The sequence below is a fragment of the Pseudomonas onubensis genome (assembly GCF_965653655.1).
In the GTDB taxonomy this organism is placed as follows: domain Bacteria; phylum Pseudomonadota; class Gammaproteobacteria; order Pseudomonadales; family Pseudomonadaceae; genus Aquipseudomonas.
This window is the reverse complement of record NZ_CBFHAZ010000015.1, coordinates 1-80,873: the sequence shown is the minus strand read 5'-3', so window position 1 is coordinate 80,873 and position 80,873 is coordinate 1. Positions and strand designations below refer to the sequence as shown.

At 60.3% G+C, this 80,873-nt stretch carries 65 protein-coding genes; 27 read left to right on the top strand and 38 right to left on the bottom strand.

The annotated features are described in order from the left end of the window. Nucleotides 1-431 precede the first annotated feature (431 nt). Entirely contained in the window at nucleotides 432-1,193 is a 762-nt protein-coding gene (map, locus tag ACTD9P_RS08105) for a type I methionyl aminopeptidase (RefSeq protein WP_438867296.1), read from the bottom strand. Continuing rightward, on the bottom strand, nucleotides 1,193-1,393 hold the full coding sequence (locus ACTD9P_RS08100; RefSeq protein WP_017135045.1) for a ParD-like family protein: 201 nt from the start codon (nucleotides 1,391-1,393) through the stop codon (nucleotides 1,193-1,195). The genes map and ACTD9P_RS08100 overlap by 1 nt, the downstream gene beginning before the upstream one ends. Nucleotides 1,394-1,669: 276 nt before the next feature. Here ACTD9P_RS08100 and ilvA point away from each other — a divergent pair, with 276 nt between their 5' ends. Together ilvA and ACTD9P_RS08090 are read left to right on the top strand one after the other, a co-directional pair. Then, on the top strand, nucleotides 1,670-2,692 hold the full coding sequence (ilvA, locus tag ACTD9P_RS08095) for a threonine ammonia-lyase, biosynthetic (protein ID WP_438867295.1): 1,023 nt from the start codon (nucleotides 1,670-1,672) through the stop codon (nucleotides 2,690-2,692). Nucleotides 2,693-2,917: 225 nt separating this feature from the next. After that, nucleotides 2,918-3,184: a DUF1652 domain-containing protein gene (locus ACTD9P_RS08090; RefSeq protein ID WP_438867294.1), complete on the top strand. Its 267-nt coding sequence runs from the start codon at nucleotides 2,918-2,920 to the stop codon at nucleotides 3,182-3,184. A gap of 91 nt (nucleotides 3,185-3,275) precedes the next feature. Here ACTD9P_RS08090 and ACTD9P_RS08085 read toward each other — a convergent pair whose 3' ends face one another. The 12 genes from ACTD9P_RS08085 to ACTD9P_RS08030 all read right to left on the bottom strand — a co-directional run bounded on the left by ACTD9P_RS08085 (nucleotide 3,276) and on the right by ACTD9P_RS08030 (nucleotide 21,919). Continuing rightward, a complete protein-coding gene (locus tag ACTD9P_RS08085) occupies nucleotides 3,276-3,533 on the bottom strand; it encodes a DUF2790 domain-containing protein (RefSeq protein ID WP_438867293.1) in 258 nt (85 codons plus the stop codon). Nucleotides 3,534-3,824: 291 nt separating this feature from the next. Next, a complete protein-coding gene (locus ACTD9P_RS08080; RefSeq protein WP_099548257.1) occupies nucleotides 3,825-4,085 on the bottom strand; it encodes a DUF2790 domain-containing protein in 261 nt (86 codons plus the stop codon). 100 nt (nucleotides 4,086-4,185) lie between these two features. After that, complete coding sequence (locus ACTD9P_RS08075; RefSeq protein ID WP_438867292.1) at nucleotides 4,186-5,124, bottom strand: carbohydrate kinase family protein; 939 nt, start codon at nucleotides 5,122-5,124, stop codon at nucleotides 4,186-4,188. A 12-nt stretch (nucleotides 5,125-5,136) separates the two neighbouring features. Beyond that, on the bottom strand, nucleotides 5,137-6,618 hold the full coding sequence (xylB, locus tag ACTD9P_RS08070; RefSeq protein ID WP_438867291.1) for a xylulokinase: 1,482 nt from the start codon (nucleotides 6,616-6,618) through the stop codon (nucleotides 5,137-5,139). 161 nt (nucleotides 6,619-6,779) lie between these two features. Continuing rightward, nucleotides 6,780-8,261, bottom strand: a complete 1,482-nt coding sequence (locus ACTD9P_RS08065; RefSeq protein ID WP_438867290.1) for a mannitol dehydrogenase family protein — start codon at nucleotides 8,259-8,261, stop codon at nucleotides 6,780-6,782. A gap of 16 nt (nucleotides 8,262-8,277) precedes the next feature. Beyond that, nucleotides 8,278-9,381: an ABC transporter ATP-binding protein gene (locus tag ACTD9P_RS08060; protein ID WP_438867289.1), complete on the bottom strand. Its 1,104-nt coding sequence runs from the start codon at nucleotides 9,379-9,381 to the stop codon at nucleotides 8,278-8,280. A gap of 22 nt (nucleotides 9,382-9,403) precedes the next feature. Beyond that, complete coding sequence (locus ACTD9P_RS08055) at nucleotides 9,404-10,234, bottom strand: carbohydrate ABC transporter permease (protein WP_078742104.1); 831 nt, start codon at nucleotides 10,232-10,234, stop codon at nucleotides 9,404-9,406. Between the two features lie 10 nt (nucleotides 10,235-10,244). Next, nucleotides 10,245-11,135 (bottom strand): carbohydrate ABC transporter permease, encoded by an 891-nt coding sequence (locus tag ACTD9P_RS08050; protein WP_056859283.1) that lies wholly within the window; start codon nucleotides 11,133-11,135, stop codon nucleotides 10,245-10,247. Nucleotides 11,136-11,298: 163 nt separating this feature from the next. After that, nucleotides 11,299-12,609 carry an ABC transporter substrate-binding protein gene (locus tag ACTD9P_RS08045; RefSeq protein WP_438867288.1) on the bottom strand — a complete coding sequence of 437 codons (1,311 nt, stop codon included), beginning with the start codon at nucleotides 12,607-12,609 and terminating at the stop codon, nucleotides 11,299-11,301. A gap of 210 nt (nucleotides 12,610-12,819) precedes the next feature. Further along, nucleotides 12,820-19,335, bottom strand: coding sequence for a hypothetical protein (locus ACTD9P_RS08040; RefSeq protein ID WP_438867287.1), 6,516 nt, complete (start codon nucleotides 19,333-19,335; stop codon nucleotides 12,820-12,822). Nucleotides 19,336-19,651: 316 nt separating this feature from the next. Continuing rightward, complete coding sequence (locus tag ACTD9P_RS08035) at nucleotides 19,652-20,557, bottom strand: helix-turn-helix domain-containing protein (protein WP_438867286.1); 906 nt, start codon at nucleotides 20,555-20,557, stop codon at nucleotides 19,652-19,654. Between the two features lie 72 nt (nucleotides 20,558-20,629). Then, a complete protein-coding gene (locus ACTD9P_RS08030; protein WP_438867285.1) occupies nucleotides 20,630-21,919 on the bottom strand; it encodes a glycosyltransferase in 1,290 nt (429 codons plus the stop codon). Between the two features lie 157 nt (nucleotides 21,920-22,076). Here ACTD9P_RS08030 and tpx point away from each other — a divergent pair, with 157 nt between their 5' ends. The 7 genes from tpx to ACTD9P_RS07995 all read left to right on the top strand — a co-directional run bounded on the left by tpx (nucleotide 22,077) and on the right by ACTD9P_RS07995 (nucleotide 35,162). After that, entirely contained in the window at nucleotides 22,077-22,577 is a 501-nt protein-coding gene (gene tpx / locus ACTD9P_RS08025) for a thiol peroxidase (RefSeq protein ID WP_438867284.1), read from the top strand. A 230-nt stretch (nucleotides 22,578-22,807) separates the two neighbouring features. After that, nucleotides 22,808-24,112, top strand: a complete 1,305-nt coding sequence (locus tag ACTD9P_RS08020; protein ID WP_438867283.1) for an MdtA/MuxA family multidrug efflux RND transporter periplasmic adaptor subunit — start codon at nucleotides 22,808-22,810, stop codon at nucleotides 24,110-24,112. After that, complete coding sequence (locus tag ACTD9P_RS08015) at nucleotides 24,109-27,210, top strand: MdtB/MuxB family multidrug efflux RND transporter permease subunit (protein WP_438867282.1); 3,102 nt, start codon at nucleotides 24,109-24,111, stop codon at nucleotides 27,208-27,210. The genes ACTD9P_RS08020 and ACTD9P_RS08015 overlap by 4 nt, the downstream gene beginning before the upstream one ends. Continuing rightward, nucleotides 27,207-30,314 carry an efflux RND transporter permease subunit gene (locus ACTD9P_RS08010; RefSeq protein ID WP_438867281.1) on the top strand — a complete coding sequence of 1,036 codons (3,108 nt, stop codon included), beginning with the start codon at nucleotides 27,207-27,209 and terminating at the stop codon, nucleotides 30,312-30,314. Before ACTD9P_RS08015 ends, ACTD9P_RS08010 begins: the two co-directional genes overlap by 4 nt. A 122-nt stretch (nucleotides 30,315-30,436) precedes the next feature. Beyond that, entirely contained in the window at nucleotides 30,437-31,849 is a 1,413-nt protein-coding gene (locus ACTD9P_RS08005) for an efflux transporter outer membrane subunit (protein WP_438867280.1), read from the top strand. A gap of 415 nt (nucleotides 31,850-32,264) precedes the next feature. Continuing rightward, nucleotides 32,265-34,361 carry a putative bifunctional diguanylate cyclase/phosphodiesterase gene (locus tag ACTD9P_RS08000; protein ID WP_438867279.1) on the top strand — a complete coding sequence of 699 codons (2,097 nt, stop codon included), beginning with the start codon at nucleotides 32,265-32,267 and terminating at the stop codon, nucleotides 34,359-34,361. 54 nt (nucleotides 34,362-34,415) lie between these two features. Next, nucleotides 34,416-35,162 carry an SDR family oxidoreductase gene (locus tag ACTD9P_RS07995; protein ID WP_438867278.1) on the top strand — a complete coding sequence of 249 codons (747 nt, stop codon included), beginning with the start codon at nucleotides 34,416-34,418 and terminating at the stop codon, nucleotides 35,160-35,162. Nucleotides 35,163-35,174: 12 nt separating this feature from the next. Here the strand turns inward: ACTD9P_RS07995 and ACTD9P_RS07990 are convergent, their stop codons facing one another. The 4 genes from ACTD9P_RS07990 to ACTD9P_RS07975 all read right to left on the bottom strand — a co-directional run bounded on the left by ACTD9P_RS07990 (nucleotide 35,175) and on the right by ACTD9P_RS07975 (nucleotide 39,132). Continuing rightward, nucleotides 35,175-35,639, bottom strand: coding sequence for a hypothetical protein (locus ACTD9P_RS07990; protein WP_438867277.1), 465 nt, complete (start codon nucleotides 35,637-35,639; stop codon nucleotides 35,175-35,177). Between the two features lie 92 nt (nucleotides 35,640-35,731). Continuing rightward, nucleotides 35,732-37,141, bottom strand: a complete 1,410-nt coding sequence (mapR, locus tag ACTD9P_RS07985; RefSeq protein ID WP_065906638.1) for a GntR family transcriptional regulator MpaR — start codon at nucleotides 37,139-37,141, stop codon at nucleotides 35,732-35,734. 157 nt (nucleotides 37,142-37,298) lie between these two features. Further along, the gene (gene ccoG, locus ACTD9P_RS07980; protein WP_438867276.1) at nucleotides 37,299-38,708 is read right to left on the bottom strand and encodes a cytochrome c oxidase accessory protein CcoG; all 1,410 of its coding nucleotides are present in this window, start codon (nucleotides 38,706-38,708) and stop codon (nucleotides 37,299-37,301) included. Nucleotides 38,709-38,892: 184 nt separating this feature from the next. After that, nucleotides 38,893-39,132: a DUF3203 family protein gene (locus ACTD9P_RS07975; protein WP_438867275.1), complete on the bottom strand. Its 240-nt coding sequence runs from the start codon at nucleotides 39,130-39,132 to the stop codon at nucleotides 38,893-38,895. 119 nt (nucleotides 39,133-39,251) lie between these two features. Between ACTD9P_RS07975 and ACTD9P_RS07970 the strand changes: the two genes are divergently transcribed. Further along, the gene (locus ACTD9P_RS07970; RefSeq protein WP_138817491.1) at nucleotides 39,252-39,749 is read left to right on the top strand and encodes an MgtC/SapB family protein; all 498 of its coding nucleotides are present in this window, start codon (nucleotides 39,252-39,254) and stop codon (nucleotides 39,747-39,749) included. An 8-nt stretch (nucleotides 39,750-39,757) separates the two neighbouring features. Here ACTD9P_RS07970 and ACTD9P_RS07965 read toward each other — a convergent pair whose 3' ends face one another. Beyond that, the gene (locus ACTD9P_RS07965) at nucleotides 39,758-40,306 is read right to left on the bottom strand and encodes a hypothetical protein (protein WP_438867274.1); all 549 of its coding nucleotides are present in this window, start codon (nucleotides 40,304-40,306) and stop codon (nucleotides 39,758-39,760) included. 177 nt (nucleotides 40,307-40,483) lie between these two features. Further along, nucleotides 40,484-40,651: a hypothetical protein gene (locus ACTD9P_RS07960; protein WP_438867273.1), complete on the bottom strand. Its 168-nt coding sequence runs from the start codon at nucleotides 40,649-40,651 to the stop codon at nucleotides 40,484-40,486. Nucleotides 40,652-40,854: 203 nt separating this feature from the next. Here ACTD9P_RS07960 and ACTD9P_RS07955 point away from each other — a divergent pair, with 203 nt between their 5' ends. The 4 genes from ACTD9P_RS07955 (at nucleotide 40,855) to ACTD9P_RS07940 (ending at nucleotide 49,835) form a co-directional block, all read left to right on the top strand. Further along, nucleotides 40,855-42,843 carry an alpha-1,4-glucan--maltose-1-phosphate maltosyltransferase gene (locus ACTD9P_RS07955; RefSeq protein ID WP_438867272.1) on the top strand — a complete coding sequence of 663 codons (1,989 nt, stop codon included), beginning with the start codon at nucleotides 40,855-40,857 and terminating at the stop codon, nucleotides 42,841-42,843. A 192-nt stretch (nucleotides 42,844-43,035) separates the two neighbouring features. Next, the gene (gene treS, locus ACTD9P_RS07950; RefSeq protein ID WP_438867271.1) at nucleotides 43,036-46,383 is read left to right on the top strand and encodes a maltose alpha-D-glucosyltransferase; all 3,348 of its coding nucleotides are present in this window, start codon (nucleotides 43,036-43,038) and stop codon (nucleotides 46,381-46,383) included. Next, nucleotides 46,380-48,617: a 1,4-alpha-glucan branching protein GlgB gene (gene glgB / locus ACTD9P_RS07945; protein ID WP_438867270.1), complete on the top strand. Its 2,238-nt coding sequence runs from the start codon at nucleotides 46,380-46,382 to the stop codon at nucleotides 48,615-48,617. The genes treS and glgB overlap by 4 nt, the downstream gene beginning before the upstream one ends. A gap of 51 nt (nucleotides 48,618-48,668) precedes the next feature. Beyond that, nucleotides 48,669-49,835 carry a GGDEF domain-containing protein gene (locus tag ACTD9P_RS07940; RefSeq protein WP_438867269.1) on the top strand — a complete coding sequence of 389 codons (1,167 nt, stop codon included), beginning with the start codon at nucleotides 48,669-48,671 and terminating at the stop codon, nucleotides 49,833-49,835. 4 nt (nucleotides 49,836-49,839) lie between these two features. Here ACTD9P_RS07940 and ACTD9P_RS07935 read toward each other — a convergent pair whose 3' ends face one another. The 3 genes from ACTD9P_RS07935 to ACTD9P_RS07925 form a co-directional block, all read right to left on the bottom strand. Continuing rightward, on the bottom strand, nucleotides 49,840-52,026 hold the full coding sequence (locus ACTD9P_RS07935) for a GAF domain-containing hybrid sensor histidine kinase/response regulator (protein ID WP_438867268.1): 2,187 nt from the start codon (nucleotides 52,024-52,026) through the stop codon (nucleotides 49,840-49,842). Between the two features lie 161 nt (nucleotides 52,027-52,187). Further along, a complete protein-coding gene (locus tag ACTD9P_RS07930) occupies nucleotides 52,188-53,039 on the bottom strand; it encodes a CAP domain-containing protein (protein ID WP_438867267.1) in 852 nt (283 codons plus the stop codon). A gap of 81 nt (nucleotides 53,040-53,120) precedes the next feature. After that, a complete protein-coding gene (locus tag ACTD9P_RS07925; RefSeq protein WP_438867266.1) occupies nucleotides 53,121-54,335 on the bottom strand; it encodes an MFS transporter in 1,215 nt (404 codons plus the stop codon). Between the two features lie 113 nt (nucleotides 54,336-54,448). Between ACTD9P_RS07925 and ACTD9P_RS07920 the strand changes: the two genes are divergently transcribed. Further along, nucleotides 54,449-55,354, top strand: a complete 906-nt coding sequence (locus tag ACTD9P_RS07920; RefSeq protein ID WP_438867265.1) for a LysR family transcriptional regulator — start codon at nucleotides 54,449-54,451, stop codon at nucleotides 55,352-55,354. 20 nt (nucleotides 55,355-55,374) lie between these two features. Then, a complete protein-coding gene (locus ACTD9P_RS07915) occupies nucleotides 55,375-56,046 on the top strand; it encodes a GNAT family N-acetyltransferase (protein ID WP_438867264.1) in 672 nt (223 codons plus the stop codon). Nucleotides 56,047-56,177: 131 nt separating this feature from the next. Here the strand turns inward: ACTD9P_RS07915 and ACTD9P_RS07910 are convergent, their stop codons facing one another. The 3 genes from ACTD9P_RS07910 to ACTD9P_RS07900 all read right to left on the bottom strand — a co-directional run bounded on the left by ACTD9P_RS07910 (nucleotide 56,178) and on the right by ACTD9P_RS07900 (nucleotide 59,477). Continuing rightward, on the bottom strand, nucleotides 56,178-57,485 hold the full coding sequence (locus ACTD9P_RS07910; protein ID WP_438867298.1) for an IS4 family transposase: 1,308 nt from the start codon (nucleotides 57,483-57,485) through the stop codon (nucleotides 56,178-56,180). A 922-nt stretch (nucleotides 57,486-58,407) separates the two neighbouring features. Continuing rightward, nucleotides 58,408-58,785, bottom strand: a complete 378-nt coding sequence (locus ACTD9P_RS07905) for a COG4315 family predicted lipoprotein (protein WP_438867263.1) — start codon at nucleotides 58,783-58,785, stop codon at nucleotides 58,408-58,410. A gap of 89 nt (nucleotides 58,786-58,874) precedes the next feature. Next, entirely contained in the window at nucleotides 58,875-59,477 is a 603-nt protein-coding gene (locus tag ACTD9P_RS07900) for a TetR/AcrR family transcriptional regulator (protein WP_438867262.1), read from the bottom strand. A gap of 83 nt (nucleotides 59,478-59,560) precedes the next feature. Here ACTD9P_RS07900 and ACTD9P_RS07895 point away from each other — a divergent pair, with 83 nt between their 5' ends. Beyond that, entirely contained in the window at nucleotides 59,561-60,160 is a 600-nt protein-coding gene (locus ACTD9P_RS07895) for an NAD(P)H-dependent oxidoreductase (protein WP_438867261.1), read from the top strand. 1 nt (nucleotide 60,161) lies between these two features. Here the strand turns inward: ACTD9P_RS07895 and ACTD9P_RS07890 are convergent, their stop codons facing one another. Further along, nucleotides 60,162-60,551, bottom strand: coding sequence for a hypothetical protein (locus ACTD9P_RS07890; protein WP_056860400.1), 390 nt, complete (start codon nucleotides 60,549-60,551; stop codon nucleotides 60,162-60,164). A gap of 31 nt (nucleotides 60,552-60,582) precedes the next feature. Next, the gene (gene aroA / locus ACTD9P_RS07885) at nucleotides 60,583-61,839 is read right to left on the bottom strand and encodes a 3-phosphoshikimate 1-carboxyvinyltransferase (protein WP_438867260.1); all 1,257 of its coding nucleotides are present in this window, start codon (nucleotides 61,837-61,839) and stop codon (nucleotides 60,583-60,585) included. Between the two features lie 341 nt (nucleotides 61,840-62,180). Here aroA and ACTD9P_RS07880 point away from each other — a divergent pair, with 341 nt between their 5' ends. Then, nucleotides 62,181-62,810, top strand: coding sequence for a lytic polysaccharide monooxygenase auxiliary activity family 9 protein (locus tag ACTD9P_RS07880; RefSeq protein ID WP_438867259.1), 630 nt, complete (start codon nucleotides 62,181-62,183; stop codon nucleotides 62,808-62,810). Between the two features lie 6 nt (nucleotides 62,811-62,816). On the opposite strand, the gene ACTD9P_RS07875 is transcribed toward ACTD9P_RS07880, so the two are convergent. Both ACTD9P_RS07875 and ACTD9P_RS07870 read right to left on the bottom strand, forming a co-directional pair. Continuing rightward, complete coding sequence (locus tag ACTD9P_RS07875) at nucleotides 62,817-63,371, bottom strand: UPF0149 family protein (RefSeq protein ID WP_438867258.1); 555 nt, start codon at nucleotides 63,369-63,371, stop codon at nucleotides 62,817-62,819. 41 nt (nucleotides 63,372-63,412) lie between these two features. Next, entirely contained in the window at nucleotides 63,413-64,702 is a 1,290-nt protein-coding gene (locus ACTD9P_RS07870; protein WP_438867257.1) for a chloride channel protein, read from the bottom strand. Between the two features lie 192 nt (nucleotides 64,703-64,894). On the opposite strand from ACTD9P_RS07870, the gene ACTD9P_RS07865 reads away from it, so the two are divergent. Continuing rightward, a complete protein-coding gene (locus ACTD9P_RS07865; RefSeq protein WP_438867256.1) occupies nucleotides 64,895-65,707 on the top strand; it encodes a crotonase/enoyl-CoA hydratase family protein in 813 nt (270 codons plus the stop codon). A gap of 5 nt (nucleotides 65,708-65,712) precedes the next feature. After that, entirely contained in the window at nucleotides 65,713-66,546 is an 834-nt protein-coding gene (nudC, locus tag ACTD9P_RS07860) for an NAD(+) diphosphatase (RefSeq protein WP_138817512.1), read from the top strand. Here nudC and ACTD9P_RS07855 read toward each other — a convergent pair. From ACTD9P_RS07855 to ACTD9P_RS07845, 3 genes are all read right to left on the bottom strand, one after another. Beyond that, on the bottom strand, nucleotides 66,514-67,293 hold the full coding sequence (locus ACTD9P_RS07855; protein WP_438867255.1) for a TSUP family transporter: 780 nt from the start codon (nucleotides 67,291-67,293) through the stop codon (nucleotides 66,514-66,516). The two genes, nudC and ACTD9P_RS07855, sit on opposite strands and share 33 nt — an antisense overlap. A 191-nt stretch (nucleotides 67,294-67,484) precedes the next feature. Beyond that, a complete protein-coding gene (gene pcsA / locus ACTD9P_RS07850) occupies nucleotides 67,485-68,204 on the bottom strand; it encodes a phosphatidylcholine synthase (protein WP_438867254.1) in 720 nt (239 codons plus the stop codon). 148 nt (nucleotides 68,205-68,352) lie between these two features. After that, the gene (locus ACTD9P_RS07845; protein WP_438867253.1) at nucleotides 68,353-69,267 is read right to left on the bottom strand and encodes a class I SAM-dependent methyltransferase; all 915 of its coding nucleotides are present in this window, start codon (nucleotides 69,265-69,267) and stop codon (nucleotides 68,353-68,355) included. 191 nt (nucleotides 69,268-69,458) lie between these two features. On the opposite strand from ACTD9P_RS07845, the gene mdeB reads away from it, so the two are divergent. Then, the gene (gene mdeB, locus ACTD9P_RS07840) at nucleotides 69,459-72,137 is read left to right on the top strand and encodes an alpha-ketoglutarate dehydrogenase (RefSeq protein ID WP_438867252.1); all 2,679 of its coding nucleotides are present in this window, start codon (nucleotides 69,459-69,461) and stop codon (nucleotides 72,135-72,137) included. Nucleotides 72,138-72,171: 34 nt separating this feature from the next. Here the strand turns inward: mdeB and ACTD9P_RS07835 are convergent, their stop codons facing one another. Both ACTD9P_RS07835 and ACTD9P_RS07830 read right to left on the bottom strand, forming a co-directional pair. Next, nucleotides 72,172-72,660, bottom strand: a complete 489-nt coding sequence (locus ACTD9P_RS07835; RefSeq protein WP_305459669.1) for a DUF1289 domain-containing protein — start codon at nucleotides 72,658-72,660, stop codon at nucleotides 72,172-72,174. 185 nt (nucleotides 72,661-72,845) lie between these two features. Beyond that, entirely contained in the window at nucleotides 72,846-74,096 is a 1,251-nt protein-coding gene (locus ACTD9P_RS07830; protein WP_169988491.1) for a ribonucleotide-diphosphate reductase subunit beta, read from the bottom strand. A 248-nt stretch (nucleotides 74,097-74,344) separates the two neighbouring features. On the opposite strand from ACTD9P_RS07830, the gene ACTD9P_RS07825 reads away from it, so the two are divergent. Then, the gene (locus tag ACTD9P_RS07825; protein ID WP_438867251.1) at nucleotides 74,345-74,812 is read left to right on the top strand and encodes a GNAT family N-acetyltransferase; all 468 of its coding nucleotides are present in this window, start codon (nucleotides 74,345-74,347) and stop codon (nucleotides 74,810-74,812) included. An 8-nt stretch (nucleotides 74,813-74,820) separates the two neighbouring features. Here ACTD9P_RS07825 and ACTD9P_RS07820 read toward each other — a convergent pair whose 3' ends face one another. Then, entirely contained in the window at nucleotides 74,821-75,924 is a 1,104-nt protein-coding gene (locus tag ACTD9P_RS07820) for a DSD1 family PLP-dependent enzyme (RefSeq protein WP_438867250.1), read from the bottom strand. A 70-nt stretch (nucleotides 75,925-75,994) separates the two neighbouring features. On the opposite strand from ACTD9P_RS07820, the gene ACTD9P_RS07815 reads away from it, so the two are divergent. After that, nucleotides 75,995-76,621 carry a helix-turn-helix transcriptional regulator gene (locus ACTD9P_RS07815; RefSeq protein WP_438867249.1) on the top strand — a complete coding sequence of 209 codons (627 nt, stop codon included), beginning with the start codon at nucleotides 75,995-75,997 and terminating at the stop codon, nucleotides 76,619-76,621. Here ACTD9P_RS07815 and ACTD9P_RS07810 read toward each other — a convergent pair. Then, the gene (locus ACTD9P_RS07810) at nucleotides 76,609-76,989 is read right to left on the bottom strand and encodes a RidA family protein (protein WP_438867248.1); all 381 of its coding nucleotides are present in this window, start codon (nucleotides 76,987-76,989) and stop codon (nucleotides 76,609-76,611) included. The two genes, ACTD9P_RS07815 and ACTD9P_RS07810, sit on opposite strands and share 13 nt — an antisense overlap. Further along, nucleotides 76,986-77,951: a threo-3-hydroxy-L-aspartate ammonia-lyase gene (locus ACTD9P_RS07805; protein WP_438867247.1), complete on the bottom strand. Its 966-nt coding sequence runs from the start codon at nucleotides 77,949-77,951 to the stop codon at nucleotides 76,986-76,988. Before ACTD9P_RS07805 ends, ACTD9P_RS07810 begins: the two co-directional genes overlap by 4 nt. A gap of 120 nt (nucleotides 77,952-78,071) precedes the next feature. On the opposite strand from ACTD9P_RS07805, the gene ACTD9P_RS07800 reads away from it, so the two are divergent. The 4 genes from ACTD9P_RS07800 (at nucleotide 78,072) to ACTD9P_RS07785 (ending at nucleotide 80,583) form a co-directional block, all read left to right on the top strand. Next, on the top strand, nucleotides 78,072-78,689 hold the full coding sequence (locus ACTD9P_RS07800; protein ID WP_438867297.1) for an LbetaH domain-containing protein: 618 nt from the start codon (nucleotides 78,072-78,074) through the stop codon (nucleotides 78,687-78,689). A gap of 92 nt (nucleotides 78,690-78,781) precedes the next feature. Beyond that, on the top strand, nucleotides 78,782-79,300 hold the full coding sequence (locus ACTD9P_RS07795; RefSeq protein WP_438867246.1) for a sigma-70 family RNA polymerase sigma factor: 519 nt from the start codon (nucleotides 78,782-78,784) through the stop codon (nucleotides 79,298-79,300). Further along, on the top strand, nucleotides 79,297-80,217 hold the full coding sequence (locus tag ACTD9P_RS07790; RefSeq protein ID WP_438867245.1) for a FecR domain-containing protein: 921 nt from the start codon (nucleotides 79,297-79,299) through the stop codon (nucleotides 80,215-80,217). Before ACTD9P_RS07795 ends, ACTD9P_RS07790 begins: the two co-directional genes overlap by 4 nt. Nucleotides 80,218-80,367: 150 nt before the next feature. Beyond that, nucleotides 80,368-80,583 carry a TOBE domain-containing protein gene (locus tag ACTD9P_RS07785; protein WP_003173733.1) on the top strand — a complete coding sequence of 72 codons (216 nt, stop codon included), beginning with the start codon at nucleotides 80,368-80,370 and terminating at the stop codon, nucleotides 80,581-80,583. The last annotated feature ends 290 nt before the right edge of the window (nucleotides 80,584-80,873 follow it).

Genomic DNA, 80,873 nt, shown 5'->3' with positions numbered 1-80,873 from the left:
CGAAAGCGGTGGGTCAGCCAATTTATCTGTCACTGACCCACCGCTTTCGCGAGCAAGCCCGCTCCCACATTTAGACCCAGTTGCATCAGGTAGAGAGGCTTTTGCTTCGCACTTGATCTGGCTTTTGATTCAACCACTCAGGTCGGCTTTCAGGCCGCCGTGCTGTAGATCTTGATCTTGATCTGAGACGCCCCGTTAACCACGATGGCCCATCGCGGCGGCCCACGGATTCAAGCCTTCATTCTGGCACACCGAGCCCAAGCGAGGTGCCGAGTGGTGGGGCGAGGACCTTTTGGTTACTTTTGACTGGGCCGGCATTCCGGTCCTTGCAAAAGTGACCCGCTGTAAGAGCGGAACCAATAGAAACCGTTACCGCAGCAACGGATATACACACCGACAAACCGCCACAGCAGGCAAGCCAGCCCCCCAGGTTATGCGTCAGTTGGCGGTTGCAGCGTCAGCACCTCAAAGCCATCCGCCGTCACCGCCACGGTATGTTCCCACTGCGCCGACAGGCTGTTGTCCTTGGTCACCACCGTCCAGCCATCCTTGAGGTCGCGCACCTTGGCGCTGCCCTGGTTGAGCATCGGCTCAATGGTAAACACCATGCCTTCGCGCAGTTCCAGCCCGGTGCCGGGGCGGCCGAAGTGCAGCACTTGCGGTTCCTCGTGCATCTGCCGACCGATGCCGTGGCCGCAATACTCGCGCACTACGCTGTAGCCGTTGGCCTGCGCATGGCTCTGGATCGCATGGCCGATATCGCCCAGACGGGCGCCGGGGCGAACCTGGCGAATGCCGGCCCACATGGCTTCGAAGGTCTGTTCCACCAGGCGCCGGGCCTTGGGCGCCACGTTGCCGATCATGTACATCTTGCTGGAGTCAGCGATAAAACCGCCTTTCTCCAGAGTGATGTCGATGTTGATGATGTCGCCGTCTTTCAACACCGCTTTGGCGCTGGGCATGCCATGGCACACCACTTCGTTGATCGAGGTGTTGATACAAAAGGGGTAGTCGTACTGCCCAAGGCTCGCCGGGCGGGCCTTGAGGTCGTTGCGGATGAAAGCCTCGACGGCGCTGTCCAGTTCCAGGGTCGAGCGCCCGGCGGCGACAAAACCGTCGAGCATGCTGAATACCTGGGCCAGCAGGCGCCCGGATTCGCGCATCACCGCCAGTTGTGCAGGTGTCTTGATCATCAGCCGCGCCCTCGAATCAGGTCAGGCTTGTCCAGCAACAGCTTGTTGATCAGCTCGTTGTAGGGCAGGTGCGGGTTGAGTTCGGCCAGCAGGCCGATCTTGATCCAGAACTCGGCCTGGGCGTTGATGGAGCGGTCCATGGCGGCGCTGGCCAGGCGAAGCTGTTCGTGCAGTTGGTCGGTGATCTTGACGATGCCCATGGGGTTCACTGTGTTAAATGGATATACAAAGCGTATACGTTTCGTATATCGATCGTAAACCCCAATCGGCTAAATGGCGACAGGCCATTGACTTGTCCAGCAACCGCCGGTTAATTTTCGCTGCATGACCTTTCCAGCCTTCTGCAGCCAGCCGAGCATTATTATTACCGCCATTCCTCATTCGGCGGGATAGCACACGGCTGCACCCAAACCCGCCCTGGAGGCGGGTTTTGTTTTTCCGACTCCTGGGCAGCACATAAACACCAGGAGATGCCCATGAGTACCCACAGCGCCGCGCAAACTGCCAATACCGGGCTGCTTGAGCATTACGTGAAAAAGATCCTCGCTGCCCCGGTTTACGACGTGGCGGTGCGCACGCCCTTGCAGCCGGCGCCTGCGTTATCGGCGTTACTGGGCAACCAGGTGCTGCTCAAGCGGGAAGATTTACAGCCGACGTTTTCCTTCAAGATCCGTGGCGCCTATAACAAGCTGGTGCAACTGACGCCTGAACAAAAAGCTCGAGGCGTGGTGACGGCATCGGCCGGTAATCATGCGCAGGGCGTGGCGTTGGCAGCGCGGGAACTGGGCATCAAGGCCCGTATCGTCATGCCGTGCAGCACGCCTGAACTGAAGGTATTGGGTGTGCGTTCCCGGGGGGCCGAGGCGGTGTTGCAGGGCGAAAGCTTTCCGTTTGCCCTGGCCCATGCGCTGCAATTGGCCGAGGCGTCGGGTTGCACCTTTGTGTCGCCGTTCGATGACCCCGATGTGATCGCAGGCCAAGGCACAGTGGCCATGGAAATACTGCGCCAGCAACAGGGCCCGCTCGATGCCATCTTCGTGCCGGTGGGCGGCGGCGGCTTGATCGCCGGGATCGCAGCCTACGTCAAATACCTGCGGCCCGAGGTGCGCATCGTCGGGGTTGAGCCTGAAGGTTCCAGTTGCCTGCTGGCCGCCTTGCGCGCCGGTGAGCGGGTGGTGCTGCCCAGTGTCGACGGGTTTGCCGATGGCACCGCGGTGGCGCAGATCGGTGCCTATGGCTTTGAGATCTGCCGCGATTGGGTCGATGAAGTGATCACCGTCAGCAATGACCAACTGTGCAGCGCCATCAAGCTGATCTACGACGATACGCGTTCCATCACCGAGCCTTCCGGCGCACTGGCGGTGGCGGGCATTCGCATATACGTCAACCAAAACGGCGTGCGCGGGCAGACCTTGGTGGCGGTGAATTCCGGGGCCAATATCAACTTTGATAGTTTGCGACATGTTGCTGAAAGGGTTGCGGCGCAGAGTACAATTTAGTGCATAAACGTTTAATCGGCGTGGTTTCGACGATGATGCTGGCAATGCAAACCCGCTTATATAACGGCTCATCGTGCTTATGAGGAAAAGTTACAACAGGAACGGATTTTGCCGAGTAGGCTTATTGACTGTAAGCGTCTGCCAAGGTCGGTAAGACGTGGCGGGCCTGCGCCTGCCGAGCACACAAAAATCTGTTGGCAGTCTCAAAAAAAGGAGAGGTTAGCCATGCTTTCGGAACTGGAACTACGCAGCATTATTGAAGGAAGTTTCCTGCCCAAGCGGTGCGAATGCACCAAAGCCGAAGACGCCTCATTGACGATCAAGGTCTATGACGACCGCGACCGTGACCGGGTGGATTTGGAAGTCAAAGGTATCAACGCGGAAAAACTCGACAGCAGTCGAGCCATTTGCAACCTGATCAGCGGGTTGCGCGAAGACCTCAAGCACAGCCAAGCGCCCGCTCAGCAAAGAATGGCGGCGCGCAGCTACTAGGCAGCCAAGTGGTAGCAAGTGGTTGAGGGTATGTCACCGATGACCTGTGGGCCTGGTAACCGCCAGGCCCAATACGGTTTTTTTGCTGTATTCAGTTCTGAAACAAGCACACTTCGGACATCTTCGGATAACTCACGTTCTGCACGTCGCCCGCCCTGTCCACGAATTTGATAGTTGCCGTTATGACTTGGCATTCGTTGGTCTGCGGTTCTTTCATCGCAAGCACTTTTTGGATATCCATGGGCATACCATACTCATAGGGTACGGCGCTGGACTCGGCCTGAACCATTCCCGCAACGGTGGTCAGCGCCAGGGCGCTGCTCAGTAAGAACAAGGTTTGCAGTTTCATTGTGTGTCTCTGTCAGTGATTCGGTGCATCGAGGTGATGAACCGGCGGCCAGCCTGTTGGGGCGAGCGAGCGCACTGTCTTCTGCGGGTATTAACGATGGATTAATTGCGCGATTCGCAGATAAAACCTACAGGATTTTGGGTTTTACCTTGCGAGGTGATAGAAGTTGCCCACACGTTTGTAGGAGTTTGCGAGGGTTTTTGCTGAAGTCGCACGGCTGGCCCGGCCTTGTTACAGGACCGGGCGGCGGCGCAGAGGGTGAAACGGCAGATCACTGGATCCATTCACGCCTCAATTTTGAAAATCACAGGCTTCGGACATTTTCCGATAACCCACGTCTTCGATTTTCCCGGCTTTATCGACGAACTTGATATCGGCGTTGATCACCTTGCACACGTCGGTGTCTTCCTCGTGCATGGCGATCACTTTGTCGACGTTCAAGGGCATGCCGTATTGATACTGCACAGGCTTGGCGGCGGTGTCGGCCTGGGCCATCCCCGACACCGCGGCAAGGGCCAGGGTGGCGGTGAATAACAAAGTACGCAGTTTCATGGTGGTGCTCCGCAAGTGAGTTCAATTTCACTCTCGGCTTGCGGGATTAACCATCGATTAATTTTGCCTTGGCTGACAAAACCTTCATGAAACCCAGGCTTCAGCCCAATTGCTGGCGATACGGCAGATCCGGCCCGGTCTTGCTGCAGGTCAGCGCGGCGGCGCGGATGGCGAAGCCAAGCATGCTGTCGATCTGCGCGCGTGTCAGCTGTTGCAGGCCGTCTACCGAATCCAGCTGCTGCTCGGTCAGCCAGGCAATCAAGGCGGCCTGGAAGGTATCGCCGGCGCCCACCGTATCGGCCATCACCACCTTGACCGCAGGTTGCGACCAACTGCCGTGCTGGCGGCTGAATACGGTTGCACCATCGCCGCCACGGGTGAGGAACACCAATTGGCAACGGTGCTGCAACCAGCCTTGCAACACGCTCTCGGGCGACTGGTCGGGGTAGAGCAGGTGCAAGTCTTCATCGCTGACTTTGATCAAGTCCGCATGCGTGACCAACTCAGCCACGCGCTCACGCCACAGCTGGATATCCGGCTGCGGGTTGAGCCGCACATTGGGGTCCAGGCTGATCAGGCGTTTGCCGCTTTCGCGCTTGACCAGGCTCAGCAGGGTGTCGCCGATCGGCTGCACCACCAGCGAAAACGAGCCGATATGCACGCCACGAACCTCATCGCCCAAGGTCGGCAGATGCTCAAGCGTCAATTGCCGATCGGCGCAGCCTTCGCCGCGAAAGCTGTATTGCGGTGAGCCGTTGGCGCCCACGGCAACCATCGCCAGGGTGGTTGGCGCGGCAAACTCAAGCAGAAACTGCTGGCTGACGCCTTCGTCCTCGAGCACTTGCAGCAAGCGCTGACCAAGGAAGTCGTTGGACACGCCACCCAACAGCGCGGACTCAATGCCCAGGCGGCGCAAACCCACGGCCACGTTGAACGGCGAACCACCGGCAATGGCCTTGTAATTGACCCTGGAAGCCTGCCCGCTGGCATCTTCCTCGCTGAAAAAATCGAACAGCGCTTCGCCACACACCAGATACATAGTCGTTCGCTCTTAAAGGGTTGCCACGAGCTGCTGGTAGCGCTCGTAAGCCTGTTGATAGGCACTGACACTAGCCGCCACCGGCAGCGTGCGGCTGCTTGGGTCGACACTCACACATTTGTCGCACAGGCTGACCAGGGTGTCGCCGGACTGGCTCCACGCCGCCTGGATCGCCGCGCCCAGGGCAGCGGCTTCGCTTTGTTCGGTACACACCACTTCAGTGTTCATGATATCGGCGACCATCTGCCGCCACACCGGGCTTTTCGAGCCGCCGCCGATCAGGCGGATGCTGTGGCTCTGCAGGCCGGTCTGGCGCAGCAGGTCGAGGCCGTAGCGCAGGCCGAAGGTGGTGCCCTCGACCACGGCGCGGCACAGGTTGGCGCGGGTCAGGTTGGTCATGGTCAGCCCGTGCAGGCTGCCGGTGGCGTGGGGCAGGGCGGGCACGCGTTCGCCGTTGAGGAACGGCAGCATGCTCACGCCGTCGGCGCCAATCGGCGCTTGCTCAACCAGGCTGTTGAAGCTCGCAAGGTCAAGCTCGAACAGCTCGCGAATCACCCCGGTGGCGTTGGTCAGGTTCATGGTGCAGATCAATGGCAACCAACCGCCGCTGGATGAACAGAAGGTCGCGACCGACGCTTGCGGGCTGACATTCGGCTGCTCGGCGAAGGCGTATACGGTGCCGGACGAACCCAGGCTCATGGTGATCACGCCGGGGGCGATATTGCCGGTGCCGATGGCGCCCATCATGTTGTCGCCGCCGCCACTGGACACCTTGGCATTCGGGTTGATGCCTAAGCGTTCGGCGATGGCCGGCAGGATGGTGCCGACCGTTTGATCGGCCGCAATCAACGCGGGCAGGGCTTTTTCCAGGCGCCCGCTCGGGTCGATGTGTTTCAGTAGTTCTACGTCCCACTCGCGGCTGCGCACGTTGAAGTAACCGGTGCCCGACGCATCGCCGTATTCCGCCACGGCGCGGCCGGTGAGCCAGTAGTTGAGGTAGTCGTGGGGCAGCAGGATATGCGCAATGCGCGCGAACACGTCCGGGTGTTGTTCACGGGTCCACAGCAGTTTGGAGACGGTATAGCCCGGCGCAATCGCCACGCCGAGGCGTTCCAGCGAGCCGCTTTCGCCGCCCAGATAGGCCAGCAGGCGCTCGTTCTCCGGCGCGGTTTCGGTGTCGCACCAGAGTTTGGCCGGGCGCAGCACCTCACCGTGCTCGTCCAGCAGCACCAGCCCGTGCTGCTGGCCGGAGACGCCGATGCCGAGAATGTCCTGGCCGTCCACGCCGGCCTGTTGCAGGGCGCGGTGAGTGGCTTCGGTAAAGGCGTCCAGCCACTCCTGGGTGTGCTGTTCGCGGCGGCCATTGGCGCCGCTGATCAACGTATGCGCGGCGGCGCCCAGGCCCAGGACCTTGCCGCTGGAAGCGTCGAGGACGATGGCTTTGGTGCCTTGTGTGCCGCAATCGATGCCGAGGTACAGGTTTTGCTGGGTCATGGTTATTGCTCAGCAGAATGTGAGTGTGGAACTCGGTCAAATGTGGGAGCGGCGGTGCGACGATTCGACTTGCTCGCGAATGCGGTGGGTCAGTGAAGAATACATTGACTGAAACACCGCATTCGCGAGCAAGCCCGCTCCCACAGGTTGATTCGGTTTCGTCAGTTGATCTTGGCGAGCAGGCCTTCCAGAGTCTTTGTTACGCCATTATCTCGAAGGCTTTGATAGCACCGCTCAAACGCTGCCACAAACTCAGGCGAGTTGGGAATAGCCTTGCCAAATATCTCTTCCACACCCAACAGGCGCTGGCTGATCAGCGCATCATCACTCACCAGCCCCTGGCAGAACTCGGCGCGCGGATCCGGGATCTTGTAGGTCACGCCGTTTTCATCAACGCCCTTGAGGTACAACGCCCAGGCTGCGACAACCAACGCTGCGCGCTCAGTTTCACGCCCATCGGCAATCAAGCGATTGATGGTCGGTACGGTGAACTTGGGAAACTTCGACGAGCCATCGGAGCACACACGCTCCAACTGGTCGGCAATCGCCTGGTTGTAAAATCGGTCGACCAGCGTCTGCTTGTACTGGGTCAAATCAATGCCCGGCACCGGCGCCAGGTTCGGCGTCACATCCAGGTCCATGTAAGCGCGCATGTAGGCCACAAACACCGGGTCATTCATGGTGTCGTGCACAAACCGGTAACCCTTGAGAAACCCGAGGTAGGTCAGGGCCAGGTGGCTGCCATTGAGCAGGCCGATCTTCATCTCTTCATAAGGCGTGACGTCATCGGTGAACTGCACACCGACGGTTTCCCACGCCGGGCGGCCGTTAACGAATTTGTCTTCCAGCACCCACTGTACAAACGGCTCGCACACCACCGGCCAGGCATCGTCGATGCCGTGTTCGTCGTGCAGTTGCAGGCGGTGGGCGGTGCTGGTCATCGGTGTGATGCGGTCGACCATGGCATTCGGAAAACTTACGTTGGCCTTGATCCAGTCATGCAACTCGGCGTTGTGCAGGGCGGCAAACGCCAGCAGTGCCTTGCGCGTGACGGCGCCGTTGTGCGGCAGGTTATCGCAGGACATCACGGTAAACGCCGGGGTGCCGGCGGCGCGGCGTTGGGTCAGTGCGGCGCAGATAAACCCGAACACGGTTTTCGGTGCATTGGGATGCGCCAGGTCGTGCTGGATCTGTGGCAGGTGCGCCATGAACTCGCCGTTACTGTCATCGATGCAGTAGCCGCCTTCGGTGATAGTCAGCGAAACGATGCGAATCTGCGGGCTGGCCAGCTTGTCGATCAGCGCCTGGGCGCCGTCTTCGGCCAGCAGCATGTCGCTGATGGCGCCGATCACGCGCACTTCGGTGTCGTCGGTGTCGCCCAGTTCATACAGGGTGAACAGGTAATCCTGGCCGGCCAGGTCGTCGCGGGCCTTACGGTCTTCGCTGCGCAGGCCGACGCCGCAGATGCTCCAGTCCAGGCCAACGCCGGTATTCATCAGCGCATCGGTGTAATACGCCTGGTGCGCGCGGTGGAAACCGCCGACGCCGATATGCGCGATGCCTTGGGAGGTGCTGGCAATGGCGTAGGCGGGGATTTTCACTTGCGGCGCCAACTGGGTGAGGTTCTGTTTATTCAGTTTCATCACAACTCTCGCAAAATCAGGCGGCAGCGCGCAGTGGACGAGCCACGGCCACGCCATCGGTGTCGAACAGATGGCAGTGCGCCGGGTCCAGGTGCAGCTGCAGGGTTTCGCCGTATTGGCTGGCCATGTCGCCACGAATCCGCAGGGTCAACGGCTCGCCGCTGGCGGTGATGACGTGGCAGAAGGTGTCGCTGCCCAAGCGCTCGCCGACATCGGCGGTGACGGTCAGGGTGGTTTGCCCAGGCGAGGCAATTTCCAGGTGTTCCGGGCGAATGCCCAAGGTTACCGCGCTGCCCACGCTCAAGCTGGCGCCGCTCATTGGCAGGCTGATCAGCATGCCGGCGTCCAGTTGCACGTCGCAGCTTTGACTCTCCACACGGGTCACTTTGCCCTTGAGGAAGCCCATTTTTGGCGTACCGAGAAAACCCGCCACAAACAGGTTGGCCGGCTGGTGGTACAACTCCAGCGGCGAGCCGACCTGCTCAACGCGGCCACTGTTGAGGACCACCACCTTGTCGGCCAGGGTCATGGCCTCGACCTGGTCGTGGGTCACGTAGATCATGGTGGCTTGCAGTTCTTTATGCAGGCGCGACAGTTCCAGGCGCATCTGCACACGCAGGGCGGCGTCGAGGTTGGACAGCGGTTCGTCGAACAGGAAAATCTTCGGGTTGCGCACGATTGCACGGCCGATCGCCACGCGCTGACGCTGGCCACCGGACAGTTGCTTGGGCTTGCGCTCCAGCAACGGGCCGAGTTCGAGAATGCGCGCCGCTTCGCTGACTTTGCTTTCCACCAACTTCTTGTCGACGCCGGCCAGGTCGAGGGCAAACGACATGTTTTTGCGCACGCTCATGTGCGGGTACAGCGCGTAAGTCTGGAACACCATGGCCAAATCGCGCTTGGCCGGGGTGACTTCGGTGATATCGCGGCCATCCAGCTCGATGGTGCCTTCGGTGACTTCCTCAAGGCCTGCGATCAAACGCAGCAGGGTGGATTTACCGCAGCCCGACGGGCCGACGAACACCACGAACTCCTTGTCGTTCACTTCCAGGTCAATGCCCTTGATGATCGAGAAACCTTCGAAGCCTTTTTGCAAATTCTTGATTTTCAGGTTGGCCATGATGGGCCTCCGCTTGGAATTATTATTTAACTGCGCCGAAGGACAGGCCGCGCACCAGCTGTTTCTGGCTGATCCAGCCAAAGATCAGGATCGGCGCACAGGCGAGGGTCGAAACGGCGGACAATTTGGCCCAGAACAAGCCTTCGGGGCTGGAGTAAGAGGCGATCAGCGCGGTCAGCGGCGCGGCATTCGAGGAGGTCAGGTTCAGCGACCAGAATGCCTCGTTCCAGCACAGGATCAGCGACAGCAGCACAGTGGAAGCCAGGCCGCCCTTGGCGATGGGCAGCAGCACGCGGACCATTTCCTGCCACAGGGTGGCGCCGTCCAGGCGTGCGGCTTCGAGGATGTCCTTGGGGATGTCCTTGAAGTAGGTGTACACCATCCACACCACAATCGGCAGGTTGATCAGGGTGTAGATGATGATCAGCGCAATGCGCGTATCCAGCAGGCCCATGCTCTTGGCCAGCAGGTAGATCGGCATCAGCACACCCACCGGCGGTAGCATCTTGGTGGACAGCATCCACAGCAAAGTGCCCTTGGTGCGCTTGGTTTCGTAGAACGCCATGGAATAGGCGGCCGGCACCGAGATCAGCAGGCACAGCGCAGTGGCGCTGAACGAAATCACCACCGAGTTCCAGGCGTAGGCGAAGTAGTTGCTGCGCTCGTTGATGTGCAGGTAGTTCTCCAGCGTCGGCGTGAAGATGAACTGCGGCGGTGTGGCGAACGCGTCGATTTCGGTCTTGAAGCTGGTCAGCACCATCCAGAAGATCGGGAAGAAAATCAGGATCGCGATGGCCCAGGCCAACGTGCCGAGCAGCAGGCTTTGCAGGCGGCGGGATTGTTGAAGCGTCATGGCGCGGCCCTCAAGGCTTGTCAGTCAGGTTTTTGCCGATCATCCGCACCAGGATGATCGCCGCGATATTGGCGATGACCACGGCAATCAAGCCGCCGGCCGAGGCCATGCCCACGTCGAACTGCACCAGCGCCTGGTTGTAGATCAGGTAGGCGAGGTTGGTCGAGGCGTAGCCGGGGCCACCGTTGGTGGTGGTAAAGATTTCGGCAAACACCGAGAGCAAAAAGATCGTTTCGATCATCACCACCACGGCAATCGGGCGCGCCAGGTGCGGCAGGGTCAGGTGCCAGAAGATCGCGATGGCGCCGGCACCGTCCAGGCGTGCGGCTTCTTTTTGTTCCTGGTCGAGGGACTGCATGGCGGTCATCAGCAGCAGGATGGCGAAGGGCAGCCACTGCCACGACACAATGATGATGATCGACAGCAACGGGTAGTGCGCCAGCCAGTCCACGGGCTCGGCGCCGAACAGCTTCCAAACGGCGGCGAGAATCCCCGATACCGGGTGGAAAATCAGGTTCTTCCAGATCAGCGCACCGACGGTGGGCATGATGAAGAACGGCGAAATCAGCATCACCCGCACGATGCCACGGCCAAAGAATTCACTGGCTTCCAGCAAAGCGCTGATCAACACGCCGAACACCACGCTGATCAGCAGCACGCTGCCCACCAGTAACAGGGTATTGGTGGCGCCGGGCAGGAAGCCCGAGTCAGTGATGAAGTAGGTGAAGTTCTCCAACCCCACGAATTGGTTTTCGCCAGGGTAGAGCAGGTTGTAGCGGATCAGCGAAAAGTACAGGGTCATGCCCAGCGGCACGATCATCCACAGCAGCAGCATGGCCACCGAGGGGCTGACGAGGAACCAGCCGGGGTTGGCCAGGCGGTTTTTGGGTGTTGTATTCATGGTGATCAAGACCAGTCAGGTACATGCAGAGCGAGAGTCGGGCGCGGTCAATAATGTGGGAGCGGGCTTGCTCGCGAATGCAGTCTTCCAGTTGATGCATTCGTGGCTGACACACCGCCTTCGCGAGCAAGCCCGCTGCCACATTTACAGAGGTGAGTCAGGGCTATTTGGGATAACCCGCCCGCTTCATCTCACGCTCGGTGGTGGTCTGCGCGGCGGTCAAGGCTTGGTCCACCGTCTGCTGACCGGTCAGCGCACCCGAGAAGAACTTGCCGACCTGGGTACCAATCGCCTGGAACTCAGGAATGGTCACCAACTGGATACCGATATACGGCACCGGCTTGAGCGTCGGTTTGGTCGGGTCTGCGACTTTCAGCGATTCGAGGGTCACCTTGGCGAACGGCGCGGCCTTGAGGTATTCGTCGCTGTAGGTCGATTTGCGCGTGCCAGGCGGCACATTGGCAATGCCATCGGTCTTGGCAACCAGCTCGCCGTATTCCTTGGACGTTGCCCAGGTGGTGAATACCTTGGCGGCGTCCTTGGCTTTGGAACTGGTCGGGATCGCCAGGCTCCAGGAGTACAGCCACGAGGTGCCCTTGTCGGTCTTCTCGTGCGGGGCGAAGGTGAAGCCGACGCTGTCAGCGACCTTGCTCTGCGACTTATCGGTGACGAACGAGCCGGCCACACTGGCATCGACCCAGATCGCGCATTTGCCGCTGTTGAACAACGCCAGGTTTTCGTTGAAACCGTTGCTGGAAGCACCCGGCGGGCCGGATTTCTTCATGTTGTCGACGTAGAAGTTCAACGCCTCCTTCCACTCCGGGCCGTTGAATTCCGGCTGCCACTTTTCATCGAACCAGCGCGCCCCGTAGCCGTTGGCCAGGGTGGTGATCAACGCCATGTTCTCACCCCAACCGGCTTTGCCACGCAGGCACAGGCCGTATTGCTCTTTGCTCTTGTCGGTGAGTTTGGCCGCGTATTCGCCGATCTGGCTCCAGGTCGGGTGCTCGGGCATGGTCAGCCCGGCGTTCTTGAACAGGTCGGTACGGTAGTAGGTAATCGAGCTTTCGGCATAGAACGGCAGGGCATACAGCGAGCCTTTGACAGATAGACCGTCACGCACCGAAGGGAACACGTCGTCAAGGTCGTAGGACGCCGGCAGGTCTTTCATTGGCTCCAACCAACCTTTGGCGCCCCACAGTGCAGCTTCGTACATGCCGATGGTCAACACGTCGAACTGGCCGCCCTGGGTGGCGATGTCGGTGGTCAGGCGCTGGCGCAGCACGTTTTCTTCGAGCACCACCCAATTCAGCTTGATCTCCGGATGCTCGGTCTCGAAGGTTTTCGAGAGCTTTTGCATGCGGATCATGTCGCTGTTGTTGACGGTGGCAATGGTCAGGGTTTGCGCGCCAAGGCTAACGGCGCTGAGGGTCATGCAGGTGCAAGCAAGCAGAGCTTTTGCTGTGAACTTCATCGCGCACTCCATTTCCGCGCCCAGAGGCTACGGAAGGACAGTTATTGTTGTTGTGTCTTCCTACAAGAAGTCAGGAAGAGTGTGCGGTGATTACAGCCTTCAATTGAGGTTATGACAAATCCTTGGGCGCACTGGGACTGATACTTTTTTGCACTGTAAAAAACCGCAGTAGCCGAACCAGCGGCTACTGCGGGTATTGGCGTTGCCGGATCAAGCGGCGAAGTCGAACACGTCTTTGATCATGCCCTGGTTGAACACCCCTTTGCCCGTACCCTCGATCAGCTTGAATGTGCCATCTGGGTTTACCTCAACACCCAGGGAGCTGGCGATCACGGTATTGACGCCAGGCTTTCGCAGAATATCCAACAACGGTTTTTTCCCTCGATACTGTTGCTCCAACACAGTTCCCATCCCTGCCGTAGAGTGTGATTCGATACCGCCTACGAATATCACCTTCCCGCCATTAGCCAATGACTTATTCAATTGCTCCAGCACCTGATAACTGTTTTTATCGAATAAACCGAATTCCAGATTGCTGCCGGTCAGGTGCATCAGTGTGCGCTTGTGGTAAACGCCGTCTCGGAAATCGCTCAACACGGCCAGTGCGGAGCAGTCTGTCAAACTGCGTGTCGACAGCACTGAGTTGGCATCTTCGACGCTGTGGGAATATCCCATGTCTACATTGACCTTGGGCGCGACAGGCGGGCGGGAGGTCTCCGGCACTGAAGGTCTGAGGGCCGGTTTGGGTCGAGGTTTGGTACTTGTTTGGCCTTCTATTGCAAGGGTGTTACTGGCCCCACCGCGGTTATACCCGTGAGAGAAGGGAGTCTTGGGTTTTGAGACGAGCGCGTCCAGCCAGTTGTTGTCGCGTGGGCTTATAAACTGGTTTTGGCCGGTTCTGATCCTGACTTTGTCACGTGCCCACTGGGTCATCACCTCATCGATCCTGCGTGTGTATTCGCGCGCAGGGCAGGCAATATCGGCCCACGGATCAACGATCCACGCATCCTTCCAGGCCTCGCCTGCGAAGTCGACGGTGCCGGGAGGCAGTTCAGAGGGCCCCCCAACTACCGTGAAGATGTGATCGTCAGATGCTTGCCACTCGTAAGCACGGCCACCGCTTTGGGTGATGATGTCTTTGGACACCAATGCCATTTCTCCACAGTTGCCGACGCCCGCCTTCAAAATCAGGTTCGAACGATTCTGTGCGTAGCTCGGTGCGGTTTTGCGCAACCAGGCGAGTGTCATGTGCGCTGCTTGCGCACGCTTGAGGTCCGCCTTGGACAACACTTTATTGTCGGGTCCCAGGCCTGTGGCTTTCATGCTGCGGTTTACGCTGCTTTTGGCCTGCTCTGCATAAAACTGGTTTTGCTTGTCGGCCGGCCATATGGCGAAATCGGCAGGTTTGGTCAACGCGGTCACCTGCGTCGGCCTCAGCGCGATGTTCGCCTTGCCGATGGCTTCGCTGCGCTGCAGTTGGTACAGCACTTCGCGCTGCTGTTCCGGGGTCAGGTCTTTGCACCATTCCTTTAATTCATCCACCTGTTCTTTTGAGTAGTTCGCTCGCTCCAGCTGCGCAAAGGCGTCGTCCAGTGCCGGCAGGGCGATGAAGTTGGCGTCAAACGATGCGTTGGATGGGCCTTTAAGGGCGCTGAATTTATTCCGATAGCTTTGCACTAACGGTAGCTCGTTGGGCGAGCATTTTGTGAAGGTCAGCTTGCCGCCCGGCTCATTGTTCAGTTTCGCGTAGTAAAACTCGGCCGTATCCGCCTCGATCACCAGATATTTATCGGCGCTTCCAGCAACCGGGCTGTTAACAATGACGCCGCGTACTTCACGTTTGTCGTCGCACTCAGTGCTGATACTTTTGAGTTCGACCACGCGGGTATCCTGTGCCAATGCATTATTGGCTTGCGCGCCGTAAAAACCGAACTGGGGGTCATGTTTGAGACTGCCACTGATCTGCGTGTTGTAGGTGATGGGCTTGTTATCAAGTGTGGGCACCAGCCTGGGGCCCATTTCGCTATCCACGACTTTGAGACGACGTCTTTCGAAGATAACGAATTGGTCTTTCTTGAACAATTTCGGCGGCGAAGGAAACAGGCGAACGTGTTCAAGTGCTTGCAGGTCCTGCCTCAATGGGTCGGTCACATTTGCGATGACCTTGGAAAAACAGGTGTCATTAGCCTCGCGTTTAACCCTGCCGCTGCCGATTGAAGGGGCTGGACAGAGTGCTTCAAACCCCTCCAGCGGTTTGAAGTGATCGGCTGACTGCAGGTCCGTCAGTTGGCCGGGCTTGCGGGCGTCGTAACGGTAAACCTTGCCTTCATTGACCAAATCGAAGCCGTTGGTGCGCGGGATCGTATAGGCGTCGGCGGCCAGATGCTTGTCCGCCACCAGGGCTTGAGTGCCGTCTGAAAAGGTCTCCTGGCGCAGGGGCGACGATGTGTCCGAAACGAAACCTTGCAGGGGAGGGCCATAGGCTGCTTCGGTCTTGGCGTCGTAGGCATACCATTCACCGTCCTGCTGTACGGCGGTGATCCTGGTCTGTTCCTGCGTGCCGGAACGCGTCAGCCTGCCATCGGCCATGTCAGCCGTTTGCTCAACAATTTGATTGCTCTGCATTCGACTCAACGCGTTTTGCGATTGCCGGGTGGTGGTCGCGGTCAGGTCCTTGACTGCGATGTGTTCGGCCGCTTGGGTGCCGAAGGTCTCGATGAACCTGGTAGAGACCTTGGCCGCCGCCCAGGCCGCGCCGGTTTTCGCCAAACGCCACAACTTGCCCGCACCTTCGGTGGCCACATAGATGATGATATCCACGGCCAGATCACCCACGGCCTTTACATATTCACCGTGGTAGATATCTTCAAGGCTGGAACCGCCCGGCAGAGCGCGTAGCAGGCCTTTGAAGAAATCGCTGGGCTCCACGCCATTTTCAACGGCGTTATGCAACCCACGCTGGGTGGCAACGAACGTACTTTTGCGCAGGTAGGCCGTGTCTACCAGCACTTTGGCCAGGTTGTCGGTTCTTTCGTGGACGAAGGTGGAGGGCACGTCTTTCTGGTTATGCTCACCGAACTGCTGTTCACGCAGAAACGGCCGCTTGTCGCCGTCGTCAGTCTCGACAAGTATGAATTGTTCATTTGTCCTTAATACGACCTCGGACATGACGCCCTTTCTCGGTTCGGTACCGTTTTTGAAGGCTTGCGTGTCGATCGCAAGCCTGACTTTTTGGCCCAGGGGTGTAGAGGGGGCAATATCGGGGATTCTGACGATTTGCCCGACTGCCGGGTAAACCGCAAAGTCCCTTCTTACGCCGTTGTGGACGGACGTCATGATGATGCCACTGCCGGCGCTTTCCACTTGCAGGAACTCCATCGCGCCAAAACTGAGGCTATTGCGCTCCTCCAGCGGCAACTTGCTGAGCATGTCCTTGAACAACGTAATCGTATGGGCCCTGCGCAGGGTGAAGTCTTGTTCGATGGCTGCGTCGAATGCCTTGTTGATGTCTGGCAATTGGTCGGCATGCGCACGCAGGTCTTCGAAGTTCAGTCCGGGTAATTCCGAGCTCCAGCTTTCACCCAGTCGGCCGGCCTCGTACACCTCACAGATGCTCGCTTTGATACCGGAAAAGAGCCCGCCCGCGACCTTTTCCCATAAGTGCCGGCCTTCGTAGTCAATGTCGGTGCCAAACTGTTCGCGTAAGGCTTGAAGGGCCATTTCTCTTCTGCTGGGGGCCTTGGTATTGCGCAGAAAGTTTTTGGCGTCGGCTGTTTCCTTGATGTGCTTGTTGAGGATTTCCTGGCAGCTTGTCAGCTGTTCCAGGGTGTACTCATCGTTTTCATTCCTGGGCAGGTGCTTGTTGACGATGGCCCAATCAATCACCGGGTTCATCTGGGCAATGGCTTGCAAACGGGTTTGCGCCGAAGAAATCGGAGTGATCCTGTGTAGTGCCATGACCTGCTCAAAGGTCATGCCTGCGCTGGCACCGGCGGCCGTCAGCTCAAGTCGGTTTACGGCGGTGACAAAACTGACCCACTCTGGAGTGCCAAGGCAGACGGTGCTCGGTACATCCTTAACCAGCAAGTACGGCGCTGAACCGGCCATTAATAACTGCGCAACGGCCGGCGCGAGGTGCACCGAAATTTGCTGTTTGTCGATCAAATGTTGGGTGAAACGCTCACGAAGCGCTCTGGAGTCCAGCCCCTGGTGAGTCGGGTCCATGAAGTCAAACCCCGCAACGGTATTGCGCCGCGTCCCTGCCGCTGGATCAAGCTCGAGCACCAACGCGGTCAACAACCATTGCTCAAGGCTGGTGGTGGTGGGCGCGCCCTTCATTTGAGCTTGCAGGCGGGTCGCGAACTCATGCGCCGTATCGGTAGCGAGCAGTTGCTCCAGTGCTTGCGCCGGGTCTTCGCTGAGCTGGGTAATGTCAGCACCCAGGTAGGCAAGAAGGCTGTTCTGAGGGGCAATGGATTTTTTTACATGCCCCATCGCTGTGCTGCGCTGCTCGGTGCTCAGCGGTAAGTCCGATGACAGGAAACCCCAGTGATTGCCAAGCGGCGGTGAGTTGGGGACTGGCGTGCGCAAGGCTTTGATGAGGTTGTCGGATTCTGCCTTCGACTTGGGTATGTAGCCGTCATTTTCGGCGAGAAACCCCCTGGCTTTTTTGACGCCCTTGGGATGATGCGAGGAGTCTGGGTCCACTACAAAACGCATGGAATCGGCCTGGGTGTCATCGCTTATATCGCCGCTTTCCAACTGCTTGATTAACGCGTACCGATCATTGCTGTCGCCCACTGCAGTTATTTTGCGCTTCAACTCATTGGCGATGTGTTGTGAGTTTTCAGGGGCGTTCGGGAGTTGTTGAGTACGGCCGAGCAACTCCATCTGCCGCGTGAACTCCGGGCTGTTCGGGTCGGTACTGATGCCATAAAAATTGAACACCCATTTGAACGGTACGCTGCTGCCATTGGCGTCATCGACCGAGACCGATTCTCCATGGGCAGAGAAGGGCGTTGCGGCAGCATCCTGATGCATGAGCAGGTCGGCATACTCAGGGTATTTTCCTGCAATATAGCTGGCTCTGGAACGCCGATCAGCGTCATTGCTCGGGGGAATCCAGACTGCGCTGCGCGCGCTGAAATTTTCTTTGCGGTAAAAATCGCGCATGCCGAGGCTGTTCGAAGCTTTTTCAAGGTAAGTCTTCTGAAGGTCGAACAAACTGGACGGGATGGATTCCATCTTCTTCGATGACGACTGATCCGGCTCGGCTTTCAGCTTGAGCATCATTTGATAGACCGCGCTCGCCATCTCTGTTTCAGCGCTTGCCAGGGTGTCGACAGGCTCGACGGCAGGTTGCGCCGGTGCATCCGGAGCCTGCCGGACAGCGGCCGCCAGACGTTCAAGTTGAGAGAGCGGAGCCTGAGTGTTTGCCAGTTGCAGTATCACGGCCTGCTGGCGCTGGCGTATGTCATTGGATTGATCCGCGTCGATCAATGCCCCGAACCCATTGTTCTGGTTGATCTCGGCGACCCTGCTCAGGGTGGTTACGAGCTGGCGTTGCTGCCAGTTCGGTAGTCGGGTGTTCTGTTGGTGAGGCGGTGCTTCATCGTAAAAAGCCAACACTTCAAACAGTGGCGCCGAGGTACCCGTCGGGTAGGTAACGTCTGAGTCGGATCCCGCAGCCATGTGTTGGACCGCACCCTGAATTTCGCCCCACACATCGGTCCAGCCGGACACGTCGTTCAAGGTAAAGGTCGTGTTTTTACCCCTCACTGCACCGGTCAGTTCGCCACTGACCGGATTGATACGAACGCTGGTGAGGTCCAGATCGTTGTCTTGCGCAAACGTCCTGAACGCAGCGCCGTTGAGCGCGGTCAGCAGGTTTTTGCGTACCTGGTTGAAGGTTGAATACTCGGGAATGTCTTGCACAATGACCGACGTTTCGTACTGGTCCGTTTCGGGGACAAGTTTCATCAACCCACGGCTGACCTGCTGTGCCAGGGCCTTATCGGCTTCCTTGACCTTCTGTTCCAGTGTCAAAGGGGTGAACGGTTCAAGCGTCTGCTTTAGCGCTTGGGCAGGCAGGTCCACAACCCCTTGGCGTGCGTCTTGCTGGCGCTGTTTGATAGGCGCATCGAGCGGGTTGTTGCTGCTGAGTGCAGCGAAGTTGCCGTCGCGCAACAGCTGCCCGGCAATCGACAGCGTGTCGTTGCTGTTAATGGGGGCTAACTGCAAACCGTAGAACCCGGCGACGTTGCTGGTCGATGCCTGCGCTCGACCGTAGAACGAAATGTCTGAATGATGCGCGCCCGCAAGCTTACTTGCTGCGGCTAGAACGGCGGCAGAGGCCGCAGACCATTCAGGGTCATCGCTGGGGAAGAATCTGACAATACTGCCATCGACTTTCTCGGTGAGTTCGCCATTGGCGCCAATGATCAGGTTTGAAGTGACGATCAATTTGGCTTCGGCAAAGGACTTGAACGGCTCCGATTCCAGTGCGTCAGCCAGCTCGGACCAGGCCTGGCCGAAGGTGGAGTGGGGTGGGACCGCTACTTTGGCCTGTTCCTCATTTGAGCGGCGAGCCTCGTGGGCGAGTCGCTGACGTATAACACTGTTGGCGACATCTATGGCTAGTTGCTTGTCGCTGTGTTCAACCAGGGCGTCGGCGAACGCGCGGATTGACGCTGTGCGTGAATCGGTTGCGACAGCGGGGTTTTGCAAGTCCCGACGTATGCGCGGGGCAATCGTGTGAATGTTCGATGGGCGCGGTGGCGGGCTGTCGTAGGTATTTTGAGCCGGGGCATGGGAGGTTGCTGGCTTGATGGGCTCAACAGGTCGTAGCGCGGTGTCGCGTGTGTGGGGCGGCTGAACATTCATCATAAGTGACCCTTTAACCTGTACGTCAGAAAGCACCCCCCCAGGCGGTTGAACTGCGCGGTGATGCCTTCGATGAGTAACGGTGGGGCTTATGGAGTTCCTTTTGTGTGTCGCGGTTTCACTGCTATTGTTTTTTCCAACTGTTTCACCTGCCAGCGGCTCAAGCCAGGTTCTGTTCGGTCAACCGCTGCATCGCCAACCGTCGATAGTGGGAAGGGGTCATGCCCTTGAGTTGCTGAAAGCGCCGGTTGAAGTTGGAGATATTGTTAAAGCCTGACTCAAAGCACACATCGGTGACGGCCTTGTCACCGTCCGCGAGCAATTCGCAGGACTTGCTGATGCGCAGCCGGTTGACGAATTCGATAAAAGTGCGCCCGGTGGCCTGCTTGAACACCCGGGAAAAGTACGTTGGCTTCATCCCCAGGTGTTCCGCGACTTCCTCCAAAGGCAACTCCCGCGCGTAGTGGGCAAAGATATAGTCCACCGCGCGGTTGGTGCGGTCGATGCTGTGTTCATCGGCCAGTTGCGGCGTGGTTACGCCGGAGAGCAGTTGGTAGTCTTCGCAGGCGCTCAACACGTCCAGCAAAATGAAGAAATGCCCAAGGCGCGCCATGCCCCGGCTGTCTTCGATACGCTGCATTAACTCGATGGCCTGGGCGATGGTTTTTTTGCAGCGAAACTCAACGCCGTACTGTGCCCGTTCAAGTAACGGCGTCAGGCTCTTGAGTTCGGCGAACAAGTGGTTGCCCTGCTCAAACAACTCATCGGTGAAATTCACCAGCATGTCGCGCTTGGGGACCACCTCGTCCTCTTCCACCTGGCTTATCCAGTTGTGGGGCAGGTTGGGGCCGGTGAGGAACAGGCTTTCCGGATAGAAATTGCCGATGTAGTCGCCGATAAACACCTTGCCGGCGCTGGCCACGATCAGGTGCAGCTCGTATTCCTTGTGGAAGTGCCAGCGCACCAGCGGGCAGGGGAAGCCGTGCTGGCGATAGATGATGGACAGACCGTTGTGATCGTCCATCAACTCGTAGGAGGGGTCGGTAATGCGCATTGCTCGGGTCATGCTGCCGTCGCTTTATTGTGGTTGCTGCACAGGATAATGCCCCCTTGCGCGCAACCTCGCCAGCGCCAACCTTTATAGGCTGCGGTTTTTTGCCTCGATCCACTGCGACATGTACTGAGTACTTTTATGCGCATGGTGGCGCAGCATGCTGCCGGTGAAGTTATCCCGGCGATGGGCCGCGAGTTGGCTGCGGCAGCGTTGCAGGCAGTCTACAAGGGCCGGGCCGTGGAAGGTTTGGTCGTAGCGTCGGGCGAGCAACTGGCGGCCGGCCTCCTGGGCCTGTGTCCAGCGTTCGTGGTCTTGATACAGCGCCACGGCCGCCGCCGCCAGTGCCGGCGCACTCTGTTCGATCATGCCCGGCCACGGCTGTTCGTCGCCCATGGCCTCGGCGCCAATCGGCGTGGTGATATTCGGCGTGCCGCAGAGCATGGCGTCCATCAGTTTGCCCTTGATCCCGGCGCCGAAGCGTATGGGCGCCAGGCAGATACGTGCGGCCGTCATCACTTGCAGGGCATCTTCGGCCCAGTTCATCACATGAAAACCCTGCGCAGGGTTGTGCAGGGCGGTGGCCTTGGGCGGCGTATAGGCGCCGTAGATATGCAGCTGTGCTCCCGGCAGTTGCTGGCGGATCAACGGCCACAGGCTGTTCTTCATCCACAGCACCGCATCCCAATTGGGCGCATGGCGGAAATTGCCGATACTGAGGAAGTGCGCGCGGTCTTCAAACGGCGCAAAGGCTTCAGCCGGCGGCTCCAGCATCAACGGGCACCAGTGGAGCAGGGCGGCGGGCACCTTGAATTGTTCGGTGAGCAGGCGGATTTCCACATCGGAAATCATCAGGCTGATATCACAGCGGTAAATGGCGGCGATCTCGCGCTTGGCGATGTCGGTGTCGGCCATCAATTGGAATTCTTCCTGCAGTGCCGGCTCGAACAGCGCGCTAAAGTTGTCGCTGTCCGGGTGAGCCTTGAGCTGGGCCTTGAAACGCTGCTGACGCGCATCGCGCAGGCTTTGCAGGTCGGAGGTTTCCAGCACGCGCAAGGCATCGGGGCAGCATTGCTCCACGCGCCAGCCGAACTGCTCCTCCATCATGAAACGGTCGAAAACCACAATATTCGGGGCTAACGCGCGGATAAAATCATCGAAACTGCTGTTATTGAGTTCGATGGCGCACTCGGCGATGCCCAGGGCAGGCAAGTCTGCCTTGTGTTCACCAATAGTCGCCGGGCTGCTGAAGGTAATGTCCCAACCCTGGTCCAGGAAGCTCTGCAGAATCTGCATCATATGCCCGCCGGCGGCCGAGGAGCGGGGTTCCGGCCAGACATAACCAATGACCAGGACTTTGGTGGCGGGCTGATTCATCTAAAGCAGATCCTTGAAGGGCGGGTAAAAACGCGCAATTAAACCACACCTGCGTGGCATGACAATTTGTGTCCGGTGGTAGGTAGTCACTGCACTTTGTGGTTAACTTCGGCCTCTCGAATTCGTTTAACCAAAACCCAGCATAAGGATTCCGTTCATGGCTCAAGTCACCCTTCGTGGTAACCCTGTCCAGGTTGAAGGCGAATTGCCGAAAACCGGTTCCACCGCTCCAGAATTCAACCTTGTCGCTGAAGACCTGTCCCCGGCAAGCCTGGAAACGTTCGCCGGCAAGCGCAAAGTGCTGAACATCTTCCCAAGCGTCGATACCCCGACCTGCGCAACATCGGTGCGTAAATTCAACGCCCAGGCCAACGATCTGAGCAACACCGTGGTGCTGTGCATCTCCTCCGACCTACCATTTGCCCAGAAGCGTTTCTGCGGCACTGAAGGCCTGGACAACGTGCTGAGCCTGTCGGACTTTCGCAATGCCGACTTCGCCGTCGACTACGGTGTGTCCCTGGCCGATGGCCCACTGCAAGGCCTGACCGCCCGTGCCGTGGTGGTATTGGATGAAAACAACAACGTGCTGCACAGCGAACTGGTTGCGGAAATCGGCCAAGAGCCAAACTACGAAGCAGCCCTGGCTGTTTTGAAGTAACTGTTTCGGCGCATTACTGTCATTTTGCAGTAGCACGCTTGATGCAAGATTGCGGCCTGGCCTAGTCCAGGCCGTTTTTATTTGCGGCTCAAACGCTTAGCGAAATAGCCAACCGACTAAGGTCAACCGTTAAAAGTTGTAATCCAAGGTAAATAGCCGGTAAAGGCGCTTTTCTTAATGCGCCCCAGTGCTTATCTTTCAGCCTCCCAAAGAAGAAGCTCTCGCGCCCAATGGTTGATCACTCCATGCAATCCTCCCCCCGCAACTCCCGCCGCTGGCTGTTCGGCCTGCTCGTGCTGTTGGTTATCGCCGGCCTGTGCTGGAAATTCTGGCCCGCCGGCCATAAAGATGCCACTGCGCAGAAACCGGCCGGGCATACCGGCAAGACGGGGATGGCGCGGCCCGGTTTCGGGGGTTCCACCGGCCCGATCCCGGTGCGCGTGGCACCGGCCGTGCTGGGTGAGTTCCCGGTGTACTACAAGGCCTTGGGCACGGTGACCGCGCTTAACACCATTAATGTACGCAGCCGGGTGGGCGGTGAGCTGGTCAAGATCGCCTTTGAAGAAGGGCAGATGGTCAAGGCCGGCGACTTGCTTGCGGAAATCGACCCGCGCAGCTACCAGAACGCCTTGCTCCAGGCCCAGGGCACGCTGCTGCAGAACCAGGCCCAACTGAAAAACGCCCAGGTTGACGTGCAGCGTTACCGTGACCTGTATGCCCAGGACAGCATCGCCAAACAGACCCTGGACACCGCCGAAGCTCTGGTCATGCAATACCAGGGCACGGTCAAGACCAACCAGGGCGCGGTGGACGACGCCAAGCTCAACCTCGAATTCACCAAGATCCGCGCGCCAATCAGCGGCCGCGTCGGCCTGCGTCAGGTCGACGTCGGCAATCTGGTGGCGGCCAACGACACTACCTTCCTGGCGGTGATCACCCAGACCCAGCCGATCAGCGTGGTTTTCACCCTGCCGGAAAACACCCTCGACACCGTGCTCACCCGTTACCACGCAGGCAACAAGCTGCCCGTGGAAGCCTGGGACCGTGGCGATGTGAAGCAACAGGCGGTCGGCGTGTTGCAGAGCCTGGACAACCAGATCGACGTGACCACCGGCACGCTCAAATTCAAAGGCCGTTTCGATAACAAGGACCAGGCGCTGTTCCCCAACCAGTTCGTCAATGTGCACCTGCTGGCCGACACCTTGCACAACGTGGTGCTGGCGCCGTCCGCGGCTATCCAGTTCGGCAACAGCGGTACCTTCGTCTACAAGCTCGACGGTGATAAAAAGGTCAAGATGCAGCCGTTGGTGGTCGGTGATACCGATGGCGACAACACGGTGATCAAAGAGGGCCTGGTGGCCGGTGACCGCGTGGTCCTGGAAGGCACCGACCGCCTCAAGGACGGCAGCGACATCGAAGTGGTCAACGACAGCAGCGAAGTGCCGACCACGCCGACCGAACACCTGCAAGGCAAGCCTGCGGCAAAAGGGGAGACCGGCGCTAACGCCGGCAAGGCGCAAAAGGTCGGTTCATGAACCTGTCGCGACTGTTTATCCTTCGCCCGGTTGCCACCACGCTGAGCATGCTGGCCATCGTCCTGGCCGGCATCATTTCCTACCGTTTGTTGCCCGTCTCGGCCTTGCCCCAGGTGGACTACCCGACCATCCGGGTGATGACCCTGTACCCCGGCGCCAGCCCGGACGTGATGACCAGCGCAGTCACTGCGCCGCTTGAGCGTCAGTTCGGGCAAATGCCCGGCCTCACACAGATGGCCTCGACCAGTTCGGGCGGCGCCTCGGTGCTGACCCTGCGCTTTAACCTCGACATCAATATGGATGTTGCCGAGCAACAGGTGCAGGCCGCGATCAACGCTGCGACCAACCTGCTGCCCAAGGACTTGCCGGCGCCGCCGGTGTACAACAAGGTCAACCCGGCGGATACCCCGGTGCTGACCCTGGCGATTACCTCCAAGACCATGCTGCTGCCCAAGCTCAACGACTTGGTAGACACGCGCATGGCGCAAAAAATTGCACAGATCAGCGGCGTCGGCATGGTCAGCATCGCCGGTGGCCAGCGACAGGCCGTGCGCATCAAGGTCAACCCCGAGGCCCTGGCGGCCAACGGCTTGAACCTGTCGGACGTGCGCACCCTGATCGCCGCCTCCAACGTCAACCAGCCCAAGGGTAACTTCGACGGGCCCACGCGCGTTTCGATGCTCGATGCCAACGACCAGTTGGTCTCGCCCGAGCAATACGCGCAGTTGATCCTGGCCTACAACAATGGCGCGCCTTTGCGCCTTAAAGATGTGGCGCAGATCGTCGACGGCGCCGAAAACGAGCGCCTTGCCGCCTGGGCCAATGAAAACCAGGCGGTGTTGCTCAATATCCAGCGCCAGCCCGGCGCCAACGTGATCGAGGTAGTGGACCGCATCAAGGCGTTGCTGCCGAGCATCACCGACAACCTGCCGGCGGGCCTGGATGTGACGGTGCTTACCGACCGTACCCAGACCATCCGCGCCTCGGTAAAGGACGTACAGCATGAATTGCTGATCGCCATTGCCCTGGTGGTGATGGTGACGTTCCTGTTCCTGCGCCGGGTCAGCGCCACGATCATTCCGTCGATCGCCGTGCCGCTGTCGCTGGTGGGTACCTTTGGCGTGATGTACCTGGCAGGCTTCTCCATCAACAACCTGACACTGATGGCACTGACCATCGCCACCGGGTTTGTGGTCGACGATGCCATCGTGATGCTGGAGAACATCTCGCGCTATATCGAGGAAGGCGAGACGCCCATGGCGGCTGCGCTCAAGGGCGCCAAGCAAATCGGGTTCACCCTGATTTCCCTGACCCTGTCGCTGATCGCGGTACTGATTCCGCTGTTGTTCATGGCCGATGTGGTCGGGCGGCTGTTCCGCGAATTTGCCATCACCCTGGCGGTGGCGATCCTGATTTCCCTGGTGGTGTCCCTGACCCTGACGCCGATGATGTGCGCGCGCCTGCTCAAGCGCGAACCCAAGGAAGAAGAACAAGGCCGTTTCTACAAGGCCAGCGGCGCCTGGATCGATTGGTTGATCGAAGCCTATGGGCGCAAATTGCAGTGGGTGCTCAAGCACCAGCCACTGACCCTGTTGGTGGCCATCGCCACCTTGGGTCTTACCGTGGTGCTGTACCTGGTGGTGCCCAAGGGCTTTTTCCCGGTGCAGGACACCGGGGTGATCCAGGGCATCTCGGAAGCACCACAGTCGATTTCGTTTGCCGCCATGAGCCAGCGCCAGCAGGAGTTGGCCAAAGTGATCCTGGCCGACCCGTCGGTTGAAAGCCTTTCGTCCTATATTGGTGTGGATGGCGATAACGCCACCCTCAACAGCGGCCGATTGCTCATCAACCTCAAGGCCCACGGCCAGCGCGACGTGAGTGCGGCCCAGGTGATTACGCGCCTGCAACCGCAGATCGACAAGCTGGTGGGCATTCGCCTGTTCATGCAGCCGGTGCAGGACCTGACCATTGAAGACCGCGTGAGCCGCACCCAGTACCAGTTCAGCATGTCCTCGCCGGACGCCGACCTGCTGGCGCTGTGGAGCGACAAGCTGGTACACGCCCTCAGCCAGTTGCCGGAACTCACCGATGTGGCCAGCGACCTGCAGGACAAGGGCCTGCAAGTGTTCCTGGTAATTGACCGCGACGCCGCCTCGCGCCTGGGCGTGAGTGTGTCGACCATCACCGACGCGCTGTATGACGCCTTCGGCCAGCGGCAGATTTCCACCATCTACACCCAGGCCAGCCAGTACCGCGTGGTATTGCAGGCCCAATCGGGTGAAACCCTGGGGCCGGCGGCGCTCAACCAGATCCATGTGAAAACCACCGATGGCGGCCAGGTGCGGCTGTCCAGCCTGGCGCATGTGGAGCAGCGTCAGGCGCAACTGGCAATTGCGCATATCGGCCAGTTCCCGGCGGTGATGATGTCATTCAACCTGGCCCCGGGCGTTGCACTGGGCAAAGGCGTGGAGCTGATCAACCAGACCCAGAAGGACATCGGCATGCCAGTAGGCGTGCAGACCCAGTTCCAGGGTGCGGCCCAGGCGTTCGAAGCCTCGCTGTCGAGCACCTTGCTGCTGATCCTGGCGGCGGTGGTGACCATGTACATCGTGCTCGGTGTGCTGTACGAGAGTTACATTCACCCGATCACGATTCTTTCCACGTTGCCATCCGCCGCCGTCGGCGCTTTGCTCGCATTGCTGCTCAGTGGTAATGACCTGGGCATGATCGCGATCATCGGCATCATCCTGCTGATCGGTATCGTCAAAAAGAACGCGATCATGATGATCGACTTCGCCCTCGACGCCGAGCGCAACCAGGGCCTGGACCCGCAGACGGCGATTTATCAGGCAGCATTGCTGCGTTTCCGGCCGATTTTAATGACCACCCTGGCGGCCTTGTTTGGTGCGGTGCCATTGATGCTGGCCAGCGGTTCGGGCGCCGAACTGCGCCAGCCGCTGGGCCTGGTGATGGTCGGCGGCTTGCTGGTAAGCCAGGTGCTGACGCTGTTCACCACGCCGGTGATCTACCTGTATTTCGACCGCCTTGGCCGCCGCTGGCGCAAAGAGCCGCAGAGCCTGGAGCCGGTTGAGTCATGAACCTGTCCGGACCTTTTATTCGCCGGCCGGTAGCCACCATGCTGCTGAGCCTGGCGATCATGTTGCTCGGTGGCGTCAGCTTCAACTTGCTGCCGGTTTCGCCCCTGCCGCAGATCGACTTTCCGGTGATCGTGGTGTCGGCCAGCTTGCCTGGCGCCAGCCCCGAGGTCATGGCGTCTACCGTGGCGACACCGCTGGAACGCTCATTCGGCGCGATCTCCGGCATCACCACCATGAGCAGTTCATCGAGCCAGGGCTCGACGCGGGTGATTCTGGCATTCGACTCCGGCCGCGATATCAACGGTGCGGCGCGCGAAGTGCAGGCGGCCATCAATGCCTCGCGCAACCTGCTGCCCAGTGGTATGCGCAGCATGCCGACCTACAAGAAGATCAACCCATCCCAGGCACCGATCATGGTGCTTTCGCTGACCTCTGACGTGCTGCAAAAAGGCCAGCTGTACGACCTGGCCTCGACCATCCTCTCGCAAAGCCTGTCCCAGGTGCCGGGCGTGGGCGAAGTGCAGATCGGCGGCAGTTCCTTGCCGGCGGTGCGTATCGAGCTGGAACCCAAGGCGTTGGACCAGTACGGCGTGGCCCTTGACGATGTGCGCAACACCATCGCCAATGCCAACCAGCGCCGGCCCAAGGGCTCCCTGGAAGACAGCGAGCGTAACTGGCAGATCCAGGCCAATGACCAGCTGGAAAAGGCCAAGGATTATGAGCCACTGCTGATCCGCTACCAGAACGGCGCCGCCTTGCGCCTGGGGGATGTGGCGAAGATCAGCGACGGCGTGGAAGACCGCTACAACAGCGGCTTCTTCAACAATGATTCGGCGGTGCTGCTGGTGATCAACCGCCAGTCCGGCGCCAACATCATCGAGACCGTGCGGCAAATCAAGGCCCAGTTGCCGGCGTTGCAGGCGGTGCTGCCGTCCAGCGTCAAGCTCAACCTGGCCATGGACCGTTCGCCGGTGATCACCGCGACCCTGCATGAAGCCGAGATGACCCTGCTGATTGCCGTGGCCCTGGTGGTGCTGGTGGTGTACCTGTTCCTGGGGAACTTCCGCGCCTCGTTGATCCCGACCCTGGCGGTGCCGGTGTCACTGGTCGGCACTTTTGCGGTGATGTACCTGTTTGGGTTTTCGTTGAACAACTTTTCGCTGATGGCGTTAATTCTGGCCACCGGTCTGGTGGTGGACGACGCCATCGTGGTGCTGGAAAACATTTCCCGGCATATCGACGACGGCGTGCCGCCGATGAAGGCGGCTTACCTGGGCGCCGAGGAAGTCGGCTTTACCTTGCTGTCGATGAACGTGTCGCTGGTGGCGGTGTTTTTGTCCATCCTGTTTATGGGCGGTATTGTCACCAACCTGTTCCGTGAGTTTTCCATCACCTTGTCGGCGGCGATCATTGTGTCGCTGATTGTTTCGCTGACGTTGACCCCGATGCTCTGCGCGCGCTGGCTCAAGCCGCATGTCAAAGGGCATATGACCGGTTTGCAGCGCTGGAGCCAGAAGGTCAACGACCGCATGGTTGCGGTCTATGCCACGAGCCTGGATTGGGTGCTGCGCCACCGGCGCCTGACCCTGCTGAGCTTGTTGATTACCGTGGGCGTGAACATCGCGCTGTACGTGGTGGTGCCGAAAACCTTTATGCCGCAGCAGGACACCGGCCAACTGATCGGCTTTGTGCGCGGCGATGACGGGCTGTCGTTCAATGTGATGCAGCCGAAGATGGAAACCTTCCGTCAGGCGGTACTCAAGGATCCTGCAGTGCTCAGCGTGGCCGGCTTTATCGGCGGCAACAACGGCACCAACAACGCGGTGATGCTGGTGCGCCTCAAGCCTATTGCCGAGCGCAAGCTCTCGGCCCAGGCGGTGATCGAACGCCTGCGCAAGGAAGTGCCGCTGGTGCCGGGCGGGCGACTGTTTCTGATGGCCGACCAGGACCTGCAATTTGGCGGCAGCCGGGACCAGACCAGCGCCCAATACTCCTACATCCTGCAAAGCGGCGACCTGGCTGCGCTGCGTTTGTGGTACCCGAAAGTGGTCGCCGCCTTGCGCGAGCTGCCGGAGCTGACCGCCATCGACGCCCGCGAAGGTCGCGGTGCGGCGCAGGTGACGCTGGTGGTCGACCGCGACCAGGCCAAGCGCCTGGGCATCGACATGAGCATGGTCACCTCGGTATTGAACAATGCCTACAGTCAACGGCAGATTTCCACCATCTATGACAGCCTCAACCAGTACCAGGTGGTAATGGAGGTCAACCCGAAATACGCCCAGGACCCGATCACCCTGAACCAGATGCAGGTGATCACCTCCACGGGCGCGCGGGTGCCGTTGTCAACCATTGCCCATTACGAAAACAGCCTGGCCGACGACCGTGTCAGCCATGAAGGCCAGTTCGCCTCGGAAAACATTGCCTTCGACATGTCGCCTGGGGTGACGGTGGAGCAGGGCACGGCCGCTATCGAGCGGGCGATTGCCAAGGTCGGTTTGCCCGAAGACGTGATCGCCAAGATGGCCGGCACCGCGGATGCGTTTGCGGCGACCCAGAAGGGCCAGCCCTTCATGATCCTCGGCGCGCTGGTGGCGGTGTACCTGGTGCTGGGCATTCTGTATGAAAGTTACATTCACCCGCTGACCATCCTCTCGACCTTGCCCTCGGCGGGTGTCGGTGCGCTGCTGTCGATCTACCTGCTGGGCGGCGAGTTCAGCCTGATATCCCTGCTGGGTCTGTTCCTGCTGATCGGTGTGGTGAAGAAGAATGCGATCCTGATGATCGACCTGGCGCTGCAGCTGGAGCGCCACGATGGCATGAGCCCGTTGGAGTCGATCCGCAGCGCCTGCCTGTTGCGCCTGCGGCCGATCCTGATGACCACGCTCGCCGCGATCCTCGGCGCCTTGCCGTTGCTGCTCGGTTCCGGCGATGGCGCCGAAATGCGCCAGCCCCTGGGCTTGACCATCATCGGCGGGCTGGTGTTCAGCCAGATCCTGACCCTTTACACCACCCCGGTGGTTTACCTTTATCTTGACCGCGCACGCCACCGCTTCAACGCCTGGCGCGGCGTGCGTACCGATGCTGCCTTGGATACTGCGCTATGACCGATTCAACGAATGCCGCGACACTGTGGCGAGGGAGCTTGCTCCCGCTGGGCTGCGCAGCGGCCCCAAACCAGCGGCCTCGCCACACCACACGTATCGGCAAGGGTGCGAAGGTGGTAACGATGCTGCTGTGCGGTGCATTGCTCAACGCCTGCGCCATCGGCCCGGATTACAAACGCCCGGAGGTGGTCGAACCCGCGCAGTTCAAGCAAGCCCAGGGCTGGCGCCAGGCCAACCCCAGCGATTCCCTGGCCCGGGGTGCCTGGTGGGAGTTGTACGGCGATCGCCAGCTTAATGAGCTGGTCACGCGGCTTAATAACTCCAACCAGACCGTGGCCCAGGCCGAAGCGCGCTTTCGCCAGGCCCAGGCCCAGGTGCGCAGCGCGCGCGGGGCGTTTTTCCCAACAGTGGACCTCAGTGCCGGTAAAACCCGAGCCAGCCAGGGCACCGGCAGCAGTAACGCCAGCCTCAGCAGTTCCAGCAGTGGTATCCGTGACACGCTCAACACCCAGTTGGGCGTGAGTTGGGAGGCCGATGTGTGGGGCAAGTTGCGCCGTGGCCTTGAGGCCAATGAAGCGACGGCTGAGGCCAGCTCGGCGGATTTGGCGGCGATGCGTTTGAGCCAGCAATCGGAGTTGGTACAGGACTATCTGCAATTGCGCGTGATGGACGAACAGACGCGTCTGCTGCAGGCCACGCTGGAGACTTATCAGCGCTCGCTGAAGATGACTGAAAACCAGTACCGGGCGGGGGTTTCCGATAAAGCCGCGATTGCTCAGGCGCAGACCCAACTGAAGACCACACAGGCCAGCTTGATCGACTTGATCTGGCAGCGTGCGCAGTTGGAAAACGCCATTGCGGTGTTGATCGGCGAAGCGCCGGCCAACTTCAATCTGGCGGTGAGCAAAGACATACCTGCCTTGCCGCAGATTCCGGTGAGTGTGCCGTCGCAATTGCTTGAGCGGCGCCCGGACATTGCGTCGGCAGAGCGCTCAGTGATTGCGGCCAACGCGAATATCGGTGTGGCCAAGGCGGCTTATTACCCGGACCTGACCTTGAGCCTGGCGGGCGGGTATTCCAGCAGCACCTATGCGGATTGGATCAGTTTGCCCAACCGGTTCTGGTCGGTGGGGCCCAAGCTTGCGATGACCTTGTTTGACGGTGGGCAGCGTTCGGCTGAGGTTGATCGTAGCGTGGCGTCCTATGACGAGACGGTGGCCAAGTACCGTCAGACCGTACTGGATGGTTTCCGTGAAGTGGAAAACTATATGGTGCAGTTGAAGGTGCTGGAGGATGAGGCGGTAGTCAGCAATGAAGCCCTGGAGGCCGCGCGCGAATCCCTGCGCTTGACGCAGAATCAGTACAAGGCCGGGCTGATCGCCTACCTGGATGTGGTGACGGTGCAGGCCACTGCGTTGAGCAATGAGCGCACGGTCTTGACCTTGTTGCAGACGCGGTTGGTGGCAAGTGTGCAGTTGATTGCGGCGTTGGGTGGCGGCTGGGACGGGCAGACGTCTTTGGCTGAGAAGCAGTGACTGGGTAGCTTTTAAAAACAACTCAAGCACCTTCCCAATCAAGGCTGGGCACTGTCACTGTGGCGAGGGAGCTTGCTCCCGCTGGGCTGCGCAGCAGCCCCATAAAACTTGCGGGCGCTGCGCACCCGAGCGGGAGCAAGCTCCCTCGCCAGAACAGCCCGCACTTGTTACTCCTCGGCACATCGTTGATCAAAATCCGCCCGCGCCTGTTCAATCGCCCACGGCCTGATTTTCAAGCAGATGACTCGCCTCAGCGGGCTGAAGCAAGTGGCATCTCAAGGTCAGTAGATTGGCGTCAAAATGACACTAATAGCCCGTTGATAATTAATCAAACCGGCAATAATTATTCTCGCTACAATCGCCCGCTTTGCCACTTGGCACGGGCGTTTCAGGCCCGTCAGTCTTGAGAAGTCCCATGCTGATCGGTAGCTATTCCCCCTCTCTGGTCGTGATCTCCCTGTGCGTCGCGATCCTGGCGTCCTACACCGCGCTGGACCTGGCCGGCCGTATTGCCACCGCCAAGGGCCGTGCGGTGTACCTGTGGATGGCCGGTGGGGCAATGGCCATGGGCGTGGGCGTCTGGTCCATGCACTTTATCGGCATGTTGGCGTTGCGCCTGCCATTTGCGCTCGGGTTTGACCTGGGTATTACGGCGCTGTCGTTATTGATCGCCGTATTATCCAGTGGCTTTGCACTGTGGCTGGTCAGCCAGCCACGTCTGCCGGCCTGGCAACTGGCGTTTGGCGCGCTGGTGATGGGTGCCGGTATTGCCAGCATGCACTACACCGGCATGGCCGCGATGCGCATGACCCCGGGTATCGACTACGACCCCGCGCTGTTTGGCGCTTCGTTGTTGATCGCCGTGGTGGCGTCCGGTGCGGCTTTGTGGATCGCTTTCAACCTGCGGCGCAACACGCCTTACGTACGCCTGGCGCGGGGTGGCGCTGCAGTGGTGATGGGCATTGCAATCGTCGGTATGCACTACACCGGCATGGCTGCCGCACGCTTTGATGACAACAGTTTCTGTGGCGCCGCGCTGACGGGCCTGAGTGGCAAAGGCCTGGATAACCTGGTGCTGGTTACTTCGCTGGCGGTCTTGATCATCGCGTTATTGACCTCATTGCTCGACGCCCGCCTTGAAGCCCGTACCGCCGTGCTCGCCGACTCACTGACCCTGGCCAACCAGGAACTCACCCATCTGGCCCTGCATGACATGCTCACCGGTTTGCCTAATCGCACCTTGCTCGCCGACCGCATTCAACAGGCCATACAGGCAGTGAAAGAGCAGGGTGGTTGTTTTGCATTGATGTTTATCGACCTGGACGGTTTTAAACCGGTCAATGATGCTTTTGGCCATCACCTGGGTGACCAATTGCTGCGCGAAGTGGGTTTGCGTTTGCGCGAAGACCTGCGCAGCCAGGACACCTTGGCGCGCATCGGCGGTGATGAGTTTGTGTTGCTGGTGCAACTGACTCAGCCGGACGACGCCCTGGGCTTGGCCGAGCGCCAGGTCGGCCTGATCAACCGTGCGTTCAAGGTGGCCGAGCACGAACTGAAGATCTCCGCGAGCATTGGTATTGCCCTGTTCCCCGGCAACGGCGGCAACCCCCAGGAACTGTTGATGAACGCCGACGCTGCGATGTACCACGCCAAGGGCATGGGCAAGAACGGCTACAGCTTCTTTGATGTGTCGATGAACACCAATGCGCGCAAACAGCTGCAGTTGTTGCAGGACTTGCGCAACGCCGTTGAGCACCAACAGTTCCGCCTGTACTACCAGCCCAAGTTCGACGCACTCAGCGGTATTGCGGTGGGCGCCGAAGCGTTGTTGCGCTGGGAGCATCCACAGCAGGGGCTGTTATTGCCTGCGATGTTTATCGAGCTGGCGGAAAAAACCGGGTTGATCATTCCCATCGGCGAATGGGTGCTCAATGAGGCTTGCCGCCAGATGGCCGTGTGGTATGCGCAGGGTTATGAAGACTGGCGCATTGCGGTCAACCTTTCGGCGTTGCAGTTCTGCCATGCCGGGCTGGTCAAGAGTGTCGCGGCGGCGCTGGAACGTCACCAGTTGCCGGCCAACAGCCTGACCCTGGAAATCACCGAAACCACCGCCATGAGCGATGCCGATGCGAGCATGACCGTGTTGCAGCAGCTGTCGGACATGGGCGTGGACCTGTCTATCGACGACTTTGGCACCGGTTATTCGAGCCTGATGTACCTCAAGCGCCTGCCCGCCAACGAGCTGAAGATCGACCGAGGTTTTGTGCGCGACCTGGAGCACGACAGCGACGACGCAGCCATCGTCTCGGCCATTGTCGCCCTTGGCCAGGCACTTGGGCTGCGCATTGTTGCCGAAGGCGTGGAGACCGATGTGCAGCAGAGTTTCCTCACCCGGCTGGGGTGCAACTCCCTGCAAGGCTACTTGCTGGGTCACCCATTGCCGGCCGAGGGTTTTATGGCCGATATCCAACGCGCCGAAGACGCCATAGCGCCTGACAAAAGCCGTGGATGACGGGTATTCTTGGATCCAACCTTAAACCGTTGGTTTATTCAGGAGACCGCACGCATGGACAAAGTCGTCATCATCACCGGGGGCAGCCGTGGTATCGGCGCCGAGACGGCCTTGCTGGCTGCACGCCAGGGCTATTCAATTTGCATCAACTTCCAGTCCGATGAGGCGGCCGCCCAGCGCGTGCTGGACCAAGTGCGCGCCTTGGGCGCACAAGCCATTGCGGTGCGCGCCGACGTCAGCATCGAAGATGAAGTGATCGCTTTGTTCAACCGCGTTGACGCCGAGCTTGGGCGCGTGACGGCTCTGGTCAACAACGCCGGCACCGTGGGGCAAAAGTCGCGGGTCGATGAGATGTCCGAGTTTCGCATCCTCAAAATCATGAAAACCAATGTGCTGGGGCCGATCCTGTGCGCCAAGCAGGCGGTGCTGCGCATGTCGCCCAAGCATGGCGGGCAGGGCGGCAGCATTGTCAACGTCTCGTCGGTCGCCGCGCGCCTGGGTTCGCCGGGCGAATATGTCGACTATGCCGCGTCCAAGGGCGCACTCGACACCTTCACCATCGGCCTGTCCAAAGAGGTGGCGGGTGAGGGCATTCGCGTCAATGCGGTACGCCCGGGTTATATCTTTACCGATTTCCACGCCTTGAGCGGTGACCCGGATCGGGTCAGCAAGCTGGAGTCCGGCATTCCCATGGCCCGTGGCGGGCGCCCGGATGAAGTGGCCGAAGCGATTATCTGGCTGCTGTCGGACAAGGCTTCGTACACCACCGGCACCTTTTTGGATTTGGGCGGTGGGCGTTAACGTTTCGGCTGATCAGGTGGGCAGATAACGCAGCGTTTCATATCCGTACCGGGAAAATTGTCTGAGCAGACTGGCTTCGGAGTTAATTGTGCTGCCGTAGCCGCTTAGGCAAAATCCGTCGACATGACCGTTACGGCTTTCACTGCCGTTAAGGGTTCGATAATCCACGTTATCGATAAATCGCAGTACTTTGTCCAGATCGTAGGCCGCATTGGCTCTGGCTTCTAGGTCAGGATTGGCGTCCGTCCAGTCACCGACCTGCTTTTTGAGGTCATCTCCGATCTCATAATGATCACGACTTTCCAAAAAACGCCGCGTGACGGAACTTTGTTCAATAATCCGCTCCGCTGAGCGATGATCACCGGCTGGTCTGCCCATGGGCGCGGACATTTCGCGAAGCTGATTTTGTTCGGCTACGCGCATGTAGTTGGGAGGAACAGGCAGCGGCTTAAGGCCTGGCGAGATAGTATGGGTCATGGGAATCCTAAACGTTGAACGTAGAAAAAGGCATTTTCGAGGTAAGAAAAGTGTGCCTCTTTATGTGGTTCAAGCTTCGATTCAGTTCCTGCTCAAAATGACCGCACAATGCGGCCCAACGTTTCCATGGCCTTTTCCGATGCCTCGGTCCACGGGCTGCCGTAGTTCAAGCGAATGCAATTTCTGAAGCGCTGGGTTGCCGAGAAAATCGGCCCCGGCGCGATGCTGATGCCCTGTGCCAGGGCCATCTGGAACAGCTTCAACGAATCGGTTTGCTCCGGCAGTTCCAGCCACAGGAAATAGCCGCCGGCCGGCTGGCTGACCCGCGTCTGTGCCGGGAAATACCGGGCGATGGCGGCCAGCATGGCGCTCTGCTGTTCTTCCAGGGCGTAGCGCAATTTGCGCAGGTGCCGGTCATAGCCGCCGTGTTGCAGGTAGTCGGCAATCGCCGCCTGGGCCGGCATCGAGGGGCACAGCGACGTCATCAGCTTCAGGCGTTCAACCTTCTGCGCATAGCGCCCGGCCGCAACCCAGCCGACGCGATAACCGGGCGCCAGGCTCTTGGCGAAGGAGCCGCAGTGCATCACCAGCCCTTCGGTGTCGAAAGCCTTGGCCGGTTTTGGCGCGTGCTGTCCGTAATACAACTCGGCGTACACATCGTCCTCGATCAACGGCACCTGATGGCTGCGCAACAGTTCTACCAGTGCCTGTTTTTTCGCCTCTGGCAGGGTGGCGCCCATAGGGTTCTGGAAGCTGGTCATGGTCCAGCAGGCCTTGATCGGGTAGCGCTCCAGGGTTTGTGCCAGAGCATTGAGGTCGATGCCGTCGCGCGGGTGTACGGGGATTTCCACTGCTTTAAGCTTCAGGCGCTCAAGCACTTGCAGGCAGGCATAGAAGGCCGGGGCTTCGATGGCGACCAGGTCGCCCGGTTCGGTTACCGCTTGCAGGCACAGGTTCAGCGCTTCGAGGGCACCGTTGGTGATCAGCAGCTCTTCCATCGGCAGCATCAGCCCGCCGACCATGTAGCGCAGGGCGATCTGGCGGCGCAGTTGCGGGTTGCCCGGCGACATGTCGGTGACCACAAGGCGCGGGTCCATCTCGCGGCTGGCACTCGCCAACGAGCGCGCCAGGCGTGGCAACGGGAACAACATGGGACTGGGGAACGCCGAGCCGAACGGCACGGTGTTGGGGTCCTTGATGGAGTCGAGCACTGAGAACACCAGCTCACTCACATCGACTTCGGTGGACTCATGCACGTGTTCACTCACCACCGGCTCGGAAAACGGGCTGGGCGCGTGAGTGTTGACGAAGTAGCCGGAGCGCGGCCGCGCACGGATCAGGCCACGGCGTTCCAGCAGGTAGTAAGCCTGGAACACCGTGGACGGGCTGACGCCGTAGGTCTGGCTGGCATAGCGCACCGACGGAACCCGTTGCCCAGGGCCGAGGACGCCGGAGCGGATCAGTTCTGCGATGTCATCGGCGAATTTTTCGTAGCGTTTCATGGGGGCCTGATTAACTTTATAAAATTGAACGCGGACTCAATGTAGGAGCGGGCTTGCTCGCGAAAGCGGTGTATCAGTCACAGTTATATAAACTGACCCGGCGCCTTCGCGAGCAAGCCCGCTCCCACATTTGGATCTCCATGTATTAAACGAGAACTCAACGATTCATCGGCGCCACAAAGCGACTGTCCGCTGCACTGTAAATCCACGGTTCATCCACATCCACAACCTTGAAGCGCAAGGTCTGCGAGCTGCTCGCCGGTTTATCGGCCAACAACGCCACCGACACCGGCACGTCGCTGATTTCTCCCGGCGCCAGGCTGAGCCGGGTCTTGCCTTGCAACTGGAAGCCCTCGGCGTCTACCAGTTCCAGGCGGTAGTCCTGGCGCTGCTGGGTCTTGTTGATGACCTTCAAGCTGTAGATATTTTCGATCAGCCCCTGGCTGTTTTCACGAAACATGCCTCGGTCCTTGGTCACGTCCAGCGACACCATTGGCCGTTCGATCAAGGCCACCACCAAGGCGGCGATCATCACCAGCAGCACGGCACTGTAGCCGATCAAGCGTGGCCTGAGCAGGTGGGTTTTGCCGCCTTGCAGTTGATGTTCGCTGGTATAGCTGACGAGACCACGGGCATAACCCATCTTGTCCATGATCGAATCGCAGGCATCGATGCACGCCGCACAGCCGATGCATTCCATTTGCAGGCCGTCACGAATGTCGATGCCGGTGGGGCATACCTGCACGCACAGTTGGCAGTCGATGCAGTCCCCCAGCCCAACCTGCGCCGGTTTCACTTCGCGTTTACGTGGGCCACGGCTTTCGCCACGCGCCGCGTCGTAGGAAATGGTCAGGGTGTCTTTGTCGAACATCACGCTCTGAAAGCGCGCATACGGGCACATGTGCATGCACACCGCTTCGCGCAGCCAGCCGGCGTTGAGGTAGGTGGCTGCGGTAAAAAACAGCACCCAGAACAGGCTCGCGCCGCCCATTTGCCAGGTCAGCAACTCGGTGGCCAGCGGGCGGATTGGCGTGAAGTAGCCGACAAAGGTCAGCCCGGTCAGCACGCTGATAGCCAGCCACAGCGTGTGTTTGGCCGAACGCCGCGCCAATTTGTTCAGGCTCCATGGCGCCGCTTGCAGTTTGATGCGCTGGTTGCGCTCACCTTCAGTGACCTTTTCACACCACATAAACAGCCAGGTGAACGAGCTTTGCGGGCAGGTGTAGCCGCACCATACGCGGCCGGCAAATACGGTGATTGCAAACAGGCCGAACGCGCAGATGATCAACAGCGCCGACAGCAGGATGAAATCCTGGGGCCAGAAGGTGGCGCCGAAGATGTGGAATTTGCTTTCGGCCAAGTCCCACAACACGGCTTGGCGCCCGGACCAGTTCAGCCACACAGTGCCAAAAAACGCCAGGAACAGCACAGCGGCGCCGCTCACACGCAAGGTGCGGAACAGGCCGGTAAAGCTGCGGGTATGGATCAGGTTGTCACTGGATTTGGCCTTCACCTTCTTTGGGTGTATGGGCTCAAAGGTGTCCACGGTTGGGATTCTTTCGCTCATGGTCGTTCGCTCATCAGCCTCCATCAGGCCAATGAACTATGAGCTTCAAGCTGTTTGCATAACAGACTCAGGTAGGTCGATAAAAAGCGGATCAGATAGGTTTTTTATACGTCACTGCGACAATGTGCTGCACCCCGTGGCGCCTGGGGCGCAGCTGCATTGTGCGTGGGCTGACACAGATCAATCAAATCACCGAATCACCGTCGGTCGCCTTCAAGTGTTTGCGACCGTCCCTGGCACCGGCGACGGTCAATGCGTCCGCTTCGGCTTCAGTGATGTAGACCCGACCGCCTTTGGACCCTACAAAAGACATGGATTTGGCGCTGTCGGTACTCACCGTCACATCAGCGGCAGGCAGGGCGTGTTCCTGGCCCTCGTCAGTGGCCTTGAAATAGCACGTTTGATTGTCGATACGTACAGGCATGGTGCTCTCCTTTTATGGGCAGTCATGGGTTAGGGCGTCGTGCAGTGCCAGGTGTTCCAGGCAACTGACTGGCGGTCGGCGCTGTCCATCGTCTAACCACACTAAAACGGATAACGACCATGGACGCCTGGTGGCAAGAAGTGCTTCAAACCCTGCACGCTGAATTCGCTGACATCGCCGATGCAAAGCAGCTCACGCAGATAACCGTTCGCCTGCTTATCGCCGCGATCCTGGGCGGTATCCTGGGGTTCGAGCGTGAGCACAAGGGCAAGGCGGCGGGGGTTCGCACCCACATGCTCGTGGCCTTGGGCGCTGCACTGTTTGTGCTGGTGCCGCAGATGTCAGGCAGCCAGTCGGATGCGATGAGCAGGGTATTGCAGGGGGTCATCGCCGGCATCGGCTTCCTGGGCGCCGGCACTATCCTCAAGGGCAAAGAGGATGAAGAGGGCCAGCACGTTAAAGGTCTTACCACTGCGGCCGGGTTGTGGATGACCGCTGCGATCGGCGTGGCGGCAGGTGTCGGGCGTGAATCAACGGCGGTCTTGAGTACTCTGCTGGCGCTGGTTGTACTGAGCTTGATGCCCAAAGTCGTCAAGCTCTTCGAGAAGGAACATTGAGTCCGAGATCAATGAGCCTGCATCCTTGATCTAATGTGTGTTGGTTTGAGCGTTTCGGTGATGGTGTTCATATCCATTACCGTCTGGGCTGTGTCCTTCACGCACCCATTCAGTTGCTCGAATGCGCCTGCCGTGCCTCTGAAAAACTCATAGACATGGCGGAAACCATAATCGTCCTTGCCCGATATCAACTTTAAGATCAAGGCGATTTTCTGTTTGTCATAAGCCGCCTGATAGTCGCTGAAATACAGTTGGGTGGACAATTTTACGCAGTCCTCGTCGCTGTTTTTTTGCAGAAACTCGCCGATGTCCGTCAGCAGGTGAGCAACTTCATCGGCATCAGGTTCTTTCAACATGGCGTCGACACTTTCCTGGCTGAAATGCACGCGCATGTCATTGAGCACTTTTCGCGACTTCAGCTCGTTGGGGGCGCGCAAAACCTGGGCGATATCGTCCTCTGTGAGGCTGGCTTTGAACTCCTTGAGATAACGCCGGCTGATAGAAACCTCTGGATCTACGTGTGGGTGGTGGCCCTGCTTCACATTAATGTCCGACATGGTATTAACCTGCTCGCGTTTAAGAAGGGGAAAAATTAAAGGTGCTCCAGTAATCGCGAGTAGGACTTTAGCAATAGGCGCACAGGCGAGATGTAGGCCATTTCACCTGTGCGCGCAGGGTATTGCTCTTTTAGGCAGGCACTTGATGCCGAGTACGCGTATGAGTGAGGGCGTTGATCAACCGGATTGAACAATCACCGGCGGCATGGTCGTGGGCGGTTCCTCTACCGGTGGCGGCACGTTTTCCGGTGGTTCCTTCTCCGGGATCGGTTCCGGTTCACTCGGCGGCAGGGTTGGACTGTCGATATTCGGGTCCGGGGTTTCAGCCGGGATCGGGATATTCATCGGTATGGCCTCCTTTGTGCTTTGCTCTATCGGTGGACAACCGCCGGGCAGGTTTGATTCCCGCCCAATGGCGGTACATCCACCTGAACTTTTCATCGCAGCACAGGCTCGGACCTATTACGGCCCTGCTCAGGGAGAGCGTCGCCGTCTCAGAATTCGGATCAAGCAAAGAGCGTCCACAGGGCGTAAGGGGAAGATGCTCGATGACTGCTGAAACACTGACTCCAGAAGACTCCATATTGCCGCTGTCCCAGGCCTTGCTGTTGCCAAGGATCGCGATTGAAAGCACCACGCCCGTCATTGACGGTGGTGAATTTGCAGTGAAGGCCGTGGTGGGCCAGCGCGTCAACGTCACCAGCAAGGTGTTTGCCGACGGCCATGACAAGCTTGCGGTGCTGATCCGCTGGCGCCCGCTGCAGGACGAAAGCTGGCACAGCGTGGTGATGAACGATGTCGGCAACAATGGCTGGGAAGGCGCGTTTACCGTTGACCAGCAAGGCCCGCACGAATACTGCATCGAAGCCTGGATCGACACTTTTGCGAGCTTTTGCTACGAGTTGCGCAAAAAGCATGAGGCCGGTGTACCGGTCAGCCTCGAACTGCAGGAAGGCCGCAGCCTGGTGTTGCAGGCCGCCGAGCGCAGCGACAATGAGTTGCGCGACCGCTTGATGCTGCTGCACCACGAACTGTCGGGCCTGCTGGAAACCGAGCAGGTCGCGCAGTTCCTGCACGAAGACAGTGCGCATTTGATGACCCAGGCCGACCACCGCGCCTACTTGAGCATCAGCACCGTCTACCCGCTCGACGTTGAGCGTGAGGCCGCGCAATTTGCCAGTTGGTATGAGCTGTTTCCGCGCTCGATCACCGACGATCCGGCACGCCATGGCACTTTTAATGACGTACATGCGCGGCTGTCGATGATCCATGACATGGGTTTTGACGTGCTGTATTTTCCGCCGATCCACCCGATCGGGCGCAGCCATCGCAAGGGCAAGAATAACTCACTGACGGCAGGCGCCGATGATCCCGGCAGCCCTTATGCGATCGGTAGCGAGGAGGGCGGCCATGAAGCCATCCACCCGCAGTTGGGCAGCCGCGACGACTTTCGCCGGCTGGTCAAGGCCGCCGCCGAGCATGGCCTGGAAATCGCCCTCGACTTTGCCATCCAGTGCTCCCAGGACCACCCGTGGCTCAAGCAGCATCCAGGCTGGTTCAACTGGCGCCCGGACGGCACGATCAAATACGCCGAAAACCCGCCGAAAAAATACCAGGACATCGTTAACGTCGACTTCTACGCCGCCGACTCGATCCCAAGCCTGTGGACCGAACTGCGCGACATTGTTGTGGGGTGGGTGCAAGAGGGCGTGAAGACCTTTCGCGTGGATAACCCGCACACCAAGCCACTGCCATTCTGGCAATGGCTGATCAGTGACGTGCGCTCCAGGCACCCGGAGGTGATCTTCCTTGCCGAGGCCTTCACCACGCCGGCGATGATGGCGCGCCTGGGCAAGGTCGGTTATTCCCAGAGCTACACCTACTTCACCTGGCGTAACACCAAGGCCGAGTTGAGCGAGTACTTCACGCAGCTGAACGAATCGCCATGGCGCGAGTGCTTCCGGCCGAATTTCTTTGTGAATACCCCGGACATCAACCCAGGGTTTCTGCACGAATCCGGGCGCCCGGGCTTTCTGATTCGCGCCGCGCTGGCCACCATGGGCTCGGGCTTGTGGGGCATGTATTCGGGGTTTGAACTGTGCGAAGCGGCGCCGGTGCCGGGCAAAGAGGAATACCTGGATTCGGAGAAATACGAGATCCGCCCCAGGGACTTCACCGCGCCCGGCAACATCATTGCCGAGATCGCCCAGCTCAACCGCATTCGTCGGCAGAACCCGGCGCTGCAGACGCATCTGGGCTTGAAGCTCTATAACGCCTGGAACGACAACATCCTGTACTTCGGCAAGCGCAGTGACGATGGCAGCAATTTTATCCTGGTGGCGGTCAACCTCGACCCGTTCAACGCCCAAGAGGCCCATTTCGAATTGCCCCTGTGGGAGCTCGGCCTGCCGGACGACGCCCAGACCCAAGGTGAAGACCTGATGAATGGCCATCGCTGGACCTGGTACGGCAAGAACCAGTGGATGCGCATCGAGCCGCAGATGCCATTCGGCATATGGCGTATCACCGTCTCCTGATCGGATGAAGATCAACCTGTGGGAGCGGGCTTGCTGTGGCGAGCAAGCTTGCTTGCGCTGGGGTGCGAAGCGCCCCCAAGAGCGGGCTCCAGCTGCGCTGTCGTACGGGAGCAAGCTCCCTCGCCACAGCAAGCCCGCTCCCACACTGACGGCGTCCAGACCCTAGATTTTTCAGTGTTCCAGGAGTTTCCAATGGCGAAGAAACCCACCCCAGCCACGTTCATCAAAGACCCGCTCTGGTACAAGGACGCGGTGATCTACCAGGTTCATGTCAAATCCTATTTCGATTCCAATAACGACGGTATCGGCGACTTTCCCGGCCTGATCGCCAAGCTCGACTACATCGCCGATCTGGGCGTCAACACCATTTGGCTGCTGCCGTTCTACCCGTCGCCACGTCGTGACGATGGCTATGACATCGCCGAGTACCGTGGTGTGCACAGCGACTACGGGACTATGGCCGACGCCAAACGCTTTATCAGTGAGGCGCACAAACGTGGCCTGCGGGTGATCACTGAACTGGTGATCAACCACACCTCCGACCAGCACCCCTGGTTCCAGCGGGCGCGCAAGGCCAAGCCAGGTTCGGCGGCGCGGGACTTTTACGTGTGGTCCGATGACGACCAGAAGTACGATGGCACGCGCATCATTTTTCTCGACACCGAAAAGTCCAACTGGACCTGGGACCCGGTCGCCGGTCAGTACTTCTGGCACCGTTTCTACTCGCACCAGCCGGATCTGAACTTCGATAACCCGCAAGTCATGAAAGCCGTGCTGTCGGTGATGCGCTACTGGCTGGACATGGGCATTGACGGCCTGCGTCTGGACGCGATTCCCTACCTGATCGAACGCGATGGCACCAACAACGAGAACTTGCCGGAAACCCACGGCGTGCTCAAGCAGATCCGCGCCGAGATCGACGCGCATTACCCCGACCGCATGCTGCTGGCCGAAGCCAACCAGTGGCCGGAAGACACTCAACTGTATTTCGGTGACAAAAAAGGCGACGACGGCGATGAATGCCACATGGCTTTTCACTTCCCGCTGATGCCGCGCATGTACATGGCCCTGGCCCAGGAAGATCGCTTCCCCATTACCGATATTTTGCGCCAGACGCCGGAGATTCCCGCCAACTGCCAGTGGGCAATCTTCCTGCGCAACCACGATGAGCTGACCCTGGAGATGGTCACCGACAAAGAGCGTGACTACCTGTGGAACTACTACGCCGCCGACCGCCGCGCGCGCATCAACCTGGGCATTCGTCGGCGGTTGGCGCCGCTGATGGAGCGTGACCGTCGCCGCGTTGAGCTGCTCAACAGCCTGTTGCTGTCGATGCCCGGCACGCCGACCTTGTACTACGGCGATGAAATTGGCATGGGCGACAACATCTACCTGGGCGACCGCGACGGCGTGCGCACGCCGATGCAATGGTCTATCGACCGTAACGGCGGCTTCTCGCGCGCCGACCCGGCCAGCCTGGTGTTGCCGCCGATCATGGACCCGCAATATGGCTACCTGTCGGTTAACGTCGAAACCCAGGCCCAGGACCCGCATTCGCTGCTGAACTGGACCCGGCGCATGCTGGCAGTGCGTAAACAGTCCAAGGCCTTTGGTCGCGGCAGCCTGAAAATGCTCTCGCCGAGCAACCGCCGCATCCTGGCGTACACCCGCGAGTTCACTGGCGACGATGGTCGCACCGAAATCATCCTGTGTGTGGCCAACGTGTCGCGCAGCGCCCAGGCGGCCGAGCTGGACTTGTCGGCTTTCGCCGGCATGGTGCCGGTGGAAATGCTCGGCGGTAATGCGTTCCCGCCCATCGGCCAGCTGAATTTCCTGCTGACCCTGGCGCCGTATGGCTTCTATTGGTTTGTGCTGGCGGCAGAAAACCAGATGCCCAGCTGGCATGTGGAGCCGGCGCAGAGCATCCCGGATTTCACCACGCTGGTGCTTAAACAACGCATGGAAGAACTACTCGACGAGCCCTGCCGCACCACCCTGGAACACACTTCGCTGCCGGTATGGTTGCCCAAGCGGCGCTGGTTCGCGGGCAAAGACGCGACTATCGAGCGCGTGCAGATCAGCTACGGCGTGCGCTTTGGCGACCCGCAGCACCCAGTGCTGCTCAGCGAAGTCGAGGTAACCAGCGGCGGTCAGGTCAGTCGTTATCAGTTGCCGTTCGGTTTCCTCGCCGAAGACCAGTTCACCAGTGCCTTGCCCCAGCAACTGGCGCTGGCCCGCGTACGCCGGGGCCGCCAGGTCGGTTTGGTGACCGACGCCTTCAGCCTGGAACACTTTATCCGTGCGGTGATCCAGAGTTTGCAGGCGGGCACCGTATTGACCACCGACGAAGGTGACTTGCGCTTTGAAGCTACGCCGCACCTGGCTGCGCTGCAACTGAGCGATGACTCCCAAGTGCGCTATCTGTCTGCCGAACAGTCCAACAGCTCGGTGGTGGTGGGTGAAAGCCTGGTGCTCAAGTTGATCCGCAAAGTCAGTGCCGGGGTACACCCGGAACTGGAAATGAGCGCTTACCTCACGGCCGCCGAATACCCGAATATTTCGCCGTTGCTGGGCTCGATGATTCGTCGCGATGGCGAAGGGCAAGACAACCTGTTGATGATTGCCCAGGGCTATCTGAGCAACCAGGGCGATGCCTGGAGCTGGACCCAGAACAACCTTGAGCGCGCCATTCGCGACGAGTTGGCCGAAGCGATTTCCGAGCAGGAGCAACACTACAACGCCTTGGGCGAACTGCAGGATTTTGCCGGCTTGCTCGGCCAGCGCCTGGGCGAAATGCACGCGGTGCTGGCGGCGAAAACCACCAACAAAGACTTCAAGCCCGAGACCACAACAGCCAAGGACACCCAGGCTTGGGCCAAGGACGTCGGTGCACAGATCGACCGCGCGCTGCACTTGTTAAAACTTCATCAAAGCCAGTTGAACCCCGCCGATCAGGCGCTGGTCAGTGAAATACTGGGGCAGAAAAAAGCGCTTGCCAGCAGCATACAGGCCTTGGCGAAAGCCACGGCGGGCGGCTTGCGGATTCGTGTCCACGGTGACTTGCACCTGGGCCAGGTGCTGGTGGTGAAGGGCGATGCGTATTTGATCGATTTTGAAGGCGAACCTGCGCGCCCTCTGCATGAACGGCGCGGCAAGCACAGCCCGTATAAAGATGTGAGTGGCGTGTTGCGCTCGTTTGATTACGCCGCCGCCATGGCCCTGAATGTGCAAGGTGTGGATCATTCACCGCAAGCGGATACCGCCCGCAAGCGCGTGACTGACCGTTACCTGAGTGAAGCGCGCAGCGCATTTATCCAGGCTTATCATCAGGCTACGTCTACACTGGCGCATGACTGGCAGGATGCCAAAGGCCAGGACGCAGCGCTGACGTTGTTCAGCCTGGAGAAGGCCGCGTACGAAGTGGCTTACGAAGCGGAAAATCGCCCGACCTGGTTGCCGGTGCCCCTGCAAGGGCTGCACGGTTTGCTCAGCGGGCTGCTACCTATATCGAAGACTGCACGCGGTGAGGAGACGTCATGAGTTTTACACAGAGAGAACCGCTGCAAGCGAAGTTGACCGCCATGCCGGCGCCCAAGGATGTAGAAGCGTTGGTGCGCGCGGAACACCCGGACCCGTTTTCTATCCTGGGGCCGCACGATGACGAGCAGGGCGGGCAATTTATCCGCGCGTTCCTGCCCGAAGCCTTGAGCGTCCACGTGTTGGCCCGCGATAGCGGTGAAGCCATCGGAAGCCTGGACGCGACCCAGGTGCCGGGTTTGTTTGTCGGGCAATTATCCACGCGTCAGGGCTACCTGCTGAAGATTCAGTGGGCCGGCGGTGAGCAGATCACCGAAGACCCCTACAGCTTCAGCCAATTGTTGCTGGGTGAGATGGATTTGTACCTGTTTGCCGAAGGCAATCACCGTGACCTCAGCAGTTGCCTGGGGGCACAGGTCACCAGCGTCGACGGCGTGCAAGGCGTGCGCTTTGCGGTGTGGGCGCCAAATGCGCGGCGCGTGTCGGTGGTAGGTGACTTCAACATCTGGGACGGCCGCCGCCATCCGATGCGCCTTCGGCATCCGTCCGGCGTATGGGAGATCTTTATCCCACGCCTGCAAGCGGGCGCAGCCTACAAGTACGAGATTCTTGGTGCCCATGGGATCCTGCCCCTCAAGGCCGATCCTATGGCACTTGCTACCCAACTGCCGCCCGACACTGCCTCGAAAGTCGCCGCGCCGTTGCAGGTCGACTGGCAAGACCATGATTGGATGCAGGCGCGTGCCGACAAGCAGAAGGCCTCGGCGCCCTTGTCGATCTATGAGCTGCATGTGGGTTCGTGGCAGTGTGAACTCGACGAGGCCGGTGAAGTATCGCGCCAATATGGCTGGCGTGAACTGGCCGAGCGCTTGATTCCCTATGTGCAGCAACTGGGCTTTACCCATATCGAGTTGATGCCGATCATGGAACACCCGTTCGGCGGCTCCTGGGGTTACCAGGCGCTGTCGCAGTTTGCGCCGAGCGCACGCTTTGGCTCGCCGGAAGACTTCGGGTTTTTCGTCAACGCCCTGCACCAGGCCGACATCGGCGTGATTCTGGACTGGGTGCCGGCGCATTTCCCCACCGATACCCACGGCCTGGCGCAGTTCGATGGTACGGCGCTGTACGAATATGCTAACCCGCTCGAAGGTTTTCACCAGGACTGGGACACGCTGATCTACAACCTGGGCCGCACCGAAGTGCATGGTTTTATGCTGGCTTCGGCGCTGCATTGGCTCAAACACTTCCATATCGACGGTTTGCGCGTGGATGCCGTGGCCTCAATGCTGTATCGCGATTATTCGCGTAAAGCCGGGGAGTGGGTGCCTAACCGCCATGGCGGTCGCGAGAACCTGGAGGCCATCGACTTCCTGCGCCATCTCAATGATGTAGTGGCGCTGGAAGCGCCGGGCGCGCTGGTGATCGCCGAAGAGTCCACGGCCTGGCCGGGCGTCAGCCAGAGCACCCAGCAGGGCGGCCTGGGCTTCAACTACAAGTGGAACATGGGCTGGATGCACGATTCACTGCATTACATCCAGCAAGACCCGGTGTACCGCGCCCATCATCACAATGAGCTGAGTTTCGGCCTGGTGTATGCGTGGTCCGAGCGTTTTATCCTGCCGATCTCCCACGACGAAGTGGTGCACGGCAAGCATTCGCTGATCGACAAGATGCCTGGTGACCGCTGGCAGAAGTTCGCCAACCTGCGCGCCTACCTGAGCTTTATGTGGATGCACCCCGGCAAGAAGCTGCTGTTTATGGGCTGCGAATTCGGCCAGTGGCGCGAGTGGAACCACGACCAGCAATTGGACTGGTATTTGCTGCAATACCCTGAACACCGCGGCGTGCAGAAACTGGTCGGCGACCTTAACCGCCTGTACCGCGAAGAGCCGGCGCTGCATGAGCAGGACGATGCGCCGCAAGGCTTCCAGTGGTTGATTGGTGACGACGCGATCAACAGCGTCTATGCCTGGCTGCGCTGGAGCAAGGACGGCAAGCCAGTGCTGGTGGTGGCCAACTTCACGCCGGTGCCACGTGAGGGCTATGCGGTGGGTGTGCCGTTTGCCGGACGCTGGAGCGAGGTGATCAACAGCGATGCCGACACCTATGCCGGCTCTAATTATGGCAACGGTGGCGAAGTGTTCACCCAGGAGGAACCGCGCCATGGGCAGCCGGTGTCGCTGTCGCTGAATCTGCCACCTTTGGGTGTGTTGATTCTGCGTCCGGAAGCGCTTTAAAGGCTCTAGCGTGGTGGATTCTGTTGTCCGCGCTAGTGGCAGGGTGCCACAATGGCGCCTTTGTCGTGGCAGTCGAAGCGGGCGTATTTCATGAACGGCCTTGGGCGTGGGCAAGACCCGGATGAACTTATCGAACAGCAGGTGCGAACCGACCGGTTGCACCAGCTGTTTCGCCAATCGTTCTCGGCCATTTTCGGCAGCTACCTGGGCGCCGTCATGCTCTGCTGGCTGTGCTGGAGCCGGTTTGACCACGAGGTCATGCTGGTGTGGCTGGCGGTGCTGGCGGTGACATCGCTGGTGCGCGTCAAGCTGTTCACCGACTGGTTTCGCTGCCCCGACAGCGAGCGCACACCCGAACGCTGGGAGCGCCGCTATTGGGTCACGCTGATGCTGTCAGCCGGCACCTGGGGCCTCGGCGCCCTGGCCGTGATGCCGCCGGATGATCGCGTCTCCCAAGTGCTGGTCATGCTGTTTACCGTGGGCATGTCGGTCAGCGCAGTGTCGTGTTATTCGGCCTATCGCTATATGACTATGGGTTCGATGGCCCTGGTGCTGTTGCCATGTACCCTGTGGTTGCTGTTCCAGCCGGCGCCGATGCAAGTGGGCGTGGCGATTGCAGTGCTGGTGTTCTCGACCTTTGTGGTCAGCGCCACACGCAAGCTCTCGGATGCACTGGAGAAAGCCTTCCGCCTGACCCGGCAAATGGAACGTGCCCACCATATTTCCACGCGTGCGGCGCAGACCGACGAACTCACCGGGTTGATGAACCGCCGGGCGTTCTTCGAGCATGCCCACCTGCTGTATGCGCAATGCCGCCACAACCAGCAGCCGCTAAGCGCGCTGATGCTGGACATGGACCACTTCAAGGACATCAACGACACTTACGGCCACCAAGCCGGTGACCAGGTATTGCGCCAGATTGGCGGGGTGATCAGCGCGTCGTTTCGCCAGGCCGACGTCTATGGTCGGCTCGGTGGTGAAGAATTCGCGGTGTTGCTGCCCAACACCTCGCTGGAGACCGCACGGGACATCGCCGAGCAACTGGTCCTGGCGATTTCGGGCCTGACCTCCGAACCGGTAAAGGGCCTGACCGCCAGCCTCGGTGTGGCCACCACCCGCAGCCTTGATCAGGACTTGCACAGCCTGATGAACAACGCCGACAAAGCGCTGTACCGCGCCAAGGCCATGGGCCGTAATCAGGTGGCCGTCGCGCAGTAGCGCCTCATTCCTTGAGCATCGACCTGGCCAATGCCCGCGCTACTTGGTCGGCGGAGTACGGCTTGGGGAGAAACTCGAAGCCTTCATAGCCGCTGTCAGCCAGTTCTTCGCTGTAGCCCGACGTGAGCACCACCGGCAAATCGGGGCGGCGCTGGCGCAGCAGTTTGCTCATGGCCACGCCGGTCATGCCGGGCATCACCACATCCGAAAAAATCGCGTCAAACGCCATGCCGTCCGGGCCGGCCAGCGCAAGCGCCTGCTCGGCATCGGTGGCCCAGGTGGTCCGGTAGCCCAGGTCCTGCAGGATCTGGTTGGCAAAGCGTCCAACCTCAAGGTTGTCTTCCACGATCAGGATGTGGCGCGCCGCAGTGTCGGACACCGGGCCTTGGTCTTCCTGTACCGAGCAGGCCTGCACTGCCACAGGCTCCGCCTCGGGTAGATACAGGGTAAACACGCTGCCCTGGCCGAGGTTGCTGGTAACGTCGACGTTGCCACCGGACTGTTTGGCAAACCCGAACACCTGGGACAAGCCAAGCCCGGTACCTTTGCCCACCGCCTTGGTGGTAAAGAACGGCTCGAAAATACGCTCGACGGTGTCGACGGCAATGCCGCTGCCAGTATCAGCCAGCGCGATACTCACAAAGGGCTGGCTTGATTCGGCATCGCCACGGATGCGCGGCAGCGTTGCGATGTGGGCGACGCGCAGGGTCAGGGTGCCTTGGCCCTCCATGGCATCGCGGGCATTGAGCGCGATGTTGATCAGCGCGGTTTCAAATTGGCTGGAATCGACGCGCACATGGCACGGTCGCTGCGGCAGTTCCAGCTGCACGCGGATACGCGCACCGGTGAGGCTTTCGAGCATCTCGCCGATGTTCTTGACCCGCAGGCTCACATCGAAGACTTCCGGGTTCAGCGGCTGGCGGCGGGCAAACGCGAGCAATTGGCTGGTCAGTTTGCTGGCGCGCTCGACGGTGTCGGACACGGCGCTCATGTAGCGTTGGCGGCGTTCTTCGGACAACCCCGGCTGGCGCAGAAAGTCCACCGAGGAGCGGATAATGGTCAGCAGGTTGTTGAAATCGTGGGCCACGCCGCCGGTCAACTGGCCGATGGCTTCGAGCTTCTGCGACTGGCGCAACGCGGCTTCGGCCTGGGCCAGTGCCAGGGTGCGTTCTTCGACGCGTTGCTCCAGGGTGGTGTTGAGTTCGGCAAAGGCTGCCAGGCCTTCACGCACATGGGCATCGGCGCGCACGCGCTCGATATGCGCCCAGGAGCGCTCGGTGACTTCGCGCAGCAACGCCAGGTCGTAGCTCGACCACAACCGTGGGAGTTTATCGTGTACCGCCATCAAGGCCGTCAGCCGGCCGTTCTTGATCAAGGGCATGCAGATCGTGGCGCTGACCCCCAGTGCCTGAAAGGACGCCGATTCCTCTGGCGGCAGCTCGCGCAGGTTGTCATGAATCACCAGTGGCTCTCCGGCGCGCAGGCATTTGACCGCGGTCTCGCCAAAGGCCGCCAGGCTGTAGCGGCCGATGATGCTGGGCGAACCGGGTGCCACCCAATTATCGCGAATGGTAAAGCCGTCTTCGTCGGCATCCATATCGGCGTAGGCGCAGTTGCTCACCTGCAGGTGTTCGGCGACCAATTGGGTGGTGCCGGTCAGGATGGTTTCGGCATCGGCGGCATTGGCCACTGTGTGGCTGATGGCATCCAGCACCGCCAGGCGCCGGGCGAGGAATACCGTGGTGGTGGTTTCCGACACGGTGTCGAGAATGCCCACCACCTTGCCCTCGCGGTCACGAATCGGGCTGTAGCAAAAGGTGAAGTACGCCTGGTCCCGCGTGGGGCCGCGTTCAATCACCAGGGGGAAATTTTCGATGTAGGTGGCATGGCCTTGGAAGGCGGCATCGGCAATAGGGCTGATATCCGCCCACACCTCATGCCACACCTCGTTGAACGGGCGCCCCAACGGGTCGGGCTTGGCGCCCAGTATCGGTATGAATGCGTCGTTATAGAGCGTGATCAACTGCGGCCCCCAGACAATCGCCTGGGGAAAGCTCGATGCGAAGCACAGCGCCACGGTGGTCTTGAGCACGTCGGGCCACTGCTCCAGCGGGCCCAGTGGCGTGTTGGCCCAGTCATGCTGGCGAACCCGCTCAGCCATGTCGCTGCTGCTTTGCAGCCAATTCATCATTGCGAGAACACCTTGTTTACCACGGTCTGTCGAGGGCCTGAAGCGGTCAGGCTAACAAGCAACAGACCGGAATGACCGCTACCAGTTCAGCGCGATTATCCCTGAGATGGCAATTTGATGCTCTATCCAAATGAATAGGTCTGCAATCGTGCCTAAAACGCCTATTGCGCGCCGAGAACCCCCGTCCAATAAATACCCGCATCACTTTTGGGGTCCATGGCGTAGGCCGCGCCCAATTCACGAAATTGCGGGTTCATCAGGTTGGCGCAATGCCCGGGGCTGGCGAGCCAGCCGTCCACCACCTTGCGCGGGTTGTCGAGGCCGGCGGCGATGTTTTCGCCGATGTTTTTTGCGATGTACCCGGCCAGTTCCGCACGATCACCAGGCGTGCGGCCGTCATGATCCAGGTGGTCGAAGAAATTGCCATTAGCCATGTTGCGCGAATGGCTGTTGGCGGCGTTGGCCAGGTCATCATTCCACGACAGCGGCGTCGTTGCGGTAAACGCCTGGGTGCCGCATTGGCGCGGTTGCTGGCGGGCAGTGTTGACCAGTTCGAGGAGTTTTTTGCCCTCGGTCTGCCAATCGCCCAGCCCGCTGGTGAGCAGCGGGCGTGCCAGCACGATGCGCCAGTCCTGACCGCTGTTGCTCACGCCGATATCGACAAATTGCGGGTCCAGCACCACGCGGCAAAAGCTTTCGCGCACAGCCTTCATCGCCGCCTGGGCGTCCTTTGGGCCGGAGAGGCTGATGGCCTGCACATTCACCATCGGGTACGCGGCCCGCGCCAGCGCCTGCTGCAAGTCGCCAACATTGGTGGCCGGCAGCACCAGCCGCGTATCGCTGGCCAGCGGTGGCAGTTCCTGGGAACCCTGGTTGCCGCAGCGCTGAACCTGGCTGCGGTATTCGTTGATCTGTTGCACCAACTGACTTTCTTCATTCGCCATCGCGCTGGCGCAGAACACCGAACTGGCGGCCAGCGTCGTCAGACCCATCATCAATGACAGCACGCGCATGGACGTTACCCTTGAGCTTGAAAGTGCCCATGATGCGCGAAGTAACCCGGTTTGGGGCAACGCCTTTTTTGTTTTTTTGCCTCAACGGGTGTTCTGCGGGCAGATCGTGGCGCGGTGGCGGCCCCAGGCGAAAGTGCTGGCGGTGACGATCAGGGCCAACGCCACGGCGAAGGTCAAGTGCAAGCCATGGGCGACACTGAGCGGCGCCGCGTGAGCCACATCGGGGCTGGCCCACGCAAATACCGCGCCCAGTGCCGAGGTGCCGAAAATCAGGCCCAGATTGCGCGACAGATTCAGCAGGCCGGAGACGGTGCCTCGGCGTGTCGGCGCGACGTCGCTCATCACCGCAGTGTTATTGGCCGCTTGAAACAGGCTGTAGCCGGTAGTGAGCAGGATCAGGGCGCCGAGGTAAGCCAGCAGTCCCGCCGCCAACGACAGTGACAGCGCGCCCAGGCCCATCACGCCCAGGCCCGCGAGGGCCATGCGCTGGCTGCCCAGGCGATCGGTGAGGCGGCCCGCCGGCACGCCGGTCAGTGCCGCCACACAAGGGCCGACGGCCATGGCCAGGCCCATCCACGCGGAGTCCAACCCCAGCCCCTGGGACAGGTAGAACGGCCCGACCACGAACGTGGCCATGATCACTGCGGCTACCAGGGCGCTCATTGCCAACCCGGCACGCAGCGACGGGTCTTGCAACGGCTGCCAGAAAGCACCGTCCGCTACGCGGGCGCTGGCCTGGCGATCTGTCGGTAAGTAATAAAAGGCGAGGGCCGCCGCCAACAGACCCAGCGGCACACCGACCGCGAATAACGCGCGCCAGCCCCACAGGCTCAGCAACACCCCGCCGACACTGGGGCCCATGGCGGTGCCGACTGCCGACATCGTGCCCAACAAACCCATCACCTGTCCGGTGCGCGCCTTGGTTACCGTGTCGCCGACCAGGCCGAGGGTCATCGCCATCATGCTGGCGGCGCCGAACCCTTGCAGGGCGCGCGCGGCAATCAGCCAGTCAAGCGATGGGGCCGCCGCGCACAGTGCGCACGCCACCGCGAACAGCAGCAAGCCGGCGAGCAAAGCGCGCTTGCGCCCGAAGCGATCGCCCAGGCGACCTGCGCCGATAATCACCGCCGTGATCGCCAGCAGGTAGGCGAGCACGACCCACTGCACGGCATGGAAGGATGCATCAAATGCCTTGGCCAGGCTGGGCAGGCCGACATTGGCGATGCTGGTGCCCAAGGACGCCAGCAACATGGAGAGCGACAAACTGACGAGCGCGGCGCGTGAAGAGCTGTGCATGGACGATTCCTTGAGTGAAGGCAACTGACACAACTCTACGGCGTGGCCTAATATGGCGGAAGACGCATGGGTTGCAGCTAATACCTGCATCAAACGCCTGATAAGGAACACGTATGCCCGACCTGAATTTGCTCATTACCCTGGATACGTTGCTCAGCGAGGGCAGTGTCGCCGCTGCCGCCAGGCGCCTGCGCCTGAGCCCTTCGGCCATGAGCCGCGCGCTGGCACGCCTGCGTGAAACCACCGGTGACCCCTTGCTGGTGCGCGCCGGGCGCGGGCTGGTGCCGACACCGCGCGCCGTCGAACTGCGTGAACAGGTCAGCCGTTTGGTTCAAGAGGCCCAGGCGGTGCTGCGCCCGGCGCAAGCGTTGGACATGGGGCAGGTGGTACGCACGTTCACGCTGCGCTCCAGCGAGGAGTTTGTCGAAAACCTCGGCCCGGCGTTGCTTGCGCGTATAGCCCAGCAAGCGCCGGGCGTGCGCCTGCGTTTTGTCGACAAGAGCGACAAGGACTCGGCGCTGCTGCGCGAGGGCAGTATTGACCTGTCGATAGGCGTGGTCGACGCCAGCGCCAGCCCCGAATTGCTGACCCAGGCGCTGTTCCGTGACCGGCTGATCGGTGTGGTCCGCAGCGGCCATCCGCTGAGCCAGGGTGACGTCAGCGCCGAGCGTTTTGCCCAGGGCCGGCATGTCTACGTGTCCCGCCGTGGGCTTGACCGTGGCCAGGTCGACGACGCCCTGCAAGCCCAAGGCCTGACGCGGGACATCAGCACCATCGTCGCCGGCTTTGCCACCGCCATCGCCCTGGCCCGCGACACCGACCTGATCGCCAGCGTGCCCGAACGCTACACCGCCCATCAGCGCGACGGGCTGCACAGCTTCGCACTGCCGATCGTCGTCCCGCCGTTCACCGTGGCCATGCTCTGGCACCCACGCCTGGATGCCGATGTGGCCCACCGCTGGTTGCGCGGCTGTTTGCGCGAGGTGTGCGGGCAGCAGGTACAATCACCGCTGCCTTGACGCTAAACCCAGGAATTTGCATGTTCAGCCTTACCCGCTACACCACCGCGTGCCCCGAGCCGATCAACAGCCAGATCCTGCAGATGGTGGTGGACAACCTCACCGACATCAGCAGTGTCGCGTTGCCGCCGAGCAACCTGCTCTACAACATCTATCAATATGCCGTCGGTTATGAGGTGCACCTGTACCTTGAAGCGCTGAACGGCGCCAAGGGCATCGCGGTTGAACTGGTGGTGGCGATGCAGGAAGAACAGGTGATCGGCTTTTGCCTGTACTTGCCTGTCAAGGACGACCCGCACGCTTGTGGCATCGCCTTCATGGCGGTGCAGGCCGGGCACCGGCGCCAGGGCGTGGCCCGCGCCATGCTTGGCGAGGTGCTGGCGCATTATCCCCATGCAGAGCTGGCCTGCTCAGTGGAAAAAGTGCCAGCGTTTGAAGCGATGGGCTTTCAGCTGCGTGGCGCACGGGACACACAAGTGTTGATGAACACGCGCGATTACGGCACCGACGGCTTGATGGGCGTGCTGGACGTGGCTGCGATCTACAGCTCACTGGAGGTGCGGCAGATTCATACGTACTTGCTGCAAAAACACGGCAAGCGCGCGATGGTTGATGCCGAGAAGCAGCGGGATCGGCACTTGGATCAGTTGGGGCGTAAGGTGCGGTTGTTTGTGAATCAGCACCTGTCCTGAGTGTTAAAAATCTTCCTTGGGTTTAGAGGGGGTTGTGTGTATATCCGTTGCTGCGGTAACGGCTGATATTGGTTCCGCTCTTACAGCCATCCCTTTCAAGGTCCGCGTTTAAAAGCCGTTTAAAACCATGTTCAAGTTTGTTTATTCGACTTGGCAGCCTTAAGTACCCGAGCTGTTGAGAAATGTTTCTGCGCGGCCTTACCTTCCAGCCACTCCTTGGGTTTGGCGACTTTGGGACCGCGAGGGCTTTTCGCGACGGCCTTGGGGTTGATCAACCTCGCCAGGGCCAACAGCCGTTCTGCCAGCCCCTGCGAGGTTTTTTCAAGAGGGAAATTTTCCGCAGGCAATGCGATCTGCATTCCCTGATAATCACTGCGAACATGCACCGCCAAATGGAAAATCGAAACTTCCCAACCCTCTGGCTGCGTTTCTCGGTGCGCCTGCTCAACGCTACGCTTGAGAACCGACAAAACGTTGTAAGCCAGCACCGCCGAAGCAAAGCCCAGTAGAGCTGCTTTGGGACTGCCAAGGCTTTTAATTTCACTTTCCAGCGCCGACTCAAGGCGTTGGAACATCCCTTCAATATTCCAGCGGCGACGATATAAATCAGCTATTTGGCAAGCACTGACAGTGTCTGGCAGGTTGCTCCAAAACCACATTACCAAATCACCTGAGTCATTCGCCGTTTGCAGGCTCAACTCAACACGCCGCCAGCGGCGACCACCTTTTACCTCGATGATTTGTTCGCGAACGGCTCCGCTGTCGACGGTTCCTGCCTCCTGCCAATCACCTTCTTGCATAAGGCGTGGATGCTTGCTGTGTTGACGAACGATGAACGAAGCCCCGGTGTCTTCGCAGGCTTGCAGGACGGGCAAGGTGCAATAGAGGCGATCAGCCATCCACAGCTGGCCCTTGCTTGCACGGGTCAGCAGCGGCAGAACACTGACTCGCTCGCTGGCGTAGGCGTCTTCCCACGGTTGAAGATCAACGACCAAGTCCAAATCAGGGTCGTAGACCACCACAGAAAACCCTGGACGAGCCGCACCTCGCTCAGTGCGCAAAGGGCCAAGACGCTTTTGCGTGGCTGGCAGGTGATTGCCATCGACAATGCGCAATTGCCAACCGGGCAGAGTCGATGAGTGGCCGAGCGTTTTTATTGTGGGCTCTAAACGCTCTGCGCTGCCTGAAATCAGGGCTCGAAGCAACTCGGGTTCGGTTCGTTTGATCTTGTCATAGACTGCGGCGAGGCTGACTGAAAGCCCCTCCATTTTACGAGCTGCTGCATGTAAGGATGGCCTCAAGCCCAATGAAACCAGGGACATCAGCTCAACAACGGTTGAAAACAAAAGCTCACGTGAATACTGACGTTGGCGGTATTCATCGAACACCTTGTCGACCCACTCAGCAGCTACCGCCTGCTCCAGTACCAGCTTCGTCATGACACTGGCCGGCGCATGTTTTTCAAACCGCTCTAGAACCTTTTCCCACATCGTTTCGTCATCCTGACTAAAGTATTTGAGGATATTTTAAACCAAGACCTTGAAAGGCATGGCTCTTACAGCGGGTCACTTTTGGCAAACGCCCCAAAAGTAACCAAAAGGTCTGTGCCCCACCACTCGGTGCCTCGCTTAGGCTCGGCATGCCCTCACTCCGGCTTGAATCCGTGGGCCGCCGCGATGTGCCATCCTTGGCCCAGCGCGGCTAACCCGGCGTCCTGCCGGGTTACCCACGGATTCAAGCCTGCGTTCGGCCAGCGTGGTTAACGGGGCGTCTCAGATCAAGATCAAGATCTACAGCACGGCGGCCTGAAAGCCGACCTGAGTGGTTGAAGCAAGAGCCAGATCAAGTGCAAGGCAAAAGCCTATCTGAATACACTGAAGAACTGCTTTTCTGTGGGAGCTGGCTTGCCTGCGATGCAGACACCTGGGTACATCAGGCACACCGAGTTGATGCCATCGCAGGCAAGCCAGCTCCCACCTTTGACAGAGTAGGGCTCTGCTGTTGCTGTTGCTGTTGCTCTGGCCCTTACATCCTTTTCGATGACGAAGTCAGCGGTCTTTTGATCTGCGCTTTTGATCTTGATCTGAAATCGCCCCGTCAAACACGATGGCCGGAATTCGACAGGGATTTGGGGGGTAAACCGGCAGGACGCCGGTTTAGCCGCGCTGGGCCAAGGATGGCCCATCGCGGCGGCCCCCCAAATCACTGGCGGATTGCGGGCATGCCGAGCCATAGCGAGGCACCGAGTGTTGGGGCGAAGACCTTTTGCTTACTTTTGGGTCTTTCCAAAAGTGAGCCGCTGTAAGAGCGGAACCAATAGCCGCCGTTACAAAAATAACGGATATGTACACAGCCCAGCCCTTATGGCTTAGCGACGTTCCAGTTGCCACCCACGCCGTCGCCGGTGATGTCGCCAGGCTTGGCGTCCTTGACCCAGGTATACAGCGCCTGGCCTTTGTAGGCCCACTGCTTGCTGCCGTCGTCGCGGCTGATCACGCTGTAGCCGTCGGCATCTTTCGCCGAGGCGGCGGCCGTGAACGCTGGCCAGTTGGCCAGGCACTGGCCTGTGCACACCGACTTGCCGGCGCTGTCTTTGGCGAAGGTGTAGAGGGTCATCCCTTGGCTGTCCACCAGCACTTTGCCCTTGGCACTGTCGGCCACCTTGGCCGGGGCGGCGAAGGCCATGGACGAAGTGCAGGCGAGGAGGGCAGCGGCGGCGAGGAAAGATTTTTTCAGCATGACTAGCTCCTGGGTTTTTCTGGTTTTGAGAAGGTGTACCCAGGTAAACACCCGTCGCGGCGCTTTATTCCCCTTGCGTGAATAATTAGTTAAACGCGGCCGCGATTGACCATCGCCAGAATCGTCGCCAACAACTCCTGCTGCGCTTCATCGCGGCTGATCTCGCCGCTGGCGGCGGCCTGGGACAAGGCTTCGGCGGCACCCAACATGGCGCGCAAGCCCGCCTGGGAAACAGTGCCGTTGGGCGCGAACGGCGCCAGTGCATCGCGGCACTTTTGCAGAAAGATCGCCTCGTATTTGCGCTTTAACGTTTCCAGCTCCGGCGAGCTGCTCAGCGCGGCAATGACCCCCGGAATTTCCCGCCCTTGCAACAACACGCAATCGACGTAACAGGACGCGATGACCCAGGCGCGTTCTTCCAATGTGGCGGCCGTGGTGTCCAGCGCCTCGGCAAACACTTGGTTCTGGCGGCTATCGAAGTCTTCATAGAGTGCGGCCAGCAGGCCGGCGCGAGTGACGAAATGGTCGTAGACCACCGGCTTGGTAACGCCCGCCAGCTCGGCCAGGCGGCCCAGGGTCAGGGCTTCGGTGCCTTCTTCGCGCACCAGTTGCCAGGCCATGTCGAGCAATTGGCGCAGGCGATCCTCGCGGGACAGGCGGCGGCGTGGGGCAGGGGATTCAGCGCTTGACATGCTTATATACCAAAAGTAACTTAAGGTTCGTAACCTACTAAAAGTAGCTAGCGCCCAGCCTAGCCCGAAATGGAGTCAATGTCATGCACGCACTGATCGTAGTAGCCCATCACGACCCGCAGTCCCTCACCCATAGCGTTGCCTCGCAAGTGGCGGCCGGGCTGACAGCCGCCGGCCACACCTACGAGATTGCCGACCTCGCCGCCGAAGGCTTCGACCCGCGTTATACCGCTGCCGACCACCTCGTACACCGCACACGCGCTCAACCGCCCGCCGATGTGCTGGCTGAACAGGCGCGCATCGACCGCGCCGATGCGCTGGTGCTGGCGTTTCCGATTTATTGGTGGTCCCTGCCGGGGCTGCTCAAAGGTTGGGTTGACCGCGTGTTCGTCAACGGCTGGGCGATTGATTACGGGCCCGACACGCCGGTGGTGAAAAAACTGCGGCACTTGCAGGTGCACCTGCTGGCGCTGGGTGCGGCGGATGAAGGCGCGTTTGATCGGCACGGGTATGCCAAGGCCATGCGCACGCAGATCGACTACGGGATTTTTGATTACTGTGGGGCGCAGGTGCTGACGTCAGAGCTGTTGCTGGATTCGGAGGGCGGCGCTGCGCAAGCGCATTTGCGCACCGCGAAGGCCATCGGGCAGAGCCTGTTTGAACGCGAAATGGTTGCCGGCTGAATCAGCCTTCGCGAAACAGATCGTGGGCATCCAGCAGGCGGTAGGCAATTTCCGGGCGCTTCTCCAGGCCACGGCGAATCGCCGCCGGAATCGCCTGGCGGGTTTTGCGGCACAGGCCGGGCTGCTCATCGATGTTGATCTGAATGCCACGCATGCTCTTGACCTCGGTGTGCCCTGGCGCCACCTGCACACGGATGCCCAATAGCTCAAACATCTTCTGTTGCATGTGTTCCAGGTCTTGCAGGCTCTGGAGGTTTTCCAGGCGCTCGACCAGCTTTTTTTCTTCCTGACGCGTCAGGCTGAGGATACGCAGGTCGGCGCCGGGCGCTTGCAACAGCTGTTCGCGGTCACAGGCACACACGCCGGGTGGGCAGGGTTGGCGAATTGTCATGTGCATTCCCTCCCCAAGTCGACGTGTTGGCTCAGTAGCTGAGCGTTACCCCAAGGCTGCCCAGGGCCTTCCAGTATTCAGGGTAGGTCTTGGCCACGCAGTCCGGGTCCTGGATGCGAATACCCGCCACCTTCAGCCCGGCCAGTGCAAAGCACATGGCGATGCGGTGGTCGGCGTGGGTGTCGATCAGCGCATTGCATGAAGTGCCGGCCAGTGCCGGGTCGCTGGCCACCAGCAGGTCGTCGCCCTCAATGGTCGCCAACCCTGGGCGAATCTCGTTGAGGCCGTCGTGCAGCGCCTGTACACGGTCACATTCCTTGACGCGCAGGTTGGCCAGTTCGGTGAAGCGCACCGGGGTGTTGTTGAACGCGGCCAGCACCGCCAGGGTCGGGATTGCGTCCTGCATCTGCGAGCCAATCACGGTGGCCTGCATGTTCGGGAACTGCGCGATCACGGCCTGGGCCTTGGCGTCCGGCTGGGTGAAATCTTGCGCGGCCACGCCGATGTCGATGCGCCCGTCGGTCAGCACTTCGGCAGCCCACAGGTAAGTGGCGGCGGAGGCGTCGGGTTCGATCAGGTAGTCATGGGCGCTGTAACCGGTGGGGGCCACACGCCAGGTGGTGTCGTCGACCACCTCGACCTGCGCACCGAATGCACGCATGCAGTCCAGTGTCAGGTCGACGTAGCCACGGGCGCCGATGTCCTTGCCGGTCAATGCCACTTCAATCGGGGCCTGGCCGCAGGCCGCGAGCATCAGCAGCGCCGACACGTACTGGCTGGACAAGCCGCCATCAATCTCAAAACGCTTGGCCTGCACCTTGCCCACGCCGTGTACGGTCACCGGCGGGCAACCGGTCGGGCTGTCGACGCGGATGCCGTTCTGGCCGAGGGTGGCCAGCAGCGGGCCGATCGGGCGTTTTTGCATGTAGTCGTCGCCGTCGAGCACCACGGTGCCTTCGACGGTCGCCACGGCGGCGGTGAGAAAACGCATCGCGGTGCCGGCATTGCCGAGGAACAGCGGCTGCGACGGCAATTGCAGCTTGCCTGCGCCTGTGACCACGAAGGTGGTGTCGTCCGGCTCATCGATGCTCACGCCCATCTGGCGCAGGGCCACAGACATGTGGCGGGTGTCATCGCTTTTCAGCGCACCGCTCAGGCGGCTGGTGCCCTTGGCCAGGGCGGCCAGCAACAGGGCGCGGTTGGTAATGGATTTGGAGCCGGGGGGCGCGACCTTGCCGTTCAGGGCGAAATTGGGCGGTGTAACGGTCACGGTTTTCTGCGAACTCAAGGTACAAGGCTCCTGATCAAGGCTAGGCGGTATGGAGTGGCCGACGGGCGGACCCGAATAATCAGCCAAACACGCCACCCTTGTCGAGCGAGGATCGTTGTATGGCGTGTATTTCGAGGCTGTCGCCGACGTGTCCGGGGAACGGACTGTACTTGTAGTCGGACTACTCCTTTGCGCGTAGGACAAGCAGTAAATCCGATGCAGGACAACGCCCTTTAGTCAGCGATACGCAGGCAGTGTGCGAACTTTCCGAGGTAAGCCGCGGCTGGACAATAACGCCCGTCAAGGTAAGTTCGAGGCGTGCTCCATGACGGGGCACATTCAATCAAGGAGTGACTGAAATGAACAAACCCCAGACCCAACTTCGCCATGGTCGCGTGGTAGATCCGGCCAGCCGTGGTTCCGTGGCGGTAGAGCGCGGGCTGCTCGGCAACTGGCAAGTCAACGAGATGGAGGGCGGTAAAAACTTCCCATCGCTCACTGCCGGGCCGTTCCCCGCTCCCTATCAAACCGATGATCCAAGCGTCACGCCGCCAGGCGACGGGCATATCCTGAGTGGCGGAAAAACCGACGATCGCGATTGCCTCAACTTCACGGATGAGGAGATGAGCAAAAAGCTCAACACGCCGTTTACCTGGCCATTGCTGAATGTCGAGGCTGGTCAGGTGTTCAAGGTGCAGTGGGCCTACACCGCCGCCCACGTCACCCGAGGTTATCGCTGGCTGATCACCAAGGATGGCTGGGACCCCAAACAACGCATCAGCCGTGCGCAGCTTGAGGCCAAGCCGTTTTTCGAAGACTTCTACACCCAGGTGCCGTACTACCAGCACGCCGATGAAATGAAGGCCAAAATCGAACACCAGGTCACGTTGCCCAAGGGCAAGAAAGGCCGGCATGTGGTGGTGCTGATGTGGATCGTGGCCAACACCGGCAACGCGTTCTATCAGGCGTTTGACCTGGACTTCAAATAAGCGCTGTTAACGCTGTGCCAACCAGTAATCATGCAGCGCCCGCGCAGCGGGTTCGATCGATCGAGCCCGCTGTTGGTGGGCGTTTACATCCAGGTCGGCCGGCAGTTCGAAGTTGTCCTGCTCGGCGCACCAGGAAATCTTCTCCAGCAGCGCCGCCTGTTCGGCCGGCAGCTCTGGCCAGTTGCCAATCGCGGCGCCACGGATATAACCGAAGCACCATTCCTCGGCAAGCGTGACGGTTTGGCCTTGGTGTTCGGTGTCATCAAAACGCGCCTTGAGGCTTTGCGCGTCGGTGGCCAATTGCGCCGCCAGCGTATTCATATGGCGCACGCACAGCTCCAGAAAGCGCTGGGCCTCTTCCGCGTTTTCCCAGGCCGGGTTCTGCCCACCCCAGATCGCCGGGAACCACTCACCGACGTCCACTTGTGCGGGGCTTGAGACCAGCGCGGTGAAGTAGCCGTCGAGTTCAGCCAGGTTCAGCACCGAATGATCGTCGCCGTATTTCAACAGCGTTTCGTCAATGAAGTCGAAATCGGCAGGGGTGAGGGTTTGGGCGAGCATGGGCATATCCTATAAACGTCGAGCGCCGCGAAGTGGGCGGCTTAAAGCGCAGAGGATGGCGCTTGGGCGGGCTTTTTTCCACTTATTTCCCAGCGCTGGCACAGCTTGCTCACGCACATCGAACCCACCACCGCCAGAATGATCGGCACCAGAAAGTCATGCTCGATGCGGGTAAATTCGGCCACCAGCACAATCGCGGTCAGCGGCATGCTCATGCTGGAGGCCAAAAACGCCGCCGCGCCGATGATCGCAAACGCGCCCAGCGGCACCCCGGGCCATACCAGGCTCCAGGCGCCGCCGAGCAGAATCGCGAGCAACGCGCCATTGGCCAGGCCCGGCGTCAGCAGGCCGCCCTCGGCACCGGCGCGCAGGCTGCTGGCAGTGATCAGCACCTTGGCCAGCAGCAGGAGGGCGGCCAGGCCTATTGTCAGCTCATTGTCGAAGCCCAGCTGCGCCGGGCCTTTGCCATTGCCGAGGATCTGCGGCAGCAGCATCGCCAGCCCGCCGATAAGCGTAAAGTTGATCAGCGACATTACCGGCAGGCGCCAGCCGCGTGCGGCGTTGGCCCTGGCGCCGGCGGTAAAACGGCTGAACCCATAGGCCGCCACACCAAACACCGGCCCGCACACCACGGCCCAGGCGATCAGCGCCGGGCTGAGCACAAAGTGCGGCACTGCATATTGAGATTCTGCGCCGAGCCCGATCCAGGCCACCGACGCACCAATCGCCGAGGTCGCCAGCGCAATCACCGCCGCCGGCCAGCTGAAGGCGCCTACCAGTACTTCCAGCACAAACACCGCGCCGCCCAACGGCACGTTGTACACCGCCGCCAACCCGGCACCGGCGCCGCAGGCCACGATCAAACGGTGCATGTTCGGTTCCAGGCGCGCGCGTTGGGACAGCCAGGTTGCGGCCAGCGCGCCGACCTCACGCGGCGCCACCTCACGGCCCAATGGCGAACCGAGGGCCACGGTGATGATCTGCAGTACGGCGTGGGCGAGGGTGGTCTTGGGCGGCATGATCGGCATGTTTTCAGACACGGCCTGTTTGATGCTCACCAGCGGGCGGCCATAGCAATAAATCATCCACCAGCCCAGCCCGGCGACCAGGCCGCACACCACCAGCACCAGCAGGCGGCGCTCCGGCGCGGCAGCGGTGACGCCCCACAAAAAGGTTTCGTGGCTGACCAGGCTGTCGAGGCTGTAACCGTAGGCAAGGTGCTGGATGCCATGCAGCAGTAACGCCAGCAGCATCCCGCCCAGCCCGGCGCCAATGCCGGTCAGCACGACCACCAGGGCCAGAATCAATGATGAACGAAAGGTGGACGGCATAGCGGGCTCCAGGCAGTGGCCCTGAGTGTATAGCCGATAAAGTGCGGTGCCTGGGTGAAATGTATCGGCAGGTCATAAACCCCGCGCCCACAACATTTCATTACTTTTGCCAGTCCCGTTTTTGGCCGATGCGCCGTCATGCTCCCTTGTTATAGTTCGAGCCTTATTACTCGCCAGTCAGGGATCACTGCCATGTCCGAATACCAAGCTTTCATCGTCGAACTCACCGGCAATGTTGCCCATGTGCAGATCAACCGCCCGGAAAAGATCAACGCGATGAACGCGGCGTTCTGGACCGAGATCATCGACATCTTCCAATGGGTCGAAGACACCGACGCCGTGCGCGCCGTAGTGCTCAGCGGCGCCGGCAAGCATTTCTCTTCCGGTATCGACTTGATGATGATGGCCTCGGTGGCCAATAGCTTCGGCAAAGATGTAGGCCGCAACGCACGCCTGCTGCGGCGCAAGATCCTTGAGCTGCAAGCCTCGTTCAATGCCGTCGACAACTGCCGCAAGCCGGTGCTGGCGGCCATCCAGGGTTACTGCATCGGCGGCGCCATTGACCTGATCAGCGCTTGTGACATGCGCTACGCCGCCGAAGGCGCGCAGTTCTCGATCAAGGAAATTGATATCGGCATGGCCGCCGACGTCGGCACCCTGCAACGGCTGCCACGCATCATCGGCGACGGCATGTTGCGTGAACTGGCCTACACCGGTCGCCCGTTCGGCGCAGATGAAGCGCGCAGCATCGGCCTGGTCAACCGTGTGTATCCCGATCAGGACAGCCTGTTGGCCGGTGTAATGGAAATCGCCCATGAAATCGCGAGCAAATCACCGATTGCCGTGGCCGGCACCAAAGCCATGATCAGCTATATGCGTGACCATACGGTCAATGATGGTCTGGAATACGTTGCCACCTGGAACTCGGCTATGTTGCAATCCAACGACCTGCGCGTGGCCATCGCGGCCCATATGAGTAAGCAGAAACCCGAATTCGTGGATTGACTGACATGACCCCAGGCTGGATTACCACAACGCTGCTGGACAACGACGCCCCTGGCGGCTGGGCCGTCGCCCGCAGCCGCGAGGGCTTTTTGCATGACACCAATGGGCCGCTGTTCCCGCGTGAATGGCTCAAGCGCCAGGACCTGCCGGTGTTTGCCGAACATGGCATTGGCCACCTCGACGGTGAGCCGGTGTACTTGCTGGAGCTGAACGCGGCAGCCGAAGTGCCGGGTTGCAGCTGGCAGGGTTTGCGCGGCTTTATGTTGCAGGGCGACCACACCCTGTACAAAGTGCTGGGCTACGCCGCGCAGATCGGCACCTGGGCGCGTGAGCATCGGTTCTGCGGCAGTTGCGGCCAGGCCATGGTCCAGGTGCCGCGCGAACGTGCGATGTATTGCCAGGCCTGCGACCTGCGCAGCTACCCACGCATTTCGCCGAGCATGATTGTGCTGGTGACCCGTGGCGACGAGATTCTGCTGGCGCGGTCGCCGCGTTTTGTCACGGGCGTGTACAGCACGCTGGCGGGGTTCGCCGAGCCGGGTGAGTCGGCCGAAGATTGCCTGATTCGTGAAGTGCGCGAAGAAGTGCAGGTGGAGGTCAAGAACATCCAGTACATGGGCAGCCAGTGCTGGCCGTTCCCGCACTCGATGATGCTGGGCTTCCATGCCGAGTACGCCGGGGGGGACATCGTGCCCCAGGCCGATGAGATCGAAGACGCGCAGTGGTTCAACATCCACGACTTGCCGCCGTTGCCGGCGTCACGTTCGATTGCGCGTTACCTGATCGACCTCTATCTGGCGCGCCGTTTAGGCCACGCTGAACCAGTGCTGCCAGGCTAGGCGCACGGTCAGGCCGAGGACCACGGTGATAAACACCGGCCGAATGAATTTGGCGCCGCCGCTGATTGCGCTGCGTGCGCCAAAGAACGCACCGCACATCACCGAAACGCCCATCGCCAGGCCGACGATCCAGTCCACCGAGCCATTGAAGATAAACACCGACAGCGCCGCCGCGTTGCTGACGAAGTTCATGCTGCGCGCCACGCCGCTGGCTTTGACCAGATCGATGGGGTGCAGCAGCATCGTGCTGACTGTCCAGAACGCGCCGGTGCCGGGGCCGGCCACGCCGTCGTAGAAACCCAGGCCGAAGCCTTGGGTGGATTGCCATTTCTTCTTGATCGGTGCGTCGGCGTCCAGCGGCGCCTTGGGCGTGCCGCCGAACAGCAAATACACGCCGCAGGCGAAGACGATTACCGGGAGCATTTTGTTCAGGGTTTCGGCCGGCAGGTAGTGGGCGACCACGGCACCCGCCAATGCGCCGATCAGCGTGCCGACGATGGCGTGCACCCATTGGCGCGGGTGGAACAGCTTGCGCCGGTAGAAGGTGAAACTGGCAGTGGCGGAGCCGAAGGTCGAGCTGAGCTTGTTGGTGCCAAGCACCAGGTGCGGCGGCATGCCGGCGGTGAGCAGGGCAGGCGTGGTGAGCAGGCCGCCGCCGCCGGCGATGGCGTCGATAAAGCCGGCAATAAAGGCCACGCAGGCAAGAATGGCGAGGGTGGTCAGGTCAACGCTGAGTTCGAAGGGCATGGGCAGGGCTTATTATTGGCAGGGCGCAGAAAAGGGCTGCGCCAAAGGCCGGTATCTTACTTGGATCTTGTTGTTCTACGCGATCCAAATGTGGGAGCGGGCTTGCTCGCGAAAGCGGTGGATCAGTTATAGATGTGCTAACTGACACTCCGGCTTCGCGAGCAAGCCCGCTCCCACATTTTGAATTGCAATCAACCGTGACGTTTGTCCAGCCACTCCAACGCCGTGCGCCACACACAAACTCCCAGAAAGTACGCCGACATCACCGACCACAACCCAAACGTCCATGGGTTGGTATTGGGGTAATCCACTACCATCAAAAAGCTGCACAGCAACCAAATCGTGGTCACGGCGATGTTGATTGGCATAAAACGCTTGACCCGGAACGGGTGCAGAAACTTCATCGGCGTGACCGTCAGCAGTGCCAGGCCGATCACCGTGGCCAGGGTCACCCAGGCATCCGGCTGGATGATGTAAACGCACAAGGCCACCACATTCCACGCCGCAGGAAAGCCGACAAAATAGTTGTCCTTGCTCTTCATGTTCACATTGCAGAAGCAGAACAGCGACGACACCAGGATCACCGACACGGTAAACAGGTGGGTGAAGTCCGGCAGGTCTATATAGCGGTAGATAAACAGCGCCGGAATAAACACATAGGTCAGGTAATCGATCACCAGGTCCAGCACCGAGCCGTCGAAGCTGGGCAGTACCGTGCTGACATTGACCCGTCGCGCCAGTGAGCCATCGACGCCATCGACCACCAGCGCCAGGCCCAGCCACAGCAGGCAGGCCTTGGGTGAGTTTTCCAGCAAGGCCAGGGTGGCCAGGAACGCCAGCACCACGCCGGTGGCGGTAAAGCCGTGGGCGCCCCAGGCTTTGAGTCTGGCTACATGCAGGGTCGATATCACGGGCGGCTCTCCAAAAGATCAAACAGGGCAGCCGACGACGTAACGCCGTCGAGTCTGGCCGGGGAATGCAGGTATCGACCGGGAAGGGGGGGATAAGGTTCACCGCCCGGTGTATCACTTAGCGTAGCAAGGGTCAGACGTTTCGGCATCAACCCTGACGGAACACCAGTGCCTTCAAACCGCTTTGCGGGTCGACATCGGGAAATTCCGGCGGGTTTTCCAACCGCTGCACAAAGCGCAGGCCCGGTGCTTCGCGGGTTACGCCGTCAATCAGGAAGCCCTCACCGAAGGCCGGGTCGTTCATGCACGCCAGCACCGTGCCGTGGGCTGTGAGCAGATCCGGCAGGCGGCGCAGCACGCGTTGGTAGTCTTTGGTCAGCAGAAAACTGCCTTTCTGGAACGACGGCGGGTCGATGATCACCAGATCGTAAGGGCCGCTGTTGGTCACCTTGGCCCAGGACTTGAACAGGTCGTGGCCGAGGAAGTTGACCTTGCTCAGGTCATGACCATTGAGGCGATGGTTGTCGCGCCCGCGACTCAAGGCGCCACGGGCCATGTCCAGGTTCACCACATGGTCGGCGCCGCCTTCGATGGCCGCCACCGAGAAACCGCAGGTATAGGCGAACAGGTTGAGTACGCGCTGGCCCTTGGCCTGTTCGCGCACCCAGTTGCGGCCGTAGCGCATGTCGAGGAACAGCCCGCTGTTCTGTTTTTTACCCAGGTCGATCAGGTAACGCAGGCCGCCTTCGGTAATGGTCAGTTCGTCTACGGCTTCGCCCGAGAGCCATTCGGTGGTGCTTTGCGGCAGGTAGCGGTGTTGCAAGGCCACCGTGTAGGCATTGAACTGTGTTTGCAGCAGCTGTTTAAGGGCTTCGAGCTGCGCAGGCGCAGGCGCCTTGAACAACGAGACCAGCAGCACGCCCTGCAACCAGTCCACCGTCAGTTGCTCCAGGCCCGGCCAGCAGCGGCCACGGCCGTGGAACAGGCGCCGGGTTTCACTCGGCGGGTTGGCCAGGGCGGTGAGCAAATGGGTGTGCAGGGTAGCGAGTGCGTCTGGGTTCATCGTTGAGCGTCAGTCATTGAGCGGGCGGCATTTTAAACACAGTTGCGGTGCTGCGTCGTGTTTGAGCACAACGTGCTGCTAAAAAGATGATTAGCAGTGATTCATGCTCAAAATGCTTGAACCTGCGCCTGATAACAGGCAAAAAATCCTTCGGCACCGACATAAACTGGAAAAAAAGCCCGGAGGTGCCCATGAACGGTTTCGCGAGTGCAGTCAATCACACAGCCCAAGACCCGCAAGAACTGGATGAGTGGCGCGACGCCCTGGCCTCGCTGGTGGCCAATGCCGGGCCAGCACGCGCGCGCCAGATCCTCGACCTGCTGGCCCGCGAAGGCAGCGCACCGCACATCGACTGGAAACCGCGTCACGGCACGCCCTACATCAACAGCATCAGTGTTGAGCAGCAACCGGCGTTTCCCGGTGACCTGGCCACCGAAGAACGCATCGCCTCGCTGGTACGTTGGAACGCTTTGGCCATGGTGGTGCGCGCCAACCAGACGTATGGCGAGCTGGGTGGCCATATCGCCAGTTATGCGAGTGCGGCGGACCTGTTCGAAGTCGGTTTCAATCACTTCTTCCGGGCGCGCAGCGACACCTTCGGTGGCGACCTGGTGTTCTACCAGCCACATTCGGCACCGGGAATTTATGCCCGCGCTTATCTGGAAGGCCGCCTGACGGAAAACGACCTGGCGCACTACCGCCAGGAAATCGGTGGGCCAAAAGCCGGGGCACGCGGCCTGTCCAGCTACCCGCACCCGTGGTTGATGCCGGACTTCTGGCAGTTCCCCACCGGCTCCATGGGCATCGGCCCGATCAGCTCGATTTTCCAGGCGCGCTTCATGCGCTATCTGCAACATCGCGGCTTGCTGGACACCGCCGAGCGTCACGTCTGGGGCGTGTTCGGCGATGGCGAAATGGACGAGCCGGAAAGCATGTCGGCCCTGACCCTGGCTGCCCGCGAAGGCCTGGACAACCTGACCTGGGTGGTCAACTGCAACCTGCAACGCCTCGACGGCCCGGTGCGTGGCAACGGGCGCATCATCGACGAACTCGAAGCCTTGTTTGCCGGTGCCGGCTGGAACGTGATCAAGCTGGTGTGGGGCTCGGACTGGGACGCCTTGCTGGCCAAGGACACCGACGGCTCGCTGGTGGACACCTTGTCGAACACCGTCGACGGGCAATTCCAGACCTTCGCCGCCAAAGACGGCGCCTATAACCGCGAGCATTTCTTCGGCCAAAGCGCGTCGCTGGCGGCCCTGGTGGCGGGCATGAGCGACGAACAGATCGACCGCCTCAAGCGCGGTGGCCACGACATGGTCAAGATCCACGCCGCCTACCATGCCGCGCGCCGGGTCAAAGGCCAGCCCACGGTGATTCTGGCCCAGACCAAAAAGGGCTTCGGCATGGGCGAAGCCGGGCAGGGCAAGATGACCACGCACCAGCAGAAGAAGCTCGACCGCGATGCGCTGCTCGCCTTTCGCAATCGCTTCCAATTGCCGCTGACGGATGCGCAGGCCGAATCCTTGAGTTTTTTCAAACCCGCCGAGGACAGCGTTGAACTGCGTTACCTGCATCGACGTCGGCATAAACTCGGCGGTTATGTGCCAAGCCGCAGCCCGCTGGCCGCTCCCATCAGCGTGCCGCCGTTGGCAGGCTACGCCGGTTTCGCCACGGCAACCGACGGCAAGGAGATGTCCACCACCATGGCCTTTGTGCGCATGCTCACCAACCTGCTCAAGGACAAGGCGCTGGGCCCGCGCATCGTGCCGATTGTGGCGGATGAAGCGCGTACCTTCGGCATGGCCAACCTGTTCAAGCAGATCGGCATTTACTCCAGCGTTGGCCAGCGCTATGAGCCGGAAGACATTGGTTCGATCCTCAGCTACCGCGAAGCCACCGACGGGCAGATTCTCGAAGAAGGCATCAGCGAAGCCAGTGCCATCAGCTCGTGGGTGGCGGCGGCCACCAGTTATTCGGTGCATGGGCTGCGCATGTTGCCGTTCTACATCTATTACTCGATGTTCGGTTTCCAGCGCGTCGGTGACCTGATCTGGGCTGCCGCCGACCAGCGCGCCCGAGGTTTTCTGCTCGGCGCCACCGCCGGGCGCACCACCCTGGGCGGCGAAGGCTTGCAGCATCAGGACGGCAGCAGCCACTTGGCAGCCGCGACGGTGCCCAATTGCTGCGCCTACGACCCGGCATTTGCCGGCGAGTTTGCGGTGATCCTCGACCACGGCATGCGCCAGATGCTGGAGCACGATGTGGACGAGTTCTACTACGTGACCCTGATGAACGAAAACTACCCGCAACCGACGCTGCCGGCGGGCGTGGAGGCGGCGATTATCAAGGGCATGTATCGGTTGCAAGGGGCTGCGCAGGCCAGGGTACGCCTGCTTGGCTCGGGCACACTGGTGCGTGAGGCTCAGGCGGCCGCGCAGTTACTGGCTGAGGATTGGCAGGTGGCGAGCGAGGTGTTCAGCGTGACCAGTTTCAGCGAACTGGCACGCGATGCGCGGGAGGTGGAGCGCTGGAATCGATTGCATCCGCAAGAGGCAAAGCGCGTCAGTCATGTGAGCGACTGTTTGCCCGCTGGTGCGCCGGTGATTGCCGTATCCGACTATGTGCGGGCGGTGCCGCAGATGATCGCTTCGTATCTGGACAGCAGCTACACGGTGTTGGGCACAGACGGATTTGGGCGCAGTGACACGCGGGCCGCGTTGCGTGATTTCTTTGAGGTGGATCGCTATCACATTGTACTGGCGGCGCTGACGGCGTTGGTTGAGCAGGGCAGTGTGCCACGGGAGGTATGCCAGCAGGCGATTGAGCGGTATGGCGTGCAGGTAGCGCGCGAGCCTTCCTGGATCTCTTGAACAACAAAGATCAAATGTGGTTTTGTGCTGTCGCTTAAATACTTGCGATCAACGGAGCGCCAAAAGACTCACGCAAAAAGCCCGGTGCGATATAGCGCTCGTAATGCGCCTCGGACAGCAGGAAAAACTCGCGGTCAATCGCGTCACGCAAATCCGCCAGGTGGCGCTCGCGAAACTCCGGCAGCAGCGCCAGACCATACGCATCCAGCCTGGAAATCACCCGCGCACCCCGGGCAATCAACTGGTACGCCCAGCAGTACGGCGACTGGTGCGGCACAAAGCGAATTTTGCGGGTTTCAAGTTGCTGGCGCAAAAGCTGTGGGTCAAACACTTCCAGCTTGCTGGCCATCACTTGCACAAGCAATTGCTCCAGGCGCAGCCACACCGCCTGTTTTTCCTCGGCATTGTAGCCATTCCACTGGATGACTTCATGGTGATAACGCTTGCAGCCCCGGCAGACCAGGTCGCCGTAAACGGTGGAGCACAGGCCGACACACGGCGTTTTGATGGTTTGGTTGGGCATAAAAGGCATTTTGCAAAGTCTGTAGAACACCACGGACCTAGAGCGGGCTTGCTGTGGCGAGGGAGCTTGCTCCCGCACGACAGCGTAGCTGGAGTAGGATTTTTGGGGCTGCTTCGCACCCCAGCGCAAGCAAGCTTGCTCGCCACAACAAGCCCGCTCCCACAATTTTAGATCTGCTTAATAGATCAATCCCAGCTCAGCGCGCCGCCGGTTTGGTACTCGATCACACGGGTTTCGAAGAAGTTTTTCTCTTTCTTCAAATCCATGATCTCGCTCATCCAAGGGAACGGGTTAGTCGTCCCTGGGTATTCTTCTTTAAGACCAATCTGCGACAAACGACGATTCGCGATGAACTTGAGGTAATCCTCCATCATCGCCGCATTCATGCCCAACACCCCACGCGGCATGGTATCCCGCGCGTATTCAATCTCCAGCTGCGTCCCCTGCAAAATCATCTGGGTCGCTTCTTCCTTCATCTCGGCATCCCACAAGTGCGGGTTTTCGATTTTGATCTGGTTGATCACATCGATACCGAAGTTCAGGTGCATCGACTCGTCACGCAGGATGTACTGGAACTGTTCCGCGACGCCGGTCATTTTGTTGCGGCGGCCCATGGACAGGATCTGGGTGAAGCCGCAGTAGAAGAAGATGCCTTCCAGGACGCAGTAGTAGGCGACGAGGTTGCGCAGCAGTTCTTTGTCGGTTTCGACGGTGCCGGTTTCGAACTTCGGATCGGAGATCGAGCGGGTGTATTTGAGGCCCCAGGCGGCTTTTTTGGCCACCGATGGAATCTCGTGGTACATGTTGAAGATCTCGCCTTCATCCATGGCCAGCGATTCGATGCAGTACTGGTAGGCGTGGGTGTGGATCGCTTCTTCGAAGGCCTGGCGCAGGATGTACTGGCGGCACTCCGGGTTGGTGATCAGGCGGTACACGGCCAGTACCAGGTTGTTCGCGACCAACGAATCAGCAGTGGAGAAGAAGCCGAGGTTGCGCATGACGATGCGGCGTTCGTCGTCGGTGAGGCCTTCGGGGTTTTTCCACAGGGCGATGTCGGCGGTCATGTTGACCTCTTGCGGCATCCAGTGGTTGGCGCAGCCGTCGAGGTACTTTTGCCAGGCCCAGTCGTACTTGAAGGGCACGAGTTGGTTGAGGTCGGCGCGGCAGTTGATCATGCGCTTTTCGTCAACGGCGACGCGGGCGGCGGAGCCTTCGAGTTCGGCGAGGCCTTCGGCGACGTCGAGTTTGTCGAGGGCGGCCTTGGCGCGCACGATGGCGGCGGAGTCGTTGGCGGTGACGGCGCGGGCTTCGATGGCGGCGGCAGCGCCGGCACCGTCGAGGCGGTCCATGTTGGCTTCGGTGGCGTGGCCGGCGTTGGCGCCTTTGATCACCGCTGCACCGGTGTCTTCGTTGTCGACTTCATCCCAACTCAACATTGAAATTCTCCTTCCTGGTACTCGAAAAATAGGTTTTTGCAGGCTTCAAGGCATTGAAATACTGCGCAGAGTGTGGTCGGTAAATACCGATACTGCACACTATGTAGTGGTGGTTTGTGTTTGTGGGCACACTATATGGTGTGTAACAAAACAGGTCAACGCACAAGATGTGCGGTCTTGGGTCGCGGCGCGGCGCCCGGTGAGCTATAAAGCCTGGGTTCATTGACTGACGGTGGATTTTCAAGGGAATGAAAAAAATACTGATCCGATCCGCCACGTTGGAAGACGCGCAAAACCTCTTCGAGGTGCATAGGAACTCCGTCGAAACACTCTGCACAGGCAACTACGGCCCCGAACAGATCGCCATGTGGCTCGACGGTCGCTCACCGGCGACCTACCGCGAGGCCATCGCCGCCGGCAACCTGTGGCTGGCACACACCGACAGGCTGCAGGGTTTTATCGAAATCGACGGACATGAAATCAGCAAACTGTTCGTGCGCGGCGATGCCGCCGGGCAGGGCATTGGCGCACGCTTATTGAATGAAGCCTTGCAGCGCATCAAGAATGCCGGCCATGCCAAGGCTTACCTGGAAGCGACCCTTAACGCCGAAAACTTCTATGCCGCCTTCGGCTTTCGCAAGGTCGGCGAGGGCACCTTCAGCCGGGGCAACAGCCCGGCGTCCATCGAGATCATCAAGATGGAGCTCGATCTTTAGCGGCTGGCCTACCAGCCACGCAGCCGCTCCCAGATCTGCACCTCACCCGTGTGCAACACGGCGTTGTAACTGCCAAACTGCGCCCCCGTGGCGCACGCATGATTGGGCAGAATACGCAGGCGCGTGCCGAGCGGAAATTGTGTCTCCACATCCACGCCGCCCGCTTCGAATCGCGCTACGCCATGCTCCTGGTTGGCGCTGCTCAACAGCAACCCGTCGATCAACTCCCCGTGCTCATCGCACACCTGGCCATAACCGAAGTCGCGTTTCTGCGCGTGCGTGCCGCGATCGCGGCTCATGGCCATCCAGCCGGCATCGGTGATGATCCAGCCTTTTTCCGCTTGATGGCCGATCACGGTGGTCAGCACGCTCAAGGCCAGTTCATCGGTGCGGCATACGCCGATGTTGTGCATTACCAGATCAAAAAACGCGTACACACCCGCGCGCAGTTCGGTCACGCCCTCAAGGCTGACGGCCGACAATGCGGTAGGCGTGGAGCCGACACTCACCTGATCGCAGGCCATCCCGGCGGCACGGATACGTTGCGCCGCTTCAACGCAGCGTGCGCGTTCCTGTTCGGCGATGGCCTGCAATGCTTCAGGCGTATCCAGGCCGTAGCTTTCCCCGGCATGGGTCAGTACGCCGACGAGGCTGTCACCGAGCAAGCGGGCGATGTCGAGCAATAGCGGATCCTGTGGCTTGACCCCGGAACGGTGGCCGTCGCAATCAATCTCGATCATCACCGCAAAGGTTTCACCCTGCTCGCTGCCGAAATCGATGAGGGCCTGGGCGCCGGCGAGGCTGTCGGTGATCAGCGTCAGCGCGCAACCCCGGCGGCGCAGCGCCAGGGCCTGGGGCAATTTGTGCGGGGCCATGGCGACGGCGTAGAGGATGTTTTGGATGCCCAGTTCAAAGAAGTATTCGGCTTCCTTGAGCGTCGATACGGTGATGCCACGGGCACCGGCCGTTATCTGCGCAGCCACCACTTCGGCGCACTTGTGGGTTTTGACGTGGGGGCGCAGGTGCACGCCCAAATGGTCGGCGCGTTGTTGCATGCGCTGGAGGTTGCGCTGCATTTTCACGCAGTCTAGCAATGCTGCTGGGGTGTCCATGGTTAACGCTCCACAAGGGCGGACGGCGGCCAAATTGACGGCCTGTCCAGGACTGGATATGTTGTCTTGCATGAAAAAGACCTCTGCCGAAGAAACCACCCTGATCAGCCAGCTCGAACAGATTGCCGAAGGTTTGAGCAAAACCTTCAGCCCGTTCTGCGAGGTGGTGCTGCACGATTTGCGCGACCCGCAGCAGGCGATCCTGGCGATCCATAACAACCTCTCCGGGCGCTCGCCGGGCGAGCCGACCACCGAGCTGGGCCTGGCGCGGATTGCCGACCCCGACTACCCGCAGATCATTGCCAATTACCGCAATCAGTTCGCCGATGGCCGCCAAGTCAAAAGCACCTCGATTGGTATCAAGGACGCCAGCGGCAAGTACGTCGCCGCCTTGTGCATGAACGTCGACCTCTCACTGTTCCGTGGCCTGCAGGGCATGCTTGAGCAATTTGGCTCGGTCACCGGCGACACGCTTATCGAATCCCTGGAACCGTCCGGGGCCGATGTGATTCGTACCCGCATCGACCAGTTCGCCGCACGCCTGGCCACCACGCCGCGCGCGCTCAAGGCGGCGGACCGACGGCTGTTGCTGCAAGAGCTCAAGGACTCGGGCTGCATGGATATTCGCCGGGCCATGGAGACCGTGGCTGCGCACTTGGGCGTGTCCCGTGCGGCGGTCTACACCTACGCCAAATAGCGCGCCACGGCTTCAATCTCCACCAGGTAACCGTGGTGCAACTCGGGCACCGGCACCACCGCGCGAGCAGGGCGATGCTCGCCCAGCGCGGCGGCGTAAATACGGTCGAATTGCGGCCAGTGCTGCACCCCGGCCACATACACCGTGACCTTCACCAGATCCTGCGGCGAGCCACCGGCGGCTTTCAGGATGGTCAGCAAGTTAGCCAGCGCTAGCTGGGCCTGTTCGGCAAACGATGCTTCAAGGTTGTGGCGCCCGTCCGCGCTCACCGGCAATTGCCCAGAGATATACAGCGTATCGCCGTGGCTGACGGCTTGGGCGTAATGCCCGGCAGGCGCCGAGGCGGCCTCGGTGTGGATGATATTCATGGCGCCTCGCTGAGCAACGCGGCGTAGCGCGCAATATCGACATTGCCGCCAGTGACGATAATGCCCACGCGCTGGCCCTTGAACCGCTCGCCCAGCTGGCGCAACGCCGCCAGGCCCAGGCACCCGGTGGGTTCGACCACCATTTTCATGCGTTGCATAAAGAACGTCATCGCGGCCACCAACTGCGCGTCGGAGACGGTGAGAATGTCGGTCACCTTGTCGCGGATGATCGGGAAGGTGCAGTCGCCCAGGTGCTGGGTTTGCGCACCGTCGGCGATAGTCGCCGGGGTGTCGATGTGCACGATGCTGCCGGTCTGGAATGAACGCTGGCCGTCGTTGCCCGCTTGGGGCTCAACACCAAACAGCCGGCAATCGGGGGCCAGCGCACGGGTCGACAGTGCGGTGCCCGAAAGCATGCCGCCACCACCCAGGCCGACAAACAAAGCGTCCAGCGGCCCGGTGAATTCCAACAGTTCCTTGGCGGCCGTGCCTTGGCCGGCGAGGATGTGCGGGTGGTCGTAAGGCGGGATCAACGTCATGCCATGCTCCACCGCCAAGGTGCGGCCGATCTGCTCACGGTCCTCGTTGAAACGGTCATACAGCACCACGCTGGCGCCGTATTCCCGAGTGGCGGCTACTTTGGCGGCAGGCGCGTCGGCGGGCATCACGATGGTCGCCGGCATACCGAGCAATTGCGCGGCCAGCGCAATGCCCTGGGCATGGTTGCCGGAGGAGAACGCCACCACTCCGGCCTTGCGCTGCTGCGCGTCAAACTGCGAGAGCGCATTAAACGCACCGCGAAACTTGAACGAGCCGGTGCGCTGCAGGTTTTCACACTTGATGAACACCTGGGCGCCGGTTTCAGCGTCGAGGGTGCGTGAGGTAAACACCGGCGTTTGATGGGCAAAGCCTTGCAAACGTTGGGCGGCGGCGATGACATCTGAATAGTCAGGCAATTGCATGGGCGGACCTCGTGTGCGGATATGGATAAAATATCCATATAAAGACAAATAGTAAAGATCCGTTTGGTTTTGCTGAAGTGCTAAAGTTTCGCGCTTCTCTTACTCCTCGAGGGCCCGATGTTGATACGACTCGCCGAATACATCGCCGACTTTTCCCAATCGCCGCTGGCACCTTGGGCCGCCCTCACACCCTGGGCGCTGACGACCCAGGCCCCAGTGATTGTTCGCCAGATGCTCACTCAACTGCTGGCAGCCGATTACATTATTGAGGATGAAATCGCCATCCACCGTACCGCTACCGTCGAGGCTGGGGCCTTGCTCAAAGGCCCGCTGATCATCGGCGCCGAGTGTTTTATTGCCAGCGGCTCGCTGTTGCGCGGCGGTTGCTGGGTGGATGCGCAATGCATCATCGGCCCCGGCGCAGAGTTGAAAACCTCGTTTGTATTCAGTGGCAGCAAACTGGCGCACTTCAACTTTGTCGGCGATTCGGTGCTGGGGCATGGGATCAATCTGGAAGCCGGCAGTATCGTCGCCAACTACCGTAACGAGCGGTTGGACAAGGAAGTGCAGGTGCGGGTCGCCGGGCAGTTGCAGCGTACCGGGTGCGACAAGTTTGGCGCCTTGCTCGGCGATCAGTGCCGGATAGGGGCCAATGCGGTATTGGCACCGGGCACGCTATTGGCGCCTGCCAGCACAGTAGGGCGTGGGCAAGTGTTTGATGCAGAACTGACCGGATAAACACGATGTTGAAAAGAGCGTGGTGATCAGCAGCGATATTAAATAGAATGAATCTCATTTGAGACTCACTCGCGCCGCGCAGGTTGTTTGCCATGACTGATGCTGTTGCTCCCACCCACGCCGGTGATCAAACCCTGTCGAGTTTGTACCGCGACCACCGCAGCTGGCTCGAAAGCTGGCTGCGCCGGCGCCTGGGCAATGCCTGGGATGCGGCGGACCTGAGCCAGGACACCTTTGTGCGGGTATTGGCCAGTGCCCAGCCGATTGCGCAGATGCAGGAGCCACGGGCGTATCTGGTGACCGTCGGCAAGCGCTTGCTGGCCAACTTTCATCAGCGCCGCAGCCTTGAGCAAGCCTATCTGAAGGCGCTGGCGAATTTGCCTGAATCCTGCGTGCCGTCGCCCGAGCAACGCTGGCTGCTGCTGGAAACCCTGCACGCCCTGGATGAGTTGCTCGACGGTTTGCCGCCGGCGGTGCGCCGCGCCTTTTTGTGGAGCCAGTTGGAAGGCCTGGGTTATCGCGAGATCGCCGAGCGGCTCGACGTCTCTGAGCGCACGGTCAAGCGCTACATGGCCCAGGCCTATGAACATTGCCTGATGGTGGACCTTTGAGTCGCGACGTAGCGCGTGCTGCGGCTCAGTGGTTGGCGCTGTTGGAATCCGGCGCGGCTACCGAGCGTGACCACGCCAATTTGCAGGCTTGGCGCGACAGCCACCCTCAGCACGAACAGACCTGGCAGAAAGCCCAAACGCTGCGTCAGCGCTTCAATGACTTGCCCCAGGCCGTGGCAATGGCCAGCCTCGACCGTCCGCAAGCGGGGCGGCGTGCGTTGCTCAAGCGGGCCCTGGGCGTGGCGGCGCTGGTGCCGACCGCCTGGTTGATCAGCCGGCAGTTGTCCATCGAGGCATGGCGGGCCGATTTACACACCGCCACCGGCGAGCGCAAACGCCTGCCATTGGCCGATGGCGGCAGCCTGCAACTCAACACGGCGACGGCGGTGGATGTTGACCTGGCACAGCGACGCATCACACTGGTGGACGGCGAGTTGGCGCTGACGGTACCGGGCGCAGCGGCGATCAGTGTGTACACGCGCTACGGCCAGGTAGAGGTGCGCCACGGCGAAGTGTGCGTGCGGCAATTGGCGTCTGGCTGCCGCGTGTCGGTGTTCAAGGGCGCGGTGCAGGTGCGTGACCATAGCGGGCAACTGGCGACCTTGAGCGTCGGTCAGCAAGTGTCATTAAAGCCTCAGGGCTTGGCCGAAAGGGCCGCGTTTGATGTGCAGCAACTGGACTGGCGCGACGGCGTACTGACTGCGCAGGATCAGCCCTTGGGCGACTTCCTGCGCGAACTGGAACGCTACCGCCCCGGCGTGTTGCGCTGGGACCCAAGCCTGGAAACACTGCGGGTCACCGGCAGCTTTCGCCTGGATGACACCGACCGCATCCTCACGCTGCTGGCCCAGACCCTGGGGTTTGAGGTGCGAGCGCGCACGCGTTACTGGGTGACATTGAGTCGAGTCCTGGCGTAGATCCTGCGGCGTGCGCGGGCCAATTGCGCGCATATACCAATATCGAATAAATAAAGAGTTATATATTCCTTTTAATGTTTGTGCCGATAACGCATTTTGAGGGCCTGCGCATTCGTGCGGATTGACCCAACAGCCAAAAGGAAAGCCGACATGACCATTAAAGCGATCAACGTGCGCAACCAGTTCAAGGGCGTGATCAAGGAAATTCTGCTGGGGGAAGTGGTGTCCGAAATTGATGTGCAAACCGCGTCCGGCATCGTCACATCAGTGATCACCACCCGCTCGGTGCGTGACCTGGAATTGAAAGTGGGCAGTGAAGTGATTGCCTTTGTGAAGTCGACTGAAGTGTCGATTGCCAAGCTGTAAATGTATTCGCAAGTGTATGCCGGCCCAGACAAAAGTAACCAAAAAGTCTTCGCCCCAACACTCGGTGCCTCGCTATGGCTCGGCATGCCTGCAATCCGCCAGTGATTTGGGGGGGGGCGTTCTCAGATCAAGATCAAAAGCGCAGATCAAAAGACCGCTGACTTCGTCATCGAAAGGGATGTAAGAGCCGGAGCAACAGCAACAGTAGAGTCACACTCGGTCACCTGTGGGAGCGGGCTTGCTCGCGAATGCGGTGTGTCAGTGACAGATGAATTGACTGACCCACCGCC

What these genes read in the sequence shown, in the direction of transcription:
- ACTD9P_RS08060 (WP_438867289.1), bottom strand. Translation starts at nt 9,381, where the DNA reads ATGGCCAACCTGAAAATCAAGAATTTGCAAAAAGGCTTCGAAGGTTTC.
- ACTD9P_RS07870 (WP_438867257.1), bottom strand. Translation starts at nt 64,702, where the DNA reads ATGCCGTCCACCTTTCGTTCATCATTGATTCTGGCCCTGGTGGTCGTG.
- ACTD9P_RS07955 (WP_438867272.1), top strand. Translation starts at nt 40,855, where the DNA reads ATGACTGCTGAAACACTGACTCCAGAAGACTCCATATTGCCGCTGTCC.
- ACTD9P_RS08020 (WP_438867283.1), top strand. Translation starts at nt 22,808, where the DNA reads ATGGTTGATCACTCCATGCAATCCTCCCCCCGCAACTCCCGCCGCTGG.
- ACTD9P_RS07795 (WP_438867246.1), top strand. Translation starts at nt 78,782, where the DNA reads ATGACTGATGCTGTTGCTCCCACCCACGCCGGTGATCAAACCCTGTCG.
- ACTD9P_RS08010 (WP_438867281.1), top strand. Translation starts at nt 27,207, where the DNA reads ATGAACCTGTCCGGACCTTTTATTCGCCGGCCGGTAGCCACCATGCTG.
- ACTD9P_RS08050 (WP_056859283.1), bottom strand. Translation starts at nt 11,135, where the DNA reads ATGAATACAACACCCAAAAACCGCCTGGCCAACCCCGGCTGGTTCCTC.
- ACTD9P_RS07900 (WP_438867262.1), bottom strand. Translation starts at nt 59,477, where the DNA reads ATGTCAAGCGCTGAATCCCCTGCCCCACGCCGCCGCCTGTCCCGCGAG.
- ACTD9P_RS08035 (WP_438867286.1), bottom strand. Translation starts at nt 20,557, where the DNA reads ATGACCCGAGCAATGCGCATTACCGACCCCTCCTACGAGTTGATGGAC.
- ACTD9P_RS07920 (WP_438867265.1), top strand. Translation starts at nt 54,449, where the DNA reads ATGCCCGACCTGAATTTGCTCATTACCCTGGATACGTTGCTCAGCGAG.
- ACTD9P_RS07835 (WP_305459669.1), bottom strand. Translation starts at nt 72,660, where the DNA reads ATGCCCAACCAAACCATCAAAACGCCGTGTGTCGGCCTGTGCTCCACC.
- ccoG (WP_438867276.1), bottom strand. Translation starts at nt 38,708, where the DNA reads ATGAGCGAAAGAATCCCAACCGTGGACACCTTTGAGCCCATACACCCA.
- ACTD9P_RS07930 (WP_438867267.1), bottom strand. Translation starts at nt 53,039, where the DNA reads ATGCGCGTGCTGTCATTGATGATGGGTCTGACGACGCTGGCCGCCAGT.
- ACTD9P_RS08045 (WP_438867288.1), bottom strand. Translation starts at nt 12,609, where the DNA reads ATGAAGTTCACAGCAAAAGCTCTGCTTGCTTGCACCTGCATGACCCTC.
- ACTD9P_RS07915 (WP_438867264.1), top strand. Translation starts at nt 55,375, where the DNA reads ATGTTCAGCCTTACCCGCTACACCACCGCGTGCCCCGAGCCGATCAAC.
- ACTD9P_RS08090 (WP_438867294.1), top strand. Translation starts at nt 2,918, where the DNA reads ATGCTTTCGGAACTGGAACTACGCAGCATTATTGAAGGAAGTTTCCTG.
- ACTD9P_RS07995 (WP_438867278.1), top strand. Translation starts at nt 34,416, where the DNA reads ATGGACAAAGTCGTCATCATCACCGGGGGCAGCCGTGGTATCGGCGCC.
- ACTD9P_RS08085 (WP_438867293.1), bottom strand. Translation starts at nt 3,533, where the DNA reads ATGAAACTGCAAACCTTGTTCTTACTGAGCAGCGCCCTGGCGCTGACC.
- ACTD9P_RS08015 (WP_438867282.1), top strand. Translation starts at nt 24,109, where the DNA reads ATGAACCTGTCGCGACTGTTTATCCTTCGCCCGGTTGCCACCACGCTG.
- ACTD9P_RS07890 (WP_056860400.1), bottom strand. Translation starts at nt 60,551, where the DNA reads ATGACAATTCGCCAACCCTGCCCACCCGGCGTGTGTGCCTGTGACCGC.
- ACTD9P_RS07925 (WP_438867266.1), bottom strand. Translation starts at nt 54,335, where the DNA reads ATGCACAGCTCTTCACGCGCCGCGCTCGTCAGTTTGTCGCTCTCCATG.
- tpx (WP_438867284.1), top strand. Translation starts at nt 22,077, where the DNA reads ATGGCTCAAGTCACCCTTCGTGGTAACCCTGTCCAGGTTGAAGGCGAA.
- ACTD9P_RS07975 (WP_438867275.1), bottom strand. Translation starts at nt 39,132, where the DNA reads ATGCCTGTACGTATCGACAATCAAACGTGCTATTTCAAGGCCACTGAC.
- ACTD9P_RS08055 (WP_078742104.1), bottom strand. Translation starts at nt 10,234, where the DNA reads ATGACGCTTCAACAATCCCGCCGCCTGCAAAGCCTGCTGCTCGGCACG.
- ACTD9P_RS07810 (WP_438867248.1), bottom strand. Translation starts at nt 76,989, where the DNA reads ATGAATATCATCCACACCGAGGCCGCCTCGGCGCCTGCCGGGCATTAC.
- ACTD9P_RS08075 (WP_438867292.1), bottom strand. Translation starts at nt 5,124, where the DNA reads ATGTATCTGGTGTGTGGCGAAGCGCTGTTCGATTTTTTCAGCGAGGAA.
- ACTD9P_RS08080 (WP_099548257.1), bottom strand. Translation starts at nt 4,085, where the DNA reads ATGAAACTGCGTACTTTGTTATTCACCGCCACCCTGGCCCTTGCCGCG.
- ilvA (WP_438867295.1), top strand. Translation starts at nt 1,670, where the DNA reads ATGAGTACCCACAGCGCCGCGCAAACTGCCAATACCGGGCTGCTTGAG.
- ACTD9P_RS07785 (WP_003173733.1), top strand. Translation starts at nt 80,368, where the DNA reads ATGACCATTAAAGCGATCAACGTGCGCAACCAGTTCAAGGGCGTGATC.
- ACTD9P_RS07855 (WP_438867255.1), bottom strand. Translation starts at nt 67,293, where the DNA reads ATGCCCTTCGAACTCAGCGTTGACCTGACCACCCTCGCCATTCTTGCC.
- ACTD9P_RS08005 (WP_438867280.1), top strand. Translation starts at nt 30,437, where the DNA reads ATGCTGCTGTGCGGTGCATTGCTCAACGCCTGCGCCATCGGCCCGGAT.
- ACTD9P_RS08000 (WP_438867279.1), top strand. Translation starts at nt 32,265, where the DNA reads ATGCTGATCGGTAGCTATTCCCCCTCTCTGGTCGTGATCTCCCTGTGC.
- ACTD9P_RS07845 (WP_438867253.1), bottom strand. Translation starts at nt 69,267, where the DNA reads ATGAACCCAGACGCACTCGCTACCCTGCACACCCATTTGCTCACCGCC.
- ACTD9P_RS07880 (WP_438867259.1), top strand. Translation starts at nt 62,181, where the DNA reads ATGAACAAACCCCAGACCCAACTTCGCCATGGTCGCGTGGTAGATCCG.
- ACTD9P_RS07815 (WP_438867249.1), top strand. Translation starts at nt 75,995, where the DNA reads ATGAAAAAGACCTCTGCCGAAGAAACCACCCTGATCAGCCAGCTCGAA.
- ACTD9P_RS07960 (WP_438867273.1), bottom strand. Translation starts at nt 40,651, where the DNA reads ATGAATATCCCGATCCCGGCTGAAACCCCGGACCCGAATATCGACAGT.
- ACTD9P_RS07895 (WP_438867261.1), top strand. Translation starts at nt 59,561, where the DNA reads ATGCACGCACTGATCGTAGTAGCCCATCACGACCCGCAGTCCCTCACC.
- ACTD9P_RS08100 (WP_017135045.1), bottom strand. Translation starts at nt 1,393, where the DNA reads ATGGGCATCGTCAAGATCACCGACCAACTGCACGAACAGCTTCGCCTG.
- ACTD9P_RS07970 (WP_138817491.1), top strand. Translation starts at nt 39,252, where the DNA reads ATGGACGCCTGGTGGCAAGAAGTGCTTCAAACCCTGCACGCTGAATTC.
- ACTD9P_RS07990 (WP_438867277.1), bottom strand. Translation starts at nt 35,639, where the DNA reads ATGACCCATACTATCTCGCCAGGCCTTAAGCCGCTGCCTGTTCCTCCC.
- ACTD9P_RS07905 (WP_438867263.1), bottom strand. Translation starts at nt 58,785, where the DNA reads ATGCTGAAAAAATCTTTCCTCGCCGCCGCTGCCCTCCTCGCCTGCACT.
- ACTD9P_RS07820 (WP_438867250.1), bottom strand. Translation starts at nt 75,924, where the DNA reads ATGGACACCCCAGCAGCATTGCTAGACTGCGTGAAAATGCAGCGCAAC.
- ACTD9P_RS08030 (WP_438867285.1), bottom strand. Translation starts at nt 21,919, where the DNA reads ATGAATCAGCCCGCCACCAAAGTCCTGGTCATTGGTTATGTCTGGCCG.
- ACTD9P_RS07865 (WP_438867256.1), top strand. Translation starts at nt 64,895, where the DNA reads ATGTCCGAATACCAAGCTTTCATCGTCGAACTCACCGGCAATGTTGCC.
- ACTD9P_RS07935 (WP_438867268.1), bottom strand. Translation starts at nt 52,026, where the DNA reads ATGATGAATTGGCTGCAAAGCAGCAGCGACATGGCTGAGCGGGTTCGC.
- ACTD9P_RS07825 (WP_438867251.1), top strand. Translation starts at nt 74,345, where the DNA reads ATGAAAAAAATACTGATCCGATCCGCCACGTTGGAAGACGCGCAAAAC.
- ACTD9P_RS07830 (WP_169988491.1), bottom strand. Translation starts at nt 74,096, where the DNA reads ATGTTGAGTTGGGATGAAGTCGACAACGAAGACACCGGTGCAGCGGTG.
- map (WP_438867296.1), bottom strand. Translation starts at nt 1,193, where the DNA reads ATGATCAAGACACCTGCACAACTGGCGGTGATGCGCGAATCCGGGCGC.
- ACTD9P_RS08065 (WP_438867290.1), bottom strand. Translation starts at nt 8,261, where the DNA reads ATGAAACTGAATAAACAGAACCTCACCCAGTTGGCGCCGCAAGTGAAA.
- ACTD9P_RS07910 (WP_438867298.1), bottom strand. Translation starts at nt 57,485, where the DNA reads ATGACGAAGCTGGTACTGGAGCAGGCGGTAGCTGCTGAGTGGGTCGAC.
- mdeB (WP_438867252.1), top strand. Translation starts at nt 69,459, where the DNA reads ATGAACGGTTTCGCGAGTGCAGTCAATCACACAGCCCAAGACCCGCAA.
- ACTD9P_RS07965 (WP_438867274.1), bottom strand. Translation starts at nt 40,306, where the DNA reads ATGTCGGACATTAATGTGAAGCAGGGCCACCACCCACACGTAGATCCA.
- xylB (WP_438867291.1), bottom strand. Translation starts at nt 6,618, where the DNA reads ATGACCCAGCAAAACCTGTACCTCGGCATCGATTGCGGCACACAAGGC.
- ACTD9P_RS07875 (WP_438867258.1), bottom strand. Translation starts at nt 63,371, where the DNA reads ATGCTCGCCCAAACCCTCACCCCTGCCGATTTCGACTTCATTGACGAA.
- mapR (WP_065906638.1), bottom strand. Translation starts at nt 37,141, where the DNA reads ATGAAACGCTACGAAAAATTCGCCGATGACATCGCAGAACTGATCCGC.
- ACTD9P_RS07940 (WP_438867269.1), top strand. Translation starts at nt 48,669, where the DNA reads ATGGCGCCTTTGTCGTGGCAGTCGAAGCGGGCGTATTTCATGAACGGC.
- glgB (WP_438867270.1), top strand. Translation starts at nt 46,380, where the DNA reads ATGAGTTTTACACAGAGAGAACCGCTGCAAGCGAAGTTGACCGCCATG.
- treS (WP_438867271.1), top strand. Translation starts at nt 43,036, where the DNA reads ATGGCGAAGAAACCCACCCCAGCCACGTTCATCAAAGACCCGCTCTGG.
- nudC (WP_138817512.1), top strand. Translation starts at nt 65,713, where the DNA reads ATGACCCCAGGCTGGATTACCACAACGCTGCTGGACAACGACGCCCCT.
- ACTD9P_RS07805 (WP_438867247.1), bottom strand. Translation starts at nt 77,951, where the DNA reads ATGCAATTGCCTGACTATTCAGATGTCATCGCCGCCGCCCAACGTTTG.